We start from the raw sequence: 99,580 nt of genomic DNA, 5'->3' as shown, positions 1-99,580 counted from the left end.
TATTCAGACCTTCCTTAAGGCAGATAATTCTTCAAGGCATAAACCGCACGGCAACGTGGTTTGGTTAACATCTTGGAGAATATCTCAATGTCTCAGCACAGCACTCTGTCACTGGTCATTCCTGCAAAAAACGAGCAGGAAAACATCGCGAAGCTGCTGACCGAGGCCTTCAACGTTATGAGGGATTACCCGGGCTTTGAAGTCGTGCTCGTGGACGATGGCAGTTCCGACCAGACACTGGCAACAGCTCGTCGCACTGCCGAGGCTTTGGGGGGCAGGCTATTGGCGGTTCGACATGAACAGAGCATCGGACAGAGCGGGGCACTGGCGACCGGTATCCTTCGCGCCACAGGCCAACTGATTGTGACAATGGACGGAGATGGTCAAAACGACCCCGCCGATATTCCAGCACTGTTGCAACAAGCGAACAGACTCCACAATCCCGACTTTTGTATTGCCGGCTATCGCAGAAATCGGAAGGATACAGCATGGAAACGTTTCCAATCACGCCTGGCTAATCGTATTCGCAACGCCTTTCTACATGATGGAGTTCCCGATACAGGCTGTGGACTGAAGCTGTTTCCCCGATCGACCTTTCTCAAACTGCCGTGGTTCGATCACGCCCATCGGTTCATTCCCGCGCTGGTGAAAGGCGCGGGAGGCGAAATCGCCATTGTCGAGGTCAATCATCGCCCAAGAATGGCCGGGATTTCCAAATACAATGCCTGGAACCGTGCATGGGCCGGAATCGTCGATATGATCGGCGTTATGTGGTTACTTCACCGCACACGAGTTCCTCAAATTGCAAACCTAGAGGATCCGAACAACAGTCGACCGGCAACGGAACGGGCTTGATATGGCTTCGGGACTGCGCTGGCTATCTTTCGCCATCCTGGTATTAACAGGCTATCTGACCATGAGCGGGGACTGGTTCGGTTTTCTGACCGATCAGGAGCGCGTGGCAGATTTCCTGAACAGTAATGGGCTGGCAGGACTTTCAGCCATTACGCTGCTCGGTGCACTTTTCACTGGATTCGGAGCCCCCAGACAGGTCCTCGCTTTCGTTCTGGGATTTGCCGCAGGCAGCATTCAGGGTGCGATCCTATCGACTATCGCTACAGCCATTGGCGCGACAGGCTGCTTTTTTGTCGCACGCTGGCTTTTGCGAAAAGCACTCCTGAACCGTTTTTCAGATCGCATGCAACGTTTTGACCTGCTGTTCACGGAAGGCACTCTGCTCAAAATACTCATGATCAGGCTGTTGCCGGTAGGCAGCAATCTTGTCACCAATCTCCTCGCCGGGTGTTCCGGGATACGATTCGTCCCATTTTTGTTGGGCAGCGTTCTTGGCTACCTGCCCCAGATGGTGATCTTTGCAATGGCCGGCGCAGGGATTGGCCAGGCCCGTCTCGATCAGCTTGTGGTAAGCGCGGTTCTGTTCGCGCTGGCAAGTGCCATTGGCGCTTACCTGTATCACAACCAGCGCAATCAGACCCTTGCTGATTCCGTATCTGACCCCTCCTGAGTTGCGATTATGACACTCGACTTCCGTCTTCGGCGTTTACCCGACACCTTATTCAATCTGCCGTACAACCGATTGTTACTGGTGGTACTGGCCTTCGCGGCACTCATGATTCTGACCGGCATCGGGTTACGCTCTCCGTGGCCCGCCGACGAACCGCGATTCGCCGAAGTCGCCCGGGAAATGGTGGCCTCCGGGCAATGGCTGCTGCCCATGCGGGGCGGCGAACTCTACCCGGACAAACCACCGGTGTTCATGTGGGCCATCGCCTTTTTCTACTGGCTGACCGGCAACCTGAAAATCGCGTTTCTGCTGCCGAACGCCCTGTGCAGCCTGCTAACCCTGGGCCTGGTGTTCGATCTGGGCACACGCTTGTGGAACCAACGCACCGGCGCCATTGCCGCACTGCTGCTGATGGTGGCACCCCAGTTCCTGATTCAGGCCCAGCGAGCCCAGATTGATGCCATGGTGGCCTGCTGGATCATGGTGGCCTGTTACGGTCTGATCCGGCATTTTTTCGTGCAGCCGTCCTGGCGTTGGTATTTCGTGGCCTGGGCCTTTATGGGGCTTGGCATTATTACCAAAGGGGTTGGCTTTCTGCCCGCCTTGCTGTTCATTCCGATACTGGCCCTGAAACTGCAGGACACTTCTCGGTTTCAGGGCACACTCCGCTGGCGCTGCGCCCTCGGCCCCCTGGTCATGCTGGCCGTTGTGGCAGCCTGGCTGGTGCCGATGGTGCTGGCCGTCAGTCACCTGGGCACGGACGAGGCCCTGGCCTATCGCGACAACATTCTGTTCAAACAGACCGGTGAGCGCTATGCCGATTCCTGGGGGCACATTCAGCCCTGGTATTACTACGTCGTCAGCGTGATTCCCTCGCTGTGGTTTCCGCTGCCGCTGCTATTCCTGGCACTGCTGCGGCCCATTCGTGAGATTCTCAAACACAGGCTGGACGTGGTGGTTCTGCTGGCGTGGGTCGTGTTGGTGGTGGCATTTTTCAGCCTGAGCCCGGGCAAACGCGGGGTGTATGTGCTCCCGGCTCTGCCAGCACTGGCCCTGAGCCTGGCTCCGGCATTGAGCGGACAACGCCCGGCACGCTGGTTCGGGCCGGCCATGACCGGCCTGCACCTGTTGCTGGGTGCCGCCCTGGTCAGCATTGGCGTGATGGCCTGGAACGATCTCCCCCGCCTGGTGGAAAAAGTCGCCGACTACACCCAGGATCCTGCCCGACTGCACGAAGCCGGCAGCCTGCTATTCACCCTCGGGCTTATCTGGCTGGTGAGCCTCGTAGCGCTCTGGCGCTCCCAGGCTCTTGGGCGCTGGTTCGTTGCCCTGATGCTGAGCTGGCTGGTATTCACCACCTGGGGTTATCGGATTCTCGAGCCATTGCGCACCCCCAGGAATGTGTTGGCGGCGGCAGAGCAGATCGCGCCAGCCGGGGGCCAGATCGGCATGATTGATTTTCGGGAACAGTTTATCCTTTTCTCAAAGCGCGATTTCACGCATTTCAGCTTCTTCAGTTCACTGGAACAGGAAGATCGGAATGCCTGGCTTTGGATGAGGGAGACGCCGGATAGCTATCTGATTGTGGCCGATCGGCATGCCCTGTCTTGCTTCACCACTGACGGCGCAAAAACCATTGGCACGGCTCACCGGGACAACTTCCTGCTGCTGAGCGACAACCACCTGAAACCGGAGTGCGAGCCTCCGGCGTCCGTGTTGCGCTTCACCACCCGACAACCGGGAACCTGGCTGAAATAAACCCGCCAGGATTCCTGTGTGCTATGTTGCCTCATGCACTCCCTACACACGGACCATGATAGATGGAAAATCACAGAGTTCACCGAACTGGCTGGCTGAGGGCCGCCGTTCTGGGCGCCAACGATGGCATTGTGTCTACCGCCAGCCTGGTGCTTGGGGTCGCGGCCAGCGGAGCCAGCAAAGAGGCCATTCTTGTTGCCGGGGTAGCGGGGCTGGTGGCGGGTGCCATGTCGATGGCCGCCGGCGAGTATGTGTCGGTCAGTTCGCAGGCTGATACCGAACAGGCCGATCTCAAGCGCGAGCACCAGGAACTTGAATCGGACCCTGAGTCAGAGCTGGCAGAGTTGGCGGGTATATACCGCGCTCGCGGTCTGAGCCGGGAGCTGGCGCAGCAAGTGGCGACCGAGTTAACCAGGCACGATGCCCTGGGTGCCCACGCCCGGGACGAACTGGGTATTACGGATGCCCTTACCGCCAGACCCGTGCAGGCAGCCCTGGCCTCGGCAGCCACCTTTGCCGTTGGTGCAGCCCTGCCCCTGACTGTACTTCTGCTGGTTCCGGTCAGTCTGGTTCTCGGCGCGGTATCGGTGAGTTCACTGATTTTCCTCGCAGGCCTTGGTGCCCTGTCCGCCCGGGCCGGCGGTGCGGGTGTCATGCGGGGCACCATCCGGGTTATGTTTTGGGGGGCGCTCGCCATGGCGCTTACTGCGGGCATTGGTGCGCTTTTTGGTGTCGTCGCCGGCTGAAAACCCGGCGAGCCCTCGTGTCCCGTCTGGCTAATTATCCACCGTAAACGACACAATCCGCGACAAATGGCTCACCGGCAACCCGGTTTCCTGGTGCCACTGGTTGAACGCCTGCTGGGCCTGGGTCAGGCCTTTCTTGCTGGCAGGAGAGGCATCCAGAATGCCGGCTCGGGTAAGAGCGGTAACCACATCGTGGGACAGGATAAAACCATCCCAGCCCACTCGGCGAAGAAAGTACTGGGCCGAGTTACCGCCCAGCCGCTCACCGTTACGCTTTAGGTAAAGCAACAAGCCCACCTGGTCATCACCCGGCCAGTTAGCGAGAAACTGCCCGAAGCTGCCGTGATCTTTCGCCACATCCATGATCATCCGGGCGTTTTCCGGCACGGTGCGGATTTTCTGCATGTTGCGGACGATACGCTCATCCGCCGCCAACCGTTCCAGCACCTCCGGTGGCACTTGCTGCCAGTAGGCCGGAACAAAACCGTCAAACGCCGCCTCAGAATCCGGCCACTTGTTCTCGATGACCCGCCAGACAAACCCCGCCTTGAAAATGCAGCGAGTCATCTCCGACAGATAGCGGTCGTCACTCACCTCCGCCAGCCGGCTTTTCTCCACCACCGGCGGCAGCAGGGCTTGCAGGGCCTGCTCACCACCTTTGCGGGCGAGGGCGACGTTGTAGAATTCAGTAAAGTTCATAGCACTCTCCAAAAGGCAGAGCTGTCAAAACACAAAAAGAAGTCTCACAAAGGGACTCATAGTACCCAAAATGAGACCTTTAGTACCTTTTTTGAGACTTTCAATTCCCATATTGGGTACTATAGTACCCATAACAGGACCTAGTCAGCAGAGCCCAGATTATGCCAGGCAGAAGCATCGGTGATGCACTCTTTACCAAAACCCAGCAGCGGCTACTTTCCGTACTTTATGGCCACCCGGACCAGAGTTTCTACCTGAACGAACTGGTACGGCTTGCCCAGATCGGCCGGGGTTCGGTCGTCCGGGAGTTGGCCAAGCTAACCGAATCTGGCTTGGTGATCATGATACCCCATGGAAACCAGCACCATTATCAGGCCAATCAGGACACCCCCATCTTTCAGGAATTGTGCAGCCTCGTGCAGAAAACCTTTGGTATCCGCGAGATACTGCAAACCGCGCTGGCACCGCTGGCCGATCAACTGGAGCAGGCCTTTATTTACGGTTCCGTTGCCAAGGGTGAAGCCCATTCGGCAAGCGATGTTGATTTGATGCTCGTGGGCAACGATCTGAGTTACAGCGGAATCATGGAGTTACTGGCTCCCGCCGAGCAGCAATTGCAACGCACCATCAATCCAACGGTATACTCACCAGCCGAATTTGAGCAACGGATCAAAGAGCAACAGAGCTTTGTTACACGGGTTCTGGAGCAGCCCCGGCTGGAGCTGGTTTTCACCAATGAAAAGGACTTAGCGCATGGAAGCACTGGATAATCGGCCGACAGCCAGTTTTCACTCGCTTACGGCGCCGCTCACGCCTTATCGCTGGCCGCGCTGCGCTGGCACGGGTATCGGTCAGAAAGCCGCTACATTGTGTTCCAGTGTCTTCAGCATACCGTTGGCTTATCCAACGCAAAATGGCGTGTGCTCGATAAGTGCCATGCAGCCCGCAACCTAGCCGAATACGAAGGCCATATGGACGTGAACCCCCAGTTGCTCAGGGAGTTATTTGAAATCACCCGGGAATTAAAAGGGCTCGTCGAAGTACTACCGCCGATCAAATCCTGACAAACGGCTGATCAGCTCCCGCGGCTGGGCACAAAGAACGGTGCGCCATCCACCTCCACCGTTTCCAGCTTCTGGTTATACAACTGTTCAAGGGCCGCGGGCACCAGCATCGTATCCGCCGGCCCCCAGCAGGCCTGGCCATCCGGATAGAGCAGTAGAAGATGGTCACACCAGCGGGCAGCCAGGTTCAGGTCGTGCAGGCACATAAACACCGCCTTGCCGCTGTTGGCACGGGCGGTGAGCAGGTTCATCACGGCCACCTGATGGTGCAGGTCCAGGTGGTTGGTGGGTTCGTCCAGCAACCAGATGTCCGGGTTCTGGGTCATCAGGGTGACAATAGCTACCCGCTGGCGTTCGCCGCCAGACAGGGTGCTGACCAGACGATCCCGCAGGTGCGCTACATCCAGGGCCTGCAGGGCCTGTTCGGCCAGGGCGATATCGTTCGCGGATTCCATTTGCCAGGCCGAGAGCCAGGGATGACGGCCAATCAGGGCGGTTTCCAGGACCGTGGCGGGGAAGCCGTCTTGCCGGTCCTGAAAGACTAAACCAACATTACGGGACACCTGTTTGCGACGCAGAGAGGTTTGGGGTTTCTGATCCAGCAACACCTGCCCGCCTCGGGGTGGCCGAAGGCCAGCCAGGGTGTGGAGCAGGGTGGTTTTGCCGGTACCGTTGGGGCCGAGCACACCCCAGATCTGCCCCGGTGCAACCTGCAGTCCCAGTGGCGATCCGGACGCCCGCCCGGGAATGTCGATCACAAGCTCGTGAGTCGCCAACGTCGTCATCATCGGCTCCGGTACAGCAGGTACAGGAAGGTGGGCACCCCCAGCAAAGCGGTAATCACACCCACCGGCAGTTGCTCCGGGGCAATCACCACCCGCCCCAGGGTATCCGCCAGCACCAGCAGAATGCCACCGGCCAGGGCACAGGCAGGCAGAATCAGGCGCTGGTCATTGCCCAGCACCAGCCTAAGCATATGCGGCACCACCAGCCCGACAAACCCGACTGCACCGGCCATGGTCACGGCGGTTGCAGTCAGCAAACTGGCCAGCAGGTACACCAGCCATTCCAGCGGCCGAACCGACACGCCCAGCGCCGCCGCCTGCATGGAACCCCGGGCAAGTACATTCAGGCTCCGGCCCAGCGGCAGCACCAGCAGGATCACCAGCACCAACACCAGCAAACCGGGCCAGGGCTGGCCGGAATGAGACAGGTCGCCCATCAGCCAGTACAGCATGCCCGGCAACCGGGCTGCCGGTGTCATGGCCAGGATCAGGGTAATCAATGCACCCCAGCCAGCAGCTACTACAACACCGGTCAGCAGCAGGCGCGAAGGTGTCCAGCTGCCGCTGCCGTGGGCCAGGCCAAACACCAGCAGGGTGGCCAGCATGGCACCGGCAAAGGCGGAACCGGACACAATCAATCCGGCCATACCCGCCAGCATAGCCAGCAGGGCGCCCACCGCTGCACCGCCAGACAGGCCAAGTACATAGGGGTCCGCCAGGGGGTTGCGCAGCAATACCTGCATCAAGGCACCGGCCACCGCCAGCAAGCCACCCACAGCAAAGGCGCTGAGCACCCGGGGCAGGCGTAGATCCAGGATCAGGGTACGATCCAGGTCCGAGCCGCCCCCGGCCAACACCCACACCACCTTGCCAACGCCAATCTGGGCACTGCCCACGGCGATGGCGAAGGTGACTGCGGCGATGCTGATCAGCACCAGCACAGCCAGCGGACGCAGGGCATTAAAGCCGGCCACGGGCGGTCTCCAGTGTCTGGCACAGATGGCTTACGCCTTCGAGCATACGAACAGTCGGGCGGGCAAGAAGATCCGGCGGCTCCAGGAAGAGGTTGCCGGCAGCGACCGCCGGCAAGCCTGGGTAGGCTTCCCAGCTTGCCAGCCACGCCCGGTCATTGCCCTCACGGCCAGAGGTTACAATCACCTCCGGTGCGGCTTCCAGAACCGCCTCGGTACTGATGCGAGGCACCAGCCGGGGCAGGTGACCAAAGACATTGATACCGCCACACAGCTCGATGGCTTTACCGATCAACTCATCCCGGTTGATGGTCATCAGGGGCTGATCCCAGATCTGGTAGAACACCCGAATGGGGTCGGCTGAGTGGTAGCGTTCCTCCAGTTCCCGGATGCCCTGCCGGAACGACAGCGCTTCGGATTGCGCCACATCCAAAGTACCCGCCAGCGTACCAAGCTGTTCAATAGCCCGGGGAATATCCTCAAACTCCCTGGGCGACAGCCAGAACGCCGGCAAACCCAGCTGCTCCAGCCGCTCCACCTGCTGTCGGGAATTACCATCCACCCAGGCCACCACCAGGTCTGGCTGCAACGAAAGAATCACCTCCAGGTCCAACCGGTTGCTGTCCCCCACACGGGGCAACTGCTCCGCCGCTGGCGGATAATCACTCCAGGCCCCGGCGCCCACCACCTTGTCGCCGGCACCGGCGGAAAAAAGAAGCTCCGTGGCGCCGGGCGACAGGGAGACAATTCGGGTGGCGGCATCCGGCAGGCAGACATCACGTTGCAGGGCATCGCGGGCACACAGGGTTTCTGCCAGCACCGGGAGGGGTGCTAGTAGGAGAGCGGTCAGGAGGGTGAGCCCGCGAGCCATCATCAGGAAACAATACCTTTCTGGATAAGTACTTTACCGGCTGAAATCATAGCGTACGCTTGCCATGTACGTCCGGCCTGCGGCGAGATAGTCGAACGGCTCGAAGGTGACGTTGTCACTGCCAAGGCTGGTGGTGTAACGACGATCCAGCACATTATCCACCTTGAAGCTGGCCGACCATCCGGGCAGGAAATTCCAGGCGGCTCGCAGATCGACGGTGCCGTGGCCTGGCAAGAGGCTGGTGTTAGCGGCATCGTTATAGCGATTGCCTTCAGCAACAAGGCTGGCGCCTACCGACCACCGCGAGAACAGCCGATCAACATCAAGTCGCGCGGTCTTTTCCGCACGACGAGGCAAACGGGCACCCGTGTCCCTGTTTTCTGTATCCGAGTAGCTTAGGGCCGCCGCGATATTCCAGCCGCCAGTGTCGAAACCGGATGAGAGTTCAGCACCGCGAATCCTTGCAGTCTCCACGTTCTCCATGGTGCCATTCCAGGTAACCGGATCAGATACATAGGTAATCAGGTCTTCCACATCATTCTGGTAAAGCGCCAGATCCCAGAACCAACGGTCGTAGCGACCCGACATGCCCAGTTCAACCATCTCGCCCTGTTCCGCCTCCAGGTTCGGGTTACCGGTGTAGTAAGGTGTGGTCAGGTAGAGATCATTGAAAGTCGGCGCCCTGAATGAGGTCGCATAGCTCAGACGAACCCGATGAGCACGATCAAATTGGTGGCCAACGGCAATGCCACCGGTCTCTTCTTTGCCAAAGGCTTCGTTATCATCCAGGCGCAGGCTCAGCATGACATCCGTTGCCCCGAAGTTCAGGCGCCCCTGGCCAAACACCGCAGCGTTGGTACGGCTGGTTTCGGTAAACTCGTCGCTGCCCTCGACTTCATCCACCATCACTTCGGAGCCCAGCACCAGTTCATGAACACCGGCGGTCAGCGTGTTCTCCCAACGGGCAGAACGGGACAATGAATCGTAGATGCTCGGGTAGGCACCGAACGTTTCCTGCTCATCCCGTGCTTCCGAGAACTGGATCCGGGTACGCCAGTAATCGCTGGCCACCGCCTCAACATACAGCCCGGCCGCCCGGATCATGTAATCGGTATCGCCGTTCTCGAACTCAGTGTTACCTTCAGACTGAAAAACGGTTACACCAGCTCCGCCACCTTGCTCGAACCGGTGGCTGATCTTGGCGAGGCCGCCTGCATTGCGAAAGCCTTTGTCATCGCCACCGGCACGCAGGTTGGTTCCATCAGTATCGGAGTAAACACCGCTTGCCAGCACAGAAGTTTGTCCCGCTTTACCAGCAAAGCCAACTGAGGTCTCACGGGTCTTGTGAGAACCACCCGATACTTCAGCCCACCCCTGTTGGTTCGCCTGTGGCTCCAGCGTGAAGGCCTGAACCACACCGCCGACAGCATCAGCACCATACAATGAACTCTTGGCACCACGCACCAGCTCCACACGCTCCATCAGCTCCGGTGGCAGAAACTGCCAGGGCGGGATACCAGCTGTGCCCGAGCGCAAACGAATTCCATCCAGTAGAAGAACCGTGCCGGAACTACCGGCGCCACGCAGAAACAGGCTGGTGGTTTTACCGTAACTACCATCAGACACCACATGAACACCCGGTTGAGCACGCAAAAGATCCCGGAACTCGGCCGGTTGCCGGCGCTCGATATCTGCGCGCTCAATCACCGTCACCGAAGACAAACTCTCCCCCACCGTCTTCGGCCCAAGGGTCGCAGTCACGACAATCGGATCAAGGTTTTCAGCAGGTTCGGAAGACTGGGCAGCCACAGCCAGGGGCAGGGTCAACATGGAAACGCCGGCAATTGCGGCAGGAAACTTCAGGGTATGCATCGCTTTACTCCGCCAACCGCGCGCACCCGCACGGGTTGATACTCAAGGTTCAGGCTTAAGGTTGCGGAACGGGCAGAGGGCAGGCGGGTGCGGTGTTGTGAAACGGGCCGGGATTCGCCCACCCAAGCAGCCCACCGCAACTCCGGGTGTTTTTCCAGGCCGGTCTCCGGGCTTGCAGGCAGAGCGAACTCCGGGGCAATCACCTTCCCATGCCGAAGCACAGTGGCGCATCAGATTGCCGTTAACCTGCTTACCGTTGCGGGGGCAGCATCGGATTAGCCATACAATGGCGCACCGATTTCCCGTTTCACCCATCGCGCTTTGCGACAGGCACCTGAAAAAAGTGCGGCAAGGCTAGCAACCGGAACGGGGACGGTCAACGACATCCGTCAAAACCGTGCGTGGCCCCACAACCCCCACACTGCTATATTCATCTTTTAACAAATGTTTTTCGTCGCCAGATCAGGGAGTTTTATGCAGGCCGAGCTGCTCGACATCCGCAACCACATCGCCCAACACGCTCCCTTCGACGAAATGCCCGAAGAACTGCTCGACCGCATCGTCACTGGCATCGAAGTGGCCTATTACCGGGCCGGCACCCAGATCCTTGAGCTGGGCCAGCAGAACTACTGGTTGCACTACATCCGCAGCGGTGCGGTGGAAATCTTCCGGCGTTCGGGCGAGCTTTACAACCGCATCGGTGAGGGCGAAATCTTTGGCCAGTTTGGCCTGCTGCGCAATCAGAAAGTGCGCTTTCCGGCCAAAGCCATCGAAGACTGCCTGATCTACAAAATCCCCTACGAGACCTTCCAGCATCTGTGGGAAAACGACGAGAACTTCGCGGATTTTGTCGAGATTGAAGACCACAGCCGTCTGCGTTCGGCGGTCTCGCGCCGGCACAAATCCAACGAACTGATGTCCGCCAAGGTCACCCGGCTAATTGCCCGCGAGCCAGTCTCTGCCCCGACCACCGTGCGCCTTCAGGAAGCCGCCCGGATCATGACCGACAACGGCGTGTCGGCACTGCTGCTGATGGACGAAAGTGGGGATTCGCCCCGGCTCAAGGGCATCATCACCGACCGGGATCTGCGCACCCGGGCGGTCACCAACGCACTGCCATCAGAAACCCCCATCAGCGAGATCATGTCCGAAGGGCTGATTACCATCAGCGCCCGCAGCTACATCTTCGAAGCCATGCTTACCATGCTGCACAATAACGTGCACCATCTGCCAGTGATGGAAGACCATGAAGTGCGTGGCGTAATCGCGCTGTCCGACATCGTCAAATACGAGAGCCAGAGCAGCTTGTACCTGGTGAGCAACATCTACCACCAGAACGACGTCAAAGGCCTGAAGAAAATCAGCCGCGAAGTGCGCGACAGCTTCGTGCGCATGGTGAATGAAGACGCCAATTCCCACATGATCGGCAGCGCCATGGCTGGCATCGGCCGAAGCTTCAGTCAGCGCCTGTTGGAGCTGGGCGAGGAAAAACTCGGCCCGCCACCCATCCCGTATTGCTTTATGGCTCTCGGCTCCATGGCCCGGGATGAACAGCTGGTGGTTACCGACCAGGACAACGCCATGGTGCTGGACGACAGCTTCATTCCGGAAGAGCACGACGAATACTTCCTGGCCCTGGCCAAATTTGTCTCCGACGGCCTGGCTGAATGCGGCTACACCTACTGCACCGGTGACATCATGGCCACCAATCCGAAATGGCGACAACCGCTGAGCGTGTGGAAGGATTACTTCACCGACTGGATCGACAACCCCAAAGCCGAAGCCCTGCTCAACAGCAACATCTTCTTCGACCTGGACGGCATCTACGGCGAAACCGACTATGCTGAACAGCTGAAAACCCTGATCGTGAACAAGGCCAGCAACAGCCAGCGCTTCCTTACCTTCCTGGCCCGCAATGCCCTGAACCGCACGCCGCCCCTGGGCTTCTTCCGCACCTTCGTCCTGGAAGAAGACGGCAAACACCAGAAAACCTTCAACCTCAAACGCCGCGGCACCGCACCGGTTTCTGACCTCATCCGGGTGCACGCCCTGGCCTGCGGTTCCCGCTCCCAGAACTCCTTCGAACGCCTGCGCGACATCGCCAAAACCAAACTCATGCTGGACGACGACGCCGGCAACCTGCGGGATGCCCTGGAATTCATCTCCATCGTCCGCATCCGCCATCAGGCCCTGGCCATCGAAGAGGGCCGCGACCCGGACAACAACGTGCGCCCGGAGGACCTGTCGCCGTTTGAACGCAGCCACCTGAAAGACGCCTTCCAGATCGTCAGTAACGCCCAGAAATTCCTGCGCTTCCGCTACAACGCCGGGGGAGCCACCCGGAATGTCTAGCGTGATCAAAAGCGGCAACAGCAAGCAGAATTGGCCAGAGAACTACCGCAAAGGCGCCGAACAGGCAAAAGACGCCAGAATCCGCGCCTTCTACGAAGCCGGCTGCCCCAGTCCGGACACGCCTGTCCGGGACGTCCCCTTAGTGGCCCTGGACTTCGAAACCACTGGCCTGGAAGCCGACCAGCATTCCATCGTCAGCATCGGCCTGGTGCCCTTTACCCTGACAGGTATCCAGCTCGGCCAATGCTGGCACCAGGTGGTTCGACCCAGACTGCCCCTGCACAAAACCTCTGTGACCATCCACGGCATTACCCACAGCGAAATCGAAAACGCCCCGGACCTGGAAGACGTACTCGACCCGCTGTTCGAACACCTCAACGGCCGAATCCCCGTGGTGCACTACCGCAACATCGAACGCCCGTTCCTGAACACCGCCCTGCAATGGCGCCTGAACGAACAACTCCGCTTCCCGGTCATCGACACCATGGCCATCGAAGCGCACCTGCACCCAAACCGCAACCCCAGCCGCTGGCAGCAACTGATGGGCAAAAAGCCGATCTCCATCCGCCTGGCCGACAGCCGGCTCCGCTACGGCCTGCCCCACTATGCCTCCCATAACGCCCTGATCGACGCCATCGCCACAGCCGAGCTGCTTCAGGCCCAGGTACTGCACCACTTCAGCCCGGAGACCCCCATTGGCGATCTGTGGGTGTGATGCCATAGCCCCAAGCCCCGGCAACCGATAGAATGTCCCCAAACCAGCCAAAGGGACCGAAGTGACCACACCAACCGCCAAAACCACCCCCCTGGACGCCTTCCGCCGCGCCAGAAGAATGTGGCTAAAAGGGGAAAAAATCAGCCTGGCTGCCCTCGCCGACGACCTCCACATCGGCCGCGCCACCCTGTTCCGCTGGGTTGGTAACCGCGACCTGCTGATTGGTGAAATTCTGTGGTCCCTGTACGAGCCCCTGTACAAAGAAGCCCGCGCCGTTACCCCCGGCCATGGCGTCGACTACGTGGTGGGCGTGTTCCGCCACATCAACATGACCATCCTGCACTTCGCGCCGCTGCGAAAGTTCCTGCATCAGGACCCGGAATACGCCCTGAAAATGCTCACCTCCTCCCACTCCACGCTGCACGCCCGCACCGTGGAAGTGAACACCCGCCTGCTCAAAGACGAAGTGCGCGCAGGCCATCTGAGCCCACCCATGAACATCCAGAGCTTGTCCTACTTCATGGTACGAATCGCCGAATCCTGCCTGTACAGCGACATCATTGGCGGCCGCGAACCCCGCGATGAAGAGCTTGAGGATGCCTGCACTGCCGTGCGCATATTGCTGGGCGGAAAGGTCTGAGCTCCTGATACCTCTGGAAACCTGGCCAGCCTGGGATTACTCTTTGCTGACATCCACAGGAAATCATCAGCAAGGAGTGCACCATGAACCACCGTAACACCCAACCGCGCCTCAACGTGCTGCAAGCCGGCCTGCTGCTACTCAGCCTGGCCCTGGCACCGTTAGCCCACAGCGAAAACCTCACCGAAGACGATGTCACTTCCTTCATCGCCAGCATGGAAGCCATGCAGCCCCTGATCGACAAGCATCAGGACTTCATCGAATCCATCGAAGATCCAGCCGACGATGAGCGGGAAGTGGATTTCGCCCGGATGATGTCTTCGATGGTGGACGAAGTGAAAGGGCACGAAATGTACGATGACCTGGACGACCTGGTCGATGACTTCGGATTCTCCAGCCCGGAAGCCTGGGCCCGCAAAGGCGACCGCATCGTCAGCGCCTGGTTTGCCATCGAAATGGAAGCCCAGCCCGACATGGCACCGGATATCGCGGAGATGGAGCGCGCCATTGCCGAGATGGAAAACAATCCCGACATGCCCGAAGCCGCCAAAGCCCAGATGCGCGAAATGATGGAACAGATGATGGTGACCGTCAAAAGCGCATCCAGTGCGGCGAAGCAAGTGAGCGATGCCGACAAACGTGCTGTCCGGCCCCACGTAGAACGACTCAAGGCTGTGATGGAGCAGGACGAGAGCGACTACGAATAACACGCTCCCCAAAAACAAAACCCCGGTACTGTCGCCAGCACCGGGGTTTCTTTTTGCTGCCTGAGCAGCGAGCGATCAGGCCGTCAGGTTGTAAACAAACACGATCGCCACGGCAATCGGCGTCACAAACCGGATCAGGTTGTACCACAGGCTGAACGCGCCACCCTGCAGGGCCAGGTCGCTCTTCAGCGATTCCTTGGCCACAAACCAGCCCACAAAAATGGCGGTCAGCAGGCCAGACAGTGGCAGCATGATGTTGGCGGTGAAGTAGTCCAGCAGGTCGAACACCGTCTTGCCTTCAAAGGCGGCAAACATGCCCAGCGGCGTCACATCAGACCAGACGTTCAGGGACAGAATGGAAACAATGCCCAGCGCCCAGCACAGCACGCCCACCAGAATAGCGCTGCCGGTGCGGGCCAGGCTGGTTTTCTCTTCAACCCACTCAACCACCGGCTCCAGCAGGGAAATGCCAGAGGTCCAGGCAGCAAACAGCAACAGAACGAAGAACAGGGTGCCGAACAGGCTGCCCATGGGCATGTTACCGAACGCCAGCGGCAGGGTCTGGAAGATCAGACCGGGGCCGGCACCGGCTTCCAGGCCGTTGGCAAACACCACCGGGAAAATGGCCAGGCCCGCCAGCAGTGCCACCACAGTATCCATGATCGCCACACTGACGGCGGTGCGGCCGATGGAGACATCACGGCCCAGGTAGGAACCGTAAGCCATCATGATGGCCATACCCAGGCTCAGTGTGAAGAAGGCGTGCCCCAGGGCAACCAGTACGCCTTTCACCGTGAGTGCCTCAAAATTCGGGGTGAACAGGAAACTAACCGCCTCGCCGAAATGGCCGGTCGTCGTCGCGTAGCCAACCACCAGCAACAGCAGCAGGAACAGCGCCGGCATCAGAATGGTAACCGCACGTTCCAGACCGCCTTTCAGGCCCCGGGAAACCACCAGCACCACCAGCGCCATGAACACCGTGTGCCAGGCCAGCAGCTGAATCGGGCTGCCCAGCAGTCCACCGAACAGCTCGCCCACAGATTCTGCAGTGCCGCCGGTGAAATCGCCCATCGCCGCGTGGCCAATGTAGGAGGCCGCCCAGCCACCGATGACCGAGTAGAAGGACAGAATGATAAACGCAGCCAGCATGCCGACAATGGCCGACACTCGCCAGGCCGGCGACGCCAGGTTGCGCTCCGCCACCAGCCGAAAACTGGTAATGGGGTTATGACGACCATTCCGGCCGATAAACACTTCCGCCATCATGATGGGAATACCGATGATGGCAATACAGAGCAGGTACACCAGAACGAAGGCACCACCGCCGTTCTCGCCGGTGACATAGGGGAACTTCCAGATATTACCGAGACCAACCGCGGAACCGGTGGCTGCCAGAATAAACGCGAACTTGGAAGACCAGAGTCCGCGAGCCCCGTTCCCGCTGTCTGCTGCGGAGTTGGACTGAGTCATGTGTTTGCTTCCTGTGCTTTTGGCTGAGGAAAATACGAATTGTCAGATCGCCCGGCACGACGTGCGGGCTGTTGGGGCGGGATTCTGCCAGCACTGGCGGCATGATGCCAGTGCTGAGGGGCGAGCGCCGGGAGAATTCATCATTCCCGACGCGGCCCGGGAAAGCTAATCAGCGGGTTTTACTGACAAATCTAGCAATCAGGTCTTTAAGGCCACCGGCCATCTGGCTCAAGGTGTCGCTGCTCTGTTTTGCCGCATCCGCCTGTTCATCACTCTGGTCAGCCAGGCTGGCAATATTCACCACCTGGCGATTGATTTCATCCGACACCTGGCTCTGCTCTTCAAACGCCGCGGACATAGTGATAAAACTCTCGGAGATGCGATCCACCGAGCTAACGATGGCATTAAGCGCATCGGCCGCGCCCTGCACCCGGTTCAGACCATCACTGGCAATCTTTTCACCGGCGCGCACGGCGTTCACGGTTTCATCCACCTGGGCACGGAAATCCTCAATCACCTCGTGTATGCGTACCGTCGACTGCCGGGTACGCTGCGCCAGCGAGCGCACTTCATCAGCCACCACCGCAAAGCCCCGGCCCTGTTCTCCGGCCCGGGCCGCCTCAATGGCAGCATTGAGGGCCAGGAGATTGGTCTGATCGGCGATTTCGCTGATCAGATCCGCCGCCTCGCCAATGCTGCGGGTGGATTCGCCCAACCGCCCCACCGAGTCACCAATGCTCTGAACCTGGTTTACCAGTTGCTGGATGGCGCCCAGTGCCTCACCACTACGGTCGCTACCCTCATGGGCCTGGCGGTTGGCTTGTTCCGCTTCCCTGGCGTTGTGATTAACGGATTCGGCCACTTCCTGGATGGAGACCGTCATTTCGTTGATGGCGGAGGCGGTCTGGTCCGTTTCGGCCCGTTGGCGGGCAATGGCAGAGGCACCTTCGCTGATGTAACCATGGGAGGCCCTGGCCTGCTCCAGAAGTTGCTCAGCCTGATCATCAATGCGGGCCAATGCGGTTCTGATTCGCGCCTCCTCACTCACCAGCAGTAAGGCCAGCCGCGACATCAGTCCACGCTCATCGCTGTAGGTGCGGGCGACGATAGGGTCCTGGAAACCATCCGGACGCAACGCCAGCAGGCCCTTGAGCCGGTTGGAAATGGAGGTAAACACCAAACCAAAACCCAGCAGGTGGCCAACCACTACCAGAAGCACGGCAAAAGCCGGAGAGTCGAATGCCAGTGCACCCAGGCTCAAACCCATGGACACCACAAAGGGCCAGCCTGAACGGGCCATGGATAGAGCCCGGTTGCGCCAATCGGAGCTCAACCGACCTTCGGAGATCTTTTTGTACAGACTTTCAGCGCGGGCAATCTGATCCCGTGAAGCCCGCACACGAACCGATTCATAGCCCACCATCTGGCCATTTTCCCAAATTGGCGTAGCGTAGGCGCTCACCCAGTAATGGTCACCGGACTTGGCCCGGTTCTTCACAACCCCCATCCAGGCCTTGCCGGCTTTCAGGTATTCCCACATGTCAGCAAAAACCGCCGGGGGCATATCCGGGTGCCGGATAAGGTTATGGGCCTGACCGATCAGTTCGTCCCGGCTGTAACCGCTGATGGTGACGAAGTCATCATCACAGAAAGTAATCACCCCCTTGAGAGTGGTCGTACTGATCAACCGCATTCCTTCAGGGATGTGGATCTCGCGCTGAGTGACAGGCAGGTTCTTGCGCATGGGGAACTGTTCGTCCGTTGGCCCGATAAAATTTAACGGCGACAGCTTAGTTATAGATATATATCAATGAAATAGCGAATGGGTTACGCCGTGTCCTATTCGTGTAACGACAACAGGCCACGGCGCTTTAGAAAAAATTCAGGGAACTCAGGAGGATGCAGCCAGCTTTGCCCTGGGGTGATAGCGAGCATTCACCCACAGAGAGAACCCGATCACCACGCCACCAATGGCCAGGCGCAGCAGATCTGCATCACGATTCCAGATCAGCAGATTGACCAGCAAGCCAGCCGGCACCAGGGCATTGTTCATCACCGCCAGGGTGCCTGCATCGACCTTGCAGGCACCGCGATTCCACAGGTACAGCCCCAGACCGGACGCCGCCAGGCCCAGCCAGCCAAGAATGCCCCACTGCAACGGTGTTGAGGGCAACTTGTCCGGGTTACCAAAAATCAGGAACGAGGGTAGCGCGATCACCAGTGCGCCAAAGAAGAAATAACCGAAAGTGCGATACCCAGGCAGCGCCAGAGGGTAACGTTGCATCACGTGCTTGTAGCCGACCTGGCCGGCAGCGAAGGTAAAGTTGGCCACCTGCAGCAGCAGGAACCCGGTAATGAAATCCTCACTGAGGCCATCGTACCGGATGATGCCGGCACCGAGTGTGGCAATGGCCGCAGCCAGCAACGCCACCGGTGAAAACCGGCGGGCCAGGGCATCATCCACCAGAGTCACGTACAGAGGCGTAAAAATGGTGAACAGCAGGACTTCCGGTACCGTCAGGTAACTGAACGAGCGATACAGGCACAGATAGGTGATGCCGAACTGCAGCATACCAGTCACCAGGATGCCCAGCTTCATACCGGAGGGAACACCGCGCCAGCGGGTAAACGGCAGGAACACCAGGGCTGCCAGCAAGACCCGGCTCAATACCGCGAAGTCGCTGTCTACACGGCCAGCCAGGAACTCGCCGATCAGACTGAACGAAAAGGCCCAGAGTACGGTTACCAGAACCAGTAAGACCATCGATTGCACCACCCCTGTTGTATGCCGGGCGCCTACTTTACTGCTTTACGGTGGGTTTTGCAGCGGCGGCAGACGGGGAAACCCCTATAAGCACGAGTCCGCAGGCTGAGGTACCATGGCCGGTCCTGTACCAGTGCCACGCTACAATTCCGGAAAGACCAGAGCGCCATGGACGAAACCCATCAGCCACTACCCGAAGCCCGCCAGCCGCTGATTCAGCGCACGCTCGCCGAGTGGAAAACACTGGCCATTCTGGGCGGCCCAATTCTGATTGCCCAGGTGGCACAGATGGCCAATGGTGTGATCGATACCGTGATGGCCGGCCACGCCAGTGCCGAAGATCTCGCGGCCGTGGGTATCGGCAGCAGCCTGTGGATGCCGCTTTTCCTGTTTTTTATGGGCATGCTCGGCGCCTTGCAACCGATCATTTCCGGCTACAACGGCGCTCGGACAACCCATAAGATCATGCCCGCAACCTGGCAGGGCCTCTACATTGCGGCGGGCGGCACCGTAGTGATGGCGCTGCTGCTGACCAATGTCCATCCCGTCCTGGCCCTGCTGAGACTCGACCCGCACACCGCCGGCATCACCCAGGGTTATCTGGACGCCTTTGCCTGGGGCATACCCGCCCTGTTGCTGATTAACGCCCTCCGGGGCCTGACCGACGGCCTGGGACATACCCGGGTGATCATGGCGTTTTCCGTGCTCAGCACCCTGATCAACCTGCCACTGAACTATATATTCATCTACGGCAAACTCGGGCTGCCCGCCATGGGCGGTGTCGGCTGTGGCTGGGCCACGTCCATCTCCAATGGTGTCGCCGCCATCGCCATGCTGATCTATCTGAACCGCAGCGCGACCTTCCGTCAGTTCCATCTGGTTGCCGATTGGGTAAAACCGGACTGGGCTGGCATTCAGTACATCCTGCGCATTGGCGTCCCCATCGGCTTCACCATCTTCGTCGAAGCAAGCATGTTTGCCGTGATCGCCTTGTTCCTGGCACCGCTGGGGCCAGTGGTGGTCGCCGGGCATCAGATTGCCCTGAATGTGGTGTCGCTGCTGTTCATGCTGCCGCTGAGCATCGGCATGGCGCTGACCCTGCGGGTGAGCTTTCTGGTGGGTGCGCGGGCCCCGGATTCCGCCCGGCTAATCTCCCGCAGTTCGCTGATTCTGGCCTCAGCCATCGCGCTGCTGTTCGCCACCCTGCTGTTCGTGTTCTCCGGCGCCATTGCCAGCCTGTATTCCGGCGATGCCGAGGTTCAGGCGGTCACCATTCGGCTGCTCACCTTCGCCGCCATGTTCCAGATTGCCGATGTTATCCAGGTAACCTGCATCAGCGCCCTGCGTGGCTACAAGGACACCCGCATTCCCATGTTCATCATGCTGTTTTCGTTCTGGGGGGTGGGCCTGCCGCTGGGGTATGTACTGACATTTACCGACTGGCTGTGGCCGGCGCTGGGCGCTGCAGGCTTCTGGGTAGGACTAACCGCCGGACTGACCTCCGCCAGCCTGTTACTCGGCTGGCGCCTGTTTCGTTTTCAGCCACCAACACCCGTTGATGAAGATACTCAGCCTGCAGCCGTGGGGACCGGCTCCGGCATGAGCTGACCGATCTCCTCAGCGTAGACAATCCGGTCGCGCCCGGTTTCCTTGGCGGTGTACAGGGCATTATCGGCCCGGGCCAGCCAGCTATCCACACTCTCGCCATGGCCCAGCAGGGCCACACCAAATGAGGCGGTTACCGGCCCACCGGGGTGTTTCATGTATTTGCGCAATACCTGCTGAAGATTGTTCATCACCGCACGCAGATTCACGCCATCAACACCTGGTAGCAGTAATACAAATTCCTCACCACCGTATCGGAACAGCTGATCGGAACGGCGGGTATTGCTCTCCAGCAGGGCCACCAGCTCGGTGAGCACATCGTCACCTACACCATGGCCATACTCATCGTTGATCTTCTTGAAGTGGTCGATATCCAGCAACACCAGAGCGTAGGGCAGGCCGGAACGCTCGGCATTCGCAGCGGCCACATCCAGCTCTTCATCCATGGAACGGCGGTTCTTTACGCCGGTCAGCGGGTCGATGGTGGCCAGTTGCTCCAGGCGCCGACGCTGGCTATGGTTGCGGTGGGCAAAAACATAGGCGCAGACACTGACCACCACTGCGGTAGAGGAGAATGACCACATCTGCTCCTGGCTGCTGAAGGCCAGCCCAACCACCATCATCGCCAGGATAGCGGACAGGTTAATACCCACCGCAATTCTCGGGCCGACCAAGAAGAAGGTGGTTACCAGGCAGGGATACAACCAGAACAACCCCGGGTCACCCACAATGCTGCCAACCACCACAGCACCGTAGGATGAAATAATCGCCATGACCAGGCCCGTCCTGCGGGTATCCCCCGTTAACCAGGCGTAAGCCATACTCGTCGCAATACCGCCCAGAATCGCGCTATCCACCACGCCCGCCAGCAGGTTGCCCTGCATAAACCGCAGCACCGCAAACGGCGTGATGCCCACCAGCCCGCTGATGCCCAGCAAGGTAATGATGGATAAACGAAAATCGTTTTTCGGACGGTGAAACATGCTGCCCTGGATCCGACAAAAGTATTATTTAGCATCCAAGAGTAGCCCAAGCTTTTCAAACGGTCGTTCCAGGGCAACGATTCTTAACAAATCTACCACCAAAGGCGACATAATGTGACCTGCATCACGCTTTGCTTTTCTCTAATATTCCAATGTAATCCACTTTATAATCGTCCAGGCAACGATCATTAGCTTCAAACCTATTGGCCAGTCATACTATCGCGCACCGGCTGCAGATTCAGGAACATTGTGTCTAACTCACTGATAAGAATAGCCCCCGGGGCACTCACCATAGGCAAGCCACTGCCCTGGGATGTTTTCGACTCAGAAGGCAATATTCTTCTGCGTCAGGGCTATGTGATTCAGACCAACAGCCAGCTCGAGCAGCTGTTTGAAAGAGGGCGCTTCAAGCCCCGAAAGATCGAGCGGCCGAAAGAGGAAGCGTTTGAAGACCTGCGCCAACGGAATCCGTTTGCGGAATACGGTGACCTGCTGACCACGCTGGAAACCACGCTCAAGGCCATTACCTCAGAAGACCCCACCGCCCAGAAGCGCCTGCTGGGCCTGTGCCGGATGCTGGATAAAACCTGCCAGGAAGCTCCCGACGCCAGCCTGGCGCTGGTGCACCTGTACTCCATCGGCCCCACCATCCATGAACAGATCCTGTTCTACGGCATCCTGTGCCATTTCATCGCCCGCCAGTTCGGGCTGGAGGAAAAGCGAGCCACCGTGTTGACCGCTGCCGCGCTCACCGCCAACCTTGCGCTGGTGCCAGTGGCCGACCAGCTCAACGCCTCCAACAAGGTGCTCACGGACGACCAGCGCGCGGTGATTCGCAAACACCCCCTGCGCAGTATCGACGCGCTGAAGTCTGCCGGCATCAGCAACAAGCTGCTACTCCGGATTATTGCCCAGCACCACGAGCAGGCGGATGGTTCAGGTTATCCGGAGGGCCTCAGTGGCGGGGAAATCCTGCCAGAAGCGGAAATTCTGGCGCTGTCTGAACGCTATGTGGCGATGATTACCAAACGGGCCTATCGCAACCGGATGAACATCACCGAGGCCCGCAAACTCATCGCCACCCTGGCAGATGGCAAGTTCCGGCCGGCCATTCCGCGTTCATTGCTGCTGGTACTGGGCGATCATCCCCCGGGCATGCTGGTCCGGCTGGTCAACAACGAGGTGGGGGTGGTTACACGCCGGGCGGATCGAACCCGGGGACCTTTCGTGAAGGCGATATTCGGCCCCCGAGGCAACCGCTACAGCGGCACCGTTGAGCGCGATACCAGCCTGCTGGAATACAACGTGCGCGCGCCGGAGGAGCCCGAGATCATGCCATCCATGGATTTCAGCATGCTCTGGGGGTTCCGCTCCTGAATCAGATCAGCCCCAATGCCCGGGCATGATGGTTCAGGTGGTCATCAATAAACGAGGCGATAAAGAAGTAGCTGTGGTCATAGCCCCGATGCATACGCAGGTTCAGGTGATGGTGGAATTTCTCGCACACATCGGCCAGGGCATCCGGGTTCAGCTGGCTGTCCAGAAACTCATCGGCGGTTCCCTGGTCCACCAGTAGCGGCAACCGTTCCTTCGCGGTCGGAATCAGCATGGTGGCATCCCAGGCTTCCCACGCCGACTGATCGTCACCCAGGTATCCGGTAAACGCCTTCTGGCCCCAGGGGCAGGCCATGGGGTTGGCAATTGGAGCAAAGGCCGATACCGACTTGTAATACCCGGGGTTCTTCAAAGCCGCAATCAGGGCCCCGTGCCCACCCATGGAATGGCCACTGACCGAACGTTCGCCGTTCAACGGCAGCTCGTTTTCCACCAGCTGCGGTAGCTCCTTGACCACATAATCATACATCCGGTAGTGCGGCGCCCAGGGCTGCTGGGTCGCGTTCACATAGAAGCCGGCTCCGGAGCCGAAATCATAGCTGTCATCCTCGCCGGGCAAATTCACCCCTCGGGGGCTGGTATCCGGGCAGACAATGGCCAGGCCCAGTTTTGACGCCAGCTTCTGGGCACCGGCTTTCTGCATGAAGTTCTGGTCAGTACAGGTGAGGCCCGACAACCAGTACAGCACCGGCACGTCTTTGGCCTGAGCACCCAGCGCCGCAGGAGGAAGAAACACCGCAAATTCCATATCGCACTCCAGGGTGGCGGAGGTATGGCGATAGCGGCGGTGTTCGCCATCGAAACAGACGTTGGTGGATAACAGTTCCATAGATTCCCCCGGAGTTAAAGATTTGGTTAGTGATCAGTCCTCAGCACCAGCATAGCTGGGTTTATCGACACTGAAACCGGACTTGGCAAATTCCGCCAGAATGGCAGTACGCGTTACGATACCAACCAGTTTGCCATGATCAACAACCGGGTACACTTTCGGCTTGCCGGCCCCCAGATTCTGGGCCAGATCCACCACCGACATGTCCGGTGATACCGTCATCGGCTGCCGGAACATCACGTCATCCACAAGGGGATCGCCTTCATGGTGGTAATTGCTGACCAGTAGCGAGTGTATACAGTCCTGTTCCGAGACAAAGCCCAGCACATGGCGATGGTCATCCACCACTGGCAAACCGGTGACGTGATTGGCCAGCAGGGCTTTTACCACCTTGGTGACCGGCGTACCACAGCGTATCGGTTCAATGTGGTTCCACATCACTTCAGATATTTTCAATGAGCGCATCGACAACTTCCTTTCAGACATAATAACTGTGCCCGATTGAGCACTTCCATACCCTAAACATAGGCAAAGCACACAGAAATGAAAAACCGGCGTTATGAAAACGGTTTACATCGGATAATTGTCGACTAAACTCAATGGGTTATGCCCTTTCAGGGCTCAATAATCCTGATTCATCCGTGGTAAACAGTGGGAGAACCCATGGAAGCCATTTCCAATTTTGTAAGTGAAATCAACGGACTGGTATGGGGCCCTCCCATGCTGGTGATGATTCTGGGCGTCGGCCTGTTTCTGAGTATTGGCCTGAAACTGATGCCGATCATGAAACTGGGGGCCGGTTTCCGCCTGATGTGGAGCGGCCGGGCCCGCGGTGACGAGGATGACGGCGATATTCCCCCGTTCCAGGCCCTGATGACCGCACTGTCTGCCACCGTGGGTACCGGTAACATTGCCGGTGTTGCCACCGCAGTCTTCCTAGGCGGCCCCGGTGCGCTGTTCTGGATGTGGCTCACAGCCCTGGTGGGCATGGCCACCAAATATTCAGAAGCCGTTCTGGCGGTTCGCTTCCGGGAAGTGGACGAGCGCGGCAACCACGTGGGCGGCCCCATGTATTACATCCGTAACGGCCTCGGCAGCAAGTGGGCCTGGCTAGGCATCCTGTTTGCGGTGTTTGCCTCGGTGGCCGCCTTTGGCATCGGTAACACGGTTCAGGCCAACTCCGTCGCCGATGTGCTGGAAACCAATTTTGGCCTGCCCCACTGGGTAACCGGTGTGATCCTGATGGTACTGGTGGGCATGGTACTGATTGGCGGTATCAAGCGTATCGGCCAGGTAGCCAGTGCGCTGGTGCCGTTTATGGCTGTGTCCTATGTGCTGATTGGCCTGATCGTACTGGCCATTAACGCCAACCAGATTCCGGAAGCCATCAGCATGGTATTCAGCTATGCCTTCAGCCCGGCTGCAGCCGAGGGCGGGTTTGCCGGTGCTGCGGTCTGGGCAGCCATCCGCTTTGGTGTGGCCCGGGGCATCTTCTCTAACGAAGCAGGTCTCGGCTCTGCCCCCATCGCCCACGCGGCAGCGCAAACCAAGAACCCGGTCAAGCAGGGCATGGTGGCCATGCTGGGCACCTTCATCGACACCATCATTGTCTGTTCCATCACCGGCCTGGTCATCATCACCTCCGGTGCCTGGACGTCCGGCGAAACCGGGGCGGCACTGACTTCCCTGGCCTTTGAAACCGGCCTGCCGGGCTTTGGTAACTACGTGGTGGCGATTGCCCTGGCGATCTTCGCGTTCACCACCATCATTGGCTGGTCTTTCTACGGCGAGCGCTGTATTGAATTCCTGTTCGGTGTGAAGGCCATTCTGCCTTACCGGGTACTGTGGATTGTGGCCATTCCGGTGGGCGCCACCATCAACCTGGGCTTTATCTGGCTGGTGGCCGACACCCTGAACGCCATGATGGCACTGCCCAACCTGATCGCCCTGCTGCTGTTGAGCCCGGTGGTGTTCAAACTGACCCGGGAGCATTTCGACAAGCAGAAAGCCCTGGGCGTGAAGTAACACCCTGTCTATGCAAGCTGCTCATAAGGATGTGAGCAAACCGTTGGATGCGCCAGATCAAGTCGCCCTTGTAACTGGCGCATCCAACACCACAGTTACTCGTATACACTGATCAGACAACAACGGCGGGCAACGCCGGCGCAATACACGAATTTGCCAACAACCGTGTCGAAGGAGAGTAAGTATGAGTCTGCGTCTTGGAGATACTGCACCGGATTTTGAACAGGATTCCACCGAGGGCCGCATTCGCTTTCACGAGTGGCTGGGCAATAGCTGGGGCGTGCTGTTTTCCCACCCGGCCGACTTCACCCCGGTGTGCACCACCGAGCTGGGCCTGACTGCCAAGCTCAAAGACGAATTTGCCAAACGTAACGTCAAGGCCATTGCCCTGAGTGTCGACCCGGTCGATTCTCACCACGACTGGATCAAAGACATCAACGAGACCCAGGGCTGCACGGTCAACTTTCCAATCATTGCAGACCACGACCGCCAGGTGTCCGAGAAGTACGACATGATCCACCCGAACTCCAACGACAGCCTGACCGTGCGTTCGTTGTTCATCATCGACCCGAACAAGAAGGTTCGACTGATCATCACCTACCCGGCATCCACAGGTCGGAACTTCAATGAAGTGCTGCGGGTAATCGATTCCCTGCAACTGACCGACGAACACCGCGTGGCCACACCCGGCAACTGGGAGAGTGGCAGTGATGTGGTGATTGTGCCGTCCCTGCAGGATGAAGATGAGATCAAAAAGCGCTTCCCGAAAGGCTACAAAGCCGTGAAGTCCTACCTGCGGATGACACCAGACCCACGTGCTAACTGGAGTGGTGACTGATCCACCGCCACAAACAAAAAGGGCAGCCAAATGGCTGCCCTTTTTTATGCTTGACAGCACCTGAAGGCACTCCGTTCCGATCAGAACGCCGGAACAACCGCACCCTCATACTTCTCCTTGATAAAGTCTTTCACCGCATCGGATTTCAAGGCATTGGCCAGCTTCTGCATGGCTTCGCTGTCCTTGTTGTCCGGACGGGCGACCAGGATGTTCACGTACGGAGACTCGGAGCCTTCGATCACCAGAGCATCTTCAGACGGGTTCAGGCCCGCTTCCAGCGCGTAGTTAGTGTTGATCAGCGCCAGGTCCACCTGGTTCAGGATACGCGGCAGGGTCGCCGCTTCCAGTTCCTTGAAGTCCAGGTCTTTGGGGTTGTCGGCAATATCACGCGGGGTCGCAGTGATCTTGCTTTCGTCCTTCAGGGTAATCAGGCCCGCTTTCTGCAGCAACAGCAGAGCACGGCCACCGTTGGTGGGGTCGTTGGGGATGGCCACAACCGCACCTTCTTTCAGCTCGTCCAGAGACTCGATCTTGCTGGAGTAGGCGCCGAACGGCTCCACGTGAACGCCGGTCACAGTCACCAGGTTGGTGCCACGGCCATCGTTGAACTCATCCAGGTACGGCTGGTGCTGGAAGAAGTTGGCATCCATACGCTTCTGATCAACCTGGATGTTGGGCTGCACGTAGTCGGTGAACACCTTCACATCCAGCTCCACACCCTGTTCCGCCAGGGCCGGCTTCACGAATTCCAGCAGCTCGGCGTGGGGTACCGGAGTCGCGGCTACGGACAGTTGTTCTGCCGAAGCAGCGGTCGAGAAGGTTGCAACAGCGGCCAGAGCCACCAGAGTTTTCTTCAGGTTCATAACAAATCTCCTGCGTTAATTATTTACGGCTGAAATACAGAACCAGGCGATCGCCCGCCATCTGCAACACCTGCACAAAGATCACCAGCAGGGCCACAGTAATCACCATCACGTCGGTCTGGAACCGCTGGTAACCGAACCGGATCGCCAGGTCGCCAAGGCCGCCGCCACCAATAACGCCAGACATGGCTGCGTAAGACACCAGAGTAATGGCCGTTACCGTAATGCCCGCGATAATGCCGGGAAGTGCCTCCGGCAGCAAGGCACCAAAGATGATCTGTCGAACATTCGCACCCATGGCCTGGGTTGCTTCAATAATGCCCCGGTCCACCTCCCGCAAGGAGGTTTCCACCAGGCGGGCAAAGAACGGAGCACCACCGGCCACCAACGGGGGAATCGCGCCGGCCACTCCCAGGGAGGTGCCGATCAGCATTACCGTGAACGGGATCATCACAATCAGCAGGATGATGAAGGGCACAGAGCGCAGCACATTCACAATAAACGACAGGATGGCGTAGGCCACCGGCTGTTCCAGTAACTGTCGCTTGCCGGTCAGGAACAACAGCACTCCTATGGGCAAGCCAATCAATACGCTGAACAACAGCGACATGCCCACCATCACCAGGGTATCCCAGCTGGCCCAGCCAATTTCGGCCCAGTCCACGTTCCCCATAAGGCTTTCCATCAAGGCTTCCATCAGCGCACCACCTCCACATGAACTTCAGCGGCTTCCAGCGCTTTCATGGCAACCTCCAGATCGCCGCCCACCAACGACAGGGTCAACTGGCCGTAGGGCGTGTCCTTGATGTGATCAATCCTGCCCGAGAGAATACTGAAATCCACACCGGATTCCCGGGCAACACTGCCCAGCAACGGTTTGTAAGTGGATTCCCCCTTGAATGTCAGGCGCAGAATACGACCCTCGGCTTTCTGCAGATCTTCCTGCAGCTCATCGCGATCCACATTTTCGCTTTCGAACACAAAATCCCGGGTGGTCGGGTGCTGGGGGTGCAGAAAGACTTCACTGACTGGCCCCATTTCCACCACACGGCCGGCGTCCATCACCGCCACCCGGTCACAGACACGGCGCACCACATCCATCTCGTGGGTAATCAGCACGATGGTCAGGCCCAGTTCCTTGTTGATGTCCGCCAGCAGCTTTAGCACCGACTGGGTGGTTTGTGGATCCAGGGCGCTGGTGGCTTCATCGCACAGCAAAATAGTCGGTCGGCAGGCCAGGGCGCGGGCAATGCCTACCCGCTGTTTCTGCCCGCCAGACAACTGGGACGGATATTTGTTGGCATGATCGCTCAGGCTCACCCTTGCCAGCAGCTCATCCACCCGACTGCGAATTTCAGCCTTGGAATAAATGCCCGCCAGTTTCATCGGGAAGGCAATATTGTCAGCCACCGTCTTGGACGACAGCAGATTGAAATGCTGGAAAATCATGCCCACTTTGCGTCGGAACGCCCGCAACTCTGCGGCGCTGTAGCGGGTGATGTCCTCGTCGTCGATCAGGATGCGACCGCCGGTGGAGGGTTCCAGTTTGTTGATCAGTCGGACAAGGGTCGATTTGCCCGCGCCGGAGTGGCCGACGATGCCGAACACCTCACCGGTCTCGATGGTCATACTGGTGGGATGCAGCGCGGGGATCGCCCGGCCAGCCACCTGGTACGACTTTTCTACCTGGTCAAATACAATCACGATCAGTGCCTTGCAGATGCGTCGTTAAAACCGGCGATTATAGCCTATTCAGGGGGCAAACCCGAATCCCGCCCGGTGGCCGGCAGGTGGGTAGTTGCCCTTACACCAAAAGGTACCTGACAGACCCGTCCCGGCTCAGCTAAACTCGTATCCACAAAGAACATTAACAACTGTCCACCATTCCGAGGCGCGCCCCTTCCGTGACTACTCCGTCCGAAACTTCGCCCTCAAGGATGAACTCAACCCAGGCATGGGTTTCCTACCTGAGCAAGGTAGAGTTGCCGGTTTTGGCCAACACCCTCCGGCAGATCAACGAACTGACAGACAGCCGCAACAGTACCGTCAATGAGTTGGCAAACGTGATTCTCAATGATGCCCAGCTCACCTCCCAGGTGCTCCGGTTATCCAACACGGTGTTTTACAACCAGACCCGCACCCAGGTCAGCACGGTCAGCCGGGCCATCACGCTGATCGGCTTTGATGCCGTGAAGTCCATGGCGATTTCGTCTCTGATTGTCGATTCCCTGCTTAAACGCAATGATCGCCCCCACCTGCTGCGATGCCTGGCCAGGGCGATTCACGCCGCGGTACAGGCCCGGTGTCTGATGCCCAAACGCACCGAGCACGCCCTGGAAGAAGTCTTTATCGGCGCGTTGCTGATGAACATTGGGGAACTGGCTTTCTGGTCCTGCGAAACCGAGCAGGCCAGCGAACTTGAAGAGCGCCTGCGGCTGGAAGAGCCCCCGGTCGAAGCCCAGAAAGCGGTGCTGCAAACCACCTTTACCGAAATAACCCGCGGGCTGGTGGATGCCTGGTCGCTGGGACCGTTCATCAAGGAAGTGGTAGCGCCGGGAAAAGCCAACTCCATGGCCAGCAGCCTGGTCCGCAACAGCGTCGAAATGGCCCGGGTGTCCGAGAACGGCTGGAGCGGGGCCGAGATGGACAAGGTGCTCGAGAAGCTCTCTGACGACATCGGTGAAACCCCCGCCGCCATCCGTGATCAACTCAAGGTAAACGCCCAGGAAGCCAGCAAAGTGGCGGTTTCTCTGGGCATCCCGCAAGTGACCGCTCTGCTGCCGGGCAACCAGGAGTCAGTCCCCGATGCCCCGGCCATGGACTCCGATCTGCAACTGCAGATTCTGCGGGAGCTAACCCAGACCCTGGCGGAAAAACCGGACATCAATGAGGTCTGCCAGTTGGTGATTGAGGGGATTCACCGGGCCATCGGCATGCAGCGCGTAGCCCTGTTGATGACCGACCGCTCCGGCGAATTACTGGTACCGCGCAAGGTAGGTGGCCGCGGCACCGAAGAGTGGCGCGAGCACTTTGTCATAAAGAAAGACGGCACCGGGCCCCTTGGGCCGCTGTTGCCTCATGGCACCTGCGCCGTCTATGAGCCTCGAAAGCAGACCGAGGGCGTACCCTACGACCGCTGGCTGGGGAAAGTTCCGGCGCTGGCAGGCTCGCTGAAAGCCAAGGGCCGATTGGTAGGCTTGTTCTACGCTGATAATGCGGCCGCAGGCTATGTGCCATCGGAACAGCAATTGGCGGCGTTTGGCCACTTCATCCAGAACGCCCAGTTGTGCCTGACCCTGATGTCAGCACGAGGCTGATTCCGGGGTTTACTGGAAAAATACAAAGCATCAACCATACTTCTTTTTCACAGGGAGCTCACCAAATCCGTTCTAGGCATGGAGCATCAGACTGTGGAAATGGAAACCGCCACAATGCGCCCCTCCCCGGCCGATGCCGTGGTGTTGCTGCGACCAGACGGGGTCGTGGAAGACTGGAACAGCGCTGCGGAGATCCTGCTGGGGTTCACGCGGGAAGAAGCGGTGCAGCAGCCGCTTGCCGATCTTATCGAGCTTACGGATTCAGAACACCGGGCGCTTACCCTGGATTTTGGTGACTGTGGACGCAGCCTGTCCACGCAGGGCCTGTGCCGGTCTAAAAAAGGCCAGTCCTTTCCCGTCGAGGTCGTTTGCAGCCCGGTCGATGTTCAGGGCGACAGCCTGGTGGTTACCCTGATCCGGGATGTTTCAGAACTCAAGCGGGCCGAGCAGAAATTCCGGGGCTTACTGGAATCGGCGCCGGATGCCATCGTCATTGTCAAACAGGGCGGCCGCATAGTGCTGGTGAACTCGCAGGCGGAATCCCTGTTTGGCTACCACCGGGACGAGATGATCGGCCAGAACGTCGAAATCCTCATGCCCGAACGTTACCGGGGCCAGCATATTGGTCATCGGGATGGCTTTTTTAAAGATCCCCGCGTTCGACCTATGGGCATGGGCCTTGAGCTGTTTGGTCTCAGAAAGGGTGGCATCGAATTCCCCATTGAAATCAGTCTCAGTCCGCTGGAAACCGAAGAGGGCATACTGGTGTCCAGTGCGATTCGCGACATCACCGAGCGTAAGCGCTTCGAGCGCGCCCTCCAGGATAAAAACCAGGAACTTGCCACCGCCAACAAAGCCAAGGACCAATTCCTGGCCAGCATGAGCCACGAACTACGAACCCCGCTCAATGCCATCATCGGCTTTACCGGCACCTTGCTGATGGGCCTACCCGGACCACTGAACGACGACCAGAAAAAGCAGCTCGGTACCGTGCGCTCCAGTGCACAACACTTGTTATCCCTTATTAACGACTTGCTGGACCTTGCGAAAATCGACGCGGGCAAACTCGAACTGAAGCCAGAGAACATCAATCTGAACCAGTTGCTCGAAGAAATACACGGTACCTTCAGCCTGCAGGCTCGGGAAAAGGCTCTCGAGCTTGGTCTGCAACTACCCGATCAGCCCGTCAACCTGGAAACGGACCGACGCGCTCTGAGCCAGATCGTCATGAACCTGATCAGTAACGGCCTGAAGTTTACCCACGAGGGCGGCGTCTATGTCACCCTGGTGCGCCCGAACCCCCAATCGGTGCATGTTTGCGTCCGGGATACCGGCCCGGGTATTGATACCTCGGCTCAGGAAAACCTGTTTCAGCCCTTTTCACGCGGGGTGCTGTCATCAAGGCGCACGGAAGGCACTGGCCTGGGCCTGTACCTGAGTCAGAAGCTGGCCAACCAGTTGGGCGGCAACATCCAACTTCAACGTTCCGATGCCAGCGGTTCGGAATTCCTTCTGAGCCTGCCGGGTGGATGACCATGAAAGCCACCGTGCTGCTCGTGGAGGATGATATGGCCAGCCTGGAACTGGCCGCTTACCTGCTGGAGCATCAGGGCTATCGGATCCATCGGGCCGAGGATGGTCGCCAGGGCCTGGACATTGCGCGACGCCTGGTCGATCAGCTGGATCTGATTCTGAGCGATATTCAGATGCCCAACATGGATGGCTATGAACTGCTCCGGGAACTGCGCGGGAACCCGGCTATGGCGGGCATTCCAGTCGTTGCCATTACAGCGTTTTCCATGCGCGGAGACGAGCAGGCCATCCTGAATGCGGGATTTGACGGCTATATTTCAAAACCCATTGATCCAGAACGTTTTACCACTCAGGTAGGCCAGTGGTTATCGGCTGAACCACGGTCTTAACTTGCCAGCGTAAGGAGAGCGGTAACATGGCAAGGATACTTATTGTTGATGATCATGAACCCAACCGGGAGCTGGTTGCTTCCCTGGCGGGCTATCTGGGCCACGAGATTCTGGAAGCACCGGACGGCGAAAAAGCCCTGGCCGTCGTCCGGCGACACCGCCCGGACCTGGTGATCTGCGATCTGTTGATGCCAGTGATGGATGGCTATGAATTTGTGCGTCAGGTACGACAGGATCCGCGCATTGCCGACACCGAAATCATGTTCTACACCGCCAACTATCGTGAAGATGAGGCACGCACACTGGCCAGCCAGTTGGGAGTTCACCGAATCATCTTCAAACCCTGTGTTCCCGAGGACGTGCTCGAAGCCATAGAAAGCGCACTTCGCCCGATAGATTCTCCGCCAGAGCCCACTCAGGCGGTGGATGAAAACCGCTTCGACGCCGAGCATACCCGAGTCCTGACCGACACCCTGTCCCGCAAAAGCGATGAACTGGAAAAGGCGAATCGACGGCTCGCCGCCCTCACCGAAATCAATCTTCAGCTTTCGGGAATGCGCGATGCCGGTCGTATGCTGGAGACGATCTGTCGCGATGCCCGCGCCCTGGTAGGCGCCAGCTATGGCATTCTGTGTGTCAACGAGAGCCACAACGGCGACCAGCAGATTCGGCTTTTCCTCAGTGGCTTCAGTCCCGAACTGAAACAACAACTCGCCTGCCCGGGAATCAATGACGGGGTTCCCGGTGCCGTGTTGCGGGACAGACTCTCGAAAAGACTCCATGCCGGGGGCCATCAGGCGCTGAAAATCGGTCTGCCAGAAGGCTATCCACCCGTTCAATCCTGCGTGGTTTCGCCCATCATGTCGGCGACGGAGGTTTACGGCTGGGTCTGCCTGATCAATCGCCTGGACGACGAGCCATTCAGTGAGGAAGACGAATGGCTCTGCAGCTCTCACGCAGCCATGGCTGGCCGGGTTTATGAGAACCGCAGCCTGTATCTGCAACTGGAGAGCCGGGCCCGCAAGCTGCAACTGTATGACCGGGCAATCGAAGAAAGCAGCAACGGCATTGTGATCTGTCTGGCCGATAAAACACGGGATAACCCGGTCATCTACGCCAACCGCGCCTTCAGCATCATGACCGGTTACAGCCACGACGAGATCATCGGTCTGAGCCCCCGCTTCCTGCTGGCCAACGATCTGGCCCAGCCGGGACTGGAAAGGCTGCGCAACTGCATGCGCCATGGCGGCTCTGCCCGAGCCATCCTCAGAAACTACCGGAAAGACGGCAGTCTGTTCTGGAATGAAGTAGCGCTTGCCGCAGTCCATAACGAACACGGCGAGATTGCGCATTTCATCAGCGTTTTCAATGATGTGACAGATCGGAAACGGTATGAGGCGGCGCTGGAGTATCAGGCCAATCACGATGACCTGACCGGGCTGCCAAACCGTAACCTGCTTCGGGACCGGCTGGAACATGCCATTACCAAGGCGACACGCGAGCACACCAAGCTCGCCGTGCTGCTGCTGGATCTGGACCAGTTCAAACGCGTGAATGACGGTCTGGGCCACAAAATCGGCGATACCCTGATTCAACGGGTTGCCTCCCGAATGAGTCAGTGTGTTCGTGACAGCGACACGGTGGCCCGCCTCGGGGGCGATGAATTCATGATTCTCAGTACCGATATCCGCGATGAGCGGGCGGCGGCCACCCTTGCGCAGAAGCTGCTTCGGCAGTTCCGACAGAAGGTAGCCATTAACGGCCATGAAATCATCGCCTCCGCCAGCATCGGCATCGCCATGTTTCCGAAGGATGGCGATAACGGCGATGAATTATTCCGGAATGCCGATACCGCCATGTACCGGGCGAAGGACGTCGGCAGAAATGGCTTTCAGTTCTATTCTGCGGAGATGAATAACCGCATGCGGGAGCGGCTCTATCTGGAACAGTCGCTCCGCAATGCCATTGGCCTGCATCAACTGTCACTCTGGTATCAGCCGAAACTGGATCTTGCCAGTGGCTCGGTCAAAAGCGCAGAAGCCCTGATTCGATGGCGCCACCCCCAATTGGGCATGATTTCTCCCGGGGACTTTATTCCCATTGCCGAAGAAACCGGTTTAATACTGCCCATCGGCGCCTGGGTGATTGAAGAAGCCTCTCGCCAGCTCGCCAAATGGCGTGATCAGGAGAACCAGGACATTCGGGTTGCCATCAACATCTCGGCCTATCAACTCAGTCATGGCAAACTCACGGATCAGGTTATCCAGGCCCTGGACAGCCTGGGACTGGATCCGCAGTCACTGACCATTGAGGTGACCGAAACCGCCATCATGCCCCAGATGGACAAGGCCGTTTGCGAGCTTCAGTCACTCAGGGAAATGGGCATTCGCGTCGCTCTCGATGATTTCGGCACCGGCTACTCAAGCCTGACTTACCTGAAACGTTTTCCGATCGATATCCTGAAAATTGACCGGAGTTTCGTCTCCGACATCGCCGATGACGAGGAAAGCGGGGCCATCGTCAAAACCATCATCAACCTGGCCCACAACCTCAACATGACCGTGGTGGCGGAAGGTGTGGAAACAGAGGCGCAACTGGAATTTCTGAGGACAAACGGATGCGACGAGGTACAGGGTTACTATTTCTGCAAACCCCTGCCGTCGGAAGAGTGCCTCGAGTTCCTGCGCTGCCGGCGTTAGCAGGGCCGGAACTCAAAGCTGGTGGTTAATGAAGCGAGCGCATCTGCCTCGGATAGAGGGCCGCACTGACTTCCGGCTCTTCCAGCAGGTCTGCCAGTTCCCGATCCACGTCGGTTTCCTCGCCCTCATCCGGCAGCGGCTCGAACAGAGTGCTCAGCCAGGAAGCCACGGACGGCGCGTTGTCTCGATCGTAGTCGGTAGACAGCGCCTTGATCCGGCGGAAGCCGATAATGCGTTGGTGGCGCGGGTCGCGGATCTGCTCGAAACCCCGCCAGTAGATGCGATCACGGGTGTGAAGTTGGACGAACAGGGTATCGATGGGGCCATTATCGTCATCCCGGGCGTCGTCATCAGTCGACGCCTGCTCAGGCTCGGGCTGGCCTTCGGCCGGTTTGCGGCGGATGGTGGTCCAGGCCGGATAGAGCACCGCGACCGCGTCGGCCTCCACATGTTCCCTGGCTGCTCTCAGAATAAGCCCCCAGCGAGCCTTGTCGGCATCAGTCTCCAGTGAGTTGATGGGAAGGTCGTAGCTCTGATCACTGGACAGGACGATCGCCATCATGGGGGCGTCCAGTTCCCCCATGGCTTCAGCCTGCGCTACGGATACCAGATCGTCGATTGCCATCGATTGGTTCATAAGATGCTCGCCTCCTCGATGCCATCAGGGTGGTCAGGAACCGGTGTCCCTGACTAACAGCATAGCCTGTTCCACATGGAAAGATAAACGTGGAGTTGGTCACCGCGGATCACAACCCCCGGAGAAGGTTTTTTCTTCGACCTCAGAAAGCATCCTCAAGTCGCTCGTAGTTGCTGAACCACGGATTGGCCTCTTCCAGTTGAGCAGCAACCTGCAGCAGGCGGTCTTCACCACCGTGGGCCGCTCCGAACTGCACACCCACCGGCAGTCCGTCACGGGTCCAGTAAAGGGGTACCGACATCGCCGGCGTTCCCGTCAGGTTGGCCAGTTGGGTGAACGGTGTCCTGGCCAGGCTTTCCAGGGCCATCTGGTCTACCTGTCCACTTCTGTGCACCAACTTTCCGGCTTTCAGGCCCAGCATCAGCCGCGCCACCAGCTTCAGGTGAGCAGGTGTATCCATTTGTCCGATCCGGGCCGGTAACTGGCCAGTGGTGGGACACAGATAAAGATCAAAACGATCGAAATAGGCCCCGAGGGCCCGGGCGAAATCGTTCCACTGCTGGCGCAGGCGAACATAGTCTGGCAGCGGCATGGTGCGCCCGAGCATACCCAGCAGCCGGGTTTCCAGCTCAAAATCCCGATCGGTGGCGCCGAATTCGGTTTTCGCGCGTTCCACAAGCGCGGATACCTCACCGAAATACAACGCCAGGTAGCAGCGGGCCAGGGCGAGTCCATCAAACTCCGGGCGGGCATACTCTACATCGTGGCCCAGGGATTCCAGCAGGCGTGCCGTTTCTTCAACTGCGGCGACGCATTCCGGCGCCACCTCGGTGTCATAGGGTGACGAGGTAAATACGCCGATTTTGAGGCGGCCCGGTGACTGCTGCATCAGGTCCGCCCAGGGGGCCGATGGCTGTGGAATGGTAAACGGATCGCCACTGGCCGGACCGGACAGCACATCCAGCATCGCGGCGCTATCCCGGACCGTCCGGGAAACCACATGATCGGTAGAAGCTCCGGTCCAGGCCTCGCCAGCGTATGGGCCAACCGAAATCCGGCCCCGGGACGGTTTCAGCCCGAACAAGCCATTGTAGGCGGCCGGAATACGAATGGAGCCGCCGCCATCGTTGGCACCCGCCATGGGCACAATGCCAGCCGCGACCGCAGCACCAGAACCGCCGCTGGAGCCACCCGGCGTGCGCTCGGTATCCCAGGGGTTACGGCTGGGGCCCCACAACGCCGATTCGGTCACGGCCTTGAGGCCGAATTCCGGGGTTGCCGTGCGACCAAGAAAAACCAGCCCGGCCTCCCGGGCACGGCGCACAAACTGGGAATCCCGCGTAGCGACGTTCTTCAGCAGAGCCCGGCTGCCGAATGTACAGGGATGCCCGGCCTGCTCCTGTGCCAGATCCTTGAGCAACAAGGGCACCCCGGCGAAGGGGCCCTCTGCAGGGAAATCCTGATCCATGGCCTCCGCAAACTGGGGGTGGCAGATGGCATTCAGGCGCGGGTTCACGGCGCTGGCACGGTCGATAGCGGCCTCGGTCACTTCCCGGGAGGTGACTTCACCCCGGCGAATTAGATCGGCCAGCGCCGTGGCATCGTAACGGAGATATTCGGACGGTTTCATTGGCAACCCTGCTTGTTGTTCTTCGGCGAAAGTCCCCTGGACATTCCCGTTATAAACCGGAAACTCAGGAGCTTACGCCAATACCAGAGTGAGTTCCATGAGCCTGATCGTGTTTCCGGAAGCCCTGAGCACAAGCGTGATTGTGTTCCTGCTGATGGCTTCAGCGGTTACCTCCATGATCACCGCCACCTTGGGCGCCGGCGGCGGTGTCCTGCTGCTGGTACTGATGGCATCCTGGCTGCCACCGGCGGCGATCATTCCGGTGCACGGCATGATCCAGCTCGGTTCCAACAGTGGCCGGGCCATACTGACCCGGCATCATATCGACTGGAAGGTGATCGCCGCCTTCGCCCCGGGCGTGCTGGCAGGGGCCGGACTGGGTGCCTGGTTGCTGGTCGATCTGCCGGCTCATCTGTGGCAACTGAGCATTGCCCTGTTCGTGCTTTACCTGTGCTGGGGCCCCGGGTTGCCCAAGGCCTCTTTTGGCCCGTTCGGCGTGTTTATCGCTTCTGCCATTACCAGTTTCGTGAGTCTGTTCGTGGGCGCTACCGGCCCCCTGGTGGCGGCGTTTATCAAGCAGATTCACACCGACCGCTTCCGCACCGTCGCCACCTTTGGCACCGCCATGACCCTGCAGCACGCCCCCAAGGCCCTGGTATTCGGCGTGGCCGGTTTTGTGTTTTCGGAGTGGCTGCTCTTTATTCTGGCCATGATCGCCTGCGGCTTTGCCGGCACCTGGCTTGGATTACACCTGCTTAAATCCATCAATAACCGGTGGTTCCACACCGCCTTCAACCTGGTACTTACCTTGCTGGCGTTCCGCTTGCTCTGGCAGGCAGCGCGCTCTGCCGGCTGGCTTGGCTAAGGCCGGTCGCCTTCGTCCGGCAGTGCAATCGATACTACGCAGTTCCGGCCCCGTGATTTGGCGATGTAGCAGCCTTCATCAGCCCGTGCCATCACCTCTTTCGGGCCGTTGTCGTGGGCTGAAACCGGCGTCAGGCCAATGCAGACGGTGACGCCAAACTGGCGACCGTCGTGTTCGATCTTCAACGCCTGCACCTTTGCCCGGATGCTTTCAGCCAGGGTTTCGGCACGCGCCATACCACAGGCTGGCAACAGAATGGCGAACTCATCACCGCCAAGTCGGGCTACCGTATCCGACTGACGCACGGCCTGTTTGAACACCTCCGCCAGCCGCTTCAGCAGATCATCGCCAACCAGGTGACCACCTTCATCGTTGACTGGCTTGAAGTGGTCCAGGTCGATCATCATCAGTACCGCAGGCACCGGTTGCCCGGGCGCATCCGCCAGCGCCTTGAGCAATGAGGCGGTGAACGCCCGCCGATTCAGCAACTGGGTCAGTGCATCGTGGGTGGCCTCCCAGGATAATCGTTTTTCTTCCCGCCTGCGTTCACTGTCGTCCCTGAGTACAAACACCAGCCGTTCCTGCCACTCGCCCCGTCGCAGATGCAGCATGGTCAGATCGATGTCGTAGATCCGTCCAGCCAGGTTTTCGAGGGTCACGTAGCGGTTGTCGATTTCATCTCCGGCCAGAAAGGTTTCATACAGCAGTTCTTCATTGTCATGACGGATGGTGACGGATTCGAAGAAGTTATGGCCAACACAGTCATCGTCCAACGCCAGAAAACTGCAGGCAGCGCCATTGGCGTAGCGGATAGCGCCTTCGGTATCCACCATCAGCACCCCTTCCTGAAGCACATCGAGAATCGAATCCGCCCGTTGCTGTTCCTCACGAATGGCCCGTTCAAAGCGCATTTCCTGAGTCACATCCCGGACGGCGGTGATGGTACCAATGGCCTGGTCCGGCAGGTCGATCACCGAGGTAATGACATCCACCCAGACATGACCGGGCAGACGATGGGTTAGCAACCTCAGCCGGCTCCTGAAAAAACTGCGGCGCACCAGAACATTGCGCCATCCTTTCATGGCCTTTTCCCGATCCTCGCTGGCAACGGTTTCAACCAGGTAGCGATGGCGGAGCCAGTCCTCGGGGCGCCCCACAATATCCAGAAACGCCGGGTTCACGAACTCTATACGGCCCAGGATATCCGTGTGTACGATGCCGATAGGTGCATTACTGGTGAGGGACCGGAAGAAGGCCTCGCGTTCGGCCAGTGACCGGAAAATCTCATCCCGTTCCTGCCGCACCTGGTTGAAGACTTTGGCAACGTTGCGGATCTCCGACCCGCCCACCTCGGAAACAGGCTCCTCCCGCTCACCAGTGTGCCGCTGATATATCTGAACCCCGAGATTACGCAACGGCGCCAACAGCCGGTAAAAGATCCAGAAAGCCAGGGGCGCCAGTATTGATACTACCGCCAGCAACGCCCAGCTGAAGCCACCGGTCATCCTCAGTGCCGGAGCAAAGGCCTCACGCTCGGGCCAGACCGCGGCCACAAACCATGGTACCAGCGCCATTTGCGCATAGCCGGTTATGGTCCCGGTTTTCCGGCCCGGATGATCGTGGGATGTGCCCTCGAAACCGGACATCGCCTGCAGTAAAGAGGGGGACGATTTGCTTACGGGCACCATCACCTCTCCCGACAGACCATCAGCAAGCACGATGCCGTTTTGCGTTATCAGGCGCAGATAGCCGGTCTGGCCCACCCGGACACTGGCAAATTCACTCATGAAATTATCGCCCTGCAGCAGAATCAGCCCGCCGATCATGCCGATGAAACGCTGGTTTGCATCGAACAGGGGCGCAGCGATCATGACGCCGGGCTGCTCATCGATAGCCGTGTTGTAAGGAGCGCTGATAATGGGGGACATCCGGCTGACCAGATCGGTGAAGTACGGGCGCTGCGAGGCATTAAAGCCGGGTACGTAATACGCTGCCGGAGAGGCTGCCAGCAACCGACCCTCGGCGTCGAGAATAAAGGTGGCATCGAATAACTGGAGCAGGGCATCCTGATTACGCAGCAGGACCCGGGCCCGGTTTTCCAGCACGATCTCGGTGGAGGGAAAGCCTTTGGCCACCAATGTCAGCACATCCAGCCTTTCCGACAGTTTCAGATCCAGTTCCCGGGCAACCATTCCGGCAATGGTTTCCACCTGGTCATGGGCCATCTCCTCCAGCTCGGCCCGACTAAGCAACCAACCGATTGCCGCAATGACAACAGCGGATGCCGCCACAAAAACCACCACCAGGGCGACGGCACGGTTCACCAGGCTGCCGAACCATTTTCTGACCAAATTAATCACTCCCGCTGCTCAGGCTCTCAGGCTCTGGGCGCCCATCACGAACACCAGATAGTTGCAAACGTCACCGAAAGTCTAACAAAGGCGGGCGGATACGTCAGATCGAGACTTGAAATTCTACTGATAATCGTTATTATTTAGGTCTATTTTCGTCTCGCCGGGAATATCTGTATGGATTCCATTACTGCCACTTCCGCATCGCTGTTCGACCACGGGCCACTCGGCCAACTGGTCGAAATGGGCGGTCCAGTCATGATCGTTCTGATCGCCATAGCCGCCATTGGCGTGATCACGTTTTTCTACCTGATGTTGTTCGGAACCTTCTACGCCCCACGATTTACCCGGAAGTTGCGCTACCTGGTTCAGCAATGGCAGGCATCCCCGGCCCAGACTTCCCCGGAAAAGATCAGAGCCGACGCTGGCTTGCTCGGGCGCACCAATCCACTGATGCATCTGCTGGTCAACACCATGACAGCCAGCAAGTGCAATCCTAATATCAATGCTGTAAGGGAAACCGCCGTAAGGGATGCGCAAGCGGCGCTGGAACCTTTCGAGGCACCGCTAAAAATCATCGAAGTGATTGCCGCCCTGGCCCCCTTGCTGGGCCTTCTGGGTACCGTAATGGGCATGATGGAAGCATTCAGCGCGATGGCGGCGACCGATGGTCGCGCCAACGCCAGCCAGCTGTCCGGTGGTATCTATGAGGCGTTGACCACAACGGCCGCAGGCCTGGTAGTGGCCATTCCTTTTGCGGCGCTGGCGGCCTGGATTGAGTTCCGTCTGCGCCGGATCCACAAGACCATCAACAGTGCCCTTGTCAGCGTCTTCAACGTGTTGCCTGGCGACGAAACGGCCACAGCGGCAGACGTGGCCACACCGGCAGCCGAGCCCCGCCCTGAGAGGGCAGCAGAGGCGGACCGGAGTTATTCGGTCGGCGATAATCAGCGGCTGGCACATGCAGCTGGTTGACCCCCGGCCAAACCGCCCGATCCCCATCCGGATAACACCACTGATCGATGTGGTGTTCATCCTGTTGGTGTTCTTTATGCTAACCACCCGGTTGTTACCGTTAGATTATCTGGAACTGGCGAACAATACCGGCCAGCAGAGCAGTGCCACAGGCGACCCCCTGCCAGAGCTCAGGGTCAATGCCAATGGCACGGTACGCTGGAAGAAGAAAGACTTCGACCTGGCGCAGCTACTGTCGACGCTGAACGCTGAAGGGGTAAGCGAAGCCAATCTCGCCACTACGCCCGATACCAGCCTGGCCCATTTCACCCGGACCCTCAGTGCGCTGGATAACGCCGGCATTGAACCTCACTGGAAGCGTACAAACACGCCTGACTCATGACAGACCTGGTTCCACCTCCATCAACCTCCGGCAAGGGCCTTCTGGAACGTGTTGAAGATGCGTTGCTGCCCTTGATCAATCTGGTGTTTCTGCTGCTGATGTTTTTCATTGTAGCGGGACAACTCACCAACGAACCGCTGCCAGAACTGCCTGGTACCGAGCAGAGCCCGGAACAGCAGGCACCCGAGGCCGACATGATGGTTCAGGCCGATGGCCAATGGCAGGTCGAAGGCAAGCAACAGACCCGCGAGAGTCTGCTTGCCGCGCTTCCGGCTCCGGATGAGAACGTACCCTTGAAGATTGCGGCGGATCAAAGCCTGACCATGACCGAGCTGGAGGACTTGCTCAGGATTCTGGAAGAGGGCGGTTATTCGGAAGTTCTGCTGCTCACGGAGCCTGCCACATGACAACAGCAGGTCGGCTACCCAAGGCCCTGTTCCTGATCATCGCCATGATCGCAACCGCCCTTGCAGCAATCCTGGCCACGCCCGAGGAAATCCTGGAGATGCCGGTTCTGGGCGACAGTGCCGTGAATACCGCCCCCGCAATCAAGATCAATCTCGCCGGCAGGAAATCGGTAGAGCCAAAGCCGGAGGTCGCGCCGGAACCCGAACCGGCTCCAGAGCCAGAACCGCAGCCCAAGCCAGAACCCAAACCAGAGCCCAAACCAGAGCCAAAGCCGGAACCGAAACCTGAACCCGTGCCAGAACCAGAACCTGAGCCAATACCAGAACCTGCCCCCACACCGCAGGAACCAGAATCCAGCACCACCGAGGTCGTGGCAGAAAGTTCCGAACAACCTCAGGGCGAAGAAGCGGACAGTAACACCAACCAAAGCGCGGTGCCTTTGCAGAATGCCGGTCAGTCATCACAGGTAGACAGCTACCTGAGCAAGCTCAGCCGGCACCTGGCACGCTATTACGAGTATCCTCGCCGTGCCCGCCGGCTGGGCCAGGAGGGTACGCCGGTGATTGTCTTCGAATTCCGGCGTGATGGCTCGCTGGTGGAACACTCACTGCGCGACAGCTCCGGGCACCCACTGCTGGACGATGCCGCTCTGGCCATGCTGGCGCAGGCGGCGCCACTTCCAGCCGTGCCGGACTCCATGCGCGGCAAGTCCTTTACCTACGCTCTGCCAGTCCGTTTTAATCTGCGCTGATTCACCCGCCGCCAGGCACCAAGGAAAGGCAGGGCGCACTCTGCCGGTGCGCTGGCCAGCAATGCAGGCACCAAACTGCAACCGACGCCCCCACTCAACCTGTTGATTCTTAAATCAAACCCTGAAAGCTCTCAACACTGGCACACTCTCTGCTCAGACATCCTCAGCAGATAGTCTGTTCATCTTCATTCAGGCTGCCCGCGCACATTCTGTTCAGACGACGGCGTCTACTCATTCCTGCCCCTACCGGGCAGGCAATGAGGGCGCCGTTTTTTGTTGGCTCCAAATAACCAGAAAGCGATCAGGGGAACACACTATGTCTTACATCATGCCTTCGGAGTTCGTCACCAAGATGGTGGACGCCGGTGAATCAAAAATATACATGGCCACCCGGGATGTCCTCATCCGAGCCTTTATGGCCGGGGCGATCCTGGCACTGGCGGCGGTATTCGCCATTACCGTCGGCGTACAGACCGGCAGCCCGCTGGTCGGCGCACTGCTGTTTCCGGTCGGGTTCTGCATGCTTTATCTGATGGGATTCGACCTGCTCACCGGGGTGTTCATGCTGACCCCGCTGGCCCTTCTCGACCGGCGCCCCGGGGTGGATACCCGCGGCATCCTTCGAAACTGGGGCTGGGTGTTCCTGGGCAACTTCGGCGGTGCCCTGACGGTTGCCACCATCATGGCCTTTGTCTTCACTTACGGTTTCAACACGGAAGCCGGGGTGGTGGGCGACAAGATTGCCTCTATCGGCAAGGCCCGTACCCTGGGTTATGCCGAACATGGTGTGGCTGGCTGGTTCACCATCTTCCTGCGGGGCGTGCTATGCAACTGGATGGTATCCATGGGCGTGGTCGGAGCGATGATCTCCACCACGGTCCAGGGCAAGGTACTGGCCATGTGGATGCCGATCATGCTGTTCTTTTACATGGGCTTCGAGCATTCCATCGTCAACATGTTCCTGTTCCCGTTTGCCCTGATGATGGGTGGCGAGTTCGGTATCATGGACTACTTCATCTGGAACGAGATCCCCACCGTTCTGGGCAACCTGGTGGGCGGCCTGTCCTTCACTGGCCTGACGCTTTACGCCACCCACGTTCGTACCGCACCCAAGCGCACTCTGGCAACAGACTACCGCGAACCCGTCAGCGCCCGCAGCGCCTGATTACCACCAAGGCCCCGCCGGTGCCGCACACACCGGCGGGCTGTCACTGGCTCACATCCATGCCCAGCCCCCATAAGCTCACCATTGAATCCGGACACTTCAGTAGTGCCGGCCGAAAACCGGTCAACCAGGATTTCCACGGCCTGCTGATACCCGACAATCATCAGCGCCACAGCAAAGGCATTGCGGCGGTGATCGCCGATGGCATCAGCTCCAGCAATGTCAGCCAGGTAGCCAGTGAAGCGGCCGTGGCCGGCTTCCTGAGCGACTACTACTCGACCCCCGAGAGCTGGTCGGTGAAACAATCGGCCGAACGGGTAGTTCGGGCGACCAATGCCTGGCTACACGCCCAGACCCGGCAAAGCCGATATCGCTACGATCAGGACCGGGGCTACGTCTGCACCTTCAGTGCGCTGGTGCTGAAATCCGCAACGGCGCACCTGTTTCATGTGGGAGACGCCCGTATCTACCGCCTTCAGGGCAACACTCTGGAACAACTCACGACCGACCACCGGGTCTGGTTGTCAGCCGAGGAAAGCTGCCTGAACCGAGCCCTGGGGCTGAGCCAGCAACTAGACATTGAGTATCGCAGGGTCGCCCTGCACCAGAACGACGTGTTTCTGATGACGACCGATGGTGTATACGAACAACTGTCTGCAGGGGATATCACCAGATGCCTTGCAGACTGCGGGGACAATCTGGATCACGCTGCCCGGGCATTGGCCAACCTCGCACTGGAGCGGGGAAGTGAGGATAACCTGACGGTTCAGGTGCTGCGGGTAACGCGATTGCCTTGCCGGGTACAAGATACCAGCGCCCAGGAGGCCTACCGGGAACTGCCCTTCGCACCCGAGCCCACACCCGGTGAGGTGCTGGATGGTTACCGAATCATCAGGGCCCTGCATATCAGCAGCCGAAGCCACGTTTACCTGGCCAGGGATGAGAGGTCCGGGAAGCAAGTCGCAATTAAGTTCCCGGCGATGGAGTTGCGGCAGTATCCGGATGAGCTGGAGCGATTTGTCACCGAACGCTGGATTGCCCAGCGCGTGCAGAGCCCCCATGTGGTTGCCATCTTTGCCCCGGAGCGCCCGCAAAGTTGCCTGTATCTGGCTACTGACTATGTGGAAGGTTGTAACTTGCGGCAATGGATACTTGATCATCCGCAGCCAGACCTGGAAACCGTGCGACAACTGGCCGAACAGATTGCCCGGGGACTCAGGGCCTTTCACCGGCTGGAAATGGTGCATCAGGATCTGAAACCGGAAAATGTCCTGATCACACCCGATGGCCGGGCCATGCTGGTCGATTTCGGAGCTACCCGGGTCGCCGGTCTTGAAGAAGCCGGCAAACCTGCCACTGACTATCCGGTTGGCGCAGCCCTCTACTCGGCTCCGGAACTGTTTCTCGGCGAACCCGGCAGCTGGCAGTCGGACCAGTACGCCCTGGGCGTGATTATCTATCAACTATTAACCGGGCGCCTGCCCTACCATACCGATGTACCCCGCATCCGCACTCGCAAACAACTACAGGCTCTGACATACCGGCCCGCCAGGGCCTGGCGTGAAGACCTGCCGCCGTGGCTGGATGCCACCCTGGCCCGGGCTACCCATCCGGAGCCCCATCGCCGCTACCCGGCGCTATCAGAACTGCTCTACGAACTCCGACACCCCGGGCAGGACTGGCGTGCCCGACACCATCCACCTCTCATGGTGCGGCATCCGGTGCGTTTCTGGCAAGGCGTCTCGGCCCTGCTTCTGCTGGCACTATTAACTTCCCTGGCCGGAGGCTCCTGGATCTGAGCTCCGGGCCATTTTTTGCCCGGCCAGCAAAAGCTCGCCCGCCCGCCAAGCAATGCCTTGCCCGAAGACACTCAGAAAGCTCCCGAAAATCACGTAACATGATGTTTTATAACAATATTCAATAACTGGCACGGTGATTGTTATCTGATATGCCGTCCAGGGAACATCCTTGGGACACTCACTCACAACATTGTCATGGAGCAGACTATGCCAACTCCTTGTTATATCAGCATCGAAGGCCAAACTCAGGGTAACATCACCGCTGGCGCGTTCACTTCCGATTCCGTAGGCAACATCTACGTTGAAGGTCACGAAGACGAAGTGCTGGTTCAGGAATTCAGCCACGTTGTTACCGTTCCGACTGATCCCCAGTCCGGCCAGCCTTCCGGTCAGCGCGTTCACAAACCGTTCAAGTTCACTGCAGCGCTGAACAAAGCCACTCCGCTGATGTACAACGCCCTGGCTTCCGGCGAAATGCTGCCGAAGGTAGAGCTGAAGTGGTACCGCACTTCCGTAGAAGGCAAGCAGGAGCACTTCTTCTCCACCATCCTGGAAGATGCCACCATCATCAACATCGATTGCAACATGCCCCACTGCCAGGATCCGGCCAAGGCCGAGTTCACCCAACTGGTAGAAGTATCCCTGGCCTACCGTAAGGTTACCTGGGAGCACGCGGTTGCCGGTACTTCCGGTGCTGACGACTGGCGTTCTCCGGTCGAAGCCTGATCCCTCAGGTTCGATCGCAGGAAAACGGCTGGCCCTCGGGCCGGCCGTTTTTGTTTTCACCAGCAAATTACTGGAAAATAGCTGCCTGACATTCGAGATCAAGCGCCACCGGTACATTTTGTGACCCCCACTCAATCGCAAACAGCAAGGCAGATTGGCACCCTCATGTGCCAGACCACCCGGGACATTCTCTGGACGCCGGCTGAAGGCTGGGTTCAGCAGGCAAATCCGGGCGCCGGGCTGGCATTGCGGGTCGGCTCGGGCCAGGCCACCTACCACCGCTTTGATCCTCGCAAGAAACAGCACCTGATTACCTACGGAGCCCGGATGATCGCCGCCAAGCATCAACCGGCCACCGCCCAGGGCTGGCTATCAACCCGGGAGATCCGTGGCCGGGGTTATTTCGGGGGCGAGGTAACTGTGCTGAACCTGCTGGCGCATACCTGCTGCCATGAGTTTGCCCATTTGCTACAGCACAGTGCCGGGCAACGGCATTACGGCTCCGTTCACAACCGGCATTTCTATGAGGCCCTGGACGATCTGCATCATAGCGGTGCAGCCGACGCTACCCGACGGCACCTGTCCGGGCTGGCCAGCGACTGCGGGATAGAGCTAGCCAGTACACCCTTTGAATTTCCGAGTCCCGCTGCGGAGTACCGGCGCTGGCAGGTGGGGGATTCGGTGGTGTTCGGCGATGGCCGGCGCGAGAAGCGAGGCCAGGTGGTACGCGTTAACCGCAAGACCTGCACGGTGACTGTCAGCCAGCATGCCCGGATCCTTCGCTATCGGGTACCATTGTCGCTGCTTAGGCGGGCGGCCGCGGCCTGATTCAGGCAGGTTCCCGAGCCCCTGTGCGCGCCAGCAGGTCCCGGATCTCCGGCAGACAGGAGCCACAGTTGGTGCCACACTTCAGCTGCTCACCCAGTGCTTCGGGGCTGGCCATGCCCTGTTCAATGGCCTGGGCAATCTGGTTCTCACCCACGCCAAAACAACTGCAGACAATCGGCCCTGACGCTTCCCCTTCCACTGTGCCTGCCGCCAGTAACGAGCGGCGTTGTTCCGACGCCAGCTCACCTTTGCCAAAACAACTGTCCAGCCAGTCCAGATCCGGCATGGTCTGGACACAGGGCTCAACCAGCAACACGGCGTCCAGTCGATCGCCACTAAGCCAGGCGGCCCGGTAGCGCTGTCTCGCCCGGTCTTCCATGACCAGTTCCGGTTCCCGCGAAAAACAACGTTGCCCCCATTCCCGCCAGTTCATTTCGTGGCCCCCGGCGAACCACCAGCCGTGACTGTGCGGCAGGCGCTGGCAACTCCAGTAGGCAAGAGCGGTGTGGTCCAACGAGGCAAGGCGGGGATCACGCAGCAATAGCCTCGCCTGCCAGCGGGTCACCAGGGGCCGGATGGTCGCCACACCATGCTTGCCTTCTGGCTGACCGGAAATGGGATCCACAACCGGACGGATCAGGCTGGACGCCAAAGCGGAGGAGGCAAACCGGCCATTCCAGTGGATGGGCACAAACACTTCACCTGTGCGCTGGCCGGTGCTGCCCCGGACCCGGCCAACGTAGTCCGCATTGCCCGGCCCACGCAGCACCGCCAGGGCACCTTCAATCAAACCAAAGCCGGCAATATCCGCCGGGTGCAACTCTATGAACGGCTCGCTGCGATGGGCAAACAGCCTGGGTGCCAGGGCCGTTCGGGTCATGGTATGCCATTGGTCACGGATTCGGCCGGTATTCACCACCAGCGGGTACCGGGGTCCAGGTAGCTGCCCGGGCGGCAAACTGGACACGGGCACCAATCGTGCCCGGCCATCCGGCGTGGGAAATTGCCCGTGCCCAAACAGCCGACGGGTTTGCAACCAAGCCCCGGGGTTACCCTCCGTGACCGGCCACTGCACCGGCGCCAGCTCGTCGTACTCCTGGTTGCTGAGTTGAGACAAGGCGGAGATATTGAACACACGCTCGCCTCCGTTACCATAGCCGGACAACACCGCATGTTCGCGAAAGATATCGGCAGGGCATGTGTAATCGAAAGCATGAGCATGACCCAGCGAACAGGCAACGTCCCGAATAATCTGCCAGTCCGGCCGTACCTGCTCCGGCAGGGGCAGAAACCGGCGTTGGCGTGAAATGCGCCGTTCGGAATTGGTCACCGTTCCATCTTTCTCGCCCCAACCGGCAGCCGGCAAGAGAATATCGGCAAACTGCGTGGTATCGGTCTGGGCCACACAATCCGAGACGATCAGGGTCTGGCAACGGGACAATGCCTGGTGAATACGTTCGCTGCCCGGCAGGCTGACTGCGGGGTTGGTGCCCATCACCCAGAGTACCCGGATCTCTCCCCGATGGACTGCCTCGAACAGGTCCACCGCTTTATGGCCGGGACCACGGGCCATCTTCTCGCTGTGCCAGAAATCCGAAACCCTGAGCAAAGCGCCTGGCGTGTCATAATCCATATGGGCTGCCAGAGTATTGGCCAGCCCGCCAACTTCACGGCCACCCATGGCATTGGGTTGTCCCGTCAGCGAAAACGGGCTCGCTCCCGGTCGGCCCACCCGGCCGGTAGCCAGATGGCAGTTAATGATGGCGTTGGCCTTATCCGTACCAGCAACCGACTGATTAATACCCTGGGAAAACGCGGTCACTGTCCGTCCGGTGTCTGCAAACCATTGATAGAAACACTCCACCTCTTCTACTGCCAGATCGCAGCCCCTGGCCACCGCTTGCACAGAAGGCGCGCAGGATCGTGCGATCGCCAGGGTTTCCTCGAAGCCGTTACAATGCTCTGCAAGGTAGTCCTCCGCCAGGGCTCCGTGATCGTGTAGCCAGACCAACAGGCCATTGAACAACAGGGTGTCGGTTCCGGGGCGAAGCTGAAGGTGCAGATCAGCGAGATCCGCTGTCGCTGTCTTTCTGGGATCGATGACCACCACTCTCCGTCCCTGACGGCGCGCAGCACTCATTCGCTGGTACAGTACCGGGTGGGCCCAGGCGGCGTTGCTGCCCGCGAGCACCAGCAGGTCCGCCAGCTCAAGATCCTCGTAGCAACCGGGAACACAGTCCTCGCCAAAAGCACGCTTATGTGCCGCAACGGCCGAGGACATGCACAGTCTGGAATTGGTATCCACATGCGGTGTGCCGATGAACCCCTTGGCCAGCTTGTTGGCAATGTAATAATCCTCCGTGAGTAGCTGCCCGGAGAGATAGAAGGCCACGGATTCCGCGCCATGCTCACGCACCGAATCGGAAATGGCCCCGGCGACCCGGTCAATGGCTTCCTCCCATGTCACCTCATAGCCCGCGACCTTTGGCACCAGCAAGCGGCTGGTATCCTCCAGCGTCTCATGCAAGGCAGAACCTTTGACGCAAAGCCGCCCGCCATTGGCCGGGTGCTGATGATCGCCTTCGACATGGCCAGGGGCGGCCAGAACACCGCAGCCAACACCACAGTAAGGGCAGGTGGTGGCAATAGAGTCCGCTGGCGTGTCGTGGTGTTTCATGCTGTTCCTCGCTCTTGAACCAAAAAAGCCCACCACCCGGTTTCCGTTTCCAGAGCCGGGGGGCGGGCTTCGTTGCCTGTGTTGTCTGCCATAAAAGAAAGCAATTAGGGGGCCAGCGCACGATTTGATGTCTCCAAGGGCCTTGAATGGCGCCTGGTGCGCCTGTCGAAGCCAGTTGCACCGCTAAATAGCTTCCTTGAAAAGCCTATCGATGGGCGTTCACCTTGGTGCAAAGGGCGATTTTCTGCACCAAAACCACCCCGGCAAAGCACGGGCTTCCCCTGCTGGAACGACCAGGGCTCCCGCAACTTACTGAAATACATGAATAGTCCTGGATGGCACGGCTTGTGCTGAGTGATTAGTGAACCATCACGACATCACAGCTCTCATTTACAGGCATCGGCGCCTGCTCTCCGGCAACGGAGGCAGGCGCTTTTTTTTGCGCGTCTGAAATGAGAGAACCGAGAGGCATCACGATGAAGACAGTGAACCATTATGTTCGACCTTTACTGACCGCCACCCTGATCGGCCTGAGTTCCCTGGCCCAGGCCGATATTGGCCCGGCGGAGAAACCCGATCTCAAGCTTGGCTTTATTAAACTCACGGATATGGCGCCCCTGGCGGTTGCCTGGGAACAGGGCTACTTCATGGACGAAGGGTTATTCGTAGAACTCGAAGCCCAGGCGAACTGGAAGGTGCTGCTGGACCGGGTCATCACCGGTGAACTGGATGGTGCCCACATGCTGGCCGGCCAACCCCTGGGCGCATCCATAGGCTATGGCACCCAGGCCGATATCATCACCGCCTTCAGTATGGACCTCAACGGCAACGGTATTACCGTGTCCAACGACGTCTGGGAAGCGATGAAACCAAACCTGGAAATGGAAGGTGATCATCCGGAACACCCGATTTCAGCCAGCGCACTGAAGCCGGTGGTTGAGCAGACCCGCGCCAACGGCGAGCGCTTCCGCATGGGCATGGTGTTTCCGGTGTCCACCCACAATTACGAACTGCGTTACTGGCTGGCCGCCGGTGGCCTGAATCCCGGCTTCTACGCGCCCCAGCGCGGCGATACCAGCGGCACCCTCCAGGCCGATGTGCACCTCTCCGTGACACCGCCGCCCCAGATGCCCGCCACCATGGAAGCAGGCACGATACAGGGCTACTGCGTGGGCGAGCCCTGGAATCAGCAGGCGGTTTTCAAGGGCATCGGTGTACCGGTGATTACCGATTATGAAATCTGGCCCAACAACCCGGAAAAGGTGTTCGGAGTCACCGAAGCCTGGGCCGAGCAGAACCCCAATACCCACCTTCGGTTACTGCGGGCTCTGATCCGCGCAGCTTACTGGCTGGACGAAAACCAGAATGCCAACCGGGAGGCCGCCGTGGACATCCTTGCCCGCCCCAGCTACGTGGGGGCCGACAGGGAAGTGATTGCCAACTCCATGACCGGTACCTTCGAGTATGAAAAGGGCGATGTCCGGGAAGTACCGGATTTCAACGTCTTTTTCCGCTACCACGCTACCTATCCGTATCCGTCTGATGCGATCTGGTACCTGAGTCAGATGCGGCGCTGGGGCCAGATTCCCGAAGCACAATCCGACGACTGGTATATGAAGACCGCAGCCCGGGTGTATCGGGGCGATCTTTACGCCGAAGCCGCCCAGTCACTGATCGAGGACGGCCTGATGACTACCAGTGATTTCCCGGACTTTTCCCAGGAGAATTTTGAACGCCCCAAACAGGGTGAGCTGATTGACGGCGTCCCTTTCACTCCGCGCGAACCCAATGCCTACATCAACCGTTTCAGTATCGGCCTGAAAGGGTCGGAGACACCGTAAGGGAGGGCCTGACATGACAACGTTCAGTGCAAGAATCGGTCAGTCCATGGCCAGTGGCAGCCGCCAGCTACTTTCCGGTCTGCAACCGGGCGAATGGCTCAGCCAGGGCAAGCAGCTGCTGTTACCACTGGTTGGTATTCTGGTCTTCCTGGGCTTCTGGCACCTGGCTGCGCCACAGGTGGAAACCTCCCTGGGGGCCTTTCCCGGCCCGGTGCAGGTGTGGGAACAATCCGGACAACTGTGGCAGGAGCATATCAGCCAGCGGGAGCGGGCCGATAAGTTCATCGCCATGCAGGAGGAGCGTAATGCCCGCATTCTGGCCGACAACCCGGAGGCAGACGTCCGTATCCGGGCTTACCCCGGCGCACCCACCTTTCTCGACCAGGTGGTCACCAGCCTGCTGACGGTGCTGGCCGGTTTCGCCCTGGCGTCGCTGATTGCAGTACCTCTGGGCATTGTGTTTGGCCTCAACCGGTATTTCCAGGCTGCGGTGAACCCATTGATACAGATCTTCAAACCGGTCTCTCCGCTGGCCTGGCTGCCGCTGGTGACCATGGTGGTATCGGCCACCTATGTCAGTGACGATCCAATGTTCGAGAAGTCGTTCCTGACCTCGATGATTACGGTCACTCTGTGCAGTCTCTGGCCAACACTGATCAACACCAGCGTTGGAGTGGCAGCGGTAAACCCCGACCTGCTGAACGTCTCCCGGGTACTTCGGCTGTCGTTCTGGACCCACGTTCGCAAGGTGGTGTTGCCTTCGTCGGTGCCGATGATCTTTACCGGCTTGCGGGTGTCGCTGGGCATTGCCTGGATGGTGCTGATTGCCGCCGAGATGCTGGCGCAGAGTCCGGGGCTGGGCAAGTTTGTCTGGGATGAGTTCCAGAATGGCAGTAGCCAGTCTTTGAGTCGGATTATGGTGGCGGTGCTGGCCATCGGGTTTATCGGATTTTTGCTGGATCGGGTCATGCTGTTGATTCAGCGGAAGGTGGCCTGGAATGAGTGACCGACTTTTACCTGTAGCCTCACTTAGCCCTGAAATCTCTGACGGCGGAGCATGCCGCACCGGGTGGGTAGTGCCTCCCGGGACACGCGGTGAATACGTACCTGTAAGCTCCGCAAAAACATCCATGTTTTTGAGGGTCCCGGGAGGCACTACCCACCCGGCGCTCGTCTGACCTGTTTAGGGGATCCTGCTATGGCTAAATCACATCTTGAACTAACCGGTGTTGAAATGGCGTTTGATACGCCGAAAGGGCCTTTCATTGCCCTGGACAATGTGAACCTGAAGATCCAGAAAGGGGAGTTTGTTTCACTGATCGGCCATTCCGGCTGCGGAAAATCGACGGTGCTGAACATTGTTGCCGGGTTACTGCAGGCCTCCAGGGGTGGCTGTGTGCTGGATGGGCATGAGGTAAATTCACCCGGTCCCGAGCGGGCGGTGGTGTTTCAGAATCATGCCCTGATGCCCTGGTTAACGGTGTATGAAAACGTGGAACTGGCGGTCCGGCAGGTGTTTCGCAAGTCGATGACCCGGCAGGAGCGCAAGGACTGGATTACCCATAACCTGGAACTGGTGAATATGGCCCACGCCGCCAACAAGCGGCCGGGCGAGATTTCCGGGGGGATGGCGCAACGGGTGGGCATCGCCCGGGCATTGGCCATGAAACCCAGTGTGTTGCTGATGGATGAGCCGTTCGGGGCGCTGGATGCCCTGACACGGGCCCATTTGCAGGATTCGCTGATGGAAATTCAGCAGGAGCTGAACAATACCGTGATCATGATTACCCACGATGTGGACGAGGCGGTGCTGTTGTCCGACCGCATTATCATGATGACCAACGGCCCTGCCGCCACGGTGGGGGAGGATCTGCACATTGATCTGCCAAGGCCTCGCAATCGTGTGGCCCTGGCGGACGATGCCCAATATGTGCATTACCGGCAGGAGGTGTTGTCGTTCCTGTACGAGAAGCAGCGCAAGCTGGAGTCACTGAACAGTCGCCGCGGCAGCAGTGCAAAACCCGAGGCGCCGGCAGCCAGGCATTCAGCTTCGGCCTGACTTTATGCCGGGGCGGGGCGCCCCGTCCCGGCCTGGTTCAAGTATCAGCTTAAGACCCCTGCCATGGATACCAGTGCCCGGGCGACTTCGGGCAGTCGCTTGCCCTGGTCCATGGCCAGTTTTCGCAGCAGGCGGTGGGCTTCGTCATTGCTGATGTTGCGGTGTTCCATCAACAGCAAGACGGCCTTTTCCTGGGTACGACGATCTTCCAGAGCTTCTTTGGCACTCTGCAATTCTTCAGACATCTGGCGCAGGCGGCGGGTCTGTTCCTGGACCAGGTCAAAGATGGATCGGCCTGATTGCTGCCCGACACCTTCCCCGGCCCACGCATCGGCAGCTCCGGCCTCTACACCGTTATCGCAAACCACCAGCACGGGCGTTGTGGAGGCATGGCGTTGTTCCAGCGAGGCCAGCAGGGTTTCCTGATGAGCCAGGGAGTGACGCGCTTCGGTATAGCGCTCCACACAGCGATGGTGGAAAGCGCTCTCAACCGAATCCTCAATCTTCTTCAGATCGTCCATGCGCTCTGTCATCAGATTGAACCAGCGGTCGGCCATGTCTTTATCCAGAGACTTATAGGGCCCGACCGAAACGGCCATCTGTCGCATCCGCTCAATTTCCAGTTCCCGCGGGTGAGCGCGCAGGGCTTGCCAGAGCGACAGGCTCTCCTCACTGGCGAAGCCGACAAAGACCTCAAAACACCGCTCCTGAGCTTCAACCAGGTGCATCATGCGCCGTGACAGTGCGTTATCGAAGTGTCCGCTGGAGAACCCCGCGGAACCTGCGGCCCGCTCCTGACCACAATATTCCTTTCCGTTCATGATATGCACCATGGCCACAAGCAGGCCTGCAATCGAAGGCTCTGCCACGGTTTCTGCCGCTTCGAAAACGACCGTAATCAGTTGATGAATACTGTCGCAGAACCACTCCGTGGCCTCCAAAACACTGGCCTCCTCGTCATTCACCCGCTGCCGCAACCCGGGCAGTTGGTCGAGGCTGTGCAGGGCGCTGGCGATGTGCCCGAGCAGTGGGCTGCTGACCGGATGGGTGGTGAGGTCCTCCTGAATGTCTGCCAATGCCTGCCGGAAGGTAGCGGCCAACTGGTCGTTTTCCTTGACCATGGCGGTACGTTCCCGGGCAAAGCGTTGGCAACCGGACCCCAGATAAAGATTGGTGGCGCCTCGCTCCCGTTGCAGGCCATGGACCAGATTGCCCACGCTCTGCACCAACCGCCCCATCTGCAGAAAGTACTCCAGGTTACGGATCTCACACTGGCGGGAGGCCATCAGAAATTCCGCAGCAGTCGCTGTCGCGGTCATACGGGGATGGCGTTTGGTGTTCATGGTGCAGCTCCTGGTGTCGGTACACAGTTGGTTCCTTTCTACCCGGACTGCAGCAATTTACAGGCCAGTCATTCCGGCCCAATCATCGTGCGTTTCGCCCCATCCCGGGGCACCCTTTTGATGCCCACGAGCCGGACTCCTTCAGCGGACTCACCTAAGCCATTGAATAATAAAGCCTGAAAAAGTTGGCACGGAGATCGCTAACACTTAGACAAGGACGACTGTCCCGGCCATGGAATCAGGCCGGACCATCAGATCATTGTTGTTGGCATTGGTGCCGGACCATCTGTTCTCTTCGGAGAGCATGATGCTCCGGCTTTTTTCGTTGCTGGAGGCACTCAGTTCCATGGAACACACACAGGATAACCCACTGGTGATCTGCGGCCATGGCATGGTCGCGCAGCGGCTGCTGGAGCAACTGGTAGCCCAGGGGCATCCGTTCAGCCGCATTGTGGTGTTTAACGGTGAGCCCTTCGCTGCCTACAACCGGATCCAGTTGTCGTCATTGCTGGCCGATCAGATTCAGGAAACCGATCTGGAACTGAAACCCTGGCAGTGGTTCCACAAGCACCGAATAGAGGTGCACCAGCATGAGCCTGTCACCCATATCAGTCCGGGCCAGCGCCAGGTAACAACCGCCTGTGGTCGCACCCAGTCCTATCACACGCTGGTGCTGGCCACCGGAGCACAGCCCTCCCGCCTTGGCCTCCCCGGTGAAGACCTTGGCGGCGTGATGAACTTCCGGGACCTGGCCGACACCCGCACGCTGATCCGGCAGGCAAAGTCACACCGTCGGGCCGTGGTCATCGGCGGAGGCTTTCTCGGCCTGGAGGCGGCCGAAGGGCTCAGGACCCGGGGCATGGACGTTACGGTGCTGCACCGCAGCGGTCATCTGCTCAACCGACAGCTGAACCCGATCGCTGGCGATATTCTGAAGCAGAAGTTACAGCAGCGGGGGCTGAGTATCCGAACCGGCACCTCGCCGGTCTCCCTGCTCGGTCGGAATCAGGTCCGCGCCGTGGAACTGAGTGACGGCACGGTACTGGCCACGGACCTGGTGGTTATTGCTACCGGTATTGAACCCAACAAGGGATTGGCAGCTGACGCCGGCCTCAACTGTGACCGGGGTATTCGAGTCACTCCGAACCTGATGACGTCCAACCCGCATATCTACGCACTAGGTGAGTGCTGTCAGTTTCAGGAACACACCTTTGGCCTGGTCGAACCCGGTTACGAGCAGGCCCGGATCCTGGCACAGCTTCTTTGCCAGGTGCCGGGAGCCAGAGTATTTGAGCCCGGAGAAGTCGCCACCCGACTGAAAATCAGCGATCTGCCCATTTTTTCCTGTGGCCGGATAGTCCCCGGCGAGCATACCGAAATTGTTGAATGGCAGGACCGAACCCACGCGGTCTACGGCCAACTGCTGCTGGATGGCAACCGGCTGGCCGGCGCCATCCTGCTGGGCGATACCGCCAACGGCCCCTGGTACAGCGAACTGATTCGCTCCGGCGCCGATGTCTCCCGCTACAGGGACACCATCGCTTTCGGCAAAACCTATTGCGACGCAGCAGCCTGATAGGTTGCCAAGAGAGAGGACAGCAAGATGAGTAAACAGACCCTGATCGTGATCGGCAACGGTATGGTTGGCCATCACTTCCTGGAACAGTTCAGCCAGTCCCCGGCGGCCGAGACCTACCGGGTGATCGTGTTCGGTGAAGAGAAGCAGCTGGCCTACGACCGGGTGCATCTGTCGGAGTACTTCACCGGTTCCACTCACGCGGACCTCGCCATGGGTACAGCAGACTGGTACGCGGACCAGGGCATTGATCTTCGCCTGAATGAGCCGGTCACCGCCATCGACCGGAACAGCCGCGTGCTGACGACACCAAAAGGGGAGTACACCTACGATCAACTGGTGCTGGCCACCGGCTCCTACCCGTTCGTACCGCCCATTAAGGGCAACGATCAGGATGGCTGCTTTGTGTACCGAACCCTGGACGATCTGGATGCCATTCAGGCCAGTGCCCAGTCAGCGAAAACCGGTGTCGTGGTGGGCGGCGGTCTGCTGGGGCTGGAAGCGGCAAACGCCCTGAAAAGCCTGGGCCTGCAGGCCCATGTGGTGGAATTTGCCCCGCGCCTGATGCCTGTGCAACTGGACGAGCAGGGTGGCGCCCTTTTGCGCCAGAAGATCGAGGATCTGGGCGTTCAGGTGCACACCGACAAGGCCACCATGGCCATTGTTCCGGGCAGCGACGCGCGGCTGAGGATGAACTTCGCCGACGACAGCCATCTGGAAACCGATCTGATTGTGTTTTCCGCTGGCATCCGTCCCCAGGATACCCTGGCCCGGGCCTGCGGCCTGGAGGTGGGCGAACGCGGCGGGATTGTGGTCAACAATCAATGCACCACCTCAGACCCGAACATTCACGCTATCGGTGAATGCGCACTCTGGAACAATCGCATCTTCGGACTGGTGGCTCCGGGTTACACCATGGCGCGCACCCTGTCGGCCGCTTTGAACAAAGACACCGGTGCGGCCTTTACCGGTGCCGATATGAGCACCAAGCTCAAGCTGCTGGGGGTGGATGTGGGCTCCATCGGCGATGCCCACGGCCAGACCCCGGGTGCACGCAATATCCGTTTTCACGATGAGCAGGCCGGCCACTACCGGCGCATGGTGGTGAGCCAGGATGGTAAGACTCTGCTGGGCGCCATTCTGGTAGGCGACAACGGCCCTTACGATACCCTGCTGCAGTACGCCCTCAATGGCATTGAGCTGCCAGCCAACCCGGAGGCGCTGATTCTGCCGGAAAGCGAAGGTGGCGCGCCTGCCCTGGGGGCCGACGCCCTGCCGGACACAGCCTCCATCTGTTCCTGCCACAACGTCACCAAGGGCGATATCTGCGGTGCCATTGACGCCGGTTGCTCCGACCTGGGCGGCGTCAAGACTGAAACAAGGGCCAGTACCGGCTGCGGTGGCTGTGCGGCTTTACTGAAGAAGGTGGTGGACAGCGAGCTGGAAAAGCGCGGCGTGGAGGTGTGTACCGACCTTTGCGAACATTTCCCCTACACCCGACAGGAACTGTTTCATCTGGTGAAGGTGAACGGTATCCGCACCTTCCGGGGCCTGCTCAAACAATACGGCAAGGGCCAGGGCTGTGACATCTGCAAACCAACGGTGGGCTCCATTCTGGCCACTTGCTGGAACGAGCACATTCTGGCCACCGACCACGTACCCCTGCAGGACACCAACGACACCTTCATGGCCAACATGCAAAAGAACGGCACTTACTCGATTGTGCCGCGCATTCCCGGCGGTGAAATTACTCCGGACAAGCTGATTGTGCTGGGCGAGGTGGCCAGGGAGTACAACCTGTACACCAAGATCACCGGCGGCCAGCGTGTGGATCTGTTCGGCGCCACCCTGAGCGAGCTGCCGGAGATCTGGGAGAAGCTGATCGCCGCCGGTTTTGAGACCGGGCACGCCTATGGCAAGTCGCTGCGTACGGTGAAGTCCTGCGTCGGCAGCACCTGGTGCCGCTACGGCGTGCAGGACAGCGTGGGCATGGCGATTACCCTGGAGAACCGCTACAAGGGCCTGCGAGCGCCGCACAAGGTGAAGATGGCGGTGTCCGGCTGCACCCGTGAATGCGCGGAGGCCCAGAGCAAGGATTTCGGGGTAATTGCCACGGAGAAGGGCTGGAACCTGTATGTGTGTGGCAACGGCGGGATGCGGCCACGGCATGCGGATCTGTTTGCCACCGATCTGTCGGATGAGGAGCTGATCCGCACCATCGACCGGGTGGTGATGTTTTATGTGCGCACGGCGGACCGGCTGCAGCGGACGTCGGTCTGGATGGAGAATCTGGAAGGTGGCCTGGAGTATCTGAAGCAGGTGGTGCTGGAGGACAGCCTCGGCATTGGCGAGGAGCTGGAGCAGCATATGGCGGATCTGGTGGATACCTATCAGTGCGAGTGGAGGACCGCCGTGGAGGATCCGGAGAAGCGTAAGCGGTTCCGGGAGTTTGTGAATGCGCCGGAACAGAAGGATCCGGTGCAGCGTTGGACTTCGGAGCGGGGGCAGCGTAGGCCGGAACTGGAGGCGGTTTCTTCGTAGCCTTCTGGTTTTGGGGCGGAGCACGGGGGCCGGGGTAATTTTCTTCTGGAAAAAATAACTCGCTTCGCTCAGACATCTTTTTTCCTGCCAGAAAATTACCCCGGCCCCCGCGCTCACAGACTTGAGTGAGATAGGCAAGTTAAAGACATTGGGATTGAGGAGAACGATTTATGAAAGCTCGGACTTGTTGGGAAGCTGTGTGCACCGTGGACGATCTGGTAGCTGATTCCGGTATTGCGGTTTGGACCGACGACGGGCCGGTGGCGGTGTTTTATCTGCCACACCGCCTGCCGGCATTGTTTGCCATCAGCCATACCGATCCGTTCAGTGGCTCGAACGTGTTGGCCCGAGGCATTACCGGGGATATCAACGGTGAGCCGGTGGTGGCGTCACCGTTGTACAAGCAGCATTTCAATCTGCGCAGCGGGCAATGTCTGGAAGACGAGAGCGTGCAGGTGAAGGTCTATCCGGTGTTGCTGGACGGCAACCGGATCCGGCTGGAAGTGCCGGTGGCTCAGGCGGCATCGGTGGCCGCCTGAGGTTCGCCTGTCAGCTGATAAACTCGACGTTCTCCGACAGCGGTGCCCTTGGGCTGGTGAGCTGGTTCACCGGGCTGTCGGGGTTGGCGTAGCCGATGGCCATGCCGGCGAAGACTTTTCGGTGTTCGGGCAAGCCCAGGAATTCGCTGATGGTTTTCGGGTACACCGACCAGGATTCCTGGGCGCAGCTGTCCAGGCCTTCGGCGCGCAGCAATAGCATGATGGTTTGCAGGATCATGCCCAGATCGGACCACTGGGGCGGGCCCATGTTGTCGTCGACGGTGCAGAACAGGCCGACCGGAGCGCCGAAGAATTCGAAGTTGCGTTTGAACCATTCGAAGCGGGCGGCTTTGTCTTCCCTGGGGATGTCGAGCCGGCGGTACATGAGTTCGCCGATTTCGAACCGGCGGTCGCGGTAGGGCGATTGCAGTTTTGGTGGGTAGATTTCGTATTCCGGCACTTCGTTGAAACCTTTGCTGACCTTCTCTTGCATCAGGGCTTTCAACCGGGCCAGGGCATCGCCGGTGACCACGTGCAGGTGCCAGGGTTGCAGGTTGCCGCCGGATGGCGACCGGATGGCCGTTTCGATTACCGTTCGAAGCGTGGCTTCAGGCACCGGGGTATCCAGAAAGTCCCGCACCGAGCGTCGCGACACAACAGCCTGCTGAACATCCATAGGCAAGACTCCACATCATCCAGAACATTAAGTTGGGAACACTATCCGGCATCCAGTATGCGCACAACAGCCGCGCTTGACCACCTCCCGGGCGCCGTATAGTCTGCGGCGAACCCCACAGGGAGAGCCTCAGGTTATGGAAGATCACAGTCAGTTTCGCCTGCTGTCCGAGCGACGGTTCCTGCCATTCTTTGTTACCCAGTTTGCGGGTGCCTTCAACGACAACCTGTTCAAGAATGCCTTGTTGCTGCTGGTGACCTATAGCGCCGGGGGCCTGTTTGGCCTGTCGTCGGATGTGGTGGTCAATCTGGCCGCGATGCTGTTTATCCTGCCGTTTTTCCTGTTCTCCGCCATTGCCGGCCAGGTGGCGGACCGGTACGAGAAATCCACGGTTATCCGCTGGATCAAATTCGCCGAGGTGGTGATCATGGGCATTGCCGCGGTCGGGCTCTGGTTTGGCTGGTACGAGGTGTTGTTCCTTCTGCTGTTTCTCACCGGCGTGCAATCCGCGTTTTTCGGGCCGGTGAAGTACGCGATCCTGCCCCAGGCCCTGAAAGAATCCGAGCTGGTGGGTGGTAACGCGCTGGTAGAGATGGGCACCTTTGTGGCCATCCTGGTGGGTACCCTGATGGCCGGCGTGATGATGAAAGCTGCGGCTCCCGGCCCCGTGATTGCCATCGCCGTTGCGGTGCTCGCGGTGATTGGCCTGGTGGCTGCCTGGCGGATTCCCAGGGCCGAGGCGGCAGCGCCGGATCTGCGTATTCGTTTCCGGCCGCTGCAGGAAACCTGGAAACTGATGGCCATTGCCCGGGACAATCACAATGTATTCCTGAGCATCATGGCGATATCCTGGTTCTGGTTTCTGGGTGCCGCCTATCTGACCCAGTTTCCGAACTTCGCCAAGACTCACCTGATGGGTGACGAAACGGTCGTCACGCTGCTGCTGGCGATTTTCACCATCGGCATCGCCGCCGGCTCCATTGCCTGCGAGCGGCTGTCCGGCCACAAGATTGAACTGGGGATCGTACCCATCGGCTCCATTGGCCTGAGTTTCTTCGGCATCGATCTTTTCTTCAATATGCCAGAGCAGCCGATTCCCTCAGACTGGTGGCTGATCATAACCGATCCCCATTATCGCCAGGTGGCCATTGACCTGTTGGCCATTGGTATCTTTGGCGGCCTGTTTATCGTGCCGCTGTATGCTTATGTCCAGCAGGAAACACCACCGGCCACCCGGGCCCGCGTGATCGCCGCCCTGAATATTTTCAACGCCCTGTTTATGGTGGTCAGCGCGCTGCTGGGCATGCTCATGCTCGGCCTGTTCGGACTCACCATTCCCGAGTTCTTCCTGGTGCTGTCGATCATGAACCTGATGGTGGCGGCCTACGTGTACCAGCAGGTACCGGACTTTGCCCTGCGCTTTGTCATCTGGGTCCTGTCCCACACGATTTATCGGGTCACGCACCACAACCTGGACCGGATACCCGAGCAGGGCCCCGTGCTGCTGGTGTGCAACCACGTCTCCTACATGGATGCCCTGGTGATCGCCGGCGCGGTGCGGCGACCCGTCCGATTCGTGATGGATCACAACATTTTCGCGACACCGGTCATGGGCGGTTTCTTCCGCCTGGCCAAGGCTATCCCCATTGGTCCGAAATCAAAGGTGCCGGAGATTTACGAAGCCGCTTTCGACCGCATTGATGAAGAACTCGCAGCCGGCCATGTGGTCTGTATTTTCCCGGAAGGCAAACTCACCAAAGACGGCGAGGTCGATACCTTCAAGCCCGGTGTCGACATGATTCTGGCCCGGCGACCGGTACCGGTGGTGCCAATGGCACTGCGCGGCCTCTGGGGCAGCTTTTTCAGCCATTGTGGCGGGCCGGCCTTCAGCCATTGGCCACGGCGGTTCTGGTCCCGGATTCATCTGCTGGCTGGTCTCCCGGTCTCGCCCCACGAGGCCAGTGCCGAGCGTCTGGAACAAAAGGTCAAAGCGCTGCGTGGAGATGCACAATAGTCTTTTCGCCGGGCTTTTTGGTGGTGCTGTTACCAAAGCCAATTTTTACCCGCTCGGAGTGGGGTAGTATCGGGGCATAAACCAAGAACAAGGATTGCCCCGTGACGCCCCTGAATCCCACTGACCAGCTCTTTCTCTGGCTGGAAAAACGCCAGCAGCCCATGCATGTGGGCGGCCTCCAGCTGTTTTCCTTCCCCGAAGGCGCGCCGGACGACTATGTCGCGCAGCTGGCAGATCAGCTTCGGCAGAAGACGGAGGTGACCGCCCCCTTTAACCAGCGCCTGAGCTATCGCCTGGGCCAGCCGGTATGGGTGGAGGATGAGCACCTGGACCTTGAGCATCATTTCCGCTTCGAGGCGCTGCCCACACCCGGGCGTATTCGGGAGCTGCTGTCGTTCGTATCGGCGGAGCATTCGCACCTGATGGACCGGGAGCGCCCCATGTGGGAGGTGCACCTGATCGAGGGCCTGAAAGACAGGCAGTTCGCGCTCTACACCAAGGTTCACCATTCCCTGGTGGACGGTGTCTCGGCCATGCGCATGGCCACCCGGATGCTGAGTGAAAACCCGGACGAACACGGCATGCCGCCAATCTGGGATCTGCCTTGCCTGTCACGGGATAGGGGCGAGTCGGATGGACACTCCCTCTGGCGCAGTGTCACCCATTTGCTGGGGCTTTCGGGCCGCCAGCTAGGCACCATTCCCACTGTGGCAAAGGAGCTACTGAAAACCATCAATCAGGCCCGGAAGGATCCGGCCTACGACTCCATTTTCCATGCCCCGCGCTGCATGCTGAACCAGAAAATCACCGGTTCCCGTCGTTTCGCCGCCCAGTCCTGGTGCCTGAAACGGATTCGCGCCGTGTGCGAGGCCTATGGCACCACGGTCAACGATGTCGTAACTGCCATGTGCGCAGCGGCTCTGCGTACCTATCTGATGAATCAGGATGCCTTGCCGGAGAAACCACTGGTGGCCTTTGTGCCGGTGTCACTACGCCGGGACGACAGCTCCGGGGGCAACCAGGTAGGCGTCATCCTGGCGAGCCTTCACACCGATGTGCAAGAGGCCGGCGAACGACTGTTAAAAATCCACCATGGCATGGAAGAGGCCAAGCAGCGCTACCGGCATATGAGCCCGGAGGAAATCGTCAACTACACGGCCCTGACCCTGGCGCCGGCCGCCTTCCACCTGCTGACCGGGCTGGCGCCCAAGTGGCAGACCTTCAATGTGGTGATTTCCAATGTCCCCGGGCCATCCAGGCCCCTGTACTGGAACGGGGCGAAACTGGAAGGCATGTATCCGGTGTCTATCGATATGGACAGACTGGCCCTGAACATGACACTGACCAGCTATAACGACCAGGTGGAGTTCGGCCTGATTGGCTGTCGCCGGACCCTGCCCAGCCTGCAACGGATGCTGGACTACCTGGAACAGGGTCTGGCAGAGCTGGAGCGCAACGCCGGTCTGTAATCAGGCCAGCTGATCGGCCCGGTTACGCTCGGAAATCTGGCTGTTCAGGGTCCAGAAATCGTACAGCACACCGATGAAAAACAGGCCGCCGGTGAGCAGGTACAGGATGCCGGTGAGCCATTTGCCCATGTACATCCGGTGCACCCCGAAAACCCCCAGGAAGGTCAGCAGTATCCAGCCGATGTTGTAGCTGATCTGGCCATCCTGGAACCGGTAATCAGCTTCCTTGTCCATAGCCGGAATCAGGAACAAATCAATAATCCAGCCGATAAACAGCAGCCCCAGAGTAAAGAACCAGATGGTGCCGGTCACCGGCTTGCCGTAATAGAAACGGTGCGAACCCAGGAATCCGAATATCCAGAGCAGGTAGCCGATCAGCTTGCTGTGGGTGTCGGGTCTTTCGATCATTGCGGCGTTCTTCCTGTTCACAGTTGGATTTGGTGTGTCACCACAGACGCAAAACGGACGCCTGATCAGATCAATATGGGGGCGAACGCTAGAATCACAAACGGCACTCAGGGCCCCAGATCCGGTGCCGGGTCCGGCCCGTCCTCGCGAAACTCACTGGCGGATTTACCCGTCCACTTGCGGAAAGCACGGCTGAAATTGGACAGATCGGCATAGCCCAGTTCATAGGCAATCTCGCTGACTGACTGATTGGTGTAGCGCAGCAACTGGATGGCCCGATCTTTCAGCACGGCCTCGACAATCTCCCGATAACTGGTGTCCCGGTCCGCCAACCGCCGCTTCAGGGTGCGGGAAGACACGCAGAAGCGCTCGGCCATGGCCTCCAGGGAGGGCAAGGGGCCTGGGGTCATCCGCAGCATATTGCGAATCGCCAGCACGATGTCGCCCTGCTCCTTGAGCGCCTTCTGCAACTCGAATTCACACTGGTCCCGAGCCATCCGGGAGGCTTCAGCATCCGCCAGACGCATGCGCACGTCCAGCAGCTTGCGGGGGAAAATCAGCATTTCCTCGGGCTGGCCAAACTCGAAACGGACCGGCAACTGGGCGGCAAACCGCCGGTAATAGGCTGGCTCAGGGCCCCGCAGGTGTACCGACACGCCCGGTAATTTACCCTCTTCCAGGGCAAAACCCCGGGCCTCGGCATCGCTCCGGTCGAGTAGTTGTTCAGTGAGCAGAATCAACGTGGCGCTGACCGTCTCGGCCAGAAACTCGGAGATAGGCGGCAACGCAAACTCCGCGCACAGCTGAACCAGCACCTTGTCACCGGCTATGGACTGTTTCATGCTCAGAAAGGGCGCCCGCAGCTGAAGATAACGACGGACAGAGTCCAACGCACCCTCAAAGGTCGGGCTGGTGAGCGCGGCGAAGCCCAGGGTGCCATGGATGGTCAGCCGCAACTCTCTCGCCAGTATAAAGCTCAGGCCATCTTTGCCCGCCACCTCGAGCGCGCGCTGCGCCATCAGAGTGGCGTCAGTGACGAAAACCCGACTGTCGTTGGCTTTCAGGTCCTCATGTGTGAAATCCAGGCCCTGATAAAGCTGGCGGTCGTTGTAACCCAGTTGACGAACGGTTTCAGCCAGTACCCGCAGGTACACCCCGGGCACCAGGAACAACCCCAACATTTGCCGCTCGTTGTCTGCACCGGTACCTGCCATAGTGTGTCCCTGATTGATATTTATCGTGTTTCTGACTCTATCAGAACCGGATTGCCGCCACAGTGGGGCCCGCTGCCCCGACTCCGCTGTCGCCCGGGCCAATCCCCTGTCCCATTGTGGACGATGCCCGTCCCCTTCGCGCATTCAGTATCCGGATTGACTCCGCCACACTGGCTTCATGACATCAGCCAAAGCGTTCCGTCGCAAAGGAGTAGAACCATGCTGACCACCACACAAACGAACAAGCCGGGCAAGGCCTCCCATACCCCGGACAATGTCTCCATCAAACCCCAGCGCATGGGTTTCGAGTTTGGCGAACAGGTCCCCAGATACTGGGTGGATAACAACTATCTGATCAGTCATACCATGAACGCCCTGTCTGTATTGTTTCCCGAGGGTGAGCAGTTTTTTGTGGACTCGGTCCGGGCGTTTCGAGACCAGATCCAGGACAAGAAGCTGAAAGAGGAAGTGCGCGGTTTCATCGGCCAGGAAGCCATGCACTCGCTCGAGCACATCGCCATGAACCAGCATGTCCGCGACCAGGGCATGCCGGTAGAAGAGATGGAGCGGGATCTGAAAGTGATTCTGGACGTAGCACGGAAGCTGCCCAAACGCCACCAGCTGGCCATTACCTGCGCCCTGGAGCACATCACAGCCATGATGGCCGACATGCTGCTGGAGCGTGACGATATACGCGAAGACATGCACGAATCCATGCGCCCGCTGTGGGTGTGGCACGCCATTGAGGAAACCGAGCATAAGGCCGTTGCTTATGACGTTTTCCTCCAGGCTGGCGGTACCTACACCGAGCGGGCGTTTTACCAGGTCTTCAGTACCGTAGCCCTGGGTATTGTCGGCACCTGGTATACCGGCCGCATGGCCCTGAAGGACCGCAGCCATTTCTCCGTTAAGGACGCCGCCAAAGGTATGTGGCGCATGTGGGGCAAAAACGGCGCCTTCTCCAGTCTGATCCCGACCTGGCTGGAGTACTTCAAGCCCGGCTTCCATCCCTGGGACAAGGACAACAGTGAGCTGATCGGTCGTTTCAAGGAACAGATCCAGGACTACATCGCGCCCCAGTACAAGAACGGCAATCGGCGCACGCTGCAGTAATCGTGCACCCGCTCTATGACATCAGGCCGAGTTCCCGGGCGCGAGCAACCGCTTGCATCCGGTTCTCGGCCTGAAGCTTGCCGTAAATATTGCTCAAATGTGACTTTACCGTCGCCACTGAGATGCCGAGCTGTTTGCTGATGGCCTTGTTACTGAGTCCCTCTGCCAGCAGATCCAACACCCCCTGTTCCCGATCACTTAACGGTTCATCAGGACCAGCGACTTCCGGGGTGCGGGCGCAGGTTTCGGCTTCCGGCTCCATCCGGGCCTGCCGGAGAGCCAGTATCCGGCTGGCTTCCACTTCCGACCAGCCGCGGGTAATACAGGCGTCGAGCAGACTATCCAGCCGGGGATCCGCATCCACAAAGGGGCGCACCAGACCACGGGGCACCCAGAGCGCCAACAGTGCATCGAGCTTTTTCACCGCTCCCTCAGGATCCTGATCCCCGAAGGCCTGAACCATCAGACTGACCAGATCAAGACGACACACCAGCTGAAGCAACCCCGCCTCTTCCGCCTCAGTTCGCAGGGCTGCCAGTTCCCGGGCCACCGGCGACGCCGCCAGCAACTGACCGATCAGTTTCAACAAGGTTTCGTTCAGGGTACAAAAGCGATTACCTACAACCGGTTCCGGATCGCTCTGGGCCCATAGAATCAAAGGGAAGGCGTTACCCTCCGTCAATCGCGCCAACGCCTCCAGTGCCTCCGGGCGCGGAATGTTATGGTGCCAGCGCAACTGGCCCATAACCTGGTGCAACTGCTCAATCCGGCTGAGTTCCTGCTGCCAGAGTTCGGAGTCTCGCAAAACCATGCCCAGGCGAAACCGCTCAAACGCCAGGTAAAGCTGATCCAGCGGCGTCAGATGCTGGTCGGCAATCAGACCGGCCTCGCCCAGCCGTTTTGCGGCGTATGCAAGATCATGATGCTCCAGCGCCAACAAGCCCTCCAGATAGGCCAGAAGGCAAACCTGCTCCTTACTCACGGGCCCGTTGACAAGCTTCAACCGGGTCTGTTCATAGCAGCGGCGGGCATCGCCAATGCGACCGCCCTGCACCAGAACCGGAACCAGCATGACCAGACAGCGCAGGGCACAAGGGTTATCGCCACTCTTCAGGGCCCCTGCCAGCGCATCGGTCAACAAGGTGCGCGCCGGCCCCAATCGTGCCTCCATAAAGGCTTCAGTACCGAGGGCATACAGCCCCCAGTGTTGCAGGCCGGCTGGAGCGCTGGCCAACCGGGCCTGTATCTGAGTCAGGGACTGCTCGGCCTCTGCACGGTGGCCGGCAAACCGTGCCGAGGGCCAGCCCAACAACATGGAGACAAACTGCAGAGCCTCGGTGTCCGGTGATGGGTCTGTCGACTGCAGAAGCCGGTCGGCCGCGGCCAGATGCTCAAGCACTGCTCCGTACTGACCATCCATGAAGGCAAACAGCGCCTGCAGCAGAAGCAGCGCGGGAGAACACATCCGAACACTGTCCGGGAAGCGCGAAGGCAGTGACCGGTAGCCGCTCAGGTCCTCCGCCTGCAACAGCAACGGTACCAGGGCTTCCGCCTGGTCATAGCAGCCTTCGGCCAGAAAAAGCTCAAGGGCCTCCACAATCAGGCCCCGCTGGCGGAATGCCTCGGCCGCCCTGATTCGTATGGAGCTTTCCCCTTCAGGCTCCCGATCCTGCGCCTGAAGCCAGTCGATCAGCAGATCATGCAGGCGATACCAGTAGTGACCCTCTCCGTAACTCTGGAACAGCAGATTGCGTTCGCGCATGACTGCGATCCAGTCCGCTGCATCGCTACCATTCCGGGCTTCATCAGCAACCTCATGTGAGAAAAGAGGGAGCAGGCTCATATCCTGGAGAAATTGCTGTAGCCCGGGCTCAAGGCCAGCGAACACTTCCTCCAGCAGATAGTCACTCAGGGCTCTCTGACCAGGCCCGGGTACATGGCTTAACGGGTTTTCCGACAACGCCGAGAGCTGCAACGCCGCTGGCCAGCCGCCGGTGCGCTGATGCAACTGCAACATCTGTTCTTCGGAGAGATCAGCCCGGCGGGCCTGGACGAATTTTCGCGTCAACGCCAGATCAAAACGGAGCACCTCCGGCCCCAGCCGAACCATCTGTTGCCGAGCCAGTAACTGCGCGGTGCGAATAGGGGGATCCAGCCTCGAGATACAGACAATGCGCAAAAAACTCGGAGCAAAGTCGATAAAGCGCCGGATCTGCTCCAGTAGTACTTGCTGGTCAAGCAGGTGAAAATCATCCAGCACCAGAACCAGGCGGCTGGGTGCCTGCCAGGTTCGGGAATAATCCGCCAGGCGGTTGATCAGCATGGTCACCGGGTCAACAGCGGCACCCGGTTCCAGCGCGGCTAACAAGGTGCTCTCGCGAATGGCAAATCGTGGGTTCACCCGCGCCAGGGCGCTGGCCACGGCATTCCAGAACAGGGCCGGCGCGTTATCCCTATGGTCCAGCGTCAACCAGGCATGCACCGGTTTTTCCTGTTCCAGCCACTGACTGACCAATGTGGTTTTGCCGAAACCGGCCGGTGCCGACACCAGTACAAACGGCACCTGTTCAATACAATCAAGGGCCTGCAACCGTGAGGGCTCAAGCAACAAGCCGGAAGGCAGCCCGGGACGGGTTAATTTGGTTTCGGCAACCATGGAGCTCACTACCGTTGGCAAATGAGCTTCAGCATAGTCAGTGCCGGTGTTATCAACCAGCCCCGGCACTCCAAACTGGGAGGCCTGTTCAGAAATCCGGGTCATGGCAGTGCGAGCAGACCCGTGCCCTTCATCAGCGTGGCAACCAGTCGGGTACTGCCCAGTTCCCGGGCACAGACAAACCAGGGAGTTTCCCGGCCACGGTAGCGTGATTTGTGGTACGCCAGAGGTTGGAAGGCGTAAAGGCGATTCCCATAGCGATACAGGATATTCTGAAGGCGGCGCAGGCCCGGCCGGTCACCCGGGCAGTGGCGGACGCCGTGCAGGGGCGCAATGCCCAGCGACAGCTCAGGCACGCCTTCCTCACGAAACTGACTGGCCGCCTGCAGAATAATGTGGTCGAGTACGCCGAGCCGGTTCATTTCCGGCGACGCCCGCAGAATATTGGCGCAATAGCCCGCCAGTTCATGGTGACGGTACCAAGGATCAAAGAACACGTATCCGGCCAGCTCGCCCTCCACATAGGCGTAGAACTTGCGCACTCCCCATTCATCTGCAAACACCGGTGGCCGCGTGAGCAAACCCAATTCCCGTTCCTTGACCGCCTTGCCCAGGCGCCAGCGCTCCGAGATACCCGCCACCTTGTGCCAGTTCACCTCATCTCCACATTGCTCCCGCACCTCGATTCGACACCGCCTGTCCAGATTGCGGGCATGGCGCAGCTGCTTCATCGCCTTGCCACGAAGCGAGAACCTCGTCAGATCAACCGAGAACTCCGTACCCATCACCGTGGCATCGTAACCAAGCTCGCCCAACGGCCCCAGGAGCGACTGATCGACGCCGACATACAGTGAGGGGCCGGGCACACTCTGCTCGAACGCCTGCAGTAGCCGGCCCATACTCTGAGCTCCCGCCAGGGGTCTTGTGGGCACCACGTTTACCCGCTGCCCCAACACCTTTACCGGAACATACGGTACCAGCCCGAGACCGGGACTGAGAAAGTGCCGGCAATCCGGCTGCAAGGCAAAATAGCTGCTGGACTGGCTCCCGTGCAGACGGATCAGGTGCTCGGCGGTGCGTTCATGGCAACGCCCGGGATCCGGCACACTCGAGTTGATATTCCGGTCATCGGCAGCCGGGGCCACCGCCGCAGACAGATGAGAGGCAGGCATGGGTCATTCCCTTTGTTGTTCTGATACCGCTTTCCTGTGTTCAGAACAAAATGCTAAAGGCCGTGCCTCGGCCGGCCATCGGTCAAAGGGTTGAGTGCCTGGCGCCCCACCGGAACTGGGTCACAATTCCGAGCCCTGCATCACCACAACGCCCCGGCGCCACAAACGCCATTCACCCGGCTTGTAAATATCCCAGGTTTCGTCGCTGGTGAGGGGTTCGGTCACGATGACGCTGACAATGTCGTTGGGTGTGGTTTCCGATTCAAAATCCACGGTAACGTCGGCATCCTTGAGGCGGGCGGGGCCGAACGGCGCCCGCCGGGTAATACTGGCCATCTTGGTGGTGCAAAATGTAAACAGCCAGTCGCCGTTGCTTAGCAGCAGGTTGAATACCCCCTGGCGGGCGTAGTTCCGGGACAGCTGAACCAGCCGTTCCACCACCTGCTCGGTGGCAGTGTCTCGATCGCAATGACTGCGCAGGTGGTTCAGGATATCGCAGAACAGGGCTTCGCTGTCGGTGCTGCCAACGGCCTCGTAGAAGCCGGGCGCCGCGGAAAACTCCGAAAGCTGACCATTATGGGCGAAGACCCAGTAGCGGCCCCAGAGCTCGCGGATAAACGGGTGGGTGTTGGCCAGGCAGATATCACCCACATTGGCCTGACGAATGTGGCAGATGGCCACTTCACTCTTGATGGGGTGGGTTTGCACCACTTCGGCAATGCGCGAGGAGGCACTGGCGTCGGCATCGTGAAAACAGCGTACCCCTTTACCTTCGTAGAAAGCGACGCCCCAGCCATCCTTGTGTGGGCCAGTGTCACCGCCACGACGGGTCAGACCGGTAAAGCTGAAACAGAGATCGGTCGGGGTGTTGGCGCTCATGGCCAGCAGTTCACACATGGTTGGCGGTATCCTCGGCCTTGCTTCCGGGTGTATTCGCTAGGATACCCGAATCAACCGAGACCTCCAGCCATCGAACCGACGGATTTCGGAGGCTGTCCGGCACCGGCGGGCGCCACACGGTTCCGGCCTGCCCGCTTGCCGCTGTAGAGACAGCGATCTGCCACACAGAACAGCGTTTCCGCCTCCCTGCCATGCTCCGGCCACTGGGCAATACCAAAGGAGGCGGTCACGCGGATACCCGCTTCGCCGTATTTCAGCTCCCGCCGGGCAATGCGCTCCCGCAACTCGTCCATCAGTTCAAAGGCATCCCCAGGCTTTGCATCCCTCAGAATCAGGCCAAATTCCTCGCCGCCCAGCCGGCCAACAAAGTCGGTCGTGCGCAGACGCTCGGTCAGGCACTGCCCGATGCTCCTCAATACGTAGTCACCGGCATCGTGGCCGAGGGTATCGTTGACCAGTTTGAAGTGGTCGATGTCCATAATCACCAGAGCAAAATCGGTTCCGCTGCGCTCACACTCGGCAATAGTGCGGGCCAGTGTTGACTGGAAATTGGAGCGATTGGCCAGGCCGGTCAGGGCATCGGTCTGTGCCATGTCGAACAACCGTTGCTCAGCCTCTTCCCGACGCACCTCGTACATGTGCATGAACACCTGCATCAGGGCACCGCACAGAACCATGTTGAGCAGATCGATCATCCGGTGGGCAGAACCCACATCACCGAGGAAGAAGTAGTAAACCACCCCGCCCACCAGCATAAAGGGCACACTCAGGATCATGCCCTCGTGCTTGCCGAGCAGAAGGTAGGCCAGAACCGGCATCATCAGAACCCAGACAAAAGCCGCAATGGAGGCCTCTGGCAACAGCAAGATGACGATGAAAAACGAAAACAGCGACACCAGATAGGCGTAGATCCACTGTTGCAGGTGAGCCGTGGTTTTCAGACAAAAAACGCCGTAGAACAGCAGCCCACTGGCCAACAGCTCGACCAGCGCCACCCATGGATAACCGTTGAAAAATTGCAGACAGGAAAAAACGACCAGCGCAGAGCCAGTCACCAGAAACAACAGCCTGGTAAGCGAGCGACGGTGGTTATCCCGGAGTCCTGAGCGGCTTTGTTCCAATGCCGTCCCCAGATCCGGATGCTTTGACGTATTCATGCTGACTCTTCCCTGGATCAACCAGAGAGTATAGTCGGTCTCCGCTGGCTGTAAAACAACCAGCCAACGGAGATCAGGTTACCGCGAGCCCTCAGATATACAGGTTCTTGCGGGAGAACCGCTCCACCAACGGTTGATAGGCCGAGCCCAGCAACCGATTGATGGCGTCAATACCCCAGGCATCCGGCCCGACCAAAATACGGGATTCGTTTTTGAGGATGCCTTTAACAATAATTTCAGCCGCCTTGTCCGGAGTGGTCATGGCCAGCTTGTCGAAGCCCTTGCGCTGGGCCTCGGCGTTTTCGGATTTGCCCATGCGCGCGGCATTGGCAATGTTGGTGCGAATGCCACCGGGATGCACACAGCTGACCTGAACCGGCTGATTCTCCAGTTTCATTTCCTGGCGCAGGGACTCGGTAAACCCGCGCACCGCAAACTTGGCAGCATTGTAAGCGCTTTGCTTGGGCACGCCGATCAGACCAAACACGCTGGAAATGTTCACCACATGGCCATCGCCGGATTCAATCAGGTACGGCAGAAACGCCCGGGTACCGTGGGCAACGCCCCAGAAATCAATGTCCATCACCCACTTGAAATCGGCGTCGGTCATTTCCCGCACCGTGGCAGAGAGGGCCACACCGGCGTTGTTGATAATCAGGTTAACCTGACCAAATTCCTTGCGGACCTGCGCGGCGTGGGCGTAGATAGCGTCCCGGTCGGAGACATCCAGGCGGTAGGTTTTTACCTCGGCGCCGCCCAGGCTGGCTGCGGTTTCCGCCAGCCCCGCCTCGTTAACATCGGAAAGAGCCAGCCGACAGCCCCGGGCCGCGAGGGATTTGGCCAGGGATCGGCCGATACCAGAGCCAGCACCGGTGACGACAGCCACCTTGTTGTTCAGATCTTTCATGGCGGGAACCTCTTGTTGTGGTCTTTCAGTAAAGCAGCGCTTTCGTTATTCGCCACTTTAGAGAGCCACCAGAGGCAAACCTATGGCACTGGACCCCTGGCGAGCCCGGCACCAGAGCCAGTCCTCCAATCAACCCAGCAGGTTATCCAGGGGCTGGTCATACCCGGGTGCAAACACCTCCAGGAAGTACTGCACTTCCGGCAGGCCGTCCGCTTCCAGGCGTGCCCGGATCTGCTGCTCCGCGGGGCCGAACTCCGGATTGCCGGCACGCAGTTCGGCACGACATTTCAGCCAGGCCGAGAGACGGTCCGCCGCCTTGATCAGTTCCTTTTCTTCCGGCCCCAGTCGGGATTCCCGCACATAGGGCGAAAAATCCTCCCGCAGGTCTTCCGGCAACAGCGCCAGCAATTCAGCTTCGGCCTTGTGTTCGATGTCGCCGAACGCCTCCCGCATCACCCGGGAATGGTATTTCACCGGGGTGGGCATATCCCCGGTGATCACTTCGGTGGCATCATGATAGAGAGCCGCTGCAGCGACACGGTCTGCATTCACCGTTCCGGCAAAATGCCGGTTGCGAATAAGCGCCAGGGCGTGGGCAACGGTAGCCACCTCCCAGGAATGGGTGGCCACGTTTTCATCAATAGCATTGCGCATCAGGCCCCAGCGTTTGATCCAGCGCAGGCGCGACACATAGGCAAAGAAATGGCTGGCCTTTCGGCCCGGGCTGTCGGTCATGGCTGCGGAACTCCGTGTATTCCGATTCAACGAACGTCCAGGGTAAACCGGACCATCACGTTGCCCTGTTCATCTACCGGCGCATCGCGAGCCGGATCCAGCAGGAACAACTGGCTGTCCGACACCTCATGCGTCGCCGTCAGCACCTGACGAACCGTTACCCCTCGCTCCGAGGCCAGACTTCCAAGCGCTTCCGGCGGCAGGCTGCGCTCACCATCGCGCCAGGCCTGCTGCGCCTGCTCCCAGGCTTCGCCGGTAACGGCCTCACCGCGGGCCTGCATCTGCGCCTTCAGCAATGCCAGGGCATCGGCCTCAGGGGCAACAGCACCACGGATGTTGAGCAGAAGCTCCGGGCGCTCCCTTAGCGCCTGGGCCAGCGCGGACAGTTTCTCGGCCTCGTTATCCGCCAGTTGTACACTACCGGGAACAAAGCTGACCTGGCCCAGCTCTTCGCTGCTGAAGCCTGCCATTTCCGCCAGCGAGCCCAGCATACTGAACGGTGAGGCGGCCGCTTTCACCAACAGGTTCACGAACGCCCGCATGACAATCTGGCCAACGCTGAATTCGGGGTCTGACATGTCGCCCTGAATGGGCAAATTCACCTCGATAACACCGTCACGATCTGTGAGCAGAGCCAGACCCAGCTTGACCGGGGCGTTAATGGCCTGTTCGCTGGCCACCGCAGAGCCCAGTTGCATCCGGTCCAGGATCACTTCGTTGGACGCCTCAAGCCGGGTACCGGTTATCTGGTAATCCAGCGCCAGTTCCAGTTTGCCGCTGTCCACCGAATACCCCAGATAGCGACCGAAATAGGGCGACAGTACCGGCAACGCCATGTCTTTCATGGTGAGTTTCAGGTTGCTGGGCTCTTCGGTGCCCAGAGCGCCCAGGGTTCCGTCAAAACGAACCGGTGCCACCCCGGCCAGCTGGCCGCTGATCGCCACCCGCCCCTGTTGCGGAGGGACATTGCTGATGCCGGTCACCGATCCCGTAAGTTCCTGGAACCCGGTACTGAAGGGCGGCTCCAGCGTGCGGTCGGTGTAGGCCATGGAACCTTGCTCCACGACCAGTTCGCCAATGCGGAAAATAAAGCCTGGCTCCGAGACTTCCGACGGCTCCGTTGGGCTGGTTTCTGCCTCGGAGGCCCCGCCATCCTGAATAATCTGCTGCAGATTGTGCAGTCCGTCGGCGGCCCGGATGACGTTAACCGCCGGGCTGTTCAGGGTCACGGTGCCGATTTCCAGCCGGGCGGGATTAAGGTTGAACTCCACCGGGGCCAGGCGCAGCAACTCCCAGGACACCAGCTCCCCGCCATTGCCCGGTAGCCGCGTGGCCAACCCGGCAATTTCAGCCGTGCCACTGAAGGTGCCGGTCAGGGGTTCATCCTGGCCATCCAGGTCCAGATTGCCATCGAAACCCAGGCGGCCATCCACCAGCTCCAGGTTTGCGGCATCAGCAACATAGGGCTGGATAACGGGCAACAGGATGTCGCTGCCGGACAAGGCGCCCTCAAAGGTAAACGGCGCTGGAGTCAGCTGGCCCATGGCGGTCACCCGGCCACCGGAGCCGAGTTCTGCGGAAATATCGTAGGAAACCGGTTCATCCAGGCGATGGGAGAGACCACCCATGGTAATGGCCAGATTATTGACGGCAATCTCGGCGTCTGTTTCCGGCACCTGATCCCGCCAGCGAACCTGACCGCCGGACAACTCGACACCCTGGACCGACCAGCGGAATGGCTCGCCCGAATCAGACGCCGGCTCCGAGGTTTCGGATTGATCGGTTCCGGCAGTTGCCAGAGACGACTGCCAATCCACCTCCCCCTTGGCATTGCGGGTGGCGGCCAGCGACGGTTGCTGGATCGACACCATGCCAACGGTTGCCTCCCGGGCCGTCAGGTCGAAGCCAATGCCCTGAATGGCAACGGCTTCCGTAGCCAGGGCTGGCTGCTCATCGGAGGGCGAGAGCGCCAGTGCCAGTTGCTTGATAGTGAGGTTGCCATCGGAGGTGATCAGTTCAAAGCGATCGCCACCGGCCAGTTCATAACGGGATTCCAGGGTCACGGTACCATCGCGCAGCTGCCACGGCAGATAGGGCGCCAGGAAGTGGGCGAGGGTATCGTGACGAAGCCCTGAAAGCCGGAGCCGGCCTGCGGAGTACAGCGGGGTAACGCTCAGATCCCCCTCCCATTCAATCACCTGCTCACCCAGAGCAGCCATCACGGAATACTGACTGTCGCTGCCATCCCGGGGCCAGGTGGCCAGATCGTTCAGGGTAAGATCCAGCGGCGCAACCCGAAACTCGGCAGGGTCGCCACCCTGGGAGAAGTCACGGAACAGCAGCTCACCACCATCGATGGTCACCTGCTGGAAATACAACCTGGGCGGATTACTCGACTGAGCGGTTTCAGGCCGGGTCGTGTCCTCTTTCTCGGGATTGGCACTGCGCCAGTCCCGGGCAAAATTGATGTCATGGTCCTGCAGCAAATCCAGGCGAACGTCCGGCTCCACCAGACGGATTTCCTCAAACCCGATGATACCGCGGAGCAAACTGAGGAAACTGAGATTCACCCGCAGGTGATCAAACGACGTCACCGGCTCCCCAGTCGCATCCTTTGCAGAAAAGGCGTCTGCTTCCAGGCTGAAGGCAAACGGATTGAACCGCACGTTCTCCACCTCAGCCTGCCAGCCCATGCGCTGGTCCATCTGTTCCGGCAACGACCGCTCCAGCCACCAGGGCAGAACCAGGAAGCCGGCCAGGGCATACAGACCCAACAACACGCCCAATGCGATCAGCAGGTTCCTGACCAGATGGCTCTTCCGGCGACTCACTACCCGCTGGCTTGCTACCTGGCTGTTCTCTGCCTCTTTCTCTGCCACAAGACTCTCCCTTTATCTACCCACGGCGCCGCGGCCGGCCATGGTGCAAGCATAGCGCCCGTGTGCGGTGTTTGTCAGCGAATTCACCCGACCAGACACGAAACCTGACAGCGACCACCGAACCCGATATGCTCCGCTGACGTATGACTCCCTGTGTTGATCAACGGAGACGAGCAGTATGGATATCGGCGATATGCGTCGGGATTTCGAAAGCGAAGGATTGGATCGGGAACACCTGAACGAGGATCCGGTACAGCAGTTCCAGACCTGGTTCGAGGATGCCAGAACGGCGGGCATTCTGGAGCCCAATGCCATGTCACTGGCCACCACCGGTGCCGACGGCATGCCCGATCTCAGAACCGTGCTACTGAAGTATTTCGACGGCCAGGGTTTTGTGTTCTACACCAACTACGGCAGCCGCAAGGCTCAGGAGCTGCAGGAGAATCCCCGGGCGGCACTGCTGTTCCCGTGGATCGGCCTGAACCGGCAGGTGCGTATTCAGGGTGCGGTCGAAAAGGTCAGCAAGGCGGAATCCCTGCGCTACTTTTCGTCCCGGCCCCGGGGCAGCCAGATTGGCGCCTGGGTTTCGGAGCAGAGTCAGGTCATTACGTCCCGAGGCCTGCTGGAGCAAAAAGTCGCGGAGATGAAGCGCAAATTCAGTTCCGGAGAAATTCCGCTCCCCAGTTTCTGGGGTGGGTACCGGGTGGTTCCGGAGCGAATCGAATTCTGGCAGGGAAGGCCGAGTCGGCTTCACGATCGGTTTGAGTACGTGAGAGAAGGCGATGGCTGGACAATCCAACGACTGCAACCCTGACCGGCCGGCGATCTGGCTCTGCCACCAGATTAACCGGAACCTGTCCCAGGCCCCGGCCTGGATGACCACCGATGAAAGCAAAGCCCTCGCGCGTCTGGAAGGGCCCAGACGCCAGGAATATCTGACCAGTCGATGGCTGATTCGTCAGGCCCTGGCCCGCGCCAGTGGGGAGGCTCCAACATGCTGTCACCCGGTACCGGGACGCCCCGTTGCCTCGGCCAGCCCGCAAGGCTGGCACCTGTCGCTGAGCCACAGCCAGGGGCTGGCAGCGTGCGCCACGGGTCGGGTGGCTCTGGGGATTGATCTTGAACCGAGCCAGCGCCGGCCAGACTGGGCCAGAGTGACGACACGCTGGTTCACGCCCGTTGAGCAGGAATGGCTGCTGAGGGCGAACAATGCGTTCAGCTTCCTTAAGGTCTGGACCCTGAAAGAAGCCTGGCTTAAAGCGACCGGGCGGGGCATTGCCGGCAATCTGCAAACCCTGGAAGTACGGAAGAATTTCGAGCTGTACGGGGACCAGCCCGACCGACACTGGCAAGCCAGTTGCCTGTATGCCGAGGGCTTTCTGGTTACCCTGGTTTACCCCTGCGATGGCAGCCCGGATAAGACCAGCACCTGGCCGGAGATTACCTTGCTGGAACCACCGCCGGATGACTACAATCTGGGGCCGGCTTCCAGCCTCGACGTTTCCTGGGAGCCTCTGTTTCACCGGCTGATCAGAGCCCGACCCTAGCGAGGCCACCATGCCCCAGACGACCGGCCGCTGCCCCTGGTGCGGCACCGACCCACTGTACGAGCACTACCACGACACCGTCTGGGGGCGCCCGGAATATGACGATCAGGCGCTGTTCGAAAAGCTCTGCCTGGACGGACAGCAAGCCGGTTTGAGCTGGATTACCATCCTTCGCAAGCAGGAAAGCTACCGGCAGGCCTACGCCGGCTTTGACCCGGAGCAGATTGTCCGCTTTGATGAGGACGATATCGCCCGCCTGCTGGCAGACCCGGGCATTATCCGGAATCGCCTGAAGGTCCATTCCATCATCCGCAATGCCCGGGGGTTCCTGGCTCTGCGGGATCAGGGCATCTCGTTCTCGGAGTTTCTCTGGCAATTCGTCAACGGCCGGCCCATCCAGAACCGGTGGCAGACACTGGCCGAGGTCCCCGTCACCACGCCGGAATCTGAAGCCATGTCCAAGGCCCTGAAGAAAGCAGGCTTTAATTTTGTGGGCCCCACCATCGTCTACGCCTTCATGCAGGCCACCGGCATGGTCAATGATCATCTGGTGTCCTGCCATGCCCACACGGAGTGCCGGCAACTGGCACAATGATCTTACCGGGCCGGTTGATCGTAAGTTCCCCTGACACATCATTTCGGGAGCTTCACGGTGCGCATTACCCTCGACGAACTCAAAAACCTGGAACAACCGGTGATCGACCTTCTGGAGATCCTCTCTCTGGAGGGCCAACAGTACATGGCTCGTCTGCATGGCCCTGGAGGCATGAAGGTACTGTCGGACCATAAAGGGCAGACCCGGCTGTTCCGCAGCGCCTGGCAGATTCAGGACACCCTCTCCAGCTACACCATTCGCGAAACCCAGGTGGTGCATCCCTCGGCGTACCATGAAATGGTCGGGATGGCGCCGGCAGACATTGAACCCATGCGGATACAGGTACAGAGGCAGAAGTCGTGATTTCAGTTGCTCGCCTCGCGGTTCTCGTCGGCATTGCCGGCCTGATTCCATTCATTCTAGGCACCGCTGGCCTGTTTCTGATGCCAGCCAACAGCGTTGCTATTCTGGCGTGGTTCTATATCTACAGTGCCGGTATTCTCGCTTTTATGGGCGGAATCTACTGGACCATTGCCATGCAGCTGGAAAACCGCTCCTACCCGCAATCGCCCCTGGTGACCATGCTGCTGAGCCAGTTGTTCTTCGTTGCCGCCGGTATCGGACTGTTGCTGCAGACGCCGCAGAAAATCCCGCTCTACATCGTCGCGTTCCTGTTGCTGTATCTGGTAGACGCCCGCTGGATGCGAAGCTACTGGCCGGCCTGGTATCTGAAGATGCGATTGGTGCTGACCACCGTGGTACTGGCTTGCCAGCTAACGGTGGCCGGCTGGTTCTTCCTGCTGCACGGTGCCTGATTCAGGCACCGTCAGGATCGGTTCCAAACAGGGTCTGCAGTTTTCTCAGAGCGCCTTTCTCGATCTGTCGCACACGCTCCCGGCTGAGACCCAGCTGTTCCGAAATCGTTTGCAGGGTCTCCGGTTCAATCAAGCCAAGCCCGTAACGCCGGGTCAGGATATCCCGCTCCCGGTCCGACAGTTCCCCCATCATGCGCTCCAGCCGAATCATCCGGTCCCGCGCCCGAAACGGCTGATCCGGGCGGGTATCGGCACCCGCATCGAGACTGTCGGCCAGGGTCACCGATCCGTCTTCAACCAGCGGAACATCGGTCGACACTTCCCTGGACGCCAGGGCTCTCAGTTCGCCAATCCTGGAGGGTGTGGCCTCCATTTCCCGAGCCAGCTCGGACTGGGTAGGCTCCCGGCCAAGGGACTGATGCAAGCGCATGGACACCTTCTGCAACTGGCGGATCTCCTCCACCACATTCTCCGGCGTATGCACCACACGCACACCCCGCTGCAGGCAGCGGCGCACTTCCTCGCTGATCCACCAGTAAGCGTAGGTGGAAAACCGGAAGCCCTTGCCGGGGTCGTAGCGCTCTACGGCCTTGATCAGCCCGACGTTGGCGTCCTGGATCAGGTCCGACATGGCAATGCCATGATGGCCGTAGCGGCGGGCGATATGTACCGCCAGCCTCAGATTGCTCTGAATCAGGCGGTGACGGCAGGCCAGGGCAAGGTGGTAAGCCCGGCGACAGCGGGCCGAAAAAGCACAGGCATCACCGAGGCTGCCCATCACATCCCGCAAGGTTTGTGGGGTGTCCTCGGGTAATGCCAGTTCGGTGTGAATCACCCGTAGCGACCGGATCAGCTTTCTGGCCAGACGCCGTTCATCGGCTTCGCTGAGGAGGTCATGCCGGGACGCATCCCTGAAATACAACCCGACCAGGGAATCCCTTTCACCATCGTTGGGCAGCGTCGGAAGCGGTCCCGGCCGGCTCTGTATCTGCATGGCTCGGTACCCATTTGATATTTGTTGAGAATACGCAGATCAGGCAGGCATGGATTCCCCGGCAGCGAGGGGAAAACCGAAATACAGGAATACAGAAAGGAGGATGAGTGGGGGAGGGATCGGTCACGCCCGGCCATGAAACCTCACAGGTTGTGAGACGGCCGACCGGGCGCCCGATCTGGAGGCAAGACTCCTCCATTACCCTCAGGCGAAGCGACCGGTTCCGCCTGTGGGTAATTCCTAGCTGGCGGTGGTTGATGCCGCCACGATGGCGTATTCGTGGTTATGGGGCTCAATCAGCGCCCCATGCAGGGCCACAATCGCCTGGTCGTATTTGTCTTCATCAATCACAAACTGGATATCCACCTGGCGCATGCACTGGTGGATCGCCAGCACGCTGATGTCCTTGTCAGCCAGTGATTTTACCGAACGGGCAAGAATGCCCGGCACCTTCATGTCACTGCCAATGGCAGACACCAGGGCCACTTTGCGGGTACTGATTTCGGCATTGGGGAACTCTTCCTCCAGTGCCTTGACCACCCGCTTCACGTGCTTGAGCGTGGTATCCACGTAGTGGGTAATGGTATTGGCATTGGTGTCCTTGGACATGAACCGCACTTTGAAACGGCTCAGTACATCCAGGATCCGGCGGTCGGAGCCCGGTTCGCCCTGCATGTCCTGATCGAACACCTCAATGGCAAATACGCCTTTGGCACCCGCCACAATCTCCACCTGGGGTTTTTCACTGACGTAGTCGCCGGTGATCAGCGTACCGGTATGCTCCGGCTCGAAGGTATTCATCACCCGCAGCGGAATCTCGTTCTGACGCAGACCTTTACCGGCCCGTGGGTGAATCGCTTCCATCCCCAGGTTAGCCAGTTGGTCGGCTACGTCGTAGTTGGTACGCCCCAACGGAACCACCTTGTCTTCACCCACGATGTTCGGATCGGCAGAACTCAGATGGTATTCCTTATGGATGATCGCTTCCCGGGCATTGGTGATCACCGCCGTGCGACTGAACGTCATCTCGCTGTAGCCCCGGTCGAAGGTACGCATCAGGCCTTCCTTGCACTGGGCATAACCGGTCACGATTGGCAGTTCCCGGCTCAGGTCGATGGCGTCGAAGGCCTGCTTGAGCTTTTCATCCAGCGGCAGCAATTCACTGTCGCGCCAACCGGTCAGGTCGACAAAGCGGGCGTTGATGCCTTCCTGCTGCAGCTTCAGGGCAGTATTGAATGCACTGTGGGCTTCACCGATCCCTGCCAGCATCTCCCGCACGGTGAGCAGGTGTTCTTCCAGCTGGAACTGGCCGTAGGAGCACAGCCGTTGCAGGTCGATCAGGCAGCCCCGGACACCCTCGATGCGATCAGTAATAAACTGGTCCGCCTGCTGCTTGAGCATCGGATCGGCAAACAGCTCACCGTTGATGTCCGTCAGCAGTTGAATCAGTTTGGTGAGGTCGTCACCCCAGGCCCAGTCCGATTCGGCATCGGCAAACAGGGCGTAAACGCCCGGCTCGCCGGTTTTCTTGTGTTCCAGCAGTTCGTTGGTTACGCCGCCATAGGCTGAAACCACGAAAATCCGCTGGTAGAGGTCGCTCTTCTTGCGCTTGCCAATAATGATATTGTCGCGCACGGCCTCGTAATTACTCATTGATGTACCGCCAATTTTCTCGACGGTGTGCTGTGCCGTAGTCATATCCTTGCCTTCGTAATCTGCGTTTTGGAAAGGTGGGGGAAACGGGCGTCTTACGACGCCTCGTTCACACCTTCCTGCATGATCTCGTCAACAGACTCGGCCAGCAGTTTCGCGCCCAGACGCAGGTCATCTTCGCTGGTGGTCAGCGGCATCAGGCACTTGATCACTTCATCGTTCGGGCCACTGGTCTCGATGATCAGGCCCTTCTCGAAGCAGCGCTTGGTGATCGGACCGGTCACGTCTGCATGCTTGGCTTCGATACCACGCATCAGGCCACGGCCTTTCATCGAGAACTCACCCGGGTACTTGTCGCAGATCGCCTGCAGGGCATCGCCCAGCACCTTGGTCTTGGCCTTCACTTCGTTGGCGAAGGCATCGTCTTTCCAGTAGGTTTCTACCGCAGCGCGGGCCGTTACGAACGCCATGTTGTTACCACGGAAAGTACCGTTGTGCTCACCGGATTCCCATACGTCCAGCTCCGGCTTGAACAGCACCAGCGCCATCGGCAGGCCATAGCCACTCAGGGACTTGGATACCGTCACGATGTCCGGCTTGATGCCAGCGAATTCAAAGCTGAAGAACTCGCCGGTCCGGCCGTTACCCGCCTGGATGTCATCCACAATCAGCAGGATGTCGTGCTTCTTGCACAGCTCGGACAAGCCTTTCAGCCATTCAGCGCGGGCCGCATTCAGACCGCCTTCACCCTGAACGGCCTCAACGATAGCCGCCGCCGGCTTTTCAACACCGGAGGAGCTGTCAGACAGCACCTTGTCCATGATGTCCAGGGTGTCTACGTCTTCACCCAGGTAGCCGTCGTAGAACATGAAGTCCACGTGGCCCAGGGGCACGCCTACACCACCACGGTGATGTTCGTTACCGGTGGCGGCAACGGCACCGGCCGTTACGCCGTGGAAACCGTTAGTGAAAGAAATGATGTTGGTACGGCCTTTCACCTTCCGGGCCAGCTTCATGGCCGCTTCCACACAGTTGGTACCGGTGGGGCCGGTGAACTGCATCTTGTAGTTCAGGCCACGGGGATCAAGGATGTACTTCTTATACGATTCCATGAAGTCGTGCTTTGCGGTGGTGAACAGGTCCAGGCCCTGGCTCACGCCGTCTGCCTCGATGTACTCGAGCAGTGCTTTCTTCAGGACATCGTTGTTGTGGCCGTAGTTCAGGGAACCGGCGCCGGCCAGGAAGTCCAGGTACTGTTTGCCGTCTTCGGTGTACAGGTGCGCGTTCTTGGCACGGTTGAAAATCACCGGAAAGGCGCGGGAATAAACACGAACTTCGGATTCAGTAGACTTGAAAATTTCCATTGTCTTGCCTCTTAGCATGTCAGGTTCGAGGTAAATGCGCGGTGGCCTGCTGGTAAAACGTGTCGGTCGCAACAGGCCCGCCGTGCGTTGATGTCAGCCATCTGGCAGGCCCACCTCGGGTGGCCTGCCGGCTGTTCAGATTCGCAGTCAGCGATTCACATACCGTGAATCAGGGCTCTCAGACAGGCTTCGTGAAAGGCCCGATACGCAGCAGGAACTCAGAATCGTGCTTGCCGCCAAAGTGGGTCTCTTTCTCGAAGTGCTCGTGATAGGTGAGCTCGGCTCCCAGATCACGGGCAAATGAGCGGAACAGCGCCCAGGAAGCCTCGTTGTCTTCGGTAATCGTGGTTTCCAGGTGCGTGACGTTCTTGCACGCGTCCCGGCCTACGATTTCCTTAAGCATCCGCTTGGCGAGGCCCTGGCCACGACCTTTCTCGTGTACCGCCACCTGCCAGACAAACACGGTCTCGGGCTGTTGGGGAGGGATGTATCCGGAGATAAAGCCGACCAGATCGCCGTCCTTCTCCGCCGCCACGCCGGTCTCGGCAAAGTGGCTGCACTGCAACAGGTTGCAGTAAATCGAGTTGGGGTCCAGCGGCGGACATTCCGCAACCAGCTGGTGGAGCCTGAAGCCATCATCCTTGGTAGGTTTGCGCAAGGTGATGGCGGTGGTATTCGATCCTTCTGATGTCATAACGTGATCAATTCGCTGCCAAAAGTTAGTGTTGAATTATATAGACCACAAAATATATTTCAAGTCGACCCCGGCCAGCCACTCAACACGGCCCGAGCCTGATAGTTTCAGAATAGACCGGATTGAAGCATTTGCCAGTGACAAATTGGTTACCGGAAAGAGGGAAAAATAATGCCCTCCGGCACAAGATGGGTGCCGTCAGTCAGGCGTCTTCGATAGGACACAGCGGCAGGAGACCCTTCGGGCCAAAGCCTGTCAAACTGAGCCAGCCAGGCATCGATATCGTAAGCGACCGGCATCAGGGAAACATGCAGACCGGGCCGCGCAATTGCCGCCAACGGCTCCATAAAAGGGCTTGTAAAGCCAATGCGGGTAACGAGCCCCCGGGAGTCGGCACGCAGATTACCCATGCCGGCCGCACCGTTATTGGCCACGATCCGTTGTTTTTCATCCACTTTACCGGACCAGATCACCGGCAGACAGGTATGGGCGCAAGCGATCAGGTCGGCACCGGTGGCACGAAACCAGTACGCCAGCTTTTCCTCGCCGCCCGAGGCAATAGATTCGTGAGCCAGCCCCCACCCGGCCAGAGACTCCGGATCACCATGCACGACCAAAACCTTTAGGCCTCCAAATATCATGCAACGGTATCGTGGCAATAATGAGAGTTTCTTTTGAATATCGGGGTGTCGGTCCGCCACCACCTGCAGCCGCCCCATCATCTGATTGGACCGCTCCACCACTCCCTGATCCACATACTCCGGGTACGCGCAGCCACAGCCGGCGCCGGCGTTGGGAATCGAGAGCTCATAATCCACGTTGCCGAGAATCGCTGTGTGGTCCAGGATCCGGCTGTTGATCTCCCGGAACAAAGTGTCGTCAGCGTTAAACCAGTTGAAATCGCCATTGAAGACCAGCTTCACCCGGTGGCCGTGGCGCTCCTCTGCGCGCACCATGGCCTCGATTTCATCAAGGGCGAAGGCATTGCCGTAAAGACCACCGACGATGTACAGCACATCCTCAGAAACCTGCGCCGGCTCTCTGCAAAGAGACTCTGGCGTGTAGCGGTATGCCAGCGGGCAGCTGCGCCCTTCTGTATCAGCCATGATCTGGCCCCTCCGTTCTGGTCAGGCACCTTCGGCGGCCACCGACTTTCCAGCCAGACGCTTTAACAGCAAGGGCAGGAAGAAACACACCGTACAGATCAGGAAACCGTAAGCATTCACGCCCAGCAACATCGCATAGGCACCGTCACCAATCGCCCAGCTTGATGGGATGAGGCCCACCGCCAACAGAACACCAAGACCAAGCCCGGTCCAGAAGCTGAGATGGAAGCTCCAGGGCGACCACTGGGTAAAACCATAGAACAGGAAAACCGGCGCCAGCCCCATGACCATAGTGCCCGAGATGGTCGTCGCCTTGAGGATGTCAGTACCGGCGAACATGGGCAGGTTACCCAGGAAGGCAAAAATCACCATCACCACGGCCCCCACTCTCATGCTCGGCAGCTTGTCCGACGCACGCCGCGCCAGGCGAGGCAGATCCACCGCAAGGGACTTGGCCAGTGAGGTAAAGGTGGAATCGAGAGTGGAACCGGCCGAGGTCATCATCACCACGCTCATGAAGAACAACGCCGCCAGCCCCAGGGACTGGCCCACTGCTGCGGGCGCGTTCCCCATGGCCTCAATGCCGTTAAGCCGGGCGTGAACGCCCACCAGACTGAAAATAAACACCGCCACAAAGCCCAACAATCCGGCGACCACAAAGCTCTTGAGCATGGTCTTTTCCTTGTTCACAAAGCCCCGGTCAGTCAGCACCGGATCGTGGAATGGATAACTGAAAAGTTGCAACAGAGCCACCAACAGCAAGTCGAAACCAGCATTGAGCCGGAACTCACCATTAGTCAACAGGGCGCTGGTGTCGTTGGCAGGGATGATCAGGAACAATACCGCCCCCACAAAGAACACAAACACGAAGGCCTGAATCACATCGGTGAAGATCGAGGACCGGAGACCGCCCTTCAGACTGTAAGCCAGGGTAAACACCGTAAACAGCATCGCCGCCGCGTAATACTCCCACTCGCCGGGCAATCCGAAGTAACCGCCCACCACTGCGGTGTTACTCCAGACCTCGTTATAGAGCCGGATAAGAACCGCCGCGGCAAACGCCAGACTGGCCAGCCGCCCGAAACGCGAGGTCAGAAAATCCTGCAGACTCCGGGCCCCGGTCTGGGTCCGGATCAGGTAAATCACATAGCCTGCCACCGGGATGGACAGCCAGTAACTGGCATAAGCCAGACCGCCCACCACACCATAAGCCGCCCCCAGATTCGCCGCATTAGTCACCGACTTGGCAAAGATCCAGCTGATAAAAATACTCGCCGTCAGCGACCACTGACCCACCGGGTTGCCCTGATCATCGGCGCCCTTATAAAAAGAGTTTGCGTTCTTGCTCTTGGGCGACAGCGCATACATAACCACGCCGTAGACCAGCAGGAATCCCCAGAACAGGGATGCTTCGGTAAAATTCATTGTCGTGTTCCTGGTTTACGGTTTAACGAATCTACACAGGCGCCGAACAACTCGCCCCAAAGCGGTAGCACGAGAAACACCGGTGATGCCGCAACATGATCCGCTCGTCCATACTCTCCGCCAGCGTACCGCCGAGGTCATACTGCGGATCATCGTCCACCAGCGTGCAGGCATACACCCGCACCTGTTCGCCCCTCTTCACCAGCATCCGCGTATAGGTGCACATAAAGTGCGACCGGGATTCCTTCGTCGGATACTTCTCCATGCAGGTCTCGGTGATCTCCGGACTGCCATCTTCCGAACCAGGCGTGCCCAGGTCCGGAAACGCGGTGAACGCGAGGTTCTCCGGAATGCCCCATTCCCGGAAGATCCCACGGAACGCGGCTTCGACATCAGCCGGAATTTCCTTCGGATCGGTCTGGCGGGCAATGGATACCTTGAAACCCTGTTCGATCAACCAACGGATGCCCTGCAAGGCCTCATCAAAGCTGCCCTCGCCGCGGTCCTTGTCATGCCGGGCGCGGTCGGGAAAATCCAGGCTCACCCGGAAGTGGATCGGATAGGGATTATCCAATAAGGGCAGCACCTGGTGCTGGCGCTTGTGCAGCGGCTCAGTGGCGTTGGTGAGCACAAAGCAGGGGCGGTACTGGCTCGCGTAGTCCAGGATATTGACGAAATCCCGGATCACGAAGGGCTCACCACCGGTGAAGGAAAACTGCTCCACGCCCATGTCAATGGCTTCGTGGATAAACGGTTTCACGTCAATGAGCTTCATGCCCGGGATGCGGCCATCACCGGGATGGGAACCCTCCAGGCAAAACGGGCAGGCCAGGTTGCAGGCGGTACCGGTGTGTATCCACAGCTCTTTTAGCCTGTCGGCATCGATGTATCCCCGGGGATCACCGTTGCGGGTGTGGGTCCAGCTATCACGGGCCCGGGGTTCCAGAACTTCCACGGCCGGAATGCGTTTAGCGCGGGCCGGTCGGGTTTTGGTCAGGGGCATAGTGGCTCCTTGGTGTATTCGTCTTTTTCCCACGGCGCCAGCCATGGAGCTTCTCCAGCAGCTTCAGAATGCCTTCAGGGGCATGAGAGCGCTTCCATTCACCGGCCGCGTACTTGGCCGACTCGTTCCAGGTCGGGTAGGGGTGAATGGTGCCCAGGATCTTGTTCAGGCCCAGACCGTGTTTCATGGCCAGGGTGAACTCGGCCAGGATTTCCCCGGCGTGCGTGCCCACCACCATAGCGCCAAGAATCTTGTCTTTGCCCGGCGGAGTCAGCACCTTGATAAAGCCATGGTCCTCGCTTTCGGCAATCGCCCGGTCCAGGTCATCCAGGCCGTAACGAGTAACCTCGTAGGCCACGCCCTTTGCCTTTGCCTCAGCCTCACTCAACCCAACTCTGGCCACTTCCGGCGAGGTGAACGTAACCCAGGGCATTACCCGGTAATCCACCTTGAAGCGCTTGAACTGCCCGAACAGACCGTTGACGGCCGCGTACCAGGCCTGGTGGGCCGCAGCGTGAGTAAACTGGTACGGGCCGGCCACATCGCCGCAGGCGAACACGTTCGGATAACTCAGACTCATGTCCTCTTCCACCGGTACGGTGCCATTGGGCAAAGTGTCGACGCCAATCCTTTCCAGGTTCAGACCGGAGGTATTCGCCGCACGACCCACAGCCACCAGAACCTGATCAAAGGGAATGCGAACCCTCTGACCCTCGTAATCGCAGTACGCAACCTTCTCTCCTTCCTCTATACGGAACTCAGCCGCTGAATGTTTCAGCCGGACATCAATTCCGTCGGCTTCAAACTGTTTGAGCACCAGTTCAGAGACATCAGCATCTTCTTTGGCCAGTAGGCGCTCCCCCCGCTCCACCTGAGTGACCTGAGTGCCAAGGCGGGCAAACGCGTGCGCCAGCTCTGAGCCAATGGGACCACCACCCAACACCAGCAGGCGTTGCGGCTGCTCCTGCAATTCCCACAGGTTATCGGAGGTCAGTGGCTGCATGTCTTTCAGTCCGGGGATCGGCGGTACCGCCGGTTTGCCACCGGTGGCCACGATGATGCTGCGAGCTGTCAGGCGCTCGGTACTACCATCATTATGTTTGACCTCCAGTTCCCAGGGCGACACAAAACTCGCCTCACCAGAGATGCAGTCCACACCCAGCTTGCGATAGCGCTCTGGAGAGTCGTGGGGCTCCACTTTTGCGATAACGTCCTTCACCCGGTTCATTATGTTTTTGAACGAGCCTTTTACGGGCACGGACTCCAGACCGTAACGATTGGCGTGGCGCAGGGTATCGGCAGCCTTGGCGCTGCGTATCAGGGCCTTGGAGGGCACGCAGCCGGTATTCAGGCAGTCGCCACCCATCTTGTGTTTTTCAATCAGGGCCACCTTGGCTTTCACCGCCGCAGCAATATAGGCCGAGACCAGACCTGCAGATCCACCGCCGATGACCAGCAGGTTGTAGTCGAAATGCGCGGGTTTCTGCCAGCCGGCATACACTTTGCGGCGGCGGATAAAGCCCACCACAAACTTGGCAATCAAGGGAAAGAGACCCAACAATGCAAAGGAAAGCAGCAGGTCAACCGAGACAATGTCACCGGTGGACTCGATCTGACCCAATTGAGTGCCTGCGTTTACGTACACAAAAGTGCCAGGCAACATGGCAACCCAGCTCACCACGGCATAGGTGCGCAGCTTCATGGCGGTCAGGCCCATGGCCAGGTTGATCAGGAAGAAGGGGAACACCGGCACCAGGCGCAGGGTGGCCAGGTAAAACGCCCCGTCTTTTTCAATTCCTCGGTCCATTTTCACCACGGTTTCCCCGTAGCGCTTGCGTAGCGTGTCCCGCATCAAGAACCGGGCCACCAGGAAGGCCAGGGAGGCACCGATGGTTGAAGCAATGGAGACGGCAGCCAGGCCATAAAGATTTCCGAAGAAAGCGCCGCCCGCCAGGGTCATGATCGTAGCCCCGGGCAGGGACAGGGCTGTTACCGCCACATAGATCAATGCATAGCCCGTTACGGCTAGCACCAGGTTCTGATCAATCCACTGTTCGATTGCACCCTGGTGGGACTGGAGATTTTCCAGGGTAAGCAGTTTGTGCCCGTCGAAACCCAGGAAGATCCCTACGAGAGCGGCGATGATAAGAAGAAGTAATAACTTGCTGCGATTCATATCCATGCCTGTCTGTGGTGTATAGACCATACGCTGTTATAGCAAAGACACGATCACACGCTGGATGTTACACCGCTTATAAATAATTATTTTTGAGCACTCGCTAAAAAATAGTCGAGATTTGACTAATTCCGCAACAATATGCGCCACCAAACAAGCACCTTTCTTTCAATCAGATACACTTTCCACATTGTTTGATGAGATTTCCAAGCGTCCGCTGGCCTGGAGCAAGGCCAACTGAGCACAGACGACTTCTTCAGCGCACAGAAAACGAGGGAATCCGATGGCCAATGATGCAATACGCGCCATGAACTCTGACATGGTAGCCGCCCTCGCCGGCGGCTGGGTTGCTGATGCCGCCAGTCTTGGCCTGCACTGGCTTTACGACAGTGATCGCATCCACGACGTTGGCGGAGAATACCCGGAATTCCTCCCGCCCAAAGCGGATTATTTCGAAGGCGGTTTCGGATACTTTGCTCATGGCGGAAAAAAGGTCGGTGACATCAGCCATTATGGCGCCGCGACCGGGGTTCTTACCGACAGCCTTTTGGCTAACCAGGGTCACCTGAACATTCGTGACTACCAGCGACGTTTCCGGGCCTTTTTTGGCCCCGGCGGGACATGGCAGGGCTATATCGACAACCCCACACGGGTAACGCTGCATAACCTCAACTCGATCGAGCAGAGCGCGATTGAACGGGCCCAGGCCTCAACGGCTGCCAGTCTCACGGATCAGCAGAAGCGCCTACTCGTGCAGAAAGTGTTGCCCTACACGAGCCGTCTGAGTGGCGATCAACTGGCTGGCCCGGTGCGCAAAGCCATTAATCTGACCTATCACGAGACAGACATTCAGGAGGCCGGCGTCCACCTCGCGCAAACGATCGACCAGCACCTGCTACCGGAAAGCGGCGCTAATGACATGCAACTACCGGCTGTGTCCAAACTGCCTCCGCTCGTGGCCTGTTATCTCGGTAGTGATGACCTTCTGACAACAACCGAAGCGGCAGTACGGGTAACCAACCACAACGACGAAGCCGTAGCCTGGGCGAAGTGCGCAGCAAGACTCCTGGAGAGTCTTTATCTGGGCAAATCTATGTCAGAGTCTTTGGACGCTGCCACGGCCGAAGCGCCGGAACCCTGCAGCCTCAACAAAGCGCGAGCTGATGAACAGCTTGATCCTGTCGGTGCCGCTGAGTCGTTCGGGCGCACCTGTTACTTGAAGGAGGCCATGCCGGTCATTTTTCATATCCTCAACCATGCCACGAGTTACGCCGAAGCTGTTCGTGCCAACATCCAGTGCGGTGGAGACTCCTGCGGCCGCGCCTGGATCATTGGCCCGGCCATGGCTGCAATTCATGGCGTTGGCGGAGAATACGGCATCCCTCTGAGCTGGCTGGCCCGGGTTAAGGGCGCAGCGGCCATTTACAGGGATGTTGAGTTGTTGGTTGGTATGAGGGCCGAATCTAACCAGTAAACCTGACTTACCCTGGCAGTTCAGTATCAGCAAACGACCTCGACATATTTCAGCGCGATCATTGAAGATATAATTGAGCGTATACTCAACAAACAATCAGGCGGTGAACCCAATGCCCAGACCTCCAAGCTATGATCGGGAAACTGCCCTTGCCAGCGCGGTCGGCCTGTTCTGGCACAAGGGCTACCATGGCAGCTCCATGAAGCAGATTGAGCAGGCTCTGGACATGCGCCCGGGCAGCATCTACGCAACATTCGGCAGTAAAGACGGGCTGTTTTCGGAAGCGCTGGCAAGGTATGCGCACCAGGCAGGCGAAGATCTTGCCTGCCACATGGCCGGCTACCACAATGTGCTGGATGGCCTGCAGGCTTTTCTGGTCAAGATCGCCAGGAGCTGTTCAGAGCCAGACTGCAGCACCCCGGCGCGGGCCTGTCTGATTGTGAAAACGCTGCTTGAATCCAGCAACACCAACACCGCGCTCCATCAAGAGGCAAAGGCCTTACTGACCGCCATTGAAAATGCCTTTACCGAGTTACTGGAAGCCGCCAGAAAGCAGGGCGAGCTGGCGCCCGACACAGATTGCCGACGCCTGGCCAGACTGTATCAGAGTCAGATCATGGGGCTTCGTTCCATCGCCGAACGGGAGCTATCTCGGACCGACCTCGAACAGTTGGGTCAGGATATGGCGGCTATCCTGGAGCCCTATCGGGTCCGGAACTGAATCACCGGGCGGGACCGTTGATTTGCTCCAGAAACGCCGCCGGTAACGCATCAATCACGGGCCGGGCGTCGCCGGCCAGCTCCGGGTTCGGCGTCTCCGGTTCCTGACTCAGGGTCACAGGCGATTCGGACCAGTGCAACAGTTCCAGCCGACCGTTTTCCCGCTCCACCAGCGCGGTGCAGTGTTCCACCCAGTCGCCATCATTACAATAGAGCCCCTCTTCGCTGCGCAGGAAGCCCGCCGAGTGGATATGGCCGCAGATAAAACCGTGATAGTGGCCTTTTTCCGCCGCGGTCAGCGCCGCCAACTCGAAACGGCGGATAAAGGTTCTCGCCTTGCCAATCCGGCTTTTGATCCAGGCCGCCAACGACCAGTAGGGCTTGCCCTGTAATCGCCGCAGGGCGTTGAACCAGCGGTTCAGACGCAGCAACAAGCCATGGGCGCGGTCTCCGACCAGCAGCATCAAAGGGCTGCAGCGAACCACCTGGTCAAACTGGTCGCCATGGCAGACCAGAAACTGACGGTCGTCGGCGGTGGTATGCACGGCCTTGTACTGCAATTCGATGCCGGAAAACGTCTGGCCACAGAAACGCCGGAAAAATTCATCGTGATTGCCCGGGATGTACACCACCCGGGTTCCCGTTGCGGCCAGCTCCAGCAGCTTGTGGATAACCTGCCGGTGGCTGTCGGGGAAATGAGCCCGTCGCTGCATGGCAATCAGGTCGACGATGTCACCCACCAGGTAAAGGGTCTGGCACTGAATGTTGTTCAGGAAATCCAGCAGATAGTCCGCCTGGCAATCGGCGGTACCCAGATGGACGTCGGATATGAATACGCTTCGATACTGTCGCATGGTGCCTCCGGTGAGAACAGGCCTGCTTTCAGGATCCTGACATCACCTTGGCAACACCCAGTGACACCGGGGTGACAGCACCAAGACAATTTGATGAAAGCGGAGCCGATGTGGCCGGCTCCGCTGGCTGCAACTACGGGCGAAGGGCGGGATTAAGGGTGTAGGTGCCGGTTACCCGGGCACTGGCCAGCACATGTCCGGCCATGGCCTGACGCACGTCGTTGCCGTCAAATTCACCCTCCAGGCCCAGGGTGTCTACATCCAGAGCATGCACTTCAAAGTGGTAGTGATGGATGATTTCATCATTCCAGGGCGGGCAGGGGCCGTCATAACCGGCATAGGTACCGGCCATGTCCGGATTGCCGGCCAGAAACTGGGTGTAATTGTTCACACCACGGACACCAATCGGGCCTGGTCCATAATCCTTGCCCTTGGGACTGACACCATCGCTGTCTTCACCCTCCGGGATCCGCTTTGTGCCAGCGGGAATATCCACCAGCAGCCAATGGAAGAAATCGACACGTGGCAGGTCGGCCGGTACGGTCTTGCCTTCCTGATTGACGTCGTCGGCGACGCTGGGCACATCCGGGTCAAACATCATCACCACGAAGCTTTTGGTGCCCTCCGGTGCACCGTCCCAGACCAGCTCCGGATTCCGGTTGGGACCAAAACTCATGTGGTCCTGTTCACTGAACACACCGAAGGCAAACTTTTCCGGTACCGGCTGGCCTTCCTCAACACCTCGAACCTGCAGTTTCACGTCGCTTTCTCCTGTCTGTTCTTCAAGTGGATGAGAAGTTTGTAGCAGCGCCAACGGCTCTGTGTCCAGCCCGACAATACTGACGATGGAGCCAAGAGGTACTTGGGCTCAATTGTCTCGCTCCAACATCGGCGGTAGTATACGCCCCTGTATTAGCTCCCTAATCATAGACATTCAGGCCAGTGACGACAGCCAAGCGCTTTCATCCGAGAGCGTTTGGCTCTCATCACTTAAAGGTCTGAAACGTTATGGAAAACCTTCATCACATAGTCGTGGTCGGCGGCGGAGCCGGCGGCCTGGAACTGGTCACCAGTCTGGGCAACAAGCTTGGCAGAAAAGGCAAAGCCCGTATTTCCCTGGTCGACGCCGGTCTTACCCATGTGTGGAAACCCCTGCTGCATGAAGTGGCCTCCGGCTCGCTGGATGCCAGCGCCAACGAAATCAATTACCGCGCCCACGCCCGCAAGCACCATTACGAGTTTCAGCTCGGCCGCATGAGCGGTCTGGACCGGGCCAATAAAGCGATCGTGATTGCCCCGTTCCGGGATGAAGAAGGCCAAGAAGTAGTACCGGAACGGCGCCTTCATTACGACACCCTGGTGATTGCCGTTGGCAGCACCGCGAACGACTTCGGCACCCCCGGCGCACAGGACCACTGCCTGTTCCTGGACAGTCTGAAGCAGGCTCGCCGCTTTCATAACCTGATGCTCAATGCCTTCCTGCGCAAAAACCACGAAGCCCTTCAGGGCCAGCCCCATGCCCTGAACATCAGCATCATTGGTGCCGGAGCCACGGGCGTGGAACTGGCCGCCGAACTGAGACTGGCATCCCGCGAATTGCCCATCTACGGCATGAACCACCTCAAATCTTCCGATGTTTCCATCAGCGTGATCGAGGCGGCCGACCGCATATTGCCTGCGCTGCCCGGGCGCCTTTCCGCCGCAGCCACCCGGGAACTGGAACGCCAGAAGGTCAAGGTATTGACCGGACAACCTGTAAGCGAGGTGCGCGAGAACAGTCTGATCATGAAGGACGGCACTGAACTGCCCTCGGAAATGACCATCTGGGCCGCTGGCATCAAAGCACCGCCGTTCCTGGCGGAACTGGACGGCCTGGAGACCAATCGCGGCAATCAGCTGCTGGTGGAACAGACCCTGAAAACCACCAAAGATGCGGATATCTTCGCGTTTGGTGACTGCGCCGCCTGCCCGCAGCCGGAATCCGACCGGCCGGTGCCACCACGTGCCCAGGCCGCACACCAGCAAGCCGATGCCCTGTTCAAAACCCTCTGCAACCGGCTGGAAGGCAAAGAAGCCGTTCCCTTCGTGTACAACGACCATGGCTCACTGATCAACTTCAGCAAATACACCACCGTCGGCAACCTGATGGGTAACCTGTCCGGCCGCAGTATGTATATCGAAGGGAAAGTGGCCAGGCTGTTCTATGTGTCGCTGTACCGAATGCACCAGGTAGCCTTGCACGGTTTCCTGCGAACCGGCGTGATCTGGCTGATGGACAAGATCAGTCGGGCCATGCAGCCACGGTTGAAGCTGCACTGATTCAGCCCCAGTAAAACATCCCCGACTGTTTCCCGAGGATGGTTGCGGCAATGTGCCGGTCGCAGGCTTTGTTGGCGAGGCCATAGCACACGTGCAAGGGCAGGAGGTGCTCTTCCCGGGGGTGACAGAACCGGGCATGGGGCGCTTGCTCCCAATCTGCCAGGCGCTTCGCCCGCTCCGGCTCCGACAGGGAGCTGTCGCCGCAGGTCTGTTCCAGCCAGTCCTCAAAGGCCAGATTACGGGCCTGGATTTCCGGTGTCTGTGCAGCAAAGAAGGCCCGCATGTTGTGGAACGAGAAGCCGGAGCCAAGCACCAGCAGGTGATCGTAATCCAGTGCCTGCAATGCCCGGCCAATCGCAAGGTGCGTACTGGCGTCCAGAGTGTTGACCAGTGAGAGCTGAATGCAGGGAATATTTGCCTCCGGATACATCAGTTTAAGCGGCACAAACGCGCCGTGATCCAGGCCCCGCTGGTCATCCAGGCGGGCCTGGATGCCAGCCTGATCCAGCGCCTGGGCGACCTGCTGCGCCAGCACCGGCTCCCCCGGGCAGGGGTATTCGATCTTGTAGGCTTCCGAAGGAAAACCGTAATAATCGTAAATCAGCGACGGCGTAGTACTGGAGGTAATGGTCGGGATCGCCTCCTCCCAGTGGGCGCTGATCACCAGTATCGCAGAGGGTTTGCGCAGGCCAGCCGCTAGCTCTGTTAACCGATCCACCATGTGCTGGTGCCCGGGATCTCCCAGCAGCGGCATGGGGCCGCCACCGTGGGAAACAAACAGTACATCGGTCGCTTTGCTCATGGCGTTCTCCCCGGTTCAGCTTTCTTTCTGCAACAGGTTATCGACAGCGAACCGGCCTGCGCCCTGAATCGCCAGAGCGACGGTGGCGGCAAACAGCGTGAGTGCATACTCGTAACCATTATTGGCCATAAACAAGCCATTACCGATATGCACCGCGAAAATGGCCACCAACATGGTGAAAGCCGCAACCACCGCCGCCGGACGTGTCAGTAGCCCGAGCACCAGTGCCAGACCGCCAAAGAATTCGGCACTACCTGCCAACAAGGCCATCAGGTAGCCTGGCTCCAGGCCAATACTGGCCAGCCATTGTCCGGTACCTTCCAGCCCGTATCCGCCAAACCAGCCGAACAGTTTCTGGGCACCATGCGCGGCCAGGATCAGACCCACCGGAACCCTCAGTGCCAGTGCGGCAAAGCCACCATTGGATTGGAGTAATGCCTTTGTGAATTGAGCGTTCATAATCATCACCTTAAGTCTTTCTCTGATTGGTTTATCCCGAAGCCCCGGCTTCAGGCCATGGGCTCACTTTACTATCACCAATCTCAAAGACTAAGATGACTCTTGTTGCCATATTATCGTCATTTTATTGATAATCATCCGCATAACTCCGATCAGGACACCGCCATGGACCGTATTGAAGCCATGCGCACCTTCGTGATGGTGGTTAACGAAGGCAGCTTCACCCGAGCCGCTGACCGCCTGGACACCTCGCCGCAACTGGTCAGCAAATACGTGTCTCAACTGGAGACACACCTGGGCGTTCGGTTGCTGAACCGCACCACGCGCAGGCTCCACCTGACCGAAGCAGGCAGGCAATATTACCCGCGGGCCCAGCAGGTGCTCAGCGATATTGATGATCTGGAAAATCAGCTCGGCGACCTGCAAACCGAGGCCCAGGGCCTGCTGCGCATCAGTGCCCCGGTTTCTTTCGCCATTCGCCACATGCCGGCCCTGCTGACCGAGTTCCAGCGAATGCACCCCGCCGTGGGTATTGATCTGCAACTCAATGACCGGAAAGTCGACATAGTCGAGGAAGGCTTCGACATCGCACTGCGCATCGGCCGCCTGCAAAGCTCTTCCCTGATCGCCAAGCGGGTGGCGCCGGTGCGGCTGGTGCTGTGTGCCTCTCCAGCTTATCTGGCACGATACGGCACCCCCGGCAAACCGGAAGACCTCCGGGACCATCAGTACCTGCGCTACAGCTACATGGACCCGGATTCCAGCCATTCCCCGCAGAAGTGGCTGCAGGACAACCGCAGTGACAACCTGCAGGGAATGGTCAGCAACAACGGCGACGTGCTTGTCGAGGCAGCCATTGCCGGTGCCGGGATTGCCCTGCAACCGACCTTTATCGCGGGACCCGCCATCCGGGAAGGCAAGTTAACGATCGTCCTGCCGGAACATGAACCGGAGCCGCTGGGGCTTTACGCCGTCTACGCTCACCGCCAGTTACTGGCAAGCAAGGTCCGCAGCTTCATCGACTTTATCGACGGTTATTTTGGTGATCCGCCCTACTGGGACAGGTTTGATTAGTCGTGCTCAGGCATACGGTCAACATCAATCCTTCAAAGCTCTCTGCTTCCATAGATAAAAGAGCACAGGAATCACCAGCAACGCCAGAATAACGGCAGATATCATTCCGCCAACCATCGGTGCCGCAATGCGCCCCATCACTTCCGAGCCAGTGCCGGTACCCACCATGATGGGCACCAGCCCCCCGATAATGGCTGCCGCTGTCATCATGATCGGCCGTACCCGCAAACCGGCACCGTGGAGCACCGAATGGCGAAGGGTTTCGCGCCTCGGAGTCAGGCCCTTCTCCTCGCAGGTTTCCAGCATGGCGGCATAGGACTGGTTCAGGTACACCAGCATGATCACGCCGATTTCCACGGCGACACCCGCCAGTGCAATGAACCCGACCCCTACAGCCACCGAGAAGTTGTAACCCAGCAGATACATCAGCCAGATGGCACCGATCATGGCAAAGGGCAGCGTGCCCATGATGATCCCGACCTCCGCGAAACGCCGGAAGTTCAGGAACAGCAATATCACAATGATCGCCAGGGTTAGGGGCACCACATAGGTGAGTTTTTCCTTGGCTCGCAGCATGTACTCGTACTGCCCGGACCAGGTCACCGAGTAGCCCGCGGGCAGGTCAAGCGATTCGTTCACGGTGGTCATGGCCTGTTCCACATAGCTGCCGACATCAACCCCCTCGATATCCACAAAGG

86 protein-coding genes and 1 riboswitch (1 of these 87 cut by a window edge) are annotated in these 99,580 nt (G+C 59.2%); of the genes, 44 read left to right on the top strand and 42 right to left on the bottom strand.

All coding sequences use genetic code 11. From position 1 onward, the window contains the following. The first annotated feature begins 87 nt into the window (after positions 1-87). From Q675_RS35305 to Q675_RS35290, 4 genes are all read left to right on the top strand, one after another. Positions 88-855: a glycosyltransferase family 2 protein gene (locus tag Q675_RS35305; RefSeq protein ID WP_031211751.1), complete on the top strand. Its 768-nt coding sequence runs from the start codon at positions 88-90 to the stop codon at positions 853-855. A gap of 1 nt (position 856) precedes the next feature. Then, positions 857-1,525 carry a TVP38/TMEM64 family protein gene (locus Q675_RS35300; protein WP_011783837.1) on the top strand — a complete coding sequence of 223 codons (669 nt, stop codon included), beginning with the start codon at positions 857-859 and terminating at the stop codon, positions 1,523-1,525. Positions 1,526-1,534: 9 nt separating this feature from the next. Then, on the top strand, positions 1,535-3,283 hold the full coding sequence (locus Q675_RS35295) for an ArnT family glycosyltransferase (RefSeq protein ID WP_023012018.1): 1,749 nt from the start codon (positions 1,535-1,537) through the stop codon (positions 3,281-3,283). A gap of 62 nt (positions 3,284-3,345) precedes the next feature. Next, a complete protein-coding gene (locus Q675_RS35290; RefSeq protein ID WP_022990567.1) occupies positions 3,346-4,029 on the top strand; it encodes a VIT family protein in 684 nt (227 codons plus the stop codon). Positions 4,030-4,059: 30 nt separating this feature from the next. Here the strand turns inward: Q675_RS35290 and Q675_RS35285 are convergent, their stop codons facing one another. Next, complete coding sequence (locus tag Q675_RS35285; RefSeq protein ID WP_022990566.1) at positions 4,060-4,728, bottom strand: DNA-3-methyladenine glycosylase I; 669 nt, start codon at positions 4,726-4,728, stop codon at positions 4,060-4,062. Positions 4,729-4,889: 161 nt separating this feature from the next. On the opposite strand from Q675_RS35285, the gene Q675_RS38235 reads away from it, so the two are divergent. Further along, positions 4,890-5,498, top strand: a complete 609-nt coding sequence (locus Q675_RS38235) for a nucleotidyltransferase domain-containing protein (protein ID WP_023012017.1) — start codon at positions 4,890-4,892, stop codon at positions 5,496-5,498. A 305-nt stretch (positions 5,499-5,803) separates the two neighbouring features. Here Q675_RS38235 and Q675_RS35275 read toward each other — a convergent pair whose 3' ends face one another. The 4 genes from Q675_RS35275 to Q675_RS35260 form a co-directional block, all read right to left on the bottom strand. Beyond that, positions 5,804-6,577 (bottom strand): ABC transporter ATP-binding protein, encoded by a 774-nt coding sequence (locus Q675_RS35275; RefSeq protein WP_022990563.1) that lies wholly within the window; start codon positions 6,575-6,577, stop codon positions 5,804-5,806. Further along, on the bottom strand, positions 6,577-7,524 hold the full coding sequence (locus tag Q675_RS35270) for a FecCD family ABC transporter permease (RefSeq protein ID WP_413771521.1): 948 nt from the start codon (positions 7,522-7,524) through the stop codon (positions 6,577-6,579). Before Q675_RS35270 ends, Q675_RS35275 begins: the two co-directional genes overlap by 1 nt. Positions 7,525-7,537: 13 nt before the next feature. Then, on the bottom strand, positions 7,538-8,368 hold the full coding sequence (locus Q675_RS35265; RefSeq protein ID WP_227499601.1) for a cobalamin-binding protein: 831 nt from the start codon (positions 8,366-8,368) through the stop codon (positions 7,538-7,540). Positions 8,369-8,452: 84 nt separating this feature from the next. Next, complete coding sequence (locus tag Q675_RS35260; RefSeq protein WP_023012016.1) at positions 8,453-10,291, bottom strand: TonB-dependent receptor plug domain-containing protein; 1,839 nt, start codon at positions 10,289-10,291, stop codon at positions 8,453-8,455. Between the two features lie 139 nt (positions 10,292-10,430). Further along, a riboswitch (cobalamin riboswitch) is annotated at positions 10,431-10,644 on the bottom strand. A gap of 121 nt (positions 10,645-10,765) precedes the next feature. Here Q675_RS35260 and Q675_RS35255 point away from each other — a divergent pair. From Q675_RS35255 to Q675_RS35240, 4 genes are all read left to right on the top strand, one after another. Beyond that, positions 10,766-12,643: a putative nucleotidyltransferase substrate binding domain-containing protein gene (locus Q675_RS35255; RefSeq protein ID WP_011783821.1), complete on the top strand. Its 1,878-nt coding sequence runs from the start codon at positions 10,766-10,768 to the stop codon at positions 12,641-12,643. Continuing rightward, entirely contained in the window at positions 12,636-13,358 is a 723-nt protein-coding gene (locus Q675_RS35250) for a 3'-5' exonuclease (RefSeq protein WP_011783820.1), read from the top strand. The genes Q675_RS35255 and Q675_RS35250 overlap by 8 nt, the downstream gene beginning before the upstream one ends. Before the next feature lie 61 nt (positions 13,359-13,419). Continuing rightward, positions 13,420-13,998, top strand: coding sequence for a QsdR family transcriptional regulator (locus tag Q675_RS35245; RefSeq protein WP_011783819.1), 579 nt, complete (start codon positions 13,420-13,422; stop codon positions 13,996-13,998). 83 nt (positions 13,999-14,081) lie between these two features. Continuing rightward, on the top strand, positions 14,082-14,705 hold the full coding sequence (locus tag Q675_RS35240; protein ID WP_011783818.1) for a hypothetical protein: 624 nt from the start codon (positions 14,082-14,084) through the stop codon (positions 14,703-14,705). Positions 14,706-14,780: 75 nt separating this feature from the next. Here Q675_RS35240 and Q675_RS35235 read toward each other — a convergent pair whose 3' ends face one another. The 3 genes from Q675_RS35235 to Q675_RS35225 all read right to left on the bottom strand — a co-directional run bounded on the left by Q675_RS35235 (position 14,781) and on the right by Q675_RS35225 (position 18,939). Then, positions 14,781-16,175: a sodium-dependent transporter gene (locus Q675_RS35235; protein ID WP_011783817.1), complete on the bottom strand. Its 1,395-nt coding sequence runs from the start codon at positions 16,173-16,175 to the stop codon at positions 14,781-14,783. Between the two features lie 169 nt (positions 16,176-16,344). Next, positions 16,345-17,919 carry a PAS domain-containing methyl-accepting chemotaxis protein gene (locus Q675_RS35230; protein ID WP_023012014.1) on the bottom strand — a complete coding sequence of 525 codons (1,575 nt, stop codon included), beginning with the start codon at positions 17,917-17,919 and terminating at the stop codon, positions 16,345-16,347. Positions 17,920-18,066: 147 nt separating this feature from the next. After that, positions 18,067-18,939: a carboxylate/amino acid/amine transporter gene (locus Q675_RS35225; protein WP_023012013.1), complete on the bottom strand. Its 873-nt coding sequence runs from the start codon at positions 18,937-18,939 to the stop codon at positions 18,067-18,069. 168 nt (positions 18,940-19,107) lie between these two features. Here Q675_RS35225 and Q675_RS35220 point away from each other — a divergent pair, with 168 nt between their 5' ends. After that, entirely contained in the window at positions 19,108-20,547 is a 1,440-nt protein-coding gene (locus Q675_RS35220; RefSeq protein WP_023012012.1) for an MATE family efflux transporter, read from the top strand. Here the strand turns inward: Q675_RS35220 and Q675_RS35215 are convergent. Beyond that, a complete protein-coding gene (locus tag Q675_RS35215; protein ID WP_022993415.1) occupies positions 20,508-21,527 on the bottom strand; it encodes a GGDEF domain-containing protein in 1,020 nt (339 codons plus the stop codon). The genes Q675_RS35220 and Q675_RS35215 overlap by 40 nt on opposite strands. 249 nt (positions 21,528-21,776) lie before the next feature. On the opposite strand from Q675_RS35215, the gene Q675_RS35210 reads away from it, so the two are divergent. Further along, positions 21,777-22,904: an HD-GYP domain-containing protein gene (locus Q675_RS35210; protein ID WP_023012011.1), complete on the top strand. Its 1,128-nt coding sequence runs from the start codon at positions 21,777-21,779 to the stop codon at positions 22,902-22,904. Position 22,905: 1 nt separating this feature from the next. Here Q675_RS35210 and fghA read toward each other — a convergent pair whose 3' ends face one another. Beyond that, a complete protein-coding gene (fghA, locus tag Q675_RS35205; protein WP_023012010.1) occupies positions 22,906-23,751 on the bottom strand; it encodes an S-formylglutathione hydrolase in 846 nt (281 codons plus the stop codon). A 33-nt stretch (positions 23,752-23,784) separates the two neighbouring features. Beyond that, positions 23,785-24,216 (bottom strand): CBS domain-containing protein, encoded by a 432-nt coding sequence (locus Q675_RS35200; protein WP_023012009.1) that lies wholly within the window; start codon positions 24,214-24,216, stop codon positions 23,785-23,787. A gap of 198 nt (positions 24,217-24,414) precedes the next feature. On the opposite strand from Q675_RS35200, the gene Q675_RS35195 reads away from it, so the two are divergent. Both Q675_RS35195 and Q675_RS35190 read left to right on the top strand, forming a co-directional pair. Then, a complete protein-coding gene (locus Q675_RS35195; protein WP_023012008.1) occupies positions 24,415-25,776 on the top strand; it encodes an alanine/glycine:cation symporter family protein in 1,362 nt (453 codons plus the stop codon). A gap of 184 nt (positions 25,777-25,960) precedes the next feature. Beyond that, positions 25,961-26,614, top strand: a complete 654-nt coding sequence (locus Q675_RS35190) for a peroxiredoxin (RefSeq protein WP_023012007.1) — start codon at positions 25,961-25,963, stop codon at positions 26,612-26,614. Between the two features lie 80 nt (positions 26,615-26,694). Here the strand turns inward: Q675_RS35190 and Q675_RS35185 are convergent, their stop codons facing one another. The 3 genes from Q675_RS35185 to Q675_RS35175 are packed head-to-tail and all read right to left on the bottom strand — an operon-like array spanning position 26,695 to position 29,181. Next, positions 26,695-27,477, bottom strand: coding sequence for a MetQ/NlpA family ABC transporter substrate-binding protein (locus Q675_RS35185; protein ID WP_011783807.1), 783 nt, complete (start codon positions 27,475-27,477; stop codon positions 26,695-26,697). A 19-nt stretch (positions 27,478-27,496) separates the two neighbouring features. Further along, on the bottom strand, positions 27,497-28,174 hold the full coding sequence (locus Q675_RS35180) for a methionine ABC transporter permease (protein ID WP_014420171.1): 678 nt from the start codon (positions 28,172-28,174) through the stop codon (positions 27,497-27,499). Beyond that, positions 28,174-29,181: a methionine ABC transporter ATP-binding protein gene (locus Q675_RS35175; RefSeq protein WP_014420170.1), complete on the bottom strand. Its 1,008-nt coding sequence runs from the start codon at positions 29,179-29,181 to the stop codon at positions 28,174-28,176. The genes Q675_RS35180 and Q675_RS35175 overlap by 1 nt, the downstream gene beginning before the upstream one ends. A gap of 233 nt (positions 29,182-29,414) precedes the next feature. On the opposite strand from Q675_RS35175, the gene Q675_RS35170 reads away from it, so the two are divergent. The 4 genes from Q675_RS35170 to Q675_RS35155 all read left to right on the top strand — a co-directional run bounded on the left by Q675_RS35170 (position 29,415) and on the right by Q675_RS35155 (position 35,415). Next, entirely contained in the window at positions 29,415-30,794 is a 1,380-nt protein-coding gene (locus tag Q675_RS35170) for an HDOD domain-containing protein (RefSeq protein WP_023012006.1), read from the top strand. A gap of 99 nt (positions 30,795-30,893) precedes the next feature. Further along, positions 30,894-32,327, top strand: a complete 1,434-nt coding sequence (locus tag Q675_RS35165) for a PAS domain-containing sensor histidine kinase (protein WP_227499600.1) — start codon at positions 30,894-30,896, stop codon at positions 32,325-32,327. Between the two features lie 2 nt (positions 32,328-32,329). Further along, complete coding sequence (locus Q675_RS35160; RefSeq protein WP_011783802.1) at positions 32,330-32,716, top strand: response regulator; 387 nt, start codon at positions 32,330-32,332, stop codon at positions 32,714-32,716. Between the two features lie 26 nt (positions 32,717-32,742). Continuing rightward, positions 32,743-35,415 (top strand): EAL domain-containing protein, encoded by a 2,673-nt coding sequence (locus tag Q675_RS35155; RefSeq protein WP_011783801.1) that lies wholly within the window; start codon positions 32,743-32,745, stop codon positions 35,413-35,415. Between the two features lie 25 nt (positions 35,416-35,440). Here Q675_RS35155 and Q675_RS35150 read toward each other — a convergent pair whose 3' ends face one another. Continuing rightward, complete coding sequence (locus Q675_RS35150) at positions 35,441-36,052, bottom strand: hypothetical protein (RefSeq protein ID WP_023012003.1); 612 nt, start codon at positions 36,050-36,052, stop codon at positions 35,441-35,443. 142 nt (positions 36,053-36,194) lie between these two features. After that, a complete protein-coding gene (locus Q675_RS35145) occupies positions 36,195-37,682 on the bottom strand; it encodes an amidase (protein ID WP_023012002.1) in 1,488 nt (495 codons plus the stop codon). Between the two features lie 97 nt (positions 37,683-37,779). On the opposite strand from Q675_RS35145, the gene Q675_RS35140 reads away from it, so the two are divergent. Further along, positions 37,780-38,547, top strand: coding sequence for a sulfite exporter TauE/SafE family protein (locus Q675_RS35140; RefSeq protein WP_023012001.1), 768 nt, complete (start codon positions 37,780-37,782; stop codon positions 38,545-38,547). Here Q675_RS35140 and Q675_RS35135 read toward each other — a convergent pair. Next, positions 38,544-40,898 carry a diguanylate cyclase domain-containing protein gene (locus Q675_RS35135; RefSeq protein ID WP_036193719.1) on the bottom strand — a complete coding sequence of 785 codons (2,355 nt, stop codon included), beginning with the start codon at positions 40,896-40,898 and terminating at the stop codon, positions 38,544-38,546. The genes Q675_RS35140 and Q675_RS35135 overlap by 4 nt on opposite strands. 177 nt (positions 40,899-41,075) lie before the next feature. On the opposite strand from Q675_RS35135, the gene Q675_RS35130 reads away from it, so the two are divergent. From Q675_RS35130 to Q675_RS35095, 8 genes are all read left to right on the top strand, one after another. Continuing rightward, positions 41,076-41,873: a MotA/TolQ/ExbB proton channel family protein gene (locus Q675_RS35130; RefSeq protein ID WP_011783765.1), complete on the top strand. Its 798-nt coding sequence runs from the start codon at positions 41,076-41,078 to the stop codon at positions 41,871-41,873. Continuing rightward, positions 41,860-42,255 (top strand): ExbD/TolR family protein, encoded by a 396-nt coding sequence (locus Q675_RS35125; RefSeq protein WP_011783764.1) that lies wholly within the window; start codon positions 41,860-41,862, stop codon positions 42,253-42,255. Before Q675_RS35130 ends, Q675_RS35125 begins: the two co-directional genes overlap by 14 nt. Next, entirely contained in the window at positions 42,252-42,662 is a 411-nt protein-coding gene (locus tag Q675_RS35120) for an ExbD/TolR family protein (RefSeq protein ID WP_011783763.1), read from the top strand. Before Q675_RS35125 ends, Q675_RS35120 begins: the two co-directional genes overlap by 4 nt. Then, on the top strand, positions 42,659-43,414 hold the full coding sequence (locus Q675_RS35115) for a TonB family protein (RefSeq protein WP_023011999.1): 756 nt from the start codon (positions 42,659-42,661) through the stop codon (positions 43,412-43,414). The genes Q675_RS35120 and Q675_RS35115 overlap by 4 nt, the downstream gene beginning before the upstream one ends. A gap of 316 nt (positions 43,415-43,730) precedes the next feature. Then, the gene (locus tag Q675_RS35110; protein WP_014420158.1) at positions 43,731-44,579 is read left to right on the top strand and encodes a formate/nitrite transporter family protein; all 849 of its coding nucleotides are present in this window, start codon (positions 43,731-43,733) and stop codon (positions 44,577-44,579) included. A gap of 59 nt (positions 44,580-44,638) precedes the next feature. After that, the gene (locus Q675_RS35105) at positions 44,639-46,378 is read left to right on the top strand and encodes a bifunctional protein-serine/threonine kinase/phosphatase (protein ID WP_023011998.1); all 1,740 of its coding nucleotides are present in this window, start codon (positions 44,639-44,641) and stop codon (positions 46,376-46,378) included. Positions 46,379-46,585: 207 nt separating this feature from the next. Continuing rightward, on the top strand, positions 46,586-47,104 hold the full coding sequence (locus Q675_RS35100) for an Hcp family type VI secretion system effector (protein WP_011783759.1): 519 nt from the start codon (positions 46,586-46,588) through the stop codon (positions 47,102-47,104). A gap of 165 nt (positions 47,105-47,269) precedes the next feature. Further along, positions 47,270-47,932, top strand: coding sequence for a hypothetical protein (locus Q675_RS35095; protein WP_011783758.1), 663 nt, complete (start codon positions 47,270-47,272; stop codon positions 47,930-47,932). Between the two features lies 1 nt (position 47,933). Here Q675_RS35095 and Q675_RS35090 read toward each other — a convergent pair whose 3' ends face one another. Further along, on the bottom strand, positions 47,934-50,609 hold the full coding sequence (locus Q675_RS35090) for a nitrate reductase (RefSeq protein ID WP_023011997.1): 2,676 nt from the start codon (positions 50,607-50,609) through the stop codon (positions 47,934-47,936). Positions 50,610-51,085: 476 nt separating this feature from the next. On the opposite strand from Q675_RS35090, the gene Q675_RS35085 reads away from it, so the two are divergent. From Q675_RS35085 to Q675_RS35075, 3 genes are all read left to right on the top strand, one after another. Beyond that, complete coding sequence (locus Q675_RS35085; RefSeq protein ID WP_023011996.1) at positions 51,086-52,450, top strand: CmpA/NrtA family ABC transporter substrate-binding protein; 1,365 nt, start codon at positions 51,086-51,088, stop codon at positions 52,448-52,450. 13 nt (positions 52,451-52,463) lie between these two features. Continuing rightward, positions 52,464-53,456 (top strand): ABC transporter permease, encoded by a 993-nt coding sequence (locus Q675_RS35080; protein WP_036193694.1) that lies wholly within the window; start codon positions 52,464-52,466, stop codon positions 53,454-53,456. A 192-nt stretch (positions 53,457-53,648) separates the two neighbouring features. Then, a complete protein-coding gene (locus Q675_RS35075) occupies positions 53,649-54,509 on the top strand; it encodes an ABC transporter ATP-binding protein (protein WP_031211742.1) in 861 nt (286 codons plus the stop codon). A gap of 44 nt (positions 54,510-54,553) precedes the next feature. Here Q675_RS35075 and Q675_RS35070 read toward each other — a convergent pair whose 3' ends face one another. Further along, positions 54,554-55,852: a nitrate regulatory protein gene (locus tag Q675_RS35070; protein WP_023011995.1), complete on the bottom strand. Its 1,299-nt coding sequence runs from the start codon at positions 55,850-55,852 to the stop codon at positions 54,554-54,556. A gap of 232 nt (positions 55,853-56,084) precedes the next feature. Between Q675_RS35070 and Q675_RS35065 the strand changes: the two genes are divergently transcribed. The 3 genes from Q675_RS35065 (at position 56,085) to nirD (ending at position 60,508) form a co-directional block, all read left to right on the top strand. After that, positions 56,085-57,428 carry an NAD(P)/FAD-dependent oxidoreductase gene (locus Q675_RS35065; protein WP_227499599.1) on the top strand — a complete coding sequence of 448 codons (1,344 nt, stop codon included), beginning with the start codon at positions 56,085-56,087 and terminating at the stop codon, positions 57,426-57,428. Positions 57,429-57,455: 27 nt separating this feature from the next. Further along, on the top strand, positions 57,456-59,969 hold the full coding sequence (gene nirB, locus Q675_RS35060) for a nitrite reductase large subunit NirB (protein ID WP_023011993.1): 2,514 nt from the start codon (positions 57,456-57,458) through the stop codon (positions 59,967-59,969). Positions 59,970-60,139: 170 nt separating this feature from the next. Beyond that, entirely contained in the window at positions 60,140-60,508 is a 369-nt protein-coding gene (gene nirD / locus Q675_RS35055; RefSeq protein WP_011783750.1) for a nitrite reductase small subunit NirD, read from the top strand. A 10-nt stretch (positions 60,509-60,518) separates the two neighbouring features. Here nirD and Q675_RS35050 read toward each other — a convergent pair whose 3' ends face one another. Beyond that, the gene (locus Q675_RS35050) at positions 60,519-61,184 is read right to left on the bottom strand and encodes a nitroreductase (protein ID WP_023011992.1); all 666 of its coding nucleotides are present in this window, start codon (positions 61,182-61,184) and stop codon (positions 60,519-60,521) included. Between the two features lie 136 nt (positions 61,185-61,320). Here Q675_RS35050 and Q675_RS35045 point away from each other — a divergent pair, with 136 nt between their 5' ends. After that, positions 61,321-63,198 carry an MFS transporter gene (locus Q675_RS35045; protein WP_023011991.1) on the top strand — a complete coding sequence of 626 codons (1,878 nt, stop codon included), beginning with the start codon at positions 61,321-61,323 and terminating at the stop codon, positions 63,196-63,198. Positions 63,199-63,299: 101 nt separating this feature from the next. Further along, positions 63,300-64,667, top strand: coding sequence for a WS/DGAT/MGAT family O-acyltransferase (locus Q675_RS35040; protein ID WP_022993442.1), 1,368 nt, complete (start codon positions 63,300-63,302; stop codon positions 64,665-64,667). Here the strand turns inward: Q675_RS35040 and Q675_RS35035 are convergent, their stop codons facing one another. Together Q675_RS35035 and Q675_RS35030 are read right to left on the bottom strand one after the other, a co-directional pair. Continuing rightward, positions 64,668-65,075 carry an NINE protein gene (locus tag Q675_RS35035; RefSeq protein ID WP_022993443.1) on the bottom strand — a complete coding sequence of 136 codons (408 nt, stop codon included), beginning with the start codon at positions 65,073-65,075 and terminating at the stop codon, positions 64,668-64,670. It abuts the gene before it with no gap. Between the two features lie 107 nt (positions 65,076-65,182). After that, positions 65,183-66,289 (bottom strand): helix-turn-helix transcriptional regulator, encoded by a 1,107-nt coding sequence (locus Q675_RS35030; RefSeq protein ID WP_011783745.1) that lies wholly within the window; start codon positions 66,287-66,289, stop codon positions 65,183-65,185. A gap of 219 nt (positions 66,290-66,508) precedes the next feature. Between Q675_RS35030 and Q675_RS35025 the strand changes: the two genes are divergently transcribed. Then, positions 66,509-67,402, top strand: coding sequence for a metal-dependent hydrolase (locus Q675_RS35025; protein ID WP_022993444.1), 894 nt, complete (start codon positions 66,509-66,511; stop codon positions 67,400-67,402). A gap of 13 nt (positions 67,403-67,415) precedes the next feature. Here the strand turns inward: Q675_RS35025 and Q675_RS35020 are convergent, their stop codons facing one another. The 7 genes from Q675_RS35020 to Q675_RS34990 all read right to left on the bottom strand — a co-directional run bounded on the left by Q675_RS35020 (position 67,416) and on the right by Q675_RS34990 (position 77,808). After that, positions 67,416-70,163 (bottom strand): LuxR C-terminal-related transcriptional regulator, encoded by a 2,748-nt coding sequence (locus tag Q675_RS35020; RefSeq protein ID WP_023011990.1) that lies wholly within the window; start codon positions 70,161-70,163, stop codon positions 67,416-67,418. Then, positions 70,160-71,230 carry a DUF2156 domain-containing protein gene (locus Q675_RS35015; RefSeq protein WP_022993446.1) on the bottom strand — a complete coding sequence of 357 codons (1,071 nt, stop codon included), beginning with the start codon at positions 71,228-71,230 and terminating at the stop codon, positions 70,160-70,162. Before Q675_RS35015 ends, Q675_RS35020 begins: the two co-directional genes overlap by 4 nt. 120 nt (positions 71,231-71,350) lie before the next feature. Next, positions 71,351-72,127, bottom strand: coding sequence for a class II glutamine amidotransferase (locus Q675_RS35010; RefSeq protein ID WP_011783740.1), 777 nt, complete (start codon positions 72,125-72,127; stop codon positions 71,351-71,353). Positions 72,128-72,180: 53 nt separating this feature from the next. Next, a complete protein-coding gene (locus Q675_RS35005) occupies positions 72,181-73,287 on the bottom strand; it encodes a GGDEF domain-containing protein (protein ID WP_023011989.1) in 1,107 nt (368 codons plus the stop codon). A 91-nt stretch (positions 73,288-73,378) separates the two neighbouring features. After that, a complete protein-coding gene (locus tag Q675_RS35000) occupies positions 73,379-74,194 on the bottom strand; it encodes an SDR family NAD(P)-dependent oxidoreductase (protein WP_014420137.1) in 816 nt (271 codons plus the stop codon). A gap of 129 nt (positions 74,195-74,323) precedes the next feature. Continuing rightward, positions 74,324-74,929 (bottom strand): 5'-deoxynucleotidase, encoded by a 606-nt coding sequence (gene yfbR, locus Q675_RS34995; RefSeq protein ID WP_011783737.1) that lies wholly within the window; start codon positions 74,927-74,929, stop codon positions 74,324-74,326. Between the two features lie 26 nt (positions 74,930-74,955). Then, complete coding sequence (locus Q675_RS34990) at positions 74,956-77,808, bottom strand: DUF748 domain-containing protein (protein WP_023011988.1); 2,853 nt, start codon at positions 77,806-77,808, stop codon at positions 74,956-74,958. Between the two features lie 178 nt (positions 77,809-77,986). Here Q675_RS34990 and pdxH point away from each other — a divergent pair, with 178 nt between their 5' ends. From pdxH to Q675_RS34965, 5 genes are read left to right on the top strand one after another with little or no spacing between them, the layout of a single operon-like run. Further along, positions 77,987-78,622, top strand: coding sequence for a pyridoxamine 5'-phosphate oxidase (gene pdxH, locus Q675_RS34985; RefSeq protein ID WP_023011987.1), 636 nt, complete (start codon positions 77,987-77,989; stop codon positions 78,620-78,622). Further along, complete coding sequence (locus tag Q675_RS34980; protein ID WP_023011986.1) at positions 78,591-79,355, top strand: 4'-phosphopantetheinyl transferase family protein; 765 nt, start codon at positions 78,591-78,593, stop codon at positions 79,353-79,355. The genes pdxH and Q675_RS34980 overlap by 32 nt, the downstream gene beginning before the upstream one ends. Positions 79,356-79,365: 10 nt before the next feature. Continuing rightward, a complete protein-coding gene (locus tag Q675_RS34975; protein WP_023011985.1) occupies positions 79,366-79,950 on the top strand; it encodes a DNA-3-methyladenine glycosylase I in 585 nt (194 codons plus the stop codon). Between the two features lie 57 nt (positions 79,951-80,007). Continuing rightward, positions 80,008-80,313 carry a DUF6482 family protein gene (locus tag Q675_RS34970; RefSeq protein WP_023011984.1) on the top strand — a complete coding sequence of 102 codons (306 nt, stop codon included), beginning with the start codon at positions 80,008-80,010 and terminating at the stop codon, positions 80,311-80,313. Next, positions 80,310-80,765: a DUF3429 domain-containing protein gene (locus Q675_RS34965; RefSeq protein WP_011783731.1), complete on the top strand. Its 456-nt coding sequence runs from the start codon at positions 80,310-80,312 to the stop codon at positions 80,763-80,765. Before Q675_RS34970 ends, Q675_RS34965 begins: the two co-directional genes overlap by 4 nt. A 1-nt stretch (position 80,766) precedes the next feature. On the opposite strand, the gene Q675_RS34960 is transcribed toward Q675_RS34965, so the two are convergent. From Q675_RS34960 to Q675_RS34925, 8 genes are all read right to left on the bottom strand, one after another. Beyond that, positions 80,767-81,759 (bottom strand): RNA polymerase sigma factor RpoD/SigA, encoded by a 993-nt coding sequence (locus Q675_RS34960; protein WP_023011983.1) that lies wholly within the window; start codon positions 81,757-81,759, stop codon positions 80,767-80,769. Between the two features lie 240 nt (positions 81,760-81,999). Continuing rightward, a complete protein-coding gene (locus Q675_RS34955; protein WP_023011982.1) occupies positions 82,000-83,457 on the bottom strand; it encodes an aspartate kinase in 1,458 nt (485 codons plus the stop codon). Positions 83,458-83,507: 50 nt separating this feature from the next. Then, on the bottom strand, positions 83,508-84,776 hold the full coding sequence (gene ectB, locus Q675_RS34950; protein ID WP_023011981.1) for a diaminobutyrate--2-oxoglutarate transaminase: 1,269 nt from the start codon (positions 84,774-84,776) through the stop codon (positions 83,508-83,510). A 178-nt stretch (positions 84,777-84,954) separates the two neighbouring features. Next, the gene (gene ectA, locus Q675_RS34945) at positions 84,955-85,470 is read right to left on the bottom strand and encodes a diaminobutyrate acetyltransferase (protein WP_022990503.1); all 516 of its coding nucleotides are present in this window, start codon (positions 85,468-85,470) and stop codon (positions 84,955-84,957) included. A 149-nt stretch (positions 85,471-85,619) separates the two neighbouring features. Beyond that, the gene (locus Q675_RS34940) at positions 85,620-86,576 is read right to left on the bottom strand and encodes a metallophosphoesterase family protein (RefSeq protein ID WP_023011980.1); all 957 of its coding nucleotides are present in this window, start codon (positions 86,574-86,576) and stop codon (positions 85,620-85,622) included. Between the two features lie 21 nt (positions 86,577-86,597). Continuing rightward, complete coding sequence (locus tag Q675_RS34935) at positions 86,598-88,001, bottom strand: sodium:solute symporter family transporter (protein ID WP_023007839.1); 1,404 nt, start codon at positions 87,999-88,001, stop codon at positions 86,598-86,600. A 31-nt stretch (positions 88,002-88,032) separates the two neighbouring features. Continuing rightward, entirely contained in the window at positions 88,033-89,004 is a 972-nt protein-coding gene (locus tag Q675_RS34930; protein WP_023011979.1) for a radical SAM protein, read from the bottom strand. Further along, positions 88,970-91,180, bottom strand: coding sequence for an FAD-dependent oxidoreductase (locus Q675_RS34925; protein ID WP_023011978.1), 2,211 nt, complete (start codon positions 91,178-91,180; stop codon positions 88,970-88,972). The genes Q675_RS34930 and Q675_RS34925 overlap by 35 nt, the downstream gene beginning before the upstream one ends. A gap of 283 nt (positions 91,181-91,463) precedes the next feature. On the opposite strand from Q675_RS34925, the gene Q675_RS34920 reads away from it, so the two are divergent. Next, complete coding sequence (locus Q675_RS34920; RefSeq protein ID WP_011783724.1) at positions 91,464-92,654, top strand: ADP-ribosylglycohydrolase family protein; 1,191 nt, start codon at positions 91,464-91,466, stop codon at positions 92,652-92,654. A 112-nt stretch (positions 92,655-92,766) separates the two neighbouring features. Then, the gene (locus Q675_RS34915) at positions 92,767-93,375 is read left to right on the top strand and encodes a TetR/AcrR family transcriptional regulator (protein ID WP_011783723.1); all 609 of its coding nucleotides are present in this window, start codon (positions 92,767-92,769) and stop codon (positions 93,373-93,375) included. 1 nt (position 93,376) lies between these two features. Here Q675_RS34915 and Q675_RS34910 read toward each other — a convergent pair whose 3' ends face one another. Both Q675_RS34910 and Q675_RS34905 read right to left on the bottom strand, forming a co-directional pair. Continuing rightward, on the bottom strand, positions 93,377-94,228 hold the full coding sequence (locus Q675_RS34910) for a UDP-2,3-diacylglucosamine diphosphatase (RefSeq protein WP_011783722.1): 852 nt from the start codon (positions 94,226-94,228) through the stop codon (positions 93,377-93,379). A 133-nt stretch (positions 94,229-94,361) separates the two neighbouring features. Continuing rightward, entirely contained in the window at positions 94,362-94,988 is a 627-nt protein-coding gene (locus Q675_RS34905; protein ID WP_011783721.1) for a YbhB/YbcL family Raf kinase inhibitor-like protein, read from the bottom strand. Between the two features lie 248 nt (positions 94,989-95,236). Between Q675_RS34905 and Q675_RS34900 the strand changes: the two genes are divergently transcribed. Further along, positions 95,237-96,547 carry an NAD(P)/FAD-dependent oxidoreductase gene (locus Q675_RS34900; RefSeq protein WP_011783720.1) on the top strand — a complete coding sequence of 437 codons (1,311 nt, stop codon included), beginning with the start codon at positions 95,237-95,239 and terminating at the stop codon, positions 96,545-96,547. Between the two features lies 1 nt (position 96,548). On the opposite strand, the gene Q675_RS34895 is transcribed toward Q675_RS34900, so the two are convergent. Together Q675_RS34895 and Q675_RS34890 are read right to left on the bottom strand one after the other, a co-directional pair. Beyond that, complete coding sequence (locus Q675_RS34895) at positions 96,549-97,349, bottom strand: DODA-type extradiol aromatic ring-opening family dioxygenase (protein ID WP_011783719.1); 801 nt, start codon at positions 97,347-97,349, stop codon at positions 96,549-96,551. 15 nt (positions 97,350-97,364) lie between these two features. Further along, positions 97,365-97,808 (bottom strand): DoxX family protein, encoded by a 444-nt coding sequence (locus tag Q675_RS34890; RefSeq protein WP_011783718.1) that lies wholly within the window; start codon positions 97,806-97,808, stop codon positions 97,365-97,367. 165 nt (positions 97,809-97,973) lie between these two features. On the opposite strand from Q675_RS34890, the gene Q675_RS34885 reads away from it, so the two are divergent. Next, on the top strand, positions 97,974-98,882 hold the full coding sequence (locus Q675_RS34885) for a LysR family transcriptional regulator (RefSeq protein WP_011783717.1): 909 nt from the start codon (positions 97,974-97,976) through the stop codon (positions 98,880-98,882). 24 nt (positions 98,883-98,906) lie between these two features. Here the strand turns inward: Q675_RS34885 and Q675_RS34880 are convergent, their stop codons facing one another. Further along, positions 98,907-99,580, bottom strand: partial view of an efflux RND transporter permease subunit gene (locus Q675_RS34880; protein ID WP_011783716.1) — the 3' end only. It continues 2,449 nt past the right edge of the window; only the last 674 of its 3,123 coding nucleotides appear in the window; the start codon falls outside the window, past its right edge — the gene reads right to left on this strand; it ends in the stop codon at positions 98,907-98,909.

The sequence above is a fragment of the Marinobacter sp. EN3 genome (genome assembly GCF_000475315.1).
Classification (GTDB): Bacteria; Pseudomonadota; Gammaproteobacteria; order Pseudomonadales; family Oleiphilaceae; genus Marinobacter; species Marinobacter nauticus.
Note: the sequence above shows the minus strand (reverse complement) of the source record. Positions and strands in the feature narration are given on the sequence as shown.

Coding starts and splice junctions, on each gene's coding strand:
- Q675_RS35305 (WP_031211751.1), top strand. CDS start 88: ATGTCTCAGCACAGCACTCTGTCACTGGTCATTCCTGCAAAAAACGAG.
- Q675_RS35300 (WP_011783837.1), top strand. CDS start 857: ATGGCTTCGGGACTGCGCTGGCTATCTTTCGCCATCCTGGTATTAACA.
- Q675_RS35295 (WP_023012018.1), top strand. CDS start 1,535: ATGACACTCGACTTCCGTCTTCGGCGTTTACCCGACACCTTATTCAAT.
- Q675_RS35290 (WP_022990567.1), top strand. CDS start 3,346: ATGGAAAATCACAGAGTTCACCGAACTGGCTGGCTGAGGGCCGCCGTT.
- Q675_RS35285 (WP_022990566.1), bottom strand. CDS start 4,728: ATGAACTTTACTGAATTCTACAACGTCGCCCTCGCCCGCAAAGGTGGT.
- Q675_RS38235 (WP_023012017.1), top strand. CDS start 4,890: ATGCCAGGCAGAAGCATCGGTGATGCACTCTTTACCAAAACCCAGCAG.
- Q675_RS35275 (WP_022990563.1), bottom strand. CDS start 6,577: ATGACGACGTTGGCGACTCACGAGCTTGTGATCGACATTCCCGGGCGG.
- Q675_RS35260 (WP_023012016.1), bottom strand. CDS start 10,291: ATGCATACCCTGAAGTTTCCTGCCGCAATTGCCGGCGTTTCCATGTTG.
- Q675_RS35255 (WP_011783821.1), top strand. CDS start 10,766: ATGCAGGCCGAGCTGCTCGACATCCGCAACCACATCGCCCAACACGCT.
- Q675_RS35250 (WP_011783820.1), top strand. CDS start 12,636: ATGTCTAGCGTGATCAAAAGCGGCAACAGCAAGCAGAATTGGCCAGAG.
- Q675_RS35240 (WP_011783818.1), top strand. CDS start 14,082: ATGAACCACCGTAACACCCAACCGCGCCTCAACGTGCTGCAAGCCGGC.
- Q675_RS35235 (WP_011783817.1), bottom strand. CDS start 16,175: ATGACTCAGTCCAACTCCGCAGCAGACAGCGGGAACGGGGCTCGCGGA.
- Q675_RS35230 (WP_023012014.1), bottom strand. CDS start 17,919: ATGCGCAAGAACCTGCCTGTCACTCAGCGCGAGATCCACATCCCTGAA.
- Q675_RS35225 (WP_023012013.1), bottom strand. CDS start 18,939: ATGGTCTTACTGGTTCTGGTAACCGTACTCTGGGCCTTTTCGTTCAGT.
- Q675_RS35220 (WP_023012012.1), top strand. CDS start 19,108: ATGGACGAAACCCATCAGCCACTACCCGAAGCCCGCCAGCCGCTGATT.
- Q675_RS35215 (WP_022993415.1), bottom strand. CDS start 21,527: ATGTTTCACCGTCCGAAAAACGATTTTCGTTTATCCATCATTACCTTG.
- fghA (WP_023012010.1), bottom strand. CDS start 23,751: ATGGAACTGTTATCCACCAACGTCTGTTTCGATGGCGAACACCGCCGC.
- Q675_RS35200 (WP_023012009.1), bottom strand. CDS start 24,216: ATGCGCTCATTGAAAATATCTGAAGTGATGTGGAACCACATTGAACCG.
- Q675_RS35195 (WP_023012008.1), top strand. CDS start 24,415: ATGGAAGCCATTTCCAATTTTGTAAGTGAAATCAACGGACTGGTATGG.
- Q675_RS35190 (WP_023012007.1), top strand. CDS start 25,961: ATGAGTCTGCGTCTTGGAGATACTGCACCGGATTTTGAACAGGATTCC.
- Q675_RS35185 (WP_011783807.1), bottom strand. CDS start 27,477: ATGAACCTGAAGAAAACTCTGGTGGCTCTGGCCGCTGTTGCAACCTTC.
- Q675_RS35180 (WP_014420171.1), bottom strand. CDS start 28,174: ATGGAAGCCTTGATGGAAAGCCTTATGGGGAACGTGGACTGGGCCGAA.
- Q675_RS35170 (WP_023012006.1), top strand. CDS start 29,415: ATGAACTCAACCCAGGCATGGGTTTCCTACCTGAGCAAGGTAGAGTTG.
- Q675_RS35165 (WP_227499600.1), top strand. CDS start 30,894: ATGGAAACCGCCACAATGCGCCCCTCCCCGGCCGATGCCGTGGTGTTG.
- Q675_RS35160 (WP_011783802.1), top strand. CDS start 32,330: ATGAAAGCCACCGTGCTGCTCGTGGAGGATGATATGGCCAGCCTGGAA.
- Q675_RS35155 (WP_011783801.1), top strand. CDS start 32,743: ATGGCAAGGATACTTATTGTTGATGATCATGAACCCAACCGGGAGCTG.
- Q675_RS35150 (WP_023012003.1), bottom strand. CDS start 36,052: ATGAACCAATCGATGGCAATCGACGATCTGGTATCCGTAGCGCAGGCT.
- Q675_RS35145 (WP_023012002.1), bottom strand. CDS start 37,682: ATGAAACCGTCCGAATATCTCCGTTACGATGCCACGGCGCTGGCCGAT.
- Q675_RS35140 (WP_023012001.1), top strand. CDS start 37,780: ATGAGCCTGATCGTGTTTCCGGAAGCCCTGAGCACAAGCGTGATTGTG.
- Q675_RS35130 (WP_011783765.1), top strand. CDS start 41,076: ATGGATTCCATTACTGCCACTTCCGCATCGCTGTTCGACCACGGGCCA.
- Q675_RS35125 (WP_011783764.1), top strand. CDS start 41,860: ATGCAGCTGGTTGACCCCCGGCCAAACCGCCCGATCCCCATCCGGATA.
- Q675_RS35120 (WP_011783763.1), top strand. CDS start 42,252: ATGACAGACCTGGTTCCACCTCCATCAACCTCCGGCAAGGGCCTTCTG.
- Q675_RS35115 (WP_023011999.1), top strand. CDS start 42,659: ATGACAACAGCAGGTCGGCTACCCAAGGCCCTGTTCCTGATCATCGCC.
- Q675_RS35110 (WP_014420158.1), top strand. CDS start 43,731: ATGTCTTACATCATGCCTTCGGAGTTCGTCACCAAGATGGTGGACGCC.
- Q675_RS35105 (WP_023011998.1), top strand. CDS start 44,639: ATGCCCAGCCCCCATAAGCTCACCATTGAATCCGGACACTTCAGTAGT.
- Q675_RS35100 (WP_011783759.1), top strand. CDS start 46,586: ATGCCAACTCCTTGTTATATCAGCATCGAAGGCCAAACTCAGGGTAAC.
- Q675_RS35095 (WP_011783758.1), top strand. CDS start 47,270: ATGTGCCAGACCACCCGGGACATTCTCTGGACGCCGGCTGAAGGCTGG.
- Q675_RS35090 (WP_023011997.1), bottom strand. CDS start 50,609: ATGAAACACCACGACACGCCAGCGGACTCTATTGCCACCACCTGCCCT.
- Q675_RS35085 (WP_023011996.1), top strand. CDS start 51,086: ATGAAGACAGTGAACCATTATGTTCGACCTTTACTGACCGCCACCCTG.
- Q675_RS35080 (WP_036193694.1), top strand. CDS start 52,464: ATGACAACGTTCAGTGCAAGAATCGGTCAGTCCATGGCCAGTGGCAGC.
- Q675_RS35075 (WP_031211742.1), top strand. CDS start 53,649: ATGGCTAAATCACATCTTGAACTAACCGGTGTTGAAATGGCGTTTGAT.
- Q675_RS35070 (WP_023011995.1), bottom strand. CDS start 55,852: ATGAACACCAAACGCCATCCCCGTATGACCGCGACAGCGACTGCTGCG.
- Q675_RS35065 (WP_227499599.1), top strand. CDS start 56,085: ATGGAATCAGGCCGGACCATCAGATCATTGTTGTTGGCATTGGTGCCG.
- nirB (WP_023011993.1), top strand. CDS start 57,456: ATGAGTAAACAGACCCTGATCGTGATCGGCAACGGTATGGTTGGCCAT.
- nirD (WP_011783750.1), top strand. CDS start 60,140: ATGAAAGCTCGGACTTGTTGGGAAGCTGTGTGCACCGTGGACGATCTG.
- Q675_RS35050 (WP_023011992.1), bottom strand. CDS start 61,184: ATGGATGTTCAGCAGGCTGTTGTGTCGCGACGCTCGGTGCGGGACTTT.
- Q675_RS35045 (WP_023011991.1), top strand. CDS start 61,321: ATGGAAGATCACAGTCAGTTTCGCCTGCTGTCCGAGCGACGGTTCCTG.
- Q675_RS35035 (WP_022993443.1), bottom strand. CDS start 65,075: ATGATCGAAAGACCCGACACCCACAGCAAGCTGATCGGCTACCTGCTC.
- Q675_RS35030 (WP_011783745.1), bottom strand. CDS start 66,289: ATGGCAGGTACCGGTGCAGACAACGAGCGGCAAATGTTGGGGTTGTTC.
- Q675_RS35025 (WP_022993444.1), top strand. CDS start 66,509: ATGCTGACCACCACACAAACGAACAAGCCGGGCAAGGCCTCCCATACC.
- Q675_RS35020 (WP_023011990.1), bottom strand. CDS start 70,163: ATGACCCGGATTTCTGAACAGGCCTCCCAGTTTGGAGTGCCGGGGCTG.
- Q675_RS35015 (WP_022993446.1), bottom strand. CDS start 71,230: ATGCCTGCCTCTCATCTGTCTGCGGCGGTGGCCCCGGCTGCCGATGAC.
- Q675_RS35010 (WP_011783740.1), bottom strand. CDS start 72,127: ATGTGTGAACTGCTGGCCATGAGCGCCAACACCCCGACCGATCTCTGT.
- Q675_RS35005 (WP_023011989.1), bottom strand. CDS start 73,287: ATGAATACGTCAAAGCATCCGGATCTGGGGACGGCATTGGAACAAAGC.
- Q675_RS35000 (WP_014420137.1), bottom strand. CDS start 74,194: ATGAAAGATCTGAACAACAAGGTGGCTGTCGTCACCGGTGCTGGCTCT.
- yfbR (WP_011783737.1), bottom strand. CDS start 74,929: ATGACCGACAGCCCGGGCCGAAAGGCCAGCCATTTCTTTGCCTATGTG.
- pdxH (WP_023011987.1), top strand. CDS start 77,987: ATGGATATCGGCGATATGCGTCGGGATTTCGAAAGCGAAGGATTGGAT.
- Q675_RS34980 (WP_023011986.1), top strand. CDS start 78,591: ATGGCTGGACAATCCAACGACTGCAACCCTGACCGGCCGGCGATCTGG.
- Q675_RS34975 (WP_023011985.1), top strand. CDS start 79,366: ATGCCCCAGACGACCGGCCGCTGCCCCTGGTGCGGCACCGACCCACTG.
- Q675_RS34960 (WP_023011983.1), bottom strand. CDS start 81,759: ATGCAGATACAGAGCCGGCCGGGACCGCTTCCGACGCTGCCCAACGAT.
- Q675_RS34955 (WP_023011982.1), bottom strand. CDS start 83,457: ATGACTACGGCACAGCACACCGTCGAGAAAATTGGCGGTACATCAATG.
- ectB (WP_023011981.1), bottom strand. CDS start 84,776: ATGGAAATTTTCAAGTCTACTGAATCCGAAGTTCGTGTTTATTCCCGC.
- ectA (WP_022990503.1), bottom strand. CDS start 85,470: ATGACATCAGAAGGATCGAATACCACCGCCATCACCTTGCGCAAACCT.
- Q675_RS34940 (WP_023011980.1), bottom strand. CDS start 86,576: ATGGCTGATACAGAAGGGCGCAGCTGCCCGCTGGCATACCGCTACACG.
- Q675_RS34935 (WP_023007839.1), bottom strand. CDS start 88,001: ATGAATTTTACCGAAGCATCCCTGTTCTGGGGATTCCTGCTGGTCTAC.
- Q675_RS34930 (WP_023011979.1), bottom strand. CDS start 89,004: ATGCCCCTGACCAAAACCCGACCGGCCCGCGCTAAACGCATTCCGGCC.
- Q675_RS34925 (WP_023011978.1), bottom strand. CDS start 91,180: ATGAATCGCAGCAAGTTATTACTTCTTCTTATCATCGCCGCTCTCGTA.
- Q675_RS34920 (WP_011783724.1), top strand. CDS start 91,464: ATGGCCAATGATGCAATACGCGCCATGAACTCTGACATGGTAGCCGCC.
- Q675_RS34915 (WP_011783723.1), top strand. CDS start 92,767: ATGCCCAGACCTCCAAGCTATGATCGGGAAACTGCCCTTGCCAGCGCG.
- Q675_RS34910 (WP_011783722.1), bottom strand. CDS start 94,228: ATGCGACAGTATCGAAGCGTATTCATATCCGACGTCCATCTGGGTACC.
- Q675_RS34900 (WP_011783720.1), top strand. CDS start 95,237: ATGGAAAACCTTCATCACATAGTCGTGGTCGGCGGCGGAGCCGGCGGC.
- Q675_RS34895 (WP_011783719.1), bottom strand. CDS start 97,349: ATGAGCAAAGCGACCGATGTACTGTTTGTTTCCCACGGTGGCGGCCCC.
- Q675_RS34890 (WP_011783718.1), bottom strand. CDS start 97,808: ATGAACGCTCAATTCACAAAGGCATTACTCCAATCCAATGGTGGCTTT.
- Q675_RS34885 (WP_011783717.1), top strand. CDS start 97,974: ATGGACCGTATTGAAGCCATGCGCACCTTCGTGATGGTGGTTAACGAA.